Raw genomic sequence first — 115,343 nt, forward strand, 5'->3', positions numbered from 1 at the left:
TTGATAGATCCATTTTGAAATTCCTCTTTTCTTATTTTTAAGTTATACTAATCATAAAACTTGAGAGTAACTCTCAGTCAATAGGAAAGGACGTACAAATGACTCAATCTGAAATGTGGACGGTAAAACAGGCTGCTAAACGGCTTGGGATTTCTGAACATACCCTGCGTTACTACGCTGATCAAGGATTTGCTCCATCGATGCAACGGGATGCTAATAATCGCCGATTATTCAACCAAAATGCATTAGACTGGCTCCAAGCTTGTCATTATTTGCGGCAAACGGGGATGCCAATTAAGGTAGTCAAACACTATGTAGCACTGTGCTTGCAAGGAAATCGATCACTACAGGAACGGTACCAGTTGATTCAAGAACAACAGCAATTGGCGGTTGAGCAAGTACAAGCTGCTCAACAACGACTCGCTTTTTTGAATGCGAAAGAGAAACTATATCGTGAACAAATGGCTACTAATTCGGTAGATACTTTTAATCCCAACAATTGGTCCAGGAATAACCAGAATCAAGAATGTTAAAAAACAGCTAATCACAAATGTGATAGCTGGTTTTTTGGGAAATAATGAAGCTATCCTTTTAAGCTGATTTTACCGACGTTTTTTTGATCTGGACCTTTGGTCTTATATTTAAAATCAACATTAACTATTCCATTTTAGTGGGTGGTGTTTATTATTATCAGTGCTAAGTGCTAGTTGGTCATAAACTATCAACTGCTGACTTAGTTGTTTTTGTGTCCTTGTTTCTTTATTACTCATTAATGCCATCCATGGTCCCAATAAACCTGGTAAAAATGACATCAGTATCCATGGTGATTTACTTGCAGCGATTACCATCACAATTGTTAAAATTGAAAATAACATTGAGTCTCCATAGTGTTCAAAAATATCCACCACTGTAACTCTATGACCAACTTTAGGTGTTACGTTGAATTTTGCTTTCTTACCTAATAGTGCTAAAATTGTTGATTTAACTGTAATATAATATGATGAACCATACAGTAGAATGCTTTGGATTTCATAAACTAACATTTGACCAATTGTCATTCCATTAGCAACAGAGAATATTCCATCTGGAATTGTTTGACTGAAATAACATAATAATGCCGGTATGAGCATGAAGGCTTGGCTACCAATTTTAATATGTGCTAATGGAAAAACGATGCTACATAATAATAAACTGATGTATTGGAATGCGAAGATTGGCACCGATAATGTGAACGTTAATAAATCTAACTTCTGCGAAATCGTCAAAAGGTTAGTTACTAGCAACTGTTTTCCATACACTTTAAAAAATTCAAAATTAGCTGAGCAGAATTTAACCGAGCGAATCGTTAGAGCGTTCATGTCGATTGGAAATTCTTCGTTCCCGTAAATTTGGGATGCAAATTTAATGTCGAATCCCTGTAAAATGGCCTGAAATGAGACACTTAAGTCTTCAGCCACCATGTGTGGAAACATTCTAATTGCATCCATGCATTCCTTAGATACCATTACCCCATGCCCAAGCCCAATACAAGTCGTTGAACCCTTTAATAATCTGTGTGGTTGCTTACCTGTAGTTGCATCGAGTGGTTTTAGATGCCCACCTTCTGCACTACGGACGGTATTTTGAATCGGCCAAAAAGTATTGGCAGCATGTGAAAACACACTCATAAATTGATTAACATTACGACCACTAATGTGGTTACATTGAAGGATTCCTAGATTATCAGAATAATAAAAGAACTTCAAACACTTTTCTACGAATTGGGGTTCGATCAATTCATCACTATCTAAAATCACAAAATAATCATAAGTACCTTTACCAACTCCTAATAAATAGTGATTTAGGTTTCCTGCTTTAGCATGGGTGTTGTGGCGATCAGATACTAATTTAACGTGTTCATGCACCGCCGCAAACTGTTTTATTTTTGAAATCATAACTGGATCATCACTATTATCTAAAATTATAGTTTCCACGTTATCGTAAGTTTGATGTAAACACGTTTCTAACGCCGACGGAATAAAGTCATTATACGTCGTATATAGCAATTGCACACGCGGGTGAAACGACCTGGGCAGTGGTTGAGCTAATAGTGCTAATTCATGCTCTGCTTCAGCTTTTTTAATCATGGCGTAGCGTAGCGGAATCATTAAGTTATTACATCCAAAATAAAAGAACAATCCGGCAAAAACCTGGTTGAATAAAATTAAGCCGGCATAGACAGGATGACCATGCCGATACGTTGGTAATATACCATCGCGCCAAGTGTAATACTCAAAGGTAGTCATAATAAGCATCCAACTAACTAATATCCACCAATATACAACTGGTTTGGTGCTATATGTTCCACGAATTGTCACATTAACATCTCCTAATACCAATGATTATTTCTATTTAGTTTAATATATTCATCAAATTTTTGATAGATTATATATATTAATAAATTAATTTTTAAATTATGGTATTTTGCGACCTAATATAGGATTATCCTTGATTTTCAATTATTTGGAAATAGTTTGTTATGTTAAGAGAAGATTGGGATGCCAACCGTTATTTTGCTCTAAATTATATTTATTTATACAAAAACACCCCTCGCTTGTAAAAGCTTAAGGGGTGAAAGTAGTTATATATTTAAATAATGAAACTATACTTTTAAGACGATTTTACCGACGTTTTTTTGATCATGCATGTATTTTTGGGCGGACAATGCATCTTGGAGGTCAAATTCGGCACCAACAGTAGGTTCCAATGTTTGATCTGCAAACAATGCCTTAGTCTTAGCCACAAATTCAGCAGTTAATTTAGCCTTGTATTCTGGCGAACGGGTTGATAATAACGTTCCAGTAATACTCATGCGTTTCATCATGATGTAACGGAGATTGACATTGTTAACAATACTGCCGCTTAAATCACCGATTAACACTAATTGCCCATCAGTAGCAACTGAATTGACGTTGGCATTGAAGTAATCAGCGCCGATAAAGTCTAAGACCAAGTCCACGCCACGGTGGTTGGTGATTTTATCGACTTCGGCTTCAAAGTCTTGTTGCTTGTAATCAATTGCATAGTCGGCGCCATTAGCTTTACAAATTGCTGTTTTTTCGGTGCTAGAAGTAGTAATTACAGTAGCATGTTTAATTTGTTTAGCTAATTGAATAGCAGCAGTGCCCACGCCACTAGCACCAGCATGAATCAATACGGTTTGGTTTTCTTGAAGATTACCGATCAAAAAGAGCGTTTGATATGCAGTTAGATAGCTTTCTGGGATACTAGCTCCTTTGGCATAACTAACATCATCAGGAAGGGGAATTAGGCGGTCAGCAGGAACAGATGCAAATTCTGCATAGCCACCTTTATCAACTAATGCTGCCACTCGTTGGCCAACTTTAACGTTTGAATCGCCAGCATCAACGACTTCACCAGCTAATTCTAGTCCTAAAATGGTATCATCTGGTTTACGCTTACCACTAACCCACGCTAAATCAACGTGGTTCACAGCAGTAGCATGAACTTTAATTAACACGTTCCCTGGTTGTAATTCTGGGGTTGGCATGTCGATGATTGGATTGGCTTGTTTTAAACTATTAATTGTAATTGCCTTCATGAAAATGGCTCCTTTGCATAATAAGTTGTAGTTACCGTATTCCAATATAGCAAAATTGTCAATTAAAGTTACTTTTTAATTAGCCCTATTGTCTAAACTAGCTTGAATTTTGTCTAAGAGCATTCGACAGATGGGGCCTACAATGATTAGTTGAAGTGGTAAGGCCATGCAAAGGTTCAATAACCAGGCCCGTCCATACATTGCCCACGAAATGTTGCCGATTCCAAAGGTAACGATGATGCCGAATAATGACATGAATGTTACCATCCCTAAGACCATTAATGATGAGATCCACAAAGCAATTTTAATGGGGGTTTGTTCCCATTCTGGTTTAAAAATGAACTTGAAAAAGACTCCTTTAACCACCGGACCCACTAATGCTAGGTCTAATATTGCTGCTACGATGAGGGCCAATGGATAACCGGCTAAAATTTCACCAATTAAACGTAGACTAGCCCCCTTAGCTAGCATAATATTGTAGGATTCCATGACGATCACCATTAACCCGGCCATCATTCCCGTAAACATCAATTCTTCTTTAAAGTTTCTTGGCATGTAAAACTTCCTCCTTAATTAATCACCGTAGATTACCATAGCACAATTAAATTTTCTTCATAAGTTACAATTATGTTACAAATTAATGCTTGCTTTATGAAATCTTAAGGACAAAACTTTTGAATTATTTTGTTGCTTGTTCTAGTATAAAAATGTAAATTAATTAAACAGAAATAAAATAAATTCAAAGGACTGATTATATGCGTTTAAATGAAGTTTATATTGATCGAATTAAGGGTCGCGAAGTCTTTGATTCTCGTGGGAACCCAACTGTTGAAGCAGATGTAATTTTAACGGACGGTACTTTAGGCCGCGCCGAAGTCCCATCTGGAGCTTCAACTGGTGAAAATGAAGCAATTGAACTCCGTGATGGTGGCAAACGCTTACAAGGTAAGGGTGTTACTAAGGCGGTTGGCCACATTAATAATGAAATTAATAAGGCTTTACATGGAGTCAGTCCTTTTGATCAACGCCAAGTTGATAAAATCATGATTGACTTGGATGGTACGCCTAACAAAGCTAAGTTAGGTGCGAATGCCATCTTAGGTGTTTCTATGGCAACTGCACGGGCTGCTGCTGAATACTACAACGAACCATTATACCGTTACTTAGGTGGGGTGGACATTGAATTACCTCAATCCTTCCATAACGTTATTAATGGTGGTGAACATGCCGATAACGACATTGATGCTCAAGAATTCATGATTACACCATTAAAGAAGGATTCCTTTAGAGATGGGATCAACAAGATTGCCGATGTTTACCATACCTTAAAGAAAGTCTTAGAATCTGAAGGCTTCGAAACTGGGGTTGGTGATGAAGGTGGTTTTGCACCAAACATGAAGCACACTGAAGAAGCAGTTGAAGCTTTATACAAGGCTATTAAGGATGCTGGATACGTTCCTGGTGAAGACATTGGAATCGCAATGGACTTTGCTGCATCTTACTTCTTTGATGCTGACAGTGGTAAGTACAACTTTGAAGGTAAGTCATACACAGCCGAAGAATTTATCGAATACGTTAGCGACTTAGTTGATAAGTACCCCGCAATCATGTCTGTTGAAGATCCAATGGATGAAAATTCATGGGATGATTTCGTTAAGGCTACTAAGCGCTTAGGTGATCGGATTCAAATCGTTGATGATGACTTAATCGTTACTAACCCTAAGTTTATCCGTAAGGCCATTAAGATGGGAGCTGGAAATACCTTCTTAATCAAGTTGAACCAAATTGGAACGGTTTCAGAAACCCTCGAAGCAATTCGGTTAGCTCGTAAGAATGGCTTCCGGACAATGATCAGTCACCGTTCTGGTGAAACTGGTGATACTTTTGTTGCCGACTTTGCCGTTGCTGTTAACGGTGGTGAACTTAAGGCCGGTGCAATGGCTCGTTCCGAACGGGTTGAAAAGTACAATGATATCTTACGGATTGAAGAACAAATGGATGACTTAACTCCAGTTGCGCACTATCCAAATGATGTTGATTTAGATTAATCTCTTTTAAAATAAGTATCAAAGGCCCTGCTATCAATTTAGGTAGCAGGGCCTTTTTTGTACTAAGGTACTAATAATTGCTAAAAGTAGCGCTAAGCCTTAGAATTGATGGATACACAATTTTAAAGAGGGAGGTGACTAAATGAATAATGATCAATCAATTCAATTAACGGATCGCCAGTCGTGGCGGCAAATTTTTAAAGCCATTAGCAGTAACGGGCTTGGCGCATTTGGATTTGGAATCTTCGAATATGGAATTAGTTTTATGTTGCTCCACGCGACTAATTCACCACTGAGCTTCGGGATGGGGATTACCATTTCGCCACTGATGAGCTTGTTATTTTTTATTCCCATTGGTAATTTTGTGGATAACCATGATCATAAACGAATTATCTTTTGGGGGTTTATGCTCCGTATCGTTGGCTTCATTGCCTTGGCATTATCTTTACCGTGGTTTAAGGGCGTGGGGTTATTGATTCCCGTCGGCTTATTTGTGGCCGTTGATTCATTGCTGGTTAACTTACGAAATACCGCCTATTCTGCGTCCATTCGCCAGCTAGTTAACGGAGACATGGTGCCTAAATTAACGTCGTATAACACTGCGATTGCATCTGCATCTAGAATCTTAGCGCCAGTGTTTGGGGTGATTTTGTATTCGTTAATTAGCGTAGAGGGCCTCATTGCCATCGAAGTGGTGGTCACGATGATTGCCATGTTGATCATGATGACCTTACAATTTCATGGAGTGGCACCAAGGGAATCGACCGTGCATTCGGAGTCACAACTACGGCAGTTTAAAGAAGCCATTCACTACATGAAAAAGCGCCCATTCATTCGTGACACGATCATTGCTGAAATTGTGGTCAATTTTTTCTTTACCGCAGTGGTAACTGGAAGCCCGTTCATTATCGTAAACGAGTTGCACCTTAGTAACCAAACGGTGGCCATCATTGAGACCGGGTATTCAGTCGGATATCTTTTAGGAAGCGTCCTAACGAGTCTGCTGAAGAGTCAACATCGCTTTGCCTCACGGATTTTAACATCATTGGTGCTAGTCGGGGTAGCGTTAACGGGTCTAGGAGTTACATTTGCGGTGAGTCGTAGTGCGTTGATCGTTGGAATCTTTGGTTTCTTATTAGCGATGTTAATGGACTTTGCGTTTGCCATCTTTGATCTAGCAATCGAGATTCGCTTACAAAGTACCGTTCACACTAGAATCTTAGGCCGGGTTAGTTCGACCTTATACACAGCTAGTTTTGCAATTATGCCCGTTGGAACGCTGGTTTATACGGGGCTTTTTGATGCCTTCGGTCAGGGAAGCTACATCTTGATTATTAGTGGTGTGATTTTAATTGCGTATGCACTTGGCAGTATTTCACTATTTACTCGTGACATTAAAAAGGATGATCAATTTATTCAGCGGGCTCGAAATAAATGATATGATATAGGTATAACATTAATAGGAGTGAAGATTTTGAAAAAGCTAGTAATGCCATTTTTAATGTGTTTACGTAATGGCAAGTTCAAACCAGATGAAGTGTTTACCGGAGTTGATGATTTAGAAGGGCTCACGATTGAGTTAGCTGCGGTTAACAAGACGAATCAAGAATTGATCAAAGATCCAGATGATAACGATGAATTGAAATTTACGATTGAATCTGCTGATCAATTAATCAGTGCTACCGAATTTAAGATGAGTGAGGTCTTTGAAACTAAGATTGACTTCGAATGGAATGATCACAAATTCCAAATTAGTTTTAAATAGTATGATGAAGGGATGGGTTGAACATCTCTTTTTTATTTGACCTGTATTAACTACACCTGTGTAGAATGAAGCTAATTCGATAAAAGGACAGTGAACAACTTGATTTTGATATTAGGAATTATTGGTGGGATTATTTTACCAATTCAGACGTCGATTAATACTAATTTAAAAGATAATACTAAGGGAACACCGTTTATGGCCTCATTAGGTTCATTCATAGTCGGGACACTTAGCTTATTATTGGCATTGCTTGTGACTAAAACGCCCATATTAGTTCCTGCTTCGGTAATAACTACGCAACCGTGGTGGATTTGGCTCGGTGGTTTATTAGGAATCATTGGTCTAACGGCAAATGTAGTTATTTTTCCATACTTAGGAGCAGTACAAACGGTCATTATGCCAATTCTCGGGCAAATTTTTATGAGTATGTTAATTGATGCATTAGGTTTGTTTGGAACTCCCATCCATTCGTTAACACTAACGCGATTTTTAGGAATTGGATTGTTAATTGTTGGCATTTTAATGGTGATTTTGCAAAAAAATATTAAGCAAGATCAATCGGGGATTAGTAAGTTACCATGGCAAATCATTGGGATCATAGCGGGGATGTTTCAAGCGACCCAAACCCCGATTAATGGTCATTTAGGCCTCGTATTACATTCCGCGGTCCATGCTGCATTTATTTCATTTTTAATCGGTGTAATTGGATTATTTATTATCGTGGCATTTACTGATCATGGCTATGCTAAGTTCAAAAATGCATTTGGTAAGGGGCATCCATGGTGGATTTGGCTTGGTGGATTTTTAGGAGCATTATATGTATTATTTAATGCGATTTTGAGTCCCGTTATTGGAGCCGGTGCTACGGTGGTACTAGTGATTTTAGGAAACTTATTTGGAAGTGTCTTAGTTGATAAGTATGGTTTGCTAGGGGCACCCAAGAAACCCATTACCGTGGCAAAATACATTGGGCTAGTTTTGATGGTCATGGGAGTAACGTTGATTAAATTGTTTTAAGATATAAAAATAGGGATGCGCTGGTTGAGCGTATCCCTTTTATGTTTATTATTAAAACGAGTTTATATTAAATTAGTAGAGTTAGTTTAAGTATTAATGAATACGAAAATTATTAGTGTTGTTTTGGACGTTATATTTCATCCTGCATGGAGGAGTCCATTGTACTTTATTTTAAGTTTTGTGGAAACTGTATCGATGGGTGCTTGTATTATTTATTTTCCAAAAAGAAAACACCTTTAAATAAATGAAGCATATAGCGAGCGTGTAAGCCAGAATGAAAAGGCTACTCAATTAAGAGTAACCTTACATCTCACTACACCCACGGTATTAAATTATCATATAAAATTGAATGTCAAAATGAATGCCATTGAATGCCGATCTATTATCTTTAGTTACATACTTTATTAAACAAAAAAGCTATTATATCAATGTTTTAAACACTGATATAATAGCTTTTTTCTTAGCAATGGAGTCGGCGGGAGTCGAACCCGCGTCCGAGCATATTGCCACCCGAATATCTACGTTCATAGGGATACTATTTGCGCATTCACTAGCCAAAACGCCGTATTCCAGGGCATGCATGACTAGCTAACCTGATTAGTCTCTTCCAGCAACTTCAGGTGGGAGCTGCTGACGTAAGTCCACTGCATATAAAACCCAGTCCCGGCTCATGGACGAAGCCGGCTGGATCACGCTAAGCTACTGTTTAGGCAGCTACAGCGTAAGAGTTTGTATTATTGTTTGCAGTTATAATAGAAAACTGAGCGTTTTTAACGTGGTCGTTGCCACGGAGCGCAATTCAGGCTCAACCTATACCCGTCGAATCCATAACGACCCCGACAGAATACATAGAATATATTATCATAGTTACAAACAAAGTCAAAATGATAAGCTTTTGTTAGCAAACTAATAAATTTCACCAATTCTAGTTTAAATTAAGCTATAATATAAATACTAAGCATCGAATTTAATGAGGTGAATTAATTGAAATCGACTACGATTGCCAGCGAGAAGACGCGCCCGTTCTATGTAAAACTAAAGCGCTCGCCAATGGCTGACTGGTTTATTCCTGAAATTATCAAAAATACTAAAATTAAAAAGCAAAAATTACCGAAGACTTCGCTAAAGGGAGAATTTCAAATTAAACGATTTGGATACTTTCATAAGCATGCTTGGTATTTTTTTGAAAATGATGATGTTACCGGATGGTTACCATTAAAGTCTGTTCGGAATAATTATCGTCGATTAGCTGTTGAACCAGTAACGTCAGATAACCATCAAGTGGTTGCAAGTTATTTAGCAGTAGCGAAAATGATGTTAAACTATGCTGGCGCACCAGTTTCAGATACTGAGATGAATGATTTATTTGAATTGTCAGTAGATGAGGTCCCATTACCTGCTGATTTCTTTACCGTGATTGTGGATCAAATTGGTTCATTTAAAAATCTATCTGGTAAAAAGCTACGCCGATTACGTAGTCATTTACGTAGAGAACGGCCAATTATGATGTGGCTAGGTAGTAATAATAGTCATCCCCAGACAGCCATTTTATTGACTGGTTTTAATAAGAAGGTCTTTTTTTATTTAGACCCATCCACTGGTAATGTTCATGCGATAACTAAAAAGGCCCTCCTTAAAAGATGGAAAGCAGCCCGACATTTAGCAATTAGTTATTAAAAAAGTTTGAGTCGCTAGACTCAAACTTTTTTAATAGGCACCAATGCGATAAGTAACCGTACTTAACCGACTTGGGTTATCCTTAGTGGTAATCCCATATAAGTTATTATTTTTGGCAATCTTGGAAAGTCCATCGACGCCGATCGTAACCTTATCACCGACTTGAAAGGCCTTCATGGAAGTAATGTCGTTGGTAACTGAAGCGTACGTTAATTTGGTTTTAGGATCCTTGATTACAAACGTAGCACTACCTTGGAAACTCTTACCAATCTTGGTAATTTCACCCTTAATTGAATAGTGGTGCATTAAGTACTTCATATTATTAGGTTTAAGCCGAATTAGCTTCTTCTTGGATAGCTTTTCATTGATTGGTTGGTACTTACTGGTGTCAATATTCGTAAATTTTGATTTAACGATTGTGGTTCCAGTTTTACCACAAGCTGACAATAAGAGTGTTAGTGATGCAACCGTGATTAATAATGCTTTTTTCATTCTCTCAATTCTCCCTTGGTAATGGTTCCGCAAAACACATATTGATTTTAAGAATAGGGGGAATGCGTCCAAAAGTCAATTGTAGATGGAATGATTTAAGAAAAATAAAATAAAAAGCCATCAGCCTTAGTAAACACTAAAGCGAATGGCAACTGATCGCCCACACGGGACTCGAACCCGTAACTCCGCCTTGAGAGGGCGACGTCTTAAACCAGTTTGACCAGTGGGCAAAAACTAACATATTTTTAAGTATAGTTTAATCATTTTAGGTTGTCAATTTGAATGCATTGAATTTATGATTTACTCCCCGTTTCATTTGACAGTGATTTTTAAAACCGTTATTATAATTAACGTAATTATTTTTGGGTATTCGCCAAATGGTAAGGCAGAGGACTCTGAATCCTTAATTTACTGGTTCGAGCCCAGTATACCCAATCGATATAAGCCGCTGCTTAAGGCAGCGGCTTATTTTTCTGCTTTAATTGCTTTTTACTTTGTTTTTGATAGTAGAAATACTATAATTATTATTCTAGTGTTTACTTAGAAAGTGGTGATGAAATGATACAGCTATCCAAGAAATTCCTTAGTAAATGGGCAGTTGTCGGCGCCGTGTTATTCATGGTCGTACAGGTATTGACGTTCTTATACCTGCCTACGTTGACCGCTGGCATCATTAACCAAGGAATTGCGCAACATAATCTTAGCTACATTATTGACCAGGGAATTAAGATGTTCTTCCTTTCAATTGTGTCAGTAATTGCGGCTGGGGGTAATATTTACTTTGCGGCAACCCAATCCCAGTTAATGGGAAAAAAGATTCGTTCCGCAATTTATCGAAAGGTGATTTATTTTTCTGAACAAGATTTAAGTCACTTTGGAGACTCATCGTTGATTACGCGGGCAACTAACGATGTGGTTCAGATTCAAAACGTAATGGTTAACATGTTACGGATGATGATTATGTCACCAATCATGTTGATCACCGCCATTATCCTAGCATATACCATGAGTCCGAAGTTAACGTTGATCTTCGTAATTTCATTGATTATTTTAGTGATTATTATTTACTTAATTATGGGTCAAGCCATCCCACTATTTAGAAGTATTCAAGGTAAGACCGATAATCTAAACCTAACGTTTAGAGAAGGGTTGACCGGGGTGCGGGTTATCCGGGCCTTCAACCGGGACCAATATGAACAAGACCGTTTTGATGGTTATAACCGCGATTACATGAACACTGGAATTAAGGTTTATCGTTTAACGGCGATGCTATTCCCATTATTAACGGTAATTTTGAACTTTACTAATATTGGAATTGTGTGGTTCGGGAGTCAATTAATTGCCAACCATACGTTTGCCGTTGGGAACTTAGTTGCGTTCATGAGTTACGCTACCCAGATTTTAATTAGTTTTACGATGCTATCATTTATGTTCGTCTTCCTACCACGGGCTTCTGCTTCTGCAGCTCGGATCAACGAAGTCTTGAATCAAAAAGATACCATTACTGATCCAGAACAACCCGTTCAAACGAAGGCGACCCCTGATGATCATAACGCAACGTTAGAATTTGATGACGTTAGTTACCGATTTGAAGATGCAGAACGGTGTGCTTTAACGGACGTATCATTTAAAGTTCACGCTGGTCAGACCCTAGCCATCATTGGGGGGACTGGATCTGGAAAATCAACATTGGTGAACTTGATTCCACGTCTAATCGATCCTGAAAAGGGCGTTATCAAATTAGATGGAACCCCAATCAATGAAATGACGCAATATGACTTGCATCAGTTAGTTTCCATTACCCAACAAAAGGCGGTATTATTCGCGGGAACGATTCGTAGTAATATGCAATTTGGGAACGAAAAGGCAACTGATGAAGAGATTTGGCATGCATTGGATGTCGCTCAAGCCTCAGACTTCATTAAACGTGAAGATGGCTTAGACACCAAGGTTGAACAAAACGGAGAAAACTTCTCTGGGGGGCAAAAGCAACGGCTAGCGATTGCCCGGACCATCGTTAAACATGCCCAGGTTTATGTCTTTGATGATTCATTCTCCGCCCTAGATTTTAAGACGGATGCTAAGTTACGAAGTGACCTTCGCAATGATCCAATGATTAGTAACGCCATCTCAGTTATTGTTGCCCAACGGGTTTCGACCATTGCTAATGCCGATGAGATCATCGTATTAGATGATGGAAAAGTAGTTGGTCAAGGGACCCATAAAGAACTATTGGCTAATAATCCAGTTTATCAATCAATTGTTCACTCACAGATTCGAGAAGGGAGTGACTCCAATGCCTAGAAGAGCACAAGGAAAGGCAAAAAAAGCCCATGATTTTTGGCCATCAACATTTCGGCTAATTCGTTATTTAAAGCCATGGCGACTTGGAATTATTAGCGTGTTAGTCATGGTTATCTTCGCCGTGATTTTACAAATTGTAACACCTAAAACATTAGGTCAAGCCACAACGATTATTTATGAAGGGGTCACGAAGGGCGTTAAGCTACACACTGCTAACTTGCCCATTGACTTTGCTGCGGTCATTAAGATCTTATTGATCACAGCAGTGCTATATGCATTAGCTGGGCTGCTCAATGTGGCGCAACAAGTCATTATGACCACGATTTCACAAAAGGTAGTTTACAGCTTACGGCGTGATTTAAAGGCTAAGATGGAACGGCTCCCCGTTTCATTTTATGATCAACATTCAAATGGGGATATTATGTCCAGAGCGGTTAACGATATGGATAATATCTCGACGATGTTACAGTCGAACCTAAGTCAATTCATTAATAGTTTAGTGATTTTCGTCGGGGTCATCGTGATGATGTTGACCATTAGTTGGCAATTAACGCTTGGGGCGTTGATCACGGTTCCGTTGAGTTTACTAGCCGTTGGAATTCTAGCTCCACGTTCCCAGCGCTACTTTAGTGCTCAACAAAAGCACTTAGGATTAGTGAACGGCCAGGTGGAAGAAAACTTTGCGGGCCATAACGTAGTTAAGACATTCAACCGTGAAGACGATGTAATTGAAGAATTTGAAAAGCAAAACGAGGCTTACTACAACTCAGCTTGGAAAGCGCAATTCATTTCTAGTTTTATGTTTCCAATGATGAACTTCATTAAGAACTTGGATTACGTTTTCGTGGCCATTATTGGAGCAATTCAAGTTATTGGTGGAAGTGTTACCATTGGTAATGTGCAAGCGTTCTTGCAATACACGGACATGTTCTCCCAACCAATTACTCAATTGGCTAACATTACCAATACGATTCAATCCACGATTGCGTCAGCTGAACGGATTTTTGAAATTTTAGATGAACCCGAAATGAAGCCATCAGACACAAGTGATCAAACTAATGTTGATAATGGTGATAAGATTCAATTTGATGGGGTTAACTTTAGCTATGATCCAGCGCACCCATTAATTGAAGACTTTAATCTAGCCGTGCCGAATGGATCTAGCGTTGCCATTGTTGGACCAACTGGAGCCGGGAAAACGACCATTATTAATCTATTGGAACGTTTCTACGATGTTGATGGTGGGGCCGTTCGATTGGATGGTTTAGATACGAAGCATATGCATCGAGCTGCGTTACGTTCACACATTGCAATGGTCCTTCAAGATACCTGGTTATTCACTGGTTCGATTTTTGATAACATTAAATATGGAAATGCGAATGCATCTGACGATGATGTTTATTTAGCTGCTAAAGAAGCCCATGCTGATGAATTCATCCGTAAGCTACCAGAAGGCTATGACACCGTCTTAAACGAAAGTGCTTCTAATATTTCGCAAGGGCAACGGCAATTGCTAACGATTGCCAGAGCATTCATTGCTAATCCAGAAATCTTAATTTTAGATGAAGCCACTAGTTCAGTTGATACTAGAACTGAAATGTTAATTCAACATGCGATGGACAAATTGATTAAGGGCCGCACTAGTTTTGTGGTTGCGCATCGTTTGTCTACAATTCAAAATTCTGACAAGATCGTGGTCATGGATCAAGGCCACATCATTGAAACTGGAACGCATGATGAATTGTTAGCTGCTAAGGGCTTTTATGCTGATTTATATAATGCTCAATTCGTTGGTAACGATTTGCAGGCTCAATAATTTTAAAAGAACGACTAATTTTAGTCGTTCTTTTTTGTTTCTAAGGTAAAAAATATTATAATGGAAAGAAAGGGATGGTGGATTACATAATGAAATATCAATTGCCTGCCGGATCCAAAATCAAATTAGTGGCGCTGCGCGTTAAGGATTTGGATTCAATGATCGATTTTTACACCCAAATTGTGGGGATGACTTCTGTGAAACGGACTGAGAACATTTCATATCTTGGTACTAATGAACATCAAGTTTCACTTACCCTCCGCAAGATTGACAACCCCACTGATGGTCGTGATGCTTCCAATGTAACGCGATTTGCGTTTAAAATGCCATCAAGTAGTAGTTTGAAACAACTATTGTTACACGTTAAAAACTTAGGTTTGAAGCTGACCCCCATTTAATACAACCATAACTTTGAATGGATTGAACTTGAAGACCCTGAAGGTAACCGCATTATTTTGTATGCAGAAGTAAATGGGGTGACCCTAGTTGATGACCACTCAATTCAATGGCATCACGAAAAAGACGATGTGATTCCCGTTAACCGTTTCTTGCGAAATGAGGAAAAACGCCTCAAGCGAATTCCTAAAACTGCTGAGTTAACGTGGTTAGAAATAAACGTTAATAACATTCAAAAGTCGCTTCAATTTTATCAAAATACATTAGGGTTAGCAGTATTGCCAACGGATCGAACGGATACCAAAACGCTAGTGTTACCAGAAGACCACTCGCAACAAATTGTGTTAAATGAAGTGCCTGGCATTGCACCTCATGATTATGAAGAACTGGGGATTGACTACGTTAGTTTTAAGATGATTCGCGCCAAGGACGTAGATGCATTGTATGATTCAATGGGGGCTGCGAAGGATGCTGCGCACTATGATGAAATTGATCACCTATTATTTTTAAATGATCCTGATCAAATTAATCTAACCTTCTCCGTATGGTAAAAGAAGGGGTATTAAGTGATGAATTTTGAACGGTCTAAAATGCTGATCCGTCAAATGGTGACTGATCAGGTGGTGCCAGGGGCTAGTGATGCCTTTTTTGATGGCGCTAATTGGCAGGTGGAGCAACTAGGTCAGCGCCAAGTAGTACCAAGTCAGCTGCCGCTAACCGCTGGGTTAACATATGATGTAGCTTCACTAACTAAGGTCGTAGCCACCCTGCCAGTTATTTTACAGTTAATTGAGCAGGGCCAATTAGGGTTGCAGGATTCAGTGAGTGAATATCTCCCCGAATTTGATGGCCCGGCGGTGAAAATTTTTAACTTATTAACGCATACTTCTGGGATTGAAGGCTACATCCCTAATCGAAATCAATTAGATAAGCCGACCCTAGTGAATGCATTGTTGACCCAGCTGCATGTTGGGCCTAATTTGAACCGCAAAATGGTGTATGCTGACGTTAATTTTATCTATTTAGGTTGGATTGCCAGTCGGATTTTAGGGCAACCAATTCAAGACTTAGCGATCGAGCGGGTTTTTAAACCGTTGAACATGACTGGAGCGACCTTTACACCGGATCCCGTTAACTGCGTCCCAACTGAAATGACCGCCCATGGTTTATTACAGGGGCAAGTTGATGATCCAAAGGCTCAGATATTGGGTCGTGATTGTGGATCAGCTGGCTTATTTGCTACCATGGCGGACTTAATTAAGTTCAGTAATGAAATGATGCAGCCAACCGGTAAGATATTATCAACCAATACGATTCATGCCCTAATGGCAGACCATACCATTAATGGCCACCTAGGACGCTCATATGGCTGGGCCTTTGATCATTGCCAACATGATTTTATTTGGCAGACTGGTTACACAGGCACGGCAATGGTACTGAGTCCACTGACCCATACTGCGATGATCCTATTAACCAATCGGATTCATCCCACCGCACCGAACGAAACATTTATTCCCAAGCGCAATCAAATTATCAATGCGTTTTTACAAACAAAATAAAAAGGGTGCGTCTAACTGAGTCGTTAGATGCATCCTTTTAATATGATTCCGGCACTTCGAGGGCAGCTTGCTTACTAAAGTCGTGGTCTGGATACTTATTATGCAATGCAGTCAATAGCATCCGTTTGGCTAACTGACCATTGCGGGCTAAGATTGGGCCGTGGAAGTAAGTACAATAAACGTTTTTATAAATAGCGCCTTCTGCATGGTCCTTACCATTATTACCATAACCCTTGATGATAGTCCCGAGTGGCTTTTCGCCCTTGCCTAGGTAGGTAACCCCTTGGTGATTTTCAAATCCCTTGTAGGTATCACCACTTTCATCATTTTTAATTGAAATGTTGCCGATGAACCGATTGTCGTGTTGTTGTTCAGTGTAGTGATCTAAAGCACCAATGCCCGGCATCTTACGCCCCTTAGCATCGATATAGTACTTACCTAGCATTTGGAAACCACCACAGATGGCCACCATGGGTTTACCAGCTTCAATGTACTTAATTAATTCTGGTTTTTTCTTTTGGAGGTCTTTGGAAACGATGGATTGCTCAAAATCTTGCCCACCACCAAAGACAGCCAGGTCATAATCGTCAGCCTTAAAATCAGTATCGATACTGACGATGTTGGAATCAACTTTGACGCCCATTTGTTTTCCATAATACTTTAAAGCTAAAATATTACCGTAATCTCCATAGGTATTCATTAAGTCACCGTAAAGATGAGCAATGCGTAATTCATAATCAGCCATTATTCAATCCCCTTTTTAATGTAACCCTTGTTTGCAAAGTCATTTCGAATTTGAATCATCGCCGTATAAGTGGCTAAGATATAGACCTTTTTAGTTGGGAGGTTTGGAATTTCATTTACGATTTTTTCCAAACTAGGTTGAACTTCGTGTAAGTCATCTGGGACTCCGGCAATCTTAAGCCGGAAGGTGATGTCCTTATAACGTTCACCACCAGTGATGAATTTCTTAATGTTCATCTTAGGGAGGCGTTCAAAATCACCGTCCCAAATCCAACTAGTATCAATTCCGTCCGCATAGTTAGCGTTTAATAATCCAATGAATGAGAATGGTTCACGATCAGTTGAGATCATATCGATCACTTGGTTTAACCCGACCGGATTCTTAACTAAAATCAGGGTAACGTCTTTGTCACCAACGTGGATAATTTCTTGGCGTCCAAAGATGTGTTCATTACTATGGAACGCTTCTGCGATTTGCGGTGGTTTAACGCCCATAATGCGGCCCACTGAATATGCAGCTAATGCATTATAGATGTTATAAACACCACCAATATCAATTTGGAATGGGTCGCCTTCAATGTCGAACTTAGAAGAGGTTGGGAGTAATTCATTGACCTTAGTGAGTTCGAAATCTAGCCGGGGGCGTTTGTAGCCACAATTAGGACAGAAGTAATCACCCAAGTTACTATAAGTGATGGTGTGGTAGTGTAAAATATTTTGACACTTTGGACAGAGCACGCCATCCGTATTGGGTTGGGCTTTAATATCTTCATTGGCTAATTCGGGATGGTCATTGAACCCATAAAAAATGCGTTTGTTCGGTAGGTCATCTGAATGAAAAATGGGGGCATCCCCATTTGCAATGATCGTTGCATCTGGGGCTAACTTAGCGCCATCTAATATCTTTTGATAGGTCGTGTAAATTTCGCCATACCGATCCATTTGATCCCGGAAGATGTTGGTAAACACCATAATTTTAGGCTTAATGTACTTAGTGACCTTGATTACGTTTGCTTCATCGACTTCTAGGACGGCGATTGGTTTAGCGTCCTTGGTGTTTTTAGCCGTTAAGAAGGTCGTAACGATTCCTTGTTCCATGTTGGAACCGGAAGGGTTGGTCAATACGTTTTGGTATTTTTGCTTCAGCACTTGAACGGTCAATGCAGTCGTCAACGTTTTCCCGTTGGTACCCGTAATAATAATTACATCATAATTTTGCCCCATTGATTTTAAAACTTCGGGGTCAATCTTAGTGGTTAACTTTCCTGGTAGGGAACTTCCACCCTTTAAAAAGGTGTGTAAGAACCAATACGAAGACTTACCAACTAAGGTCGCTATTTCACTTCTAATTGACATCGGTGCCATTCCTCCAATTAATTTATCAAATGATAATTTTACCATATTTTAAAATTATTCCCACTAAAAACGAATGAATTTTACATAAACTGAAAATACTTAGCTATCGAAATTACACTTTAAATCGGCTATAATAATATAGTACATTCTGCAATGAGAGAGGGATTTATTAAATGGCCCAGCTTTACTTCCGCTATGGTGCAATGAATAGCGGTAAAACAATTGAAATTATTAAGGTGGCCCATAATTATGAAGAAGAAGGTAAATCCGTCATAATTATGACGAGTGGCTTGGACACCCGCGATGGCTTTGGGATGGTGGCTTCTAGAATTGGTTTAAAGCGTAAAGCAGTACCAATTATGAATGACACCAATATCTTTGAATATGTTAAGGAAACGAATCCAAATGCACACTGTGTATTAGTGGATGAGTCCCAATTTCTAAAACGACACCACGTATTGGAACTAACGAAAGTGGTAGATGAACTGGGGATTCCAGTCATGGCGTTTGGATTAAAGAATGATTTTCAGAATCACCTGTTCGAAGGTTCTGAAGCATTGTTAATCTTTGCCGATAAGATTGAAGAAATGAAGACGGTTTGTTGGTTTTGTGATCGCAAAGCAACCATGCCGCTACGGTTTCAAGATCACCATCCAGTTTATGAAGGTGAGCAAATTCAGGTGGGTGGTAATGAATCTTACTATCCCGTTTGTCGGCGCCACTACTTCAATCCACCACTAGATCGATTATAGAAAGCGAGGAATGCTCTAATGAGTACTGATTTTGAGAAGATTTTTGATAAGCTACAAGCGGCTGTCGACCGTTATGATGAATTGAATGAATTAATCAGTGATCCAGAAGTGATTGCTGATACCCCTCGATTCATGAAACTATCAAAAGAAGAGGGTAGTTTACGTGATTTAGTTGAGGCTTATAATAAGTACAAAAAAATTACCGACGCCATCGAAGAAGATAAGGCCATGTTAGATGAAAAAATGGATGACGACATGACCGCAATGGTTAAGGATGAATTAGCTGATTTAACCCAACAAGATGAAGAAATCGAAGAAGAGATTAAGATCATGTTGTTACCAAAGGATCCAAATGATGATAAAAATATCATTATGGAAATTCACGGTGCTGCTGGTGGGGACGAAGGAAGCTTATTTGCAGCCGACTTGTTCGGGATGTATTCCAAGTATGCTGAAAAGCAAGGTTGGAAGATTGAAGTCATTGATAAAAATGAAACTGAAGTGGGCGGCTTTAAGGAAATTACCCTAATGATTACTGGAAGTAAGGTTTATTCTAAGTTGAAGTATGAAAACGGGGCCCACCGGGTACAACGGATTCCGTCTACTGAATCTGCTGGGCGGATTCATACCTCCACTGCAACCGTTGGGGTAATGCCTGAAGCTGAAGATGTGGATATTGATATCGATCCAAAGGATATTAGAACCGATGTTTATCGGTCTTCTGGTGCCGGTGGTCAACATATTAATAAGACGTCATCGGCGGTTCGGATGACTCACTTGCCAACTGGAATCGTGGTAACGATGCAAGATCAACGTTCCCAACAACAAAACCGGGCCAAAGCAATGCAAATCTTGCGGGCACGGGTTTACGATTATTACCAACAAAAAGAAACGGCTGCATATGACGAACAACGTAAAAATGCAGTTGGAACCGGTGATCGTTCTGAACGAATCAGAACTTACAACTACCCCCAAAACCGGGTAACTGATCACCGAATTGGTTTAACGTTAAATAAATTGGATAAAATCATGAATGGTGATTTAGAAGAAATCATCGATGCCTTAATTATTTCTGACCAAGCACATAAGTTGGAGCAATTAAATAATGGCTAGTTCAATGACCTTTTTTGAAGCCCAACGATGGGCTTCTTTATTTATTCAAGAACATCAATTAGAACCAGAAGTGGCCCATTACCTATTAACCAAGCGGCTGGATTGGTCTGATACAGACCTATTACTTCATTATCGTGATCAAATGACGCCGGCACAGTTACAACAGTTTCAAAAGGATATTGACCAATATGTCAATGGTCACCCCCCTCAATATATCCTGGGTAAAGCTGATTTTTATGGTGAAACATTGGCAGTAAATTCAGATGTTTTGATTCCACGTCCGGAAACGGAGGAATTAGTGGACTGGATTTTACAAACGCATGATGAACGGCCATTAAATGTATTAGACGTTGGCACTGGTAGTGGAGCGATTGCCATTGCGCTACAAATGAACCGCCCTGATTGGCAGGTAACTGGCTCGGATATTTCGGTAAATGCATTAAAAGTGGCAGCTAAAAATGCTAATGTTCGGAATTTACCGATAAAATGGATTGAAAGTGACCTCTTTTCCTTAATTTTTGATAAAAAATACGATTTAATTGTCAGTAATCCCCCATATATTTCGGAAAATGAGGTAAAATATATGGATGAGAGCGTTATTAAGTACGAACCACACTTAGCATTATTTGCTGAGGATAATGGTCTTGCGCTTTATCAAAAGATTGCTGATCATTTTCAATCCGTTGCCAAGCCGCATGGTGATATTTTCTTGGAAATCGGTTTTCATCAAGAAACTGCCGTTGTTGATATTTTCAAACGAGCAGTTCCAGGTGCTAAAATTGAAACCAGAAAGGATTTTAATGGTAATTCCAGAATGATTAGGGTCAAATATTAAGGAGGAATCAAAGGTTGGAAACTCACATTTATCAGCCAAGTGATGTTAAGCTTGCGGCTGAAGATATCAAACGTGGTGATTTAGTTGCTTTCCCTACCGAAACGGTCTACGGATTGGGAGCGGATGCGACGAATGAAGCTGCGGTCAAAAAAGTTTATGCGGCAAAGGGACGGCCAAGTGATAATCCATTGATTGTGCATGTTTCAGGAATTGAGGCGGTTGAAAAATATGCCGAACCACTATCTGAAGATGCCAAAAAATTGATTAAAACGTTTTGGCCTGGGCCTTTAACAATAATCTTTAAATTAAAGCCAAATGCACTTTCAAAGGCGGTAACTGGGGGACTGGATACAGCTGCATTTCGGAATCCGAAGAATCAAGTGATGATCGACTTGATTAAAACGGCTGGCGTCCCACTAGTTGGTCCGTCTGCAAATACTTCAGGTAAGCCTAGTCCAACGACTGCTGAACATGTTTACCATGATCTAAAGGGTAAAATTGCGGGAATATTGGACGATGGTCCGACTGAAATTGGGGTTGAGTCGACAGTGTTAGACATGTCGACTGATACGCCAGCGATTTTACGGCCTGGTGGCGTGACTGCAGAACAAATTCGTGCAGTTATTGGTACCGTCGATGATGGTAAACACAGCGTTTCCGGCAATGAAGCACCTAAGGCACCTGGAATGAAATATAAACATTATGCACCAAGTGCTCAGGTTTATATTGTTGACCATGATGCTGACTGGCAACAAGCTAGTCAATGGGTTGCGGCTCAACCAAACAAGGTGGGCATTATGACGACCGATGCGATTTTAAATCACATCGATTGGCCAGCAAACGCCGAACCATTTAGTTTGGGAGCAGATGTAGCATCGGCGAGTCATTTACTATTCAAAGGGCTCCGCCACTTTGATGATGAACCAGATGTAAAGGCGATTTTAACTGAAGGATTTAGTGCAAGTGGATTAGGTGAAGCATACATGAACCGGTTGAATAAATCAGCTGGCCAAATGCATTTTGAGATTAAAAAATAACTGGTTATGAATATTGGCGTCATTTTTGGAATAAAAAACATGAGGGGTTTTAGTAATGATTAAATATGATTATCGCGCAGCAGATCCAGAACTATGGGGAGCAATTGACAACGAAAAGCAACGTCAACAAGACAATATCGAATTAATTGCATCCGAAAACATCACATCAGATGCAGTGATGGCAGCTCAAGGCTCCGTCTTAACTAATAAGTACGCTGAAGGTCTTCCAGGCAAACGTTACTATGGTGGTTGTGAATTCATCGATGTCGTAGAACAACTTGCCATTGACCGGGCTAAGAAACTATTTGGTGCTGAATTTGCTAACGTTCAACCACATTCAGGATCACAAGCTAACCAAGCTGCTTATGCCGCATTCTTAAAGCCAGGTGACCGGATTTTAGGGATGGACCTAAATGCTGGTGGTCATTTAAGTCACGGTGCTAAGTTCAATTTCTCTGGTAAGATTTATGATACTTTCTCATATGGTCTTGATCCTAACAGTGAAGAATTAGATTACGATGCAATCCTAGCAGCTGCTAAGGAAGTTAAACCTAAGATGATTGTTGCCGGAGCTTCTGCATACAGTCGGATTATTGACTGGACTAAGTTTAGAGCCATTGCTGATGAAGTTGGCGCTTACTTAATGGTTGATATGGCTCACATCGCAGGATTAGTTGCTACTGGTTTACACCCAAGTCCAGTTGGCATCGCTGATGTTGTTACTACTACTACTCACAAGACCCTTCGTGGCCCTCGTGGTGGATTGATTTTATCTCAAGAAAAGTACGCTAAGAAGATCAATAGTGCCGTCTTCCCTGGTACGCAAGGTGGACCTTTAGAACACGTGATCGCTGCTAAGGCTGAAACCTTTAGAGAAGACTTACAACCTGAATACAAGACTTACTGTGAACAAATTGTTAAAAATGCTAAGGCAATGGCTAAGGTATTTAACGATTCTGATAACGTAAGCGTTGTTTCTGGCGGAACTGATAACCACTTATTAAACTTAGACTTAAGTAACACTGATATCTCTGGTCGTGAACTTCAAGAAATGTTAGAATCAGTAATGATTACTACTAATAAAGAAATGCTACCAAATGATAAGCGCAAGCCAACAGAAACTAGTGGAATCCGGATTGGGACTCCAGCCATTACTACTCGTGGTTTTAAAGAAGAAGATGCTACTTTAGTAGCTAAGTTAATCATGGACGTAATTAACGGCCATGGTGATGATGAAGTAATGAAGGAAGTCCGTGCCGGAGTTCAAGGATTGACTGACGCTCACCCAATCGAATGGTAAGCTAAAGGAGATTAACATGGGTAAACTGGAAGTTATGAATCATCCGTTAATTCAACATAAATTAACCATTATTCGGGATAAGAACTGTGGAACACGTGAATTTCGTGAAGTAACCAACGAAATTGCACGGCTATTAGCTTTTGAAGCTTCACGGAACTTACCAATGGAAGATGTTGAAATTGAAACGCCAATGGGCAAGACCACTGCCAAACAATTGGCTGGAAAGAAACTAGCCGTAGTGCCGATTTTACGGGCCGGAATTGGAATGGTCGATGGAATGCTTGATTTGATTCCAGCTGCTAAGGTAGGCCATATTGGGATGTTTAGAGACGAAGGAACATTCGAACCACATGAATACTTCGTTAAATTACCTTCTGATATTGATCAACGTCAAATTTTTGTTGTTGATCCAATGCTTGCAACTGGTGGTTCTGCCATCATGGCCATTGATGCGCTTAAACGGCGTGGTGCACTTCCTGAAAATATTAAATTTGTTTGTTTAGTTGCGGCTCCAGAAGGGGTTAAAGCTTTACAGGATGCCCATCCAGATGTCGATATCATTGCCGCTGCTTTGGACGATCACTTAGAAAACGGATACATTTTCCCTGGACTAGGTGATGCTGGAGACCGGTTATTCGGCACCAAATAATAAAAGATTGCTATCTATTTCGATAGCAATTTTTTTGTAGCGTTGTGTTTCTTATCATTGGTGAACACAATTAGCTTAAACTATCTTTTTGCTTTGAAATATATGTAAAACAGTGGTAATATTTTGAGTGTATTTAAGTAAGACTAAATACAAATTCACTTTTTAATAAATAATCTTGTATATTTATTACATTTATTTTGTAATGGGTGTATTATGGTTGGATAGGTTACATGAAAAGAGGTGAAATTCTTGAATGAGCAACTTTCAACTTTCCGCCTTGGTGGATTAACATTTAACATTGGAAGTATGGTTGCAGCAACAGTTGCTGCTGCAATTGTACTAGTACTTGTGATTTGGTTATCACGAAATTTACAGGTTCGCCCAAGTAGTAAACGACAAGCGGTATTAGAAGCCCTAATCAACTTCTCGAATACTACAACGAAGGGGTCCATGAGCGACAGTGATGCTGCTAGCTTTAAACTATATGGATTTGTATTATTTGTCTTGATTTTTGTATCAAACCAATTAGGTTTAATGCTTCAAGTGGATATCAACGGTGTTACCTATGTGAAGAGTCCGACAGCGGACCCAATCTTTACAATGACGCTTGCGCTATTTACGATTGCATTATCTCACTACGCGGGTGTTAAGAAATTAGGGTTTGGGAACTATTTTAAGAATACGTACCTAGAACCATTTGTGTTCTGGTTCCCACTCGCATTGTTTGAAGAATTTTCGAATTTCCTAACCCTAGGACTTCGTTTATTCGGGGTTATTTATGCTGGTGAAATCCTATTGAAACTTGTCGGTGGTCTGGCATTCTCTCACGGGATTGTCACGATCATTGGATTAGCTCCAATTGAGTTAATTTGGCAAGCATTTTCAATATTCTTAGGTGCGATCCAAGCCTACGTATTTGTAACCTTAACTTCAGTATATATTAATGGAAAAATATCTGCTGAATAATATATTTTAAATTGTCAATAAATAAGGAGGACTATAGTCATGGGATTAATCGGAGCTGGTATTGCTTTAGCAGGTGCTGCCATCGGTGGTGGTATCGGTGATGGTATCGTTGCTTCTAAGTTACTAGAAGGAATGGTTCGTCAACCAGAAATGCAAGGTAAGTTATTTACTAACATGTTTATCGGTGTTGGTTTAGTTGAAGCTATGCCTATCTTAGCTGTCGTTGTTGGTTTCATTCTTATGAACAAGTAATTTAAAATTACAACATTACATTGACGTAAGGAGGTGTCAATAGATGCTTTCACAGTTGGTATTAGGGGCTGACCTAGCCTATGGAACAATGCTTTACTACTTAGTTTTATTCTTAGTACTAGTATGGTTAATCAAGGTTTTTGCTTGGAAGCCCATCAACAAAATGTTGAATGACCGGACGAATCAAATCGTTAGTGATATTGATGCAGCTAATAAAAAGCACCAGGAAGCTGATGCTTTAGCAAAGCAACGTCAAGATGCACTTGCTAAGTCACATGATGAAGCAAGTTCAATCATTAACAACGCCAAGCAATCAGGTCAAAAGCAACAAGAACAAATTGTGTCTGACGCTCAAAATGATGCTCAAACCATCAAGGCCAATGCTCAAAAGAGTATTGAACAAGAACGTCAAGAAGTATTAGCAAATACCAAAAATGATGTGGCAGATTTATCTATTGAAATCGCTTCTAAAATCATTCAAAAAGAATTAAACGCGAACGACCAGAAGGCGCTAATTGATTCTTACATCGAAGGGTTGGGGAAGCAAAATGAGTCTAGATAAAGTTACATTTTCAAAACGTTACGCGAAAGCGTTATTTGATTTATTAAAGTCTGACAATGAGTTAGATTCTGGTTATGAAGACCTACAGTCAATTAAGGCTGTGTTTGAAGATAACCCAAGTTTGTCATCTGTTCTAAGTGATGTTAGTTTTTCAGAAACTAACAAGGAACAGTTAATTAAATCAATGATTGACAATGCTAGTTCAAAATACATTCAAAATTTGATTAAAGTATTAGCTGGTAGTGACAATATGGATAAAATGGTAAGCATTATCGATGCCTTCGTTGACATTTATGATGAATACAACAACATTGTCCACGCTGATTTAATCAGTGCAGTGCCACTTGATGCTGATCAACAATCTAAATTGAAGGCCGCTTTCGCAGCTCGGACCGGAGCTAAGAAGGTTGTTTTGAATAGCAAGGTCGATGCAAGTATTATTGGTGGTTTAGTAATTAAATCATCTGATGTTATCTTTGATGGGAGCGTTAAGTCCAAGCTTAACCGTGTAAAACAACTCTTATTAAAGTAACGATATCTAATCGAAGAGGTGAAAACTTTTATGAGCATTAAGGCTGAGGAAATCAGTGCTTTAATCAAGCAACAATTAGCCGGATACAAAGACGAGCTATCAGTTGAAGAAACTGGTGTTGTTACCTACGTTGGTGACGGGATTGCTCGTGCTCACGGTCTAAACAATGCTTTATCTGGTGAATTGCTTGAATTCTCAGATGGCGTATACGGAATGGTTCAAAACCTCGAAAGCAATGATGTTGGTATCGTTGTTTTAGGAGATTTCGATGGCATTCGTGAAGGCGATGCTGTTAAGCGTACTGGCCGAATCATGGAAGTTCCAGTTGGTGAAAATTTGGTTGGACGAGTTGTTAACTCACTAGGTCAACCAATCGATGGTAAGGGTGACATCAAGAATGATGGAACCTTACCAATTGAACGTAAAGCCCCTGGAATCATGGATCGGAAGAGTGTCGATGAACCATTACAAACTGGAATCAAGGCGATTGATTCATTAGTTCCAATTGGTCGGGGTCAACGTGAATTAATCATTGGTGACCGTAAGACTGGTAAGACTTCAATCGCAATCGATACCATCTTGAACCAAAAAGATCAAGATATGATTTGTATTTACGTTGCAATTGGTCAAAAGGATTCAACTGTACGTAGTCAAGTTAATACGCTTGAAAAGTTTGGTGCAATGGACTACACCATCGTTGTTTCTGCTGGTCCTTCTGAACCAGCTCCATTACTTTACATTGCTCCTTATGCTGGGACTGCAATGGGTGAATACTTTATGAATAAGGGTAAGCATGTTTTGATTGTCTACGATGATCTTACAAAACAAGCTAACGCTTACCGTGAATTATCACTTATTTTACGTCGTCCTCCAGGTCGTGAAGCTTATCCTGGTGATATCTTCTACACCCACTCACGTTTACTAGAACGTTGTGCTAAGTTGAGCGACAAGTTAGGTGGCGGTTCAATTACTGGTTTACCAATCGTTGAAACCCAAGCCGGGGATGTTTCTGCATATATCCCAACTAACGTTATTTCCATTACTGATGGTCAAATCTTCTTAAACGCTGATTCATTCTACTCTGGAATTCGTCCAGCCATCGATGCCGGAACTTCTGTTTCTCGGGTTGGTGGGGATGCTCAAATCAAAGCGATGAAGAAGGTTGGTGGGACCCTTCGTTTGGATCTTGCCTCATATCGTGAATTGGAATCATTTGCTCAATTTGGTTCTGATCTTGATGAAGCAACCCAAGCTAAGTTGAATCGTGGGGCTAGAACCGTTGAAGTTCTTAAGCAACCACTTCATGATCCACTACCCGTTGAACAACAAGTCCTTGTACTTTTCTGTTTAACTCGTGGATTCTTAGATTCAATTGAACTTGAAGATATTCAACGTTACCAAGATGAAGTAATCGACTTCTTCAAGTCCAACCACCAAGACTTATTAGACAGTATCGTTAAGACTGGTAACTTACCAGACGAAGATGATATGGCTAATGCAGTTAAGGAATTTGCTTCAAATTTCCAACCAAGTCAATCACAAAAAGACGCACAAACTAACTAGCTTGAAGGGATGGTGAGAAAATGGCTTTAAATGATGTAAAACATCGAATTCAATCGACTAAGAAAACACATCAAATTACAACTGCGATGGAAATGGTTCAAACTGCTAAGTTAAACCAAATTCAAAAACACTCCGTCAACTATGATCAATACGTTTCACGGGTTAAAGCAGTTGTATTGCATTTAGCTAAGACTCATTTATTAGATAACTTTAATTCCTCAAGTAAGTCTGACCAAAAAGGAAAGACAGCCTATTTAGTTATTACGTCTGATCGTGGAATGGTTGGAAGTTATAATAGTAATGTTATTCGTGGTGCGAATGAATTTATTCAAAAGCACACGCCAAATTCTGATGATTACCTATTATTAACGGTTGGTGGAAACGGTGCTGACTTTTATAAGAAGCGTGGCGCAAACGTTGCTTATGAATATCGTGGTGTTTCCGATATTCCTACTTTTAGAGAAGTTAAGGAAATCGTTGATACAGTAACATCAATGTACAATGATGGCGTATTTAGCGAATTATATGTTTGTTACAGTCACTTCGTTAACCGGGTGACTTCAAACTTTCGGGCTGAAAAGATGTTGCCATTAGACAATGATACAATTAATACAGGGAAGAGTGGCGATGTGCAAGCATCCGAAATCGGACCTACTTATGACGTTGAACCAGATGAAGGTTCCGTATTGAAGGTTGTTATTCCTCAATACACTGAAGGGTTAGTATTCGGGGCAATCCTAGATGCTAAAACTTCTGAACATGCATGTAGTTCATCTGCCATGAGTGCTGCTTCTGATAATGCAGAAGATTTAATTGGTAAATTGCAATTACAATATAATCGAGCTCGTCAGGCTGCGATTACCACCGAAATTACTGAAATTACTGGTGGTCAAGAAGCCTTGAAGCATTAATATGGGAGGAATTAACGAATAATGAGTACTGGAAAAATTATCCAAGTAATCGGACCAGTTATTGACGTTGAATTCCCTGCGGATGTTAAATTACCTGATATCAATACCGCTCTTAAAGTTAAGAGAGGCGATGATACTAAGGATTTAGTTACCGAAGTTATGTTGGAATTAGGTAACGGTATTGTTCGGACCATTGCCATGGACGGAACCGATGGTTTACGTCGTGGAATGGATGTTGAAAATACTGAAGCACCTATTTCAGTTCCAGTTGGTGACGATACCTTAGGACGGGTATTTAACGTTCTCGGTGATCCAATCGATAACGGCCCTGAATTCGGACCAGACGCTGAACGCTGGCCAATTCATAGAAACGCCCCAGCATACGACGAATTAAGTACTTCAACTGAAGTGCTTGAAACCGGAATTAAGGTTATCGACTTATTAGCACCATACATTCGTGGTGGTAAGGTCGGACTATTCGGTGGTGCCGGTGTTGGTAAGACTGTTTTAATTCAAGAATTAATCCATAATATTGCTCAAGGACACAACGGAATTTCCGTGTTTACCGGTGTTGGTGAACGGACTCGTGAAGGAAATGATATGTACTTCGAAATGAAGGGTTCCGGTGTTCTTAAGCAAACTGCCATGGTGTATGGACAAATGAACGAGCCACCTGGTGCACGGATGCGTGTTGCCTTGACTGGTTTGACCATTGCTGAATACTTCCGTGATGCTAAGGGTACTGATGTGCTATTGTTCATCGATAACATCTTCAGATTTACTCAAGCCGGAATGGAAGTTTCAGCCTTGTTAGGTCGGATTCCATCAGCCGTTGGTTACCAACCAACGTTAGCTACTGAAATGGGTCAATTACAAGAACGGATCACATCAACTAAGAAGGGTGCCATTACATCCATCCAAGCTGTTTATGTTCCTGCCGATGATTATACCGACCCTGCTCCAGCAACTACTTTCGCTCACTTGGATGCAACGACCAACTTGACACGTTCATTAACTCAACAAGGGATTTACCCAGCCGTTGATCCATTGGCATCAACTTCAACTGCCTTAGACCCTGCTATTATTGGTCAAAAGCATTATGAAGTTGCTAATGAAGTTCAACAAGTACTTCAAAGATATCGTGAACTACAAGACATTATCTCTATTTTAGGGATGGATGAATTGTCAGATGAAGAAAAGACGATCGTTAACCGTGCTCGTCGGATTCAATTCTTCTTATCACAAAGCTTTAGTGTTGCTGAACAATTTACTGGTTTACCTGGTAAATATGTCCCAGTTGAAAAGACCGTTGATAGTTTCAAGGCTATCTTAGATGGTAAGTATGATGACGTCCCAGAAGATGCCTTCAGAAACTGTGGTCCAATCGAAGACGTTGAAGAAAACGCTAAAAAGATGAAGGCAAACGCTAACAACTAAGGAGGGTTCTAATTGGCTGATAATTCAGTATTAACCGTTAGTATCGTTACTCCTGACGGAATGGTTTATCAAAATGACCAAGCCCAACTAGTAATTGTTAAAACTAAAACTGGTGAACTTGGGATTATGCATGATCACCTTCCAGTTATCGCTTCATTAGAAGTTGATGAAGCTAGAGTTAAATACGATAATGGTAAAGAAGATGAAATTGCCGTTAATGGTGGTTTTGTTGAATTCTCCAATAACGTTTTAACCATTATTGCCGATAGTGCTGAAAAGCGCGGCGATATTGATGTTGAACGTGCTGAACGTGCACGTGAGCGAGCTCAACAAAAGATCCAAGAAGCACAACAAAAGCATGATAGTGACGAAATTACTCGTGGCCAAATTGCTTTACAACGTGCCGTTAACCGGATTCACGTTGCTCGTCATTAATAAACTTATTAAAAGAGATTGTAAAAGTTATAACTTTTGCAGTCTCTTTTTTTGCTATGTTACAATTATCGAATATGAAGGAATTTTAGTAAAATTTGTGATATAGTTATGTAATAAGGAAGGTTAAATGATGCATTCAAGTTGGATTGTTTCACTAATGACCATTATTAGTCATTTGTTTTTTATCTCAGTTGCTTTTTGGTGGATTCAAGATCTCCACATTGAGCGGTACATTCGAATGCATGAACCGCAAGCAAAGGTAATGATTGTAATGTTATCAGTAGTATTTGGGTTTATCTGTAGCTCATTTTTTATTGACATCATTAATGCAATTATTAACCTGTCTTCCCTATCTAAATCACTATAGGAGGTTTGTTGTTTTGGATAAGATTGTTGTACAGGGTGGCAATCGGTTAGTTGGCGAAGTACATATTGAGGGCGCGAAAAACGCAGTTTTACCTCTATTAGCTGCTTCGATTTTAGCTAGCAAAGATGAAGTAACCCTAGATAACGTTCCATTACTTTCGGACGTTTATACTATGAACGAAGTACTTCGTTTCTTAAACATTAAAATTAACTTTAATAAAAGTAAAAATCAAATCACTTTAGACGCGACTAAGGATATTTCCTCAGAAGCACCGTTTGAATACGTTTCTAAGATGCGGGCATCAATTGTGGTAATGGGGCCATTATTGGCTCGATTAGGGCATGCTAAAATTGCGATGCCTGGTGGTTGTGCCATTGGTTCACGGCCAATTGATCTCCATTTAAAGGGATTTGAAAAATTAGGTGCCCGGATTGAACAACATGATGGATATGTTGAAGCGTTTGCTGAAGATGGCCTAGTGGGTGATAGTATCTATCTAGACTTTCCTAGTGTAGGGGCAACGCAAAATATCATGATGGCAGCTACATTAGCCAAGGGTAAGACGGTCATTCATAATGTGGCACGCGAACCAGAAATCGTTGATTTAGCGGTCCTATTGAACTTAATGGGAGCTAAGGTAAGTGGTGCTGGCACTGAAACCATTAAGATTACTGGAGTTGAATCCCTTCACGGAACTCAACATACAGTTGTTCAAGACCGGATTGAAGCTGGTACCTTCATGGTAGCTGCAGCAGCCACTAATGGTGACTTATTGATTAAGGATGCGATTGCAGAACACAATAAACCATTGATTGCTAAAATGCGCGAAATGGGCGTTAAGGTTATCGAACACGATAATGGCATTGAAGTGATCGGGACTGATTATTTAAAACCAACTGATGTTAAAACGTTGCCTTATCCAGGCTTTCCAACTGATATGCAGCCTCAAATGACTGTATTACAGTTACTAGCCCATGGGACGAGTACGATGACTGAAACTGTGTTTGAAAATCGGTTCATGCACTTGGATGAATTACGCCGGATGAATGCCCACTTTACTATTAATGGGCGGACAGTAGTAATGGAAGGCCCCACTGACTTTAATGGGGCTGAAGTGGCTGCAACTGATTTAAGAGCCGGCGCTGCATTGGTGATCGCAGGACTAGTTGCGAAGGGAATTACAACGGTTGGGAATCTCCAATATTTAGACCGTGGTTATTATGATTTCCATAAGAAGTTAGCTGCCCTTGGTGCTCAAATCAAGCGGATTAACGTTAGTGAAGACGGTAAGATCGTATTACCACAAGGGTCTAAGCAACCTAAATAAGTATAATTGATTAGAAAGGAGTTCATTCGAACTCCTTTCTTTATATGTCAAGATATATAAATTATGCTATAATTAATTAGTTGTATTAATAGTTTTTTTTCAGGAGGAAATTGCAAGATGGCAAAAGACATCGGCATTGATTTAGGTACTGCCAACGTATTAATCTACGTAGCAGGTAAAGGAATTGTTTTAAACGAACCCTCAGTTGTGGCTGTGGATGTAAAAACAGAAAAAGTATTATCAGTAGGTAGTGAAGCTTATCGGATGGTGGGACGGACACCTAGCAATATTCGGGCCATCAGACCATTGAAAGATGGAGTTATTTCTGATTTTGATGTCACTGAAAAAATGCTTTCATATTTTATTAATAAGTTGAACGTTAAGGGCTTTATGTCCAAGCCTAAGATTATGATTTGTGCACCAACTAACATTACTAACATTGAACGTAAGGCAATTATTCAAGCTGCTGAAAAGTCCGGCGGTGGTAAGGTTTATCTTGAAGAAGAACCTAAGGTTGCTGCAATTGGTGCTGGAATGGATATTTTCCAACCCCGTGGAAACATGGTTATTGACATGGGTGGTGGAACCAGTGATATCGCCGTAATTTCATTAGGTGATATTGTAGCAAGTAATTCAATTCGAGTTGCTGGTGACAAGATGAATAATATGATTGTTAACTACATTAAGGATAAGCATGGTCTAATTATTGGTGATCATACTGCTGAACGGATCAAGATTGAAATTGGAACGGCAGTGAAAGATCCTGAATCAGAAGTACGGACTAAAGAAGTTCGTGGTCGGGATGCTTTAAGTGGAATGCCACGTTCCATTACGATTAATAGTAATGAAATTTGTGATGCATTAGCAGATGCGGTTAGCACCATTGTTTCTGGTGCTAAGGATGTCTTAGAAGTAATTCCACCAGAATTAGCTTCAGATATCGTAGATCGTGGAGTAATGCTTACTGGTGGTGGTGCATTATTACGGGGAATTGACCAAAGAATTTCAAGTGAACTTACGGTCCCTGTTTTAATTTCTGAAAAGCCATTGGACAATGTTGCACAGGGTGCTGGTGCGCTATTGGAACACTTAAACAAAACTGAAGATAAGACTAAGACCGAATAATTAAGCCCAAAAAGCAGGTGATTTTTTGCGTTGGTTATTGATTCAATTAGTGCGGGGTTATCAAAAGGTAATTTCACCACTAACGCCACCAAGTTGTCGTTATTCACCAACTTGCTCTGATTATATGATTACTGCAATTAAAAAACACGGGGCAATCAAAGGCGTATTGATGGGTATCTGCCGGATTTTACGCTGTAATCCATTTATTCATGGTGGCTATGATCCAGTTCCTGATCATTTTACAGTTTTTAGGAATAAACGAGCGCAAGCAGAATATCGCCGCTCAATGAATTTGAAGTAGTCGATCTGGTTTCGACTACTTTTCTTTTTAGAATGAATGGTAAATTCCTAAAAACAGCAATTATGAGTAGTGGTGTTCAAGCTACCAAGTGGTATGATGGTGTTTCAAAATCTGATCGATGTGATCACCTAATGATTAGATATTAGGGTACCGGTGTTAACGGAAGCAAATAAAATATAAATTTATATACGAGAGGATATAAAATGAGTAAGAAAAAACAAAACATTGAAGTTAACCTAGATGAAAAAAAGGATTCACAAGGGCATCAAGTCCAAATTTTAAAAATTGGTTCTGATGTGATTGGTGAAATTAAGAGTCTTGAAGATCGGATTGAAGCTAATTTCCGTAACAAGAAGACTTTTAATGTAAAGTCCGTTGAAGAAGGAATTGAAAAATTAATTAGTGAATATCATTTACACAAGTAATATTTACATTTAATATCGAAATGGGGGCCTGATTTCATTGGTTCAAAATAACGAAAGCGATAGTAATGATCGCGACAATCGGATTGATTGGGGAATTATCTTTAGCGTAATGCTATTGGCAGTGATTGGAATTGCTTCGATCTATGTTGCGGTTTCCCATGATAATAATTCAGCTAGTGTTGTTAGTAAGCTAGTGCCACAGATATTATGGTACGCAATTGGGGCCGTGGCCATTGTAGTTATTATGCAGTTCGATTCTGAACAGCTATGGCGATTAGCGCCATTAGCGTACTGGTTTGGAATTGCGTTGTTAGTCTTAGTGTTATTCTTTTATAGTCGAGCCTATGCTGCTCAAACTGGGGCTAAGAACTGGTTTGCGATTGGGCCGTTTACGTTTCAACCGTCTGAAGTGATGAAGCCAGCATACATTTTGATGCTGGCTAAGATTACGGTTCAGCATAACGACCAGATGCCACATACGCCTAAAAATGATATCTTATTACTTTGGCAAATGATTTTATGGACATTGCCAATTGTGATTTTAATGAAGTTACAAAATGACTTTGGGACCATTTTAGTGTTCGTTGCAATCTTTGTCGGCTTCATGATTGTTTCTGAAATGAGTTGGAAGATTTTAGGGCCACTGTTTGGTGCAGGCGCATTGGTTGGTATCTTTACCTTATGGTTAGTTACTTCTACACCAGGACGTAATTTATTGACGCATTTAGGATTTCAACTTTATCAATTCCAACGGATTGATAGTTGGTTGAATCCTTCTGCTGATACTACTAACCAGGGGTATCAATTATGGCAAAGTATTAAAGCCGTTGGTTCTGGTGGAATTACTGGAACTGGATTCAATGTTTCGAAAGTTTACGTTCCAGTGCGTGAATCTGACATGATTTTCTCCGTAATTGGTGAAAACTTTGGTTTTATTGGTGGTTGTATTTTAATCTTTATCTACTTCCTCTTAATTTACCAAATGATTCACGTTACGTTTGAAACGCGAAACGTCTTTTATGCTTACATTTCCACTGGTGTAATCATGATGATTTTATTCCACGTATTTGAAAATATTGGAATGAGCATTGGGTTACTACCATTAACTGGGATTCCGCTACCATTTATTAGTCAAGGGGGATCTTCGTTGATTGGAAATATGATGGGAATTGGTTTGATTATGTCGATGCAGTATCATAACCGTAGTTATATGTTCAGTCGTCGTTCAAAGAATTTTTCATAATCTGATTTGACAATAAAATGATTAGTTTGTATACTATTAATTATTAATTAAAGATGAGTAAATGATTAGTAAACACGTCAGAAAGCCTTCGGTTGATGTGAGAAGGTGTTACGGTCATTGAAGATGGTCTGAAAACAGGTTATTGATGAGTTGTAAATCAATTAGTCAATAATGAGTAACGAACATTATATCGTTAAGTAAACTTACTTATTAAGGCTGTTATCGTGAGGTAGCGGTAAATAAAAGGTGGTAACACGAAAACTCTTCGTCCTTTACTTGGGATGGAGAGTTTTTTATTTAGGAGGAATTTATTTTGATTAAGTTTAAAGATGTATCAAAAGTTTTCCAACTAAAGGATAGCCAACTAAAGGCAGTTAACGACGTCAATTTAACAATTGATGACGGTGATATCTTTGGAATTATTGGTTATTCTGGAGCTGGGAAGAGTACGTTGGTTAGAATGTTAAACGGGTTGGAAACCCCTACGACTGGATCAGTTGAGATTAATGGTCACGACATTGCTAAATTACATGGTCGTGAATTACGTGATCAACAAAAGCAAATTGGGATGATTTTTCAACACTTTAATTTGCTATGGTCAAGAAGTATCATTGATAATGTAATGCTACCATTAGAATTAGCGCATGTGGCAAAAGCGGAACGCGTTGAAAAAGCGAAGAAGTTAATTGATTTAGTTGGTTTAAAGGGTCGTGAAAACGACTACCCATCAGAACTATCTGGTGGTCAAAAACAACGGGTCGGAATTGCACGGGCATTAGCGAATGATCCTAAAATCTTGATTTCTGATGAAGCAACGAGTGCTTTGGATCCCCAAACAACTGATGAAATTCTAGACCTATTAATTAAAATTAATAAAGAACTAGGCATTTCAATCGTGTTAATCACCCATGAAATGCACGCAATTCGTAAAGTGGCTAAACACGTTGCGGTAATGCAAGATGGGGCAGTGGTTGAAGAAGGTAGCGTTAGTGATATCTTTAACCATCCTAAACAAGCAATTACCAAGCGCTTCGTAAGTGAAGATGACGCTCATGATAGTAACGATACAATGATGGCATTAGATGAATTAGTTAACCGTTATCCAAACGGTTCCATCATTAAATTGACGTTCAGTGGTGATCGTTCACAATCACCAGTAGTGTCACAAGTGGCTAAGCAACGACCAAATCTAGAAATTAATATTATTGAAGGTTCACTTCATCCAACCCAAAATGGAACCCTTGGAGTATTAGTAATTCAATTATTGGGTGATGAAAATGAACAAAAACTGGCAATGAAAGATTTTGCTGAATTAAAGGTAGAAACGGAGGTATTGAACCGTGGATAATCAAGGTTTAAGTTCATATTTTCAATTTCATAATGTCAATTGGCCTAATATGTGGTCAGCAACCTGGGAAACGGTTTGGATGACATTGGTATCCATGATTTTGGTGACCATCATCGGAATTGCATTAGGGTTAATTTTATTTGAAACTCGTAACAAACAAGGCTTTTGGTATCGAGTATTAAACTTAGTTGTTTCAGCGTTAGTTAATATTTTTAGATCAATTCCATATATTATTTTAATTGTGTTACTATTGCCAATTACTAAGAACATTGTGGGGACCATTATTGGACCCACTGCCGCAATCCCATCATTAGTGATTTCAGCAGCTCCATTTTACGCTCGGATGGTTGAATCTAACTTCCGTGAAATCGATAACGGAGTGATTGAAGCTGTTAAGTCAATGGGAGCTACTAATTGGGAAATTATCTGGAAAGTTTTAATTCCAGAAAGCACCCCCGCATTGATTGCCGGTGCAACAGTTACCACCATTTCATTGATTTCATACACAGCAATGGCTGGGGCAATCGGTGCCGGTGGATTGGGGAACCTCGCATATCTTGATGGATTCCAATCTAACAACAACAGTATTACGTTAGTTGCGACTGTGATTATCTTGATCTTTGTGTTTGTTGTTCAATACATTGGTGATACATTTGTAAAACATACTGATAAACGTGGTCTATAATTAAGGAGGTTCAAAAATGAAAAAAGTTGGTTTCTTTCTTTCCTTAATTGTTGCCTTCGTTGCACTATTGATTATTGGTCCCGGAGAAGCCCATTCTAAGAATTCACTTACGATTGGGGCTTCTAATGTTCCCCATGCGCAGATTTTGAACCATATTAAACCAGAACTTGAAAAAGAAGGGGTGCATTTAAACATCCGAGTATTTCAAGATTACGTATTGCCAAATAAGGCCCTTGCGTCTGGTGAATTAGATGCCAATTACTTTCAAACGGTTCCATTCTTACAACAATGGAATAAGCAAAATAATGGACATTTAGTTAATGTTGGATCTGTGCACTTGGAACCAATGGGAATCTATTCCAAGAAGGTTAAACGACTTCAGGATTTGAAACCTAATTCAACGATCTTAGTTAGTAACAATGCGCCTGATTATGGAAGAATTTTGGAATTATTCCAACAAGCCGGATTAATTAAGATTAAAAAGGGTGTTAACATTACCCAGGCTAACTTCTCTGATATTGCAAGTAACCCTCGTCACTTAGTATTCAAGAATAGTTATGAACCAAAACTATTGCCTGAAATCTATCAAAATGGTGAAGGGGATGCCGTAGCCATTAATGCTAACTATGCAGTGCAAAGTGGTTTGAATCCTAAGAAACAAGCAATTGCTTTACAAAAGAGTAGTCCAGATTCACCATATAACAATATCGTTGCCGTTCGGAATGGTGATCAAAACAAGAAAAACATTAAGAAGTTAATGAAGGTCTTGGAATCTAAACCAGTTCAAAAATGGATTTACGATCATTATAAGGGTGGCGTATTGCCTGCTCATAAATACTAATTAATCAAGGATGACTGCCAATGCTGGTGGTTATCCTTTTTAGTTTGACTTTAATTATCCCAACATGTATAGTTAGTTACATAAGTAATTAACCTATTGGTGAGGGATTACTAAGGATAAGGATGTGATAATATGCAATTCGATTTCGATAGTGCAGAACCGATTTACTTACAGGTAGCTAACCAAATCGAAGATGCTGTGTTTACCGGAGCGTTTCCGGAAGACGAGCAAATTCCATCGACGACTGAAATATCTAAACAATTTCACATTAATCCAGCGACGGTATTAAAGGGGATGAATATTTTGGTGAACGACGGAGTTTTAGAAAAGCGTCGTGGAATGGGGACGTTTGTTACAGCTGATGGTCAAGATAAAATCATCGAAAAACGACGCTCTAAGTTTTATGATAATTTTGTTTTGGACCTGGTGGATGAGGCAACTAAGTTAAAGCTGAGTGAAGCGGACGTACTAAAATTAATTCAACGGGGGTTTCAAAATGAGCACAATTAAAGTTGAACATTTGAATAAGCATTTTCGTAAGCAAAAAGTGTTGGATGATATTAATCTAACCTTTGGTTCCAATCAAATTTATGGCCTTTTAGGGCGTAATGGAGCGGGCAAAAGTACGTTACTAAATATTATTACGGATCGCATCTTTGCTAGCGCTGGTCACGTTAAATTAGATGGCGAAAATTTACATGATAATGGTGACATGCTTGCTAAAGTGTTTATGATGAGTCAGGATAATTTATATCCTGATTCTATGAAGGTAAAGACAATCATTAAAACGACGGCTACGCTTTATGATCATTTTAATCAGCCCCTAGCTGATGATTTAGTTAAAAAGTTCGATGTGAATTTGAATACTAAATTCAGCAAATTATCAACAGGATACCATTCAATTGTTAAATTGATTATTGCTTTGTGTGTACCAGCATCCATTATCATCTTTGATGAGCCGACGCTTGGTTTGGATGCTAATCATCGGGAGTTATTTTATTCTGAATTAATTCAATCATACAGCGAAACCCCACGAACAATTATCATTGCGACCCATTTAATTGATGAAGTAGCTAATCTTGTGAATAACGTTGTGATTATTAACGATGGGCATGTAATCGTGAATGATGATAATGAAACGGTGATAAAAAAAGCCCATACCATTACAGGACCGGAAAAGGAATTAGATGGATATTGCGATGGATTGAACATAATTGGTAGTAAACGACTTGGTAATCTTAAAACAAATTATATTTATGGACCATTAAATGATCAACGCATGCTGCCAGATACAGTTAAAATTGAAGGGTTAGATTTACAAACCCTGTTTATTTATTTGACCAAACGAGATGGGGAGGTAATCAATAATGAGTAGCCGGACCAAAAGAATGTTTATGATTGATTTAAAGAATTATTTTAAAGGATTATGCATATTTCTTCTGATTTTTGCAATTGTGTTTATGGTGTTACCATATTTGATTAATGGATTTAGTGGACATGGATGGACGGCTTCTGTCTTTTCTAATGATCTTGGTGGCTTTCTTAGTGGGCTTGTTTTATTGTTCACAGGTTCCTTAATGGCTGGAAACTTTTTTGAGAATTCATTTACCATGAAGATGCAAAATGGTTTTTCCAGAAGCCAAATTTTTAAAAATAATATAACTCTAATCGGCTTTTTATCCATTCTTTTAGTACTTTTTAATATCATCATTAATCCCAATCAATTTCTTTGGTTAAATGTGTACAAGAACTTTTTTAAAACCTCCATTATTGATTATGTCTTATTCTTATTGATTTCTATTTTATTAAATTACTTAGTGATTTCGTTATTTAATTTTTTAGGGGCTTTCTTTAACCTGTTTTCAAAAAAGATTCGCAAATGGGTAGTATTGATTTTTTTCGTTGGTTGGACGATTGCAATAATTGCGTTAACTGGTTTTGCCGTGCGCGGGGTAATTCAACTTATTTCTGCTCATTGGATCAATCGAGATACTCTTATTAGCATTCTTGAATTTACGATGACTTTATTATTTGGTTATCGTAATCATGGACCGTACAATCCCATCAATTTAATTATCACTCTGACGGTTATTAATGGGCTAATATCATTGTTAACGCGCTTTGTAACATTACGTTTAACGATTCATCGAAATTAAAATTATTAATAAATGCCAACATTGTATGCATTAATATGCTATAATGAAGTTTCCGAGAATATAAATAGGACGGTATAAAAAAATGACAAAGAAAATGCATGTTGCACTCCTCTTTGGGGGTAATTCTTCAGAACATGATGTTTCGAAGCGTTCTGCTCATAACATCTACGATGCAATGGATAAGGATAAGTATGAAGTAAGCTTGTTCTTGATGACTAAGGAAGGCTACATTCTTAGTGACAAAGATTCACATCGCGTATTTGATGGTGAAGATGAGGATGCAGTCGTTGAATCAGTATTACCTAACGTTGATCAATCAGATCCATTAGCAAATATTGCTAACTTGGGTAAAATTAAGGATGTTGACGTTTTCTTCCCTGTAATTCATGGTAATTTAGGGGAAGATGGTACCATTCAAGGACTCTTCAGACTACTTCAAAAGCCATGGGTTGGTAGTGGAATCTTAGAATCTGCAATGGCCTATGATAAAGACATTACCAAGAAGATGTTAGACTTATACGGCGTTCAAAATACTAAGTATGTATTATTAACGCCAGATAACTATAAAGATCATCCATATGAACAATTAGCGGCTGAATTAGGCAGTAAGATTTTCTTGAAGCCAGCTAACCAAGGTTCTTCAGTAGGAATTCATGAAGCAAATAATGCTGAAGAATTTAAGGCGGGACTTGCTGATGCGTTTAGATACGATTACAAGGTATTGGCTGAACAAGCAATTGAAGGCCCAGAAGAACTCGAAATTTCCATTTTAGGAAATGAAAAACCAATTGCTTCTAAGTTGGGGGCAATTCGGGTTCCTAAGAATGATAAATTCTATACTTATGAAAACAAGTTCGTTGATGCCAGTGAAGTTCACTTTGATATTCCAGTTAAGGTATCGCAAAAATTAACTGATCAAATTACTAACATGGCATTAACTGCTTATAAAGCCCTTGGATTAAAGGGTATGGCACGGATTGACTTCTTAGTATCTAAAGATGAAGAACCATACTTGGGTGAAATTAATACGCTACCAGGATTCACGAATATCAGCCTTTATCCACAACTATGGAATGCATCTGGAATTTCATATACTGAATTAATTGATAAGTTAATTGACCTTGCGTTCAAAGAATTTGATCGTCGTAAGCAAATTCATCATGACTTTACGCCACTTGGTAAGGAAAAATTATCTAAGTAATTAAAAAAACATCTATGATGTGCACCCCAAAAGTTGTACATTATTATATTGTTTTTCCTAGGCGGAAAGTTTCCGGTATTGAACCGGTGACTTTCCGCCTAGTTTTGTTTTAATACGATGATTATTGTAATAATCAATCCATATTTTCATTGACGACATTAAATCTTCTTTAAAGTCATAATTACAGTCCATGATTTCAGCTTTCATAATATGGAAAAATGATTCCATAGGTGAGTTATCTATACAATTCCCCTTACGGGACATACTTTGAAATATCTTATTCTTCTTAAGCTCTTTTTGCCAGATATGACTTTGATACTGAGCTCCCTGATCACTATGAATTGTCGTTCTGTATGGTAAATCCTTAACTAATTGAATAACTTCTTTCAACGGTTTCATAACACAGTTCATATTTGGATGGCTGCTAATGTTATAGGATATTATTTCACCAGAAAATAAATCCATAATAGGTGAAAGATAAATACGATGATTAATATCACAATTTCCATATCTGAATTCACTGATATCAGTACAGAGCTTTTGATATGGTCTGTCAGTATTAAATCTTCGATTTAATTGATTTGATTTAAGTTTTCCAACCTGACCACGATAGGAATTATACTTACGTGTTTTTCTTGAATATGATGAAGATAGTAAATTATTCTTTTTCATTATCTTTAATACTAGTTTGTGGTTAACACGGTATCCACGATTAGTTAATTCTAAACACACTCTTCTATATCCGTAGGATTTATTTTTATCTTTAATATCCTTGATAATTTTAGCGATTTCAGCGTGCTTATCAGGCTTATTTTGGATTGATCTAATATAATAATAAGTACTTCTAGATATCCTTAATGCCTTTAGTATTAATGTTTTAGTGGTATGGTATTTCAGCCTTAGTTCGTCGATTATTTTAATAATTACTTCTGGTCTTCTTCGTCGTCTAAGGCCCTCAATTTTTTTAAGAAGTCATTCTCTATTCTCAACATTAAATTTTCTTCTTCAATCTTCTTCAATTTTTCTTTATCGGTATTAGTATTGTTTGATTCGGCTTTGTTAGTTTTCCTTTTTGTCATGGCTTTTCTTTCCCTTCGGGACAATAAACCATCAATACCTTTTTGCTCTAGTCGTTTTTCCCAAGTCCAGATAGTTGATGGAGAAGGAATATTAAAATGATAAGCTGCCTCTGGATAAGATGATTTAGTCGTTTTCATCCAGTTTAATATATATTGTTTCTCTTTGGTAGAGTATTCGATTATATTCTTTCTTTTTTTAAGACCATTTAGTCCATGTTTTTTGTAACTCTTAACCCAACATAAAACAGTATTTCTACTTTTAACTCCAAAGTTTCTAGCCACCATTTGCGATCCCATACCGTTTAGGTATGCGTTAATTACATTTAATTTATCTTCTACTTTATATTTAGACACAAAAAAACACCCCAAAGTTTTGTACAAACTTTGGGGTGCAGTGCACCACTAGTTGGATGTTTTTTTAATTTGTTTACGTATTTTACATTATTGGAGGGATGCTTGATGGTAGTACGTTGTAAGTGGGCAGAAAAGGATGCCTTATCGATGAGTTATCATGATCATGAATGGGGAGTGTCAGAATTTGATGCCCATCGGTTATTTGAGTTATTAACATTAGAGATATTTCAAGCTGGATTGAGTTGGACCACTATTTTGAAAAAGCGAACCGCTTTTAGGACTGCGTTTGCGAACTTCGATTTTAATGTCGTTAGTAAATATGGGTCCCATGAATTTGAAGCATTATTGAATAATGCTTCAATTATTAGAAATCGGGCTAAGATTCAGGCAACTATTGATAATGCTAAGGCAATTGTTCGTTTAACGAATAGTGGAATGTCATTGGTTGATTTAACTTGGCAGCCAACTCATTATCATCCTTTGAACCATTTTAGAGAACAAGCTGAACAACTGGATGTAAGTCAATTTTTGAAGCCCTATTTGGCACAGTTTAAACAACATGGCTTCAAACGGCTAGGACCAACGACCATGTATTCTTTTTTACAGGCAGCTGGCGTGATTAATGATCATCAAATAAATTGTTATAGATATAAACAAATTGTTAATATTAAAATTAATGATTGCTAATAATAATTAAATCATATTATAATGTTAGTATAAATATAAGAAATGAGGATACCGCATTTGGCACCATTAAATACGATTGACATTAAGTCTGGTTCGATTAAGATATTAGGTAGCTTAATTCAAAAACAGCGTAAACAAAGGGGACTCAGTCAATCTGAGCTCGCTGATAATATCTGTTCACAGGGTTTAATTAGTCTAATTGAAAATAAAAATATTGCTCCTAGCCTAGATGTTATCTATAATCTTTGTCTAAAATTAGAGTTAAAACCAGAGGATGTGATTATCAGAAAACATGCTGATAATAAAACGTTTGATAAAATTGAGGCAGCGATTTGGAATCATGAATATGAAGTTGCTGATCAATTAATGCGTCGTTGCAAGGTGACCAATTTAGATAGTAACTATTTAAAGGGGCGTTACTACTGCTATCTAGGTGAAATTGAGTATAGATTAAACCATAATTATCGAGCAGCGATTAAGGCCTTTAACGAAGTATTACTAAAATATAGTGGACTTGCGAACCGTAGCTTATACACCACCTGGTCTCACGTTGGAAATGCGAAGGCATATTTAAAATTAAATGAAAATGACCAAGCCCACGAATTTATGAATTTATCGATGGGGTATTTAAAATTACATCAACTAAATGAACATGATAATTTTAAGCTACTAGTTGATATCTATGTTGAATCCATTCGTTTGTATCAAGACCTATCTAAATTTAAAGAAGCCCTTCACTTAAGTGAAGATGCGTGTCAATTCTTAATTTCTATAGATTCGATGTACCAAATGGGGGCGCTTAATTTAGCAATGGCCCGGAGTTTAATTGCTGATCAAGCCCATGCCAAGGCAATCAATTACTTAGATAAAGCCAGTTTATTTTGTGATTATTATAATGACCATTATGTTTTGAACCAAGTCAATGCCTTAAGAGCTAAGGTTGATAAATCAATGGCATAGTAAAAGGATATTCTTAATTTCATCTTTAAGAATATCCTTTTTGATTTTAGATTTAGTTTTGACTGGCTTGATTTGAAGCATCGGTTCTAACGATTAGAACGTCACATGGGGCATATTTACTTACATAATCAGTTACAGAACCCATAACTAAGCGTTCGAATGCACTTAATCCGGTTGCCCCCATAACGATTACATCGGTATGGTAGCGTTTAGGCATTTCTTTGGCAATGACCACCTTTGGTGCACCGTATTCAATTGAGTAATCGATATTGGTAACCCCAGCATCATTAGCCTGTTTTAAATATTCATCTAATGTTTTCTTAACATTATCAGTTGCTTCATCAATCATTGAGCTGTCGAAGCTTGAAATGTTTTGAAATGCACGGGTATCAATGACGTGAACCATGTGAATTGCAGAACCATTATTTTTGGCAACTTCCACCGCTTTATTAAAAGCTAATTTTGCTTCTTTAGAACCATCTACTGGGACTAAAATGTTTTCATATTTAGTTAACATTATTCCCACCTCCGACTTAATTCTAAGTGGTTTTAAGATTGAAATAAACTAAAAGGCTTATTATTTTTTACCAAAGAATTGGGCCATGGTGATTTGAAAAATAATGACCAAGAAGCACGCAATGATTAGGAACCAAAATAATAATGCATCGTTATTTAGGAATAATGGAATTAGGCATAAAACACCAAAAATCACAAAGATGATTCCAAAGACTTTCATGACTAAACTAAGGGATGCAATGCTTTCTGGATGAAAAACCAAAAAGGGCTTCTTTTGATGGCGTAGGGCAAAGATGCCTAGTCCGATCATGATAACTGCAAAAATAATGGTTAAGATACTTACTAACATTAATTATGACTCCATTCTATTTTAGTTACCCCGTTGGGCATTTTGAATTCGATAGTACTGTTGTGCAAAGGCAGCTTCATACTTACCATTGGTTTTGGGTTGGTAATATTCAGCATTTTTTAGCTTATCTGGTAAATATTGCTGTTTGACCCAGTCGTTAGCAAAGTCGTGGGGGTATTGGTAATCAATTCCATGACCAAGTTTTTTAGCGCCACTGTAATGCGCATCCTTTAAATATGGTGGAATCTCACCATAGTTACCCTTTTTAACATCGCTAATGGCGGCATCAATTGCATTAATTCCTGAATTAGACTTGGGTGAAATACATAGCTCAATGATGATATCGGAAAGGGGGATGCGGCCTTCTGGTAGGCCTAATTTGTCTACAGCTTGAACGGCAGTTACGGTACGAGCGCATAGGGCCGGGTTAGCAAGGCCAATATCTTCATATGCAATGACCATTAATCTTCTAGTCAGTGAATTTAAATCACCAGCTTCAATTAAACGAGCTGCATAATGCAAAGCGGCGTTAGTATCAGAACCACGGATCGATTTTTGAAAGGCGGAAACAACATCGTAATGGGCATCGCCATTTTTATCAGCGCTTAATAGCTTTTTTTGCACGCATTCTTCAATATCAGCAGTAGTTAAATGAATTACCCCATCATCATCTGCATCGGTCGAATTAGCCGCTAATTCGAGTGCATTGAGTGCACTTCTTAAGTCACCATTGGTACTGGTGGTTAATAGTTCAAGTGCATCATCAGCTAACTCAATTTTGCGAGCTCCTAATCCGCGTTTTTTATCAGTTAGTGCTCTTTTTACAGCAACTTTAATGTCGGCGGAGGTGAGGGGATGCACTTGAAAGATTGCAGTTCGACTTCTGATGGCAGGATTAATATTAATATATGGATTTTCAGTGGTTGCCCCAATTAATATGATGCTTCCGCTTTCTAGTAATGGCAATAAAAAATCCTGTTTCGTTTTATCTAAACGATGAATTTCATCTAATAGTAAAACGACTGTGCCACTCATCTTAGCTTCTTCAGCGACAATTTGTAAATCTTTTTTAGAATCAGTGGCCGCGTTTAGCATGCGAAATGCATACTTAGTTGATCCAGCAATGGCGCTAGCGATACTAGTTTTACCAGTTCCTGGAGGACCATATAGGATCATCGACGATAGGGTCTTAGCCTTTACCATTCGATTAATGATTTTACCAGGGCCGACTAAGTCTTGTTGACCAACGACTTCTGATATTTGTTGCGGCCGCATTCGATATGCTAACGGTTGTTGCAAAGAGGTTCCTCCTATTTAAACAAATGCTTTAGCTTATCCATAAATGACTGTGGTTTAGCTTCAGTTGGTTGACTGGATTGGTCAAATAATTGTGGATATTTTTGATGGACTTCAATTTGTCCTTCATTAATGGCAGTGGGTGCTGCAAATACAACGCCGTAACTGTCTGGTTGATTGAAGTAAAACGAGTCATTGCGGATCGTGAACTTAATATTATTTTGGGATGCAATTTTGATATATGGGCCGGTTTGGGATTGATCCAATTGACCATTAACGATTAATTGAAAATCCGGGTGGGCTTTAGCATCTTCTTGAAAGGCTGTTTGAGCTTGACTAGAGTCTAAATCCTTAATCATGATCGCTAATGAAACCCGTTCTCTGAATGTACCCAAGTACTTACGTTGTTCATCTGGGTTAATTTTCGGGGTTCCATACGATGATTGTTCTAAACGATTGTTTACACTGTTATTATCTGGCATTTTAAAATCCTCACTTTAATTTACTTTTAGTGCTTTCTATTTTATACAAAAAAAGTGTTTCGCGAAAGCGAAACACTTTTGAAACGGATAAAAATCCATATTATAGTTTGTTGTAGTATTCAACGATAAGTGATGGATCGATATCAGCATTAAGTTCATCACGTTGTGGTAAACGGTTTAATGAACCTTCTAACTTATCAGCATCAAAGGTAACGTATGCTGGACGACCAACAACGGCTTCAACAGCATCCTTGATGATTTGTAAGTCTTTTGACTTTTCACGAACAGCAACCACTTGGTTAGGAGCTACTTCGTATGATGGAATATCAACACGCTTGCCATCAACAGTAATGTGACCGTGGTTAACTAATTGACGTGCTTGACGACGAGTAGTAGCTAAACCTAAACGGTAAACTACGTTATCTAAACGACGTTCTAGTAATACTAAGAAGTTATCACCATGCTTACCTTCTCTGATCTTACCTGCACGAACGAATAAGTTAGCGAATTGACGTTCAGTCATACCGTACATGTAACGTAGCTTTTGCTTTTCACGTAATTGAGTACCATATTCTGAAAGTTTTTGACGACGACCTTGACCATGATCACCAGGTGCGTAAGGACGACGAGCTAATTCTTTACCAGTACCTGATAAAGATACACCAAGACGGCGAGAAATTCTCCAACTTGGACCTGTATATCTTGACATAATAAAATTCCTCCAATTATTTTTTGGAGTAAAATAATCCGTATATACACTTAGTATTCGTGCATATTGCTTTGCAATGTTCACCTCAGCAGCCGGAGGGTTACTTATTGAACCAATGTGGCAACAATATGTTGACGAGCTTACCGTGTACCGCTGCATTATTTTACACAATTACTTATTCTAGCCATTATTTACGCAATTGTCAAATGCTTAACGAATGTTGAGACGAATTGAGCCAATTCTAATTCATCTGATTCTGAAAAACGATTTACAATGGGTGAATCGATATCTAACACGCCTAAGCGGATTCCATTAGGAAGATTGATGGGGATAACAATTTCAGATTGACTGTCAGCATCACAAGCAATATGGCCAGGAAATTCATGAACATCTCGAATTCGTTGAATTTTGTTTTGTTGAAATGCGGTTCCACAGACCCCACTACCGTTTTTAATATGGACACATGCGACTTTACCTTGAAATGGCCCTAAAATTAGTTCATTTTGGTCCGGTAAATAACGATAAAACCCAGCCCAATTAACGTTATCCATGGAACTATATAGTAATGCTGATGCATTGGCCATGTTAGCAACTTGATCAGTTTCATTGGTTAATAGTGCGTCCAATTGTTGGACCATCATGGATGGTTGTTGATTATTCATTAAATTTCCTCCTAAATCAAAGCTAGTTCAAAAAATCATATGTTATAATTTTAATATAGCTAGTGATTTTTAGCTAGAAATTAGCTATAATAAAATGAATAGTATCATTATTTAATTCGAGAGAAAATTAATAATATCGACTTACTTTAAAAAGGTGTGGAATCATTTATGGGAAATTCAAGTGTGGGAATACTAATTGCAATTGTTGTAATTGTATTATTATTTTATTTATCAGTCGTTACCTATCAACATTACATATTAAAACAAGTGAAGGCACTTCAATCGAAGCTCGACCAAGCACAATCGATTCCAATTCAAGAGGAGTTGGACCATGCAAATGCTATGCATTTATCTGGAGAAACACTTGAACAACTAAAGGGGTATGAAGAAGGATACCAACAAATTGTGACCGAGAATTTTGTTGAAATTAATGAAAAGATGAATACAGTTCAAAAGAACAGTAAGACCCTTAATTTCTTCAAAACCAACCAACTCTATCGTGCATTAACTCAACGTTTATCGGAAGTGACGCAGCGTATCCAATTGATTCAAGCGGGATTAGCTCAAATTAAAGACTTGGATAAACAACACCGCAAGGTAATTAACGATTTAACAGCAGATTATAAGCAAATGCATTCGACATTGCTTAGTAAAAATTACCTATATGGACCCACTACTGATAACCTAGAAGCGCGGCTAACAAAAGTTGAAACTAAATTCGCAGAGTTTAAAAAATTGACTGAAGATGGTGATCATGAGACTGCTGAAAAGCAGTTGCCAGAGTTGAATGGTCAGACTAAACAATTAAAAGCGTTCTTTGAAGAAATTCCTGCAATGTTTAAGAGCTTATCAGTTGAATACCCAGAACAAATTGAAGAAATCAAGCACGGTCATGAAGAAATGGTGAAAGCTGGTTATAAATTTCCGGATGACAATATTGATGGAGCAATTGATTTTGTAAATGAGCAAGTTCAAAAGAATTTAACTAATTTAGAGGATTTAGAAATTGCCCAAACTAAGAGTGGCAATCATCAAATTGATAAGATGATCGATCAACTTTATGATTCAATGGAAGATGAAATTAAATCCAAAAAACGGGTTCAAAAACAAATTGATTTAATTTCTGCTTATATTGCTCACGCCCAAAAGCAAAATATTGCGTTAATGGATGAATTAAAGCAATTAGATAAAAATTATGATTTAGAACATCATGAAATTGAAACCACCCGTGAGTTAGCCGAACAAATTAAGCAAATTGATATTACCCAACAAAATGACCTAGAACTCATTGCCGAAAATGAAGCAGTATATTCCATCATTTCTGATCATATCAGTAATGCCAAGAAGGCATTGAGTCAAATTGAAGCTCAACAACGTGAAATCAATGCATCGGTTGCTAACTTAAATGAAGAAGAAGAAGCCGCGGTGAATACCATCCAAAACTTTGAATTAAGAATGCACACGATGAAACGCAAGCTAGAAAACCTAAATCTACCAGGAATTCCTGATGATTACATGGATGCATATACCTTAGTCGGTAAAGAAATTCAACAGTTATCTGGTGATATGAATCAGACTAAAATCAGTATGGATGATATTAATCAACAAATTATGGTGATTAAATCAGATGTTGATAATCTATCCGAACGCACGAATACCCTGTTGGACAGTGCTGCACTTTCTGAAGAATTGATGCAATATGCTAATCGTTACCGTAACTCCCATGCAGAAATTGCAGAAGCTAGTCAACGAGCACATTACTTGTTCGACCGTGAATATCAATATGAAGAGAGTTTAAACGTGATTGCGGATGCATTAAATAAAATTGATCCGGCAATTTATCAAGATATTCAACGTGCATACTATCAACGTAAAAATAATCGTACTGACTAAAAGTAACCATTTATGTTATTCCCATAACATAAATGGTTTTTTTCTGTTATAATATACAATTAGAATTTTGTATGGCCGGACTAATAATTTAAAAGAAGGTTTATTATGATTTATTTTGATAATAGTGCGACTACGAAGGTTGATCCATCAGTATTAGATACTTACGATCAGGTAAGTAAAAAAATCTGGGGAAATCCTTCTAGCTTGCATCGTTTTGGAGAAGAAGCTTTTAATTTATTAAAACAATCACGAAAACAAATCGCTGATTTATTGCATGTCCAACCCAATGAAATCTTTTTTACCAGTGGTGGTACAGAAGGTGATAACTGGGTCTTAAAGGGGACTGCAATTGAAAAGCGTAAGTTTGGAAAACACATTATTACGACTGCAGTTGAACACCCTGCGATTCACAATACTTGTGAACAACTTAAACAATTGGGGTACGATGTTACCTACTTACCAGTTGATAAAGAAGGGCGAATTTCAATTGATGATTTAAAGGCAGCGATTAGAAAGGATACCATTTTAGTATCTATTATGGCAGTCAACAATGAAATTGGCACCATTCAACCAATTAAAGAAGCAGCCGAATTATTAAAGGAATACCCAAGTATTCACTACCACATTGACGCGGTTCAAGGAATTGGTAAGGGGATTAGTGACTTGATCATGAATGATCGAGTTGATTTCATTACCTTTTCTGGTCACAAGTTCCATGCTCCTCGTGGCGTTGGCTTTATTTATAAACGGGCTGGTAAGAAAATTGCCCCACTAATGACTGGTGGGGGCCAAGAAAGCAACCTCAGAAGTGGAACTGAAAACCTACCAGCAATTGCTGCGATGGCCAAGTCATTACGGTTATTATTAACTGATGAAAAGCAAAAGGCTGATCACCAAGCTGCGATTAAGGCGAAGATTTATGACCACATCAAAGACTTTGATAAGGTTACGATTTTCTCTAAGGACCAAGCTAATTTTGCCCCTCACATCCTTTGTTTCTCAATTTTAGGGGTACGGGGTGAAACGATTGTCCATGCGTTTGAAGATCATGATATTTATATTTCAACAACGAGTGCTTGTTCTTCAAAAGATCACGTTCCATCAGCTACACTAACGGCAATGAATGAACCTGCTGAGTTATGTACTAGTGCGGTTCGGGTATCACTAGATGCTAATAATACGTTGGCAGAAGCTGAAACGTTTAACCGCGTTTTTGATCAACTCTATGAAAAGTTTAGTAAGTTAAGTTAAGGAGGCACCGAATGCAATATAGTGAAATTATGGTCAGATACGGTGAATTATCCACTAAGGGTAAGAACCGGAAAGACTTCATTAAGCAACTAGGTAAAAACATTCGCCATGTTTTACATGACTTTCCAGAAGTGCATGTGAACCCCCAACAAGATCGCTTGCACGTCGATTTACATGGCGCTGATTACGATAAGGTGATTGAACGCTTAGAAGGCGTATTTGGAATTGAGACGCTATCACCTTCAATCAAGTTAGATAAAGACATTGAACACGCTAAAGAAGTGGCGTTACAGATGGTAAAGGATCAATACCAACCAGGCACCACATTTAAGATCAATACCATCCGTCAAGATAAAGATTATCCATTGGATACCTATGATGTTAATAATGCACTAGGTAGCTATATTATTGATAATATTGATGGAATTAAAGCTAAAATGAAACATCCAGACGTTGAAATTAGAGCTGAAATTCGTTTGAACGGAATTTTTCTCTCTAGTGAAACGATTAAGGGGGCTGGTGGTTTACCAGTTGGTAGTGGTGGTCGTGCTACGATGATGCTATCAGGTGGAATCGATTCCCCAGTGGCAACGTATTTAGCCATGAAGCGGGGCGTTAAAGTGGATATGATTCATTTCTTTAGTCCTCCATACACTAGCCCACAGGCATTAGCCAAGGCCAAGGAACTAAGTGCCCAAGTTGCCAAATTTGGGGGGAACATTCAATTTATTGAAGTTCCATTTACTGAAGTTCAAGAAACCGTGAAGGAAAAGGTGCCTGAAGGTTACTTAATGACCATCCAAAGACGGATGATGTTAAGAATTGCTGCTGAAATTACCCGTAACCGACACTGTAAAGGTGTCTTTACTGGTGAATCATTAGGCCAAGTGGCTTCACAAACTCTAGAAAGTATGATGGCAATTAACGATGTAACCAACTTGCCAGTATTACGTCCATTGGTTTCAATGGATAAAACTGAAATCATTCGAATTGCTGAAAAAATTGGGACTTATGATCTTTCCATTATGCCATTTGAAGATTGTTGTACGATTTTTACGCCCCCTTCGCCTAAGACCAAGCCAGACTTGGAAAAATCACGGCACTATGAAACTTTCATTGATGTTGATGGCTTGACTAAACGGGCAATTGAAGGCATTAAGGTAACTGACATTAAACCGGGTGAAGAATTCTTGAATAAAAATCAAGATGTATTTTCAGAATTATTATAAAATTAGTTGACGATTAATCGTTGATTGATTATTATAAGACTAAGCATTAAATACTGTGAACAAGAAAGTAATCATGATTAATGATTCAGAAAGAAGCTCGTGTCTCTGTGAGGGCTTCTCATTATGATGATGAAGGTACCTTGGGAGTTGGTTTACTGAAATTAGTAGGTAAATCCGGTTGACCCCGTTAATCCGTCTTAGAGAGAAATCGATTAATTCGATTTAATTTAGGTGGTACCGCGAGCACTTCGTCCTATTAGACGAGGTGCTTTTTTGTTTACAAAAATAATTTGAAGATGAGGTGTTTTTATGACTAAAGATATTAACATGCCACCAAAGTATGATCATACCGCTGTGGAAAATGGTCAATACCAAACTTGGCTTGATGAAGACGTTTTCAAGCCTAGTGGCGATAAAAAAGCAAAACCCTATTCCATCGTTATTCCACCGCCAAATGTTACTGGTAAGCTTCATTTAGGCCATGCCTGGGATACGACATTACAAGATATGTTAATCAGACAAAAACGGATGTTAGGTTATGACACCCTCTGGTTACCTGGAATGGACCATGCCGGAATTGCCACGCAAGCCAAAGTGGAAGCTAAATTGAATAAGGAAGGCATCACCCGTTATGACCTTGGTCGTAAAGCATTTATTGATAAGGTTTGGGAATGGAAAGATGACTATGCTGCTACTATTAAAAAGCAATGGGCTAAGCTAGGGTTATCTCTCGATTACAGCCGTGAACGATTTACGTTAGATGATGGTCTTTCAGCTGCGGTACGAAAAGTATTCGTTACCCTTTACAAGAAGGGCTTGATCTACCGTGGTGAATACATTATTAACTGGGATCCAAAGGCACGGACTGCGCTTTCCGATATCGAAGTTATCCATAAGGATGATAAAGGTGCCTTTTACCATGTTAAATATCCATTTACTGATGGTACGAAGTTTAATGGTAAGGATTACATCGAAATTGCAACGACTCGTCCTGAAACTATGTTTGGAGACGTTGCGGTTGCAGTTAACCCATCTGATGAACGTTATAAGGATATCGTTGGTAAGACTATTCGAGTGCCACTAGTGGACCGTGAAATTCCAATTATTGCCGATCAATACGTTGATAAGGAATTTGGAACTGGGATGGTTAAGATTACCCCAGCCCATGATCCAAATGACTTTAACGTCGGAAATCGTCATGATTTAAAGCGGATCAATACCATGAACGAAGATGCAACAATGAATGCTAACGCTGGCAAGTATGAAGGCCTTGATCGTTTTGCAGCTAGAAAGGCAATGACTGATGATTTGGAAGCCCAAGGATACATGCTCAAAGTGGATCCAATCGTCCATTCCGTTGGGCATTCTGAACGGACCGGGGTTCAAGTTGAATCACGGCTTTCAACTCAATGGTTCGTTAAGATGAAGCCACTTGCTGAACAAGCATTGAAGAACCAAGAAACTGATGATCGCGTTAACTTTGTGCCAGAACGATTTGAAAACATCTTTGAACAATGGATGGATAACATTCATGACTGGGTTATTTCACGTCAACTATGGTGGGGGCATCGAATCCCAGCTTGGTACAATAAAGAAACTGGTGAAACTTACGTTGGTGAAGAAGCACCAAAGGATATTGAAAATTGGGAACAAGACCCAGACGTCTTGGATACATGGTTCTCATCAGCACTATGGCCATTTTCAACGATGGGTTGGCCTGATACTAACTCAGCTGACTTTAAACGTTACTTCCCAACCAATACGTTAGTTACTGGTTACGATATCATCTTCTTCTGGGTATCCCGGATGATTTTCCAAAGTCTTGAATTTACTGGTGAACGACCATTTAAGGATGTCTTATTACACGGATTAATTCGGGATGAACAAGGTCGCAAGATGAGTAAGTCCTTAGGTAACGGGATTGATCCAATGGAAGTTATTGATAAGTATGGTGCCGATGCATTACGGTGGTTCCTATCTAATGGGTCTACTGCGGGACAAGATGTTCGGTTTAGTTATGCTAAGATTGAATCTGCATGGAACTTCATTAATAAGATCTGGAACGCTAGTCGTTACGTTATCATGAACTTAGGGGATATGGAAAAACCAGAATTACCAGACCCAAGTAAGTGGAATTTAGCAGATCGTTGGATCTTGAGTAAGTTAAATGGCTTGGTTAACCAAGTTACTGATCAATTTGATAAGTACAACTTTGGTGAAGCTGGTCGGGCCCTTTACAACTTTATTTGGGATGACTTTTGTGATTGGTACATCGAAATGAGTAAGGAAACCCTTACTGGTGAAGATGAAGAAGCTAAGCAAAACACACGGAACGTATTAGCATATGTTCTTGACCAAACCCTTCGGCTATTACAACCAATCATGCCATTCGTAACTGAAAACATCTGGCAAACAATGCCACATGAAGGTAAGTCATTGGTAGTTGCTCAATATCCAGTTGATCATCCAGAATTTAATGACCCTAAGGCTGAATCTGATATGGATAGCTTAATTGACCTAATTAAGGCCGTTAGAAATATTCGTTCAGAAGCCAATGCTAAAATGTCTAGTGCTGTTGATATCTTAATTAAGACTGATAACCAAAACTTAAAGGATATCTTCGAAGAAAACGAAGGTTACATTCAACGCTTCTGTCATCCAAAGACATTAGAAATTGGTAGTGACGTTCAAGCACCGAAGTTAGCAATGACCAGTGTGATGACGGATGCTGAAATTAGTATTCCATTAGCTGAATTAGTCGACTTGGATGAAGAAATCAAGCGCTTGGATAAAGAAATCGAACAATTCGAATCCGAAGTTCAACGGGCTGAAAAGAAGTTATCCAACGAACGATTCGTGCAAAACGCACCGGATGCAGTTGTTGATTCAGAACGTGAAAAATTAGAAGATAACAAAGCTAAGTTAGCTGCTACTAAACAACGGCAAGCTGAACTTAAGGCTCAATAATCATTAACGTTAATTTGAAAACCCCGGCATTTAATATGGCGGGGTTTTTTGTAAGGAGGAATTATGGATAGTTATCAAGCCGCTTTGGACTATATTCATGGTCGAGTGAAATCACATAAGGATGCTACGATGCGACGCATGCAAATGTTAATGCAGCGATTAGGGCACCCAGAACGAAAAATTAATGCGATTCATGTTGCAGGCACCAATGGGAAGGGTTCAACAGTTGCATTCTTACGGAACTTATTGCAAGCAGCTGGACTAACGGTCGGCACATTTACTTCACCATTTATTGTTCGTTTTAACGAACGAATTAGCGTGGATGGAATCCCAATTAGTGATGATGAGTTAGTGCGTTTAGTGCAAAAGGTTAAACCCATCGTAGCCGAAATTGATGCGATGATGCCAAACGAAGGACCGACTGAGTTTGAAGTGTTAACAGCGATGATGTTTGCCTACTTCGCAGAAGGCCATGCGGATGTGGTAATCGTAGAAGTCGGGATTGGTGGCGATAATGATTCCACCAACGTGATTCAACCTAAATTATCAGTGATTACGACAATTGGTTATGATCACATGCGCTTTTTGGGTAACACCTTAGAATCCATTGCTGGACATAAGGCAGGGATTATTAAGGAACACGTGCCAGTGGTAATTGGTCGTATTGCGGCTGGCCCCAAGCATGTAATTGAAGTGACCGCAAGTCAACACCATGCGCCACTATTAGCATTAGGGACTCAATTTAGTGTTCAATCAGAACCGGTGGCTGGTTGGCATGAACAGTTTCGTTTTGCTGACCGATCACAGACTATCGATGCCATTAAAACGAATTTAATGGGTGATTTTCAAATTGATAATGCGGCAGTTGCAATTGAAAGCTTTATTCAGTTTATGCAGATGAATCATCAACCGGTAACTAGCCAAATGATTAAGACTGGAATCTTAAATACTGAATGGGCCGGTCGATTTGAAAAATTAAATGATCAGCCATTAGTTGTAATCGACGGAGCCCATAATATGCCAGCAATTGAAGAAATTGAAAAAAATATTAAAAATCATTTTTCAGATCGTGAATTTTATATTATACTTGCTATATTGGCAGATAAACAATATTTGGCAATGATTAAAAAATTAGCCCAAATTAAAAATGTACATTTGATTTTAACTGAATTTCAAGGCCCGAGCCAACGGTCCGCAGCTGATTTATCATCAATTGCTGATGCAGTGGCAGCTAACCACCCCATTGATTTTGAGCCTAATTGGCAACAAGCAATTGTTAGCGCTACGAATGAAATGAGTCAAGATGATGTATTATTAATTACGGGGTCGCTTTATTTTATCTCGGATGTGCGAGCATTATTTATGAATTAATCATTGATTGTTTAACTTAAGATTAAGTTATTAAATAATACTTTCAATCCGATTAATAATGTGGTTAAAATTAATCACGAGTGATTTAATTCAATTAGAAGAAAATATGATATACTAACAATGATAAATTCATATTAGTATGTATGAATACGAAGGGATGAACGTCGTGTTTGGATTTGGAACAAAAAATATTGGAATTGATTTAGGAACAGCCAATACCATCGTATACGTCGAAGGTAAAGGAATCGTTTTAAGAGAACCTTCCGTTGTTGCTAAAAACACCAAGACAGGGGCAATCGTGGCCGTGGGTCAAGAAGCCCGCGACATGATTGGAAGAACACCAGCAAGTATTAAGGCCATCCGTCCAATGAAGGATGGGGTAATTGCTGATTATGACACTACCGTAGCGATGTTGAAGTACTACATTGCTAAAACTTTAGGCCACTCTAGTGGTAAACCATACGTAATGGTTTGTGTGCCAAGTGGAATTACTGAAGTTGAAAAGCGTGCGGTTATTGATGCAACTCGGGTTGCTGGTGCTCGTGACGCTTATGTAATTGAAGAACCATTTGCAGCTGCAATTGGAGCAGGCTTACCAATTATGGATCCAACTGGTAGTATGGTGGTTGATATTGGTGGTGGAACCACTGATGTTGCTACTATTTCACTAGGTGGAATCGTATCTAGTCGTTCAGTTCGGGTTGCCGGTGATAAATTAAACGATGCAATTGCAACTTACGTTCGCAAAAAGCATAATTTATTAATTGGTGAAAGAACTGCTGAACGCCTTAAATGGGAAATCGGTTCTGCATCACTTGAAGAAGCTAAGAAGATGGAAGGGACTACGGTTCGTGGTCGTTACCTATTGACTGGATTGCCAAAGGCAGTTGAAATTTCTGCTACTGATATTTCAGAAGCAATTCATGAACCCATCTTAGAAATTATCGGAACCGTTAAAGAAACGCTTGAGGAAACTTCTCCAGAAATCGCTGCCGATGTTATCGATCATGGAATCGTACTTACCGGTGGTGGCGCTTTACTTAAGAATCTCGCAGATATTATTTCAGACGAGACTAAGGTTCCAGTGTCAATTGCTAAAGACCCGCTTGATTGTGTTGCAATCGGAACTGGTGAATCATTAAAGAGTATTGACGTAATGAAGAAAAAATAAAAACACATCTTAGGCGGGAGGTTTTTGGGCTTCCCGCCTTTGTTTTTTAAATTAAAGTTTACGGAGGGCAATTATGCACAAGTTTTTCTCCAATCGAAAATTGGTAATTGTCATGGTATGTATTGTAATCAGTCTTGGATTGATGAGTTTTTCCGTTGCTGTGCGTGATCGAAAGTCAACGCCCCCATTGATTCAACAATTTGGAAATGACGTGGCTGGATTTACTAATACTGTGGTGTCAACACCTGTTAATGCGATTAGTAATGGATTTAGCTCAATTGCGGGATTATTGAATACCTATCAAGAAAATCAAATTTTGAGTAAGCGAGTTGACCAAATTACGTCAACTCAAGTTCGTGATGAAGCGTTACAACGTGAAAATGCTAAGTTACGAAGTCAACTAAAACTAAATGATACTTTAACTAACTATAAGGCAATCAATGCAGCAGTTATTACTAGAACCCCATCCTCTTGGCAAAACCAAGTTATTATTAATCGTGGGGCTAATGCTGGAGTGAAGAAAAATATGCCAGTATTAGTTGACACAGGACTAGCTGGCCGGGTATCAGAAGTTAATAAAACCAATAGTAAAGTTGAATTGATTACCAATAACAACGATGCCACGAACCGTTTTGCCATTGAAGTAAATGCTACCAATGGGAAAGTCGTAAATGGAATCATTACTGGCTATAATAAGAATACCGGGCTGGTTGAAATGGGTAACGTTACTACAAAGGCTAAAATTAAAGTGGGCCAAAAAGCTTATACTAGTGGGCTAGGTGGCATTACACCGAAGGGATTATACATCGGAAAAGTTGCTAAGGTAGCCACTGATGACTATGGATTATCATATAAAATTTATATTACCCCAGCTGCTGATTTAAATGATATTGAAGCAGTTACTGTGGCTAGTCGAGAACAATAGGGGGAATTGGAATGTTAAGAAATTCACCACTACGGTTTGTGTTTCCGATTGGATTGTATATTGCATTTTGTTTAGATGGATCTGTTAGCCGGATTTTCGGTGGACAATTATTTGGGGTCCAATCAATGGTGCCAATGATTACTTTATTGTGGCTTACTTTGGGCTTACTATTTGAAAATGGCATTAATCTTCACTTAGGGGCCTGGGCTGCTTTAGCTGGCTTTGTGATGGATATGTATTATTTTGGTACGTTAGGAGTATTTGTATTTATCCTCCCGTTAGTGGTGTATATTAGTCGCATTTTATACCGCTACTTACCAATTAACTTCATTACTGGGATGTTGATTTATTTTATTGATATTACAATTTCAATGTCGCTAGCTTATTTTGCCAATCGATTTGTTGGTCTAGCTAACGTTACTGGGACTAACTTTTTAGTTTCAGTCCTAGGACCAACCCTAGTGCTAAATTTAGTTCTATTTATCATCACTTATTATCCGATTTCGCTTCTTTTTGATCGTTATCGGGAAAAGAAATAGGAGGAATTGGTTTGAAAGCAGTTAGCTTAAAGGGAACTAATAATGGCTATGAAATTGTTTTAGAATCATCAGCATCATTTGATCGCATTATGAGCGAATTAGAAGATTTATTAGCGAAGTTAGACCACGACTATCCAACTAAGCGGATGCATTTAGAAATCATTACGGGTAAACGTTTATTATCTGAGGTTCAATCCGATCAAATTCGGAAGCTATTTGATCAATACAAACACTTATTGATTAGTAGTATTAGAAGTGATGTTATTACGGTTGAAGAAGCCAATCGAATTAAAGATGAAGAAAATATTCACATGGTTATCGATACGGTCCGTAATGGACAAACCCGCCGGCTCAGTGGCGATGTTTTATTCTTAGGAACCGTTCATCAAGGTGGAAAGTTAGTTACTGACGGAAATATCTATGTGTTAGGGAGCATATATGGCATTATTCATGCTGGTGCGCCTAGTTCAGAAGATAATTTAATTGTTGGTGATTTACATAACGCCCAACAAGTTAGAATTGGTGAACAGTTTGATATTGTGGCTGATAAGGACATTGAAGATTCATATAAAAGTGTTGCCTATGTGAACGATTTACACACACTAGATTATGGTAAAATAAAAGAATTAAAGAAAATTAATCCGAAATTTTATAATCGAATTGGAGGAGTTCTGTAATGGGGAAAGCAATCGTTGTTACTTCTGGTAAGGGCGGCGTTGGTAAAACAACGTCGACTGCTAATATTGGTGCTGCACTAGCCTTGAACAGTAAAAAAGTTTGCTTGATGGATTTGGATATTGGTTTGAAAAATCTTGATTTAATTTTAGGGCTAGATAATCGGATCATCTATGATATTGTGGATGTTGCAAATGACCGTGCGAAACTTCGCCAAGCGTTAGTTAAGGATAAGCGTTTTGATAGTTTGTACGTTCTACCAGCCGCTCAAAATACTGATAAGAATTCACTTAAACCAGAACAAGTTAAAGCCATTGTAGATGAGCTAAAACAAGAGTTTGACTACGTCTTTATTGATTGTCCAGCTGGAATTGAACAGGGCTTTTTAAATGCGGTTGCTGGTGCTGATGGGGCCATTATCGTTACTACTCCCGAAATTTCTGCGGTACGGGATGCAGATCGAGTAATTGGATTATTGGAACAGCATCCATTAAAAGAAGCCCCAGAATTAATTATTAACCGGATTCGGCGTAATATGATGGAAAACGGGGATGTCATGGATATTGATGAAATTACTCAACATTTAGGCATTAAATTGTTAGGGATCGTAGTTGATGATGATAATGTGATCAAGACTTCTAACCATGGTGAACCCATTGTCATGGATCCAGATAATATTGCATCACAAGGCTACCGGAATATTGCTCGGCGCATTGAGGGCGGTACGGTACCATTAATGAAAATTGATGATTTAGAAACCAGTAAACCATCATTTTGGAGCAAGGTCGGCAGTATTTTTTCAAAAAAGCATAAATAATTCTTGACGGATATGTAATAATGCTTTATGATTGCATTAATTAAATTAAAGATGTTGATCAGGAATTTATTCAATATCGTTCTTCAGAAAGTTTACGTTGATGCGAAGTAAATGGACGATTTGTTTTATTCACGCCTGTGAGTCGTTATTTCTGAAAATTAGTAGGAAATTACCGTTTTAACGCGTTATTGTTGTAGTTTAGTAAATAAACTCATTGAGATTTATTGTGTGAACAATGAATAAATCTGAGGTGGAACCACGATTCAATCGTCCTCTTAAGTCATTTTGGCTTAAGAGGATTTTTTATTTACTAAACTCACTGAGGTAGTTTGTTCGAGCAAGCTATAAAATGAGGTGGCACCACGTTGATTCGTCCTCTTAGATTAGATTCTAAGGGGACGTTTTTTGTTAGGTTAGAAGGGAGTTATTGCTATGTTAAATTATATTGTTGAAATTTTACCGTCATTGCTATCAGGAGTGAAAGTGACCCTCCAAGTATTCTTTATGACATTGATATTCTCAATTCCACTGGGAATTATTGCGGGGGTTGGATTAACATCTAAATTCGCACCACTACGTTCAGTATTAAAGTTTTATGTTTGGATTATGCGGGGAACCCCATTGTTGCTTCAATTGATCTTTGTCTTCTATGGATTGCCAATGATGCCCGGCGTCCAAATTGTGTTCCCACGATTTGATGCCGCCCTATTCGCATTCATTTTAAACTATACCGCTTACTTTGCTGAAATCTTCCGGGGTGGATTACAATCCATTCCAAAGGGCCAATATGAAAGTGCCAAGGTTCTTCGTTTATCATATTGGCAAACATTCCGTAAAATTGTGGTGCCCCAAGTGGTAAAAATTGTAATTCCATCCATTGGAAATGAAGTGATTAATCTGGTAAAGGATTCTTCATTAGTTTATGTGATCGGAATTGGGGACTTACTTAGAGCCGGAAACGTTGCATCTGCTAGAGATGTTACGTTATTACCATTAGTCTTAGTGGCAGTCATTTACTTAGTCTTAACCGCGGTATTGACCTTTATGTTACGGAAGGTTGAAAAACACTACAGTTACTGGAAATAATTTTCAAAGGAGGAATTGCCAATGTTAGAACTAAAGAATATTACTAAAAAATATGGTAATCGGACAATCATTAATAACTTGAATGCCCAAATTAAAGATAATGAAATCATGTGTATTGTGGGACCATCTGGGGCTGGTAAAACCACCTTGCTCCGTTGTATCAGTGGCCTGGAAAAAATTGATCAAGGTCAATTTATCCTAGATGGTAAGGTATTTGATCCCACGAGTAATGATGAAAACGTTATTGGGGTCGTGTTCCAAGACTTCCAACTCTTTCCTAACTTAACGGTAATGCAAAATATTACCTTAGCACCAGAATTAGTGCTAAAAGAATCAAAAGCTGAAGCAAGACAACGGGCCCAAAAGTTGATTGACCAACTTAATTTAACTGGTAAGGAAGACTTATACCCATATCAATTATCCGGTGGTCAAAAACAACGGGTCGCAATCGTTCGGGCATTAGCAATGAATCCTAAGATTATTTGCTATGATGAACCAACTTCTGCCTTGGACCCTAACTTGAGAGATGAAGTTGCTAATATTATTATCGGCCTAAAGCAAACTGAAGTAACTCAAATTATTGTTACGCATGATATGGACTTTGCTAAAAAAGTCGCTGATGATATGCTTCAAGTTCAACCAGTTAAATAGGGGGGACCAGAATGAAAAAGATATGGAAATGGTTATCGATTTTATTGATCGGGGTTAGTATTGTTTCCCTGAGTGGTTGTCAATCAGTTACGCAACGGGCGAATACTGAAAATACCTGGGATAAAATTAAAGCTAAAAAAGAAGTGGTCATTGGACTAGATGACAGTTTTGTGCCATTTGGGTTTGAAACTAAATCTGGTAAAATCACTGGTTATGATATTGATTTAGCCCGTGCCGTATTTAAACAATATGGAATCAAAGTTAACTTCCAACCCATTGATTGGTCAATGAACGTGACTGAATTAAGAAATGGAACCATCGATTTAATTTGGAACGGACTCACGATTACGAGTGAACGGAAGAAAAATATCGCGTTTTCTGAACCATACTTATATAATGATCAAGAATTAGTGACCTTAAAGAGTTCTAACATTAAGTCCTTTAATGATATGAAGGGTAAGGAATTAGGGACTCAGACTGGTTCTGCTGAAATCATTAGTTTGGATCAACAACCAAACCTATTGAAGAATAAGATCAAAAATAAGCAACCCATTTTATATGATTCATTTACCGATGCCTTTATTGACCTAAATGCAAAGCGGGTTAGTGGATTGTTAATTGATAGTACTTATGCCAACTACTATATGCAACACAGCGGTGCTAATCACCAATACTCGACTTATGTCGGAGCATTTCCTAAGTCATCCTTTGCGGTAGGAATGCGTAAGGGAGATGTTACCCTTCGGCAGAAGGTAAATGCAGCTTTAAATAAGATGGCAAAGGATGGACAGTTGAAACAAATCACTAAGAAGTGGTTCGGAGATAAATATGACTCACCTTTACTGAATAAATACGACAAATAAACGAGCAATTTGCTCGTTTTTTGTTTGATATTTTATGATTCATAACTTACCATTACATTATGTATATTTTTATTAAGGAGCGAACTTGCCTTTGAAATTAATGAACGGTGTGAAATTAAACGTCGTCCCAACGACTAAATTTAAAAATACTAGTATCACGGTTGATTTTATTCAACCCCTTGATTATCATCAATTTGCTGACCAAGCAATTGTATCGGAATTAATGGAAACCAGCAATCAGGACTACCCTAAGCAATCACAATTAGCAAAGCAGCTATCCCGGATGTATGGAGCTGGTTTTGGAACTGACGTTTTGAAGTATGGCAATTTACATATTTCACGGTTAGTAATTAGTTTTCCGAATGAACAATACCTACCAACTAAAGAATCAACATTTAAGATGGCATTAGATTTTCTAAAATCAGTAATTTTCAAACCATTAGCGACTGATGGTCAATTTAATGCCACTACGTTTGAATTACAACAACAAAATACAATTAACTACGTTAAAACGATTCCAGATGATAAACAATTTTATTCAGTGAATCAACTCAAACAACTTTACTACCAAGGTGATTTAAATTACGCTGGTTTGGTGTTTGGAACGGTAGACCAACTAAAAGCTACGACTGCTAAATCAGCTTATGATGCCTACTTAGCGATGGTAGAGCATGCGCAAGTCCAGATTTCGGTCTTAGGCAATGTAGATGAAGCTACGGTAACTGACCAAATTAAGACCCTAGGCTTTCAGCCGCGACCAGAAATGCCGGTAGATGCTAAGGTAAAGCGTACGCCTACTGAAGATGTAACTAAAAAAGCAGAGGTCCAAAAATTGAACCAAAGCAAACTCGATATGGCATATTCCTTACCAATCTATTATGATCAACCAATTCACTATGCAGCATTATTATTTAATGCGTTATTTGGTGGGACACCACAATCGAAGTTATTCAGAAACGTACGCGAGAAACACAGCCTAGCCTATTATGCAGATAGTACCTTTTCTTCTTTAACCGGGCTATTAATGGTTCAAACCGGGATCAATTCTGCTGACTATCAAAAGGTCATTGATATTGTAAATGACCAGCTAGTCGCCATTCAACATGGTGATTTTGATGCTGAAATCGTTGAAAATATTAAAGCAGACCTAATTAATAGTCGACTAGCTAGTTTAGATAGTCAACGACAATTATTGAATCAACAATTAGTAGAAGGCATTTTAAACCGGCATACAACGGTTGATGAATGGTGTGATAATGTGCGCGCGGTGACGAAGGAAGATATCATATCAGTTTCAAAACAAGTACAATTACAATCGATTTATTTCTTAGATGGGCGGGATGATATTGAATAAAACAGAATATCCAGTTTATGGCGATAGTGTTTTTTCACAACGGCTTGAAAATGGTCTGCACGTAATGATCGTACCGAAGTCAGAATATTATAAGACCTATGCAACCCTTGCGGTTGATTATGGTTCAATCGATAACCAATTTGTGGATCCGAACACAAATAAGGTCGTCACTTTACCAGCTGGAATTGCGCATTTCTTAGAACATAAGATGTTTGATAAAAATGGCTATGATGCATTTGATTTATTTACTAAGTATGGTAGTAATGCCAATGCATTCACTAGTTTTACTAGTACCAACTATCTCTTTGCCACAACTAATCATGTTAAGGAAAACTTAGAGATCTTACTTAATTTTGTTCAAGAACCATATTTTACTGATGAAAAGGTCGAAAAAGAAAAGGGCATCATTGGTCAAGAAATTCAAATGTATAATGATGATCCAGATTCTAGACTCTTTTTCGAAACGATTGCCAATATGTACCCTCATTTTCCACTAAATAAGGATATTGCTGGCTCTGTTGAATCCATTCAAAAGATTACAGCGGCTGATTTAAAGTTGGCATATCAAGTTTTCTACCAACCTTCTAATATGACACTGAAGGTGGTGGGTAACGTTGATCCTGATGACATTATGCAGATGATAATGGATAATCAAGCTAAAAAACAATTTGCAGCGCCAACTGAAATCAAACGGGTATTTGCTGACCAACAGCCGTATGATTTTGAAAAAAATCATCGCGAGACTTTGAATTTATCGCGGCCCAAAGCAGCATTAGGGATCAAGGGAATTACTCCGTTAGCAAATGGTCATGATGAAGCTAAACAAGAACTGACGTTGTCATTACTGTTAACCTTATTATTCTCCGAAAATTCACAAATTTATGCTGAATTATATGATGAAGGAATTATCGATGATTCCTTTAGCTTCGAACTAGATTGTGAACGTGAATTTTACTTTGTGATGTTAGCTGGCGATACTGATCAACCTGAGCGCTTTATTGAGCGCCTATCAGGAGTCGTTAAAAACGTTGATTCGTTATTAGATGATCTGGCTGCTGATTTTGATTTGATCAAACGCGAAAAAATTGGGCAACGGGTCTCCATGATGAATTCACTAGAGGCTATTGCAGCTCGATTAGGCGATGAGATGAATGCTTATACCAATCTATATGATGAAGTATCAATAATTCAATCGATTCAGTTAACCGATTTAAAACTAGCAGCTAAACAATTGTTCAATGCTGATGCAATGACTAGTAACATCTTTATTTAAATTATGGTGCAATGGTAAAACTATTGTTATCTTAAAACTGTTGTTATGATATACTTAGTTATGTAAAAATTTATAATAATTGAGGTAATTTTGATGAGTGAAGAAAACAAAGAAACATCTTCAATTGGGCAAACCCTTCATGATGCACGAGTTGCTAAGGGATTAACCATTGATGATCTTCAAAATAACACTAAAATTCAAAAACGGTACTTAATTGCAATTGATGAAAATAAGTTCGATGAGTTACCTGGTGAATTTTATGTTCGTGCTTTTGTTAAACAATATGCGGATGCAGTTGGCCTTGATGGCAATGAACTTTTAAAGCGATTTGATGAAAATCTGCCTGATACTAAAAAGCAGGAATACGTTGATAAAGTAAGTGAAGATAAGATTGCAACGCGGACGGCGCAACGTAAAGTTGATGATCGAAACATGGCCATTAGAAAGTATGTGCCAGTTGTAATTATTTCAGTCGCAGTGGTCCTAGTGATTTTAGTAATCTGGTTTGCGGCAGCGAAGAGTTCTAAGAATTCTCAACAAACTAATATTAGTAGTAGTAGCTCTGTGTCTGTATCTGGGTCTTCTAGTAGTGCTGATAGCAGTAGTACCAAGAAGAAGACGACGACTAAGAAGGCTAAAAAGACTACTGATAACACTACTAAGATTACCTCTGAATCATCAGATACAAATGGTGGAACTTATAAGGTAACGACTAAAAAGACTAGCAGTGATATTAAGATTATGACTTCTGCACGGGCTTGGGTCGGTGTAAATGCTAATAATAGTAGTGTTTACCAAGCATCACAAGATGCTAATGGTAGTCATACCGTTAAGTTACCAAGTAACACCACTTCAGCTACTGTTAACTTAGGAAATGCAACTGCTACTAAGTTATCAATCAATGGTAAAGAAGTAAAACTTACTAGTGATTCACAAGTTCAAAACGTTACATTTAACTTTAGTAAATAAGATTAAATTAAAAAAGCTGGGTAGTTGCTTACCCGGCTTTTTATTTGGAGGCTATTGAAATGAATTTACCAAATAAATTAACTGTCATGCGGATTATCTTAATCCCAATATTTATTTTAGTGTTAGTATTACCGATTCAATGGGGACAAGTTAGTTTCTTAGGCAGCACCATGCCCATTAATAGTTTGTTAGGGGCCATTATTTTTGCAGCTGCATCAATTACTGATTTCTTAGATGGACAGATTGCTAGACGCCACCATTTAATTTCTAACTTCGGTAAGTTTGCTGATCCATTAGCGGATAAAATGCTCGTAATGACGGCATTTATTATTTTAGTATCCATGAACAAGGTCCCGGCATGGGTGGCATCGATTATTGTTTGTCGGGAATTAGCGGTGACTGGATTAAGATTAATTGTGGTTGAAAATGATGGTCAGGTGATTGCCGCAGCATGGCCGGGTAAGATTAAAACAGCTTCTCAAATGTTTTCAATTATCTTCTTATTCTTGAACAACGTCCTATTTAGCATGGTAAAGATTTCAATTGGTGAAATCTTATTATACGTTTGTCTATTCTTTACGATTTACTCCGGAATTGATTACTTTGTAAAAAATCGGGATATTTTTAAAGGTTCAATGTAATCTTTACGTATTTAATCAAAGGAAGGTTGATAACGATGGCAAATGATTTTCAAACGAACGTAGTGCAACGCTTAATTGAGCGTAATTTAACGATTACGGCTGCTGAAAGCTTAACGGCAGGCATGTTTCAAAGTACGTTAGGGGATGTTGCAGGAGTATCTGCTATTTTTCCTGGTGGTTTTGTAACGTATGCTAATGATGTTAAACATCAATTGGTGAACGTTAAGACACAAACAATTGAACAAGCTGGAGTAGTATCTGAAGCCACGGCAATTGAAATGGCTAATGGTGCCAGGAATCAATTAGCAACCGATATTGGCGTTTCGTTTACGGGAGTGGCAGGACCAGATGCGTTAGAAGATAATCCAGCTGGAACTGTTTGGATCGGAATTTCTTTTGGTAAGCAAGCGCCGTTTGCTAACGTCTATCACTTTTCGGGTGATCGTGCTTCAATTCGTCATCAATCAGTAGCAGCGGCTTTCGAGCTAATTGATGCACAATTAAATTAATAAAAACGAACTTTTGTTTGCATTTTTGATAATTGATTAGTATAGTATATAAAGATGATTTTTGTAAAAGTAGAGGAGGAAAATGAATGGCTGACGAACGAAAAGCGGCACTAGATGGTGCTTTAAAGAGAATCGTTAAGGAATTCGGTAAGGGCTCCATCATGCGGATGGGTGACCGTGGTGATACTAGAATTTCAACGGTTCCATCTGGTTCATTAGTGTTAGATAATGCACTAGGTGTTGGTGGTTATCCCCGTGGTCGAATTGTTGAAATTTATGGTCCAGAAAGTTCTGGTAAGACGACGATTGCACTGCAAGCAGTTGCAGAAGTCCAAAAGCAAGGTGGAACAGCAGCATACATTGATGCTGAAAATGCCTTAGACCCTGAATATGCGACTAACTTAGGGGTTAATATTGATGAATTACTACTATCTCAACCTGATACTGGTGAACAAGGATTGCAGATTGCAGATGCCTTAGTTTCTAGTGGAGCGATTGATATTGTGGTTGTTGATTCCGTGGCAGCGCTAGTTCCCCGTGCTGAAATTGAAGGGGAAATGGGGGATGCACACGTTGGGCTACAAGCACGTTTAATGTCTCAAGCCTTACGGAAACTTTCCGGGACGATTAATAAGACCAAAACGATTGCGCTCTTCATTAACCAAATTCGTGAAAAAGTAGGGGTAATGTTTGGAAATCCTGAAACGACTCCTGGTGGTCGGGCCCTTAAATTCTACTCCACGATTCGTTTAGAAATTAGACGTGGTGAACAAATTAAGGACGGGACCGATATTATTGGTAGCCGGGCCAAAATTAAGGTTGCTAAAAACAAGGTTGCACCTCCATTTAAGCGGTGTGAAGTTGATATTATGTACGGTAAGGGTGTTTCTCAAGTCGGTGAATTAATTGATATGGCTGCTGATAAGGACATTATCAACAAGGCTGGATCATGGTATTCATACGGTGAAGACCGGATTGGTCAAGGACGTGAAAATGCTAAGCAATACTTAGTTGATCACCCCGATATTAAAACAGAAGTTTATAATAAGGTACGGGCTGCTTATAATATGGGCGGCGCTGCAGAAGCTGACGATCAAACTGATGTTAATCAAGATGATGCCAAAGCTACGCCTTCATCCACTGATACGAAGGGAAAACCTAATAAATAATCATTAAGCAAATTAAGGAAACTTAATTTGCTTTTTTTGACTAAAAATATATGTTAGTTGACACTGGGCCTAGTAAAATTTAAAATGGATAGGTGTGATAGTAATCAATAACATCTAAAATACTGATTAATTAATCATTGTTTGATGATGCGGAGGTGTTAGAGTGTCATTTATTTATTTAATCCTCGTCGCAATCATCGCTATTATCGTTGGTTTTTTCGTTGGAAAAGCAGTTCATCAAAATGCCACTGAAAAGCGGTTAGATGCTGCTCATGAAAATGTTAAAGACATTTTATCTGAAGCAAAGCGTCATGCTGAAACGACCAAAAAAGAGGCCATTCTCGAAGCGCGTGAAGAAAGTAATGACTATCGATCAAAGATTGAAGAAGAATTGAAGAATCGGCGTTCTGAAATTCAAAAACAAGAAGATCGATTATTACAACGCGAAGACTCCTTGGATCGAAAAGAATCTTCTTTGGAAAAGCGTGATAGCTGGTTTAGTAAAAAAGAAGCTAAGCTAAATGCGGATGAAAAACAAATTGCCAAACGCCAACAAGAAGCTGAATCACTCGTTGATGAACGTCAACTTGAGGTCGAAAAGGTTTCATCACTATCACAAGATGAAGCCCGCGACTTAATTATTAAGGAGACCAAAGATCAATTAGCTGACGAACGAGCAAAGATGATTAAATCTAGTTATGATCAAGCTAATAAAACAGCTAATGAGAATGCTAAGAATTTAATCGTCCAAGCAATTCAACAAAGTGCTGCTGATACAGTATCGGAAACGACGGTATCAGTTGTTAATTTACCAAATGACGACATGAAAGGTAGAATTATCGGTCGTGAAGGCCGTAATATTAGAACCTTTGAAACACTGACTGGAATTGACTTAGTAATTGATGATACTCCAGAAGCAGTAATCTTAAGTGGATTCGATCCAATTAGAAGAGAAGTGGCTAAGCTAGCTCTTGAAAAACTAATTAAAGATGGTCGAATTCATCCAGCTCGCATCGAAGAGATGGTGGATAAGAGTCGTCGTGAATTAGATCAACATATCCAAGAAATTGGTGAAGATGTGATTTTTGATTTAGGAATTCATTCAATGAATCATGAATTGATTAAATTAGTGGGTAAATTAAAGTATAAGATGTACTTTGGCCAAAATGCTTTAAGTCGGTCAATTGAAGTAGCTAAGCTCTCTGGAGTGTTAGCTGCTGAATTGGGTGAGGATGTTACATTAGCAAAACGCGCAGGGTTATTACACGAAATTGGAATCGCGGTTGATCATGAATCTGATGGTTCGCATGTTAAAATTGGTGCTGATCTCGCTAAGAAATACCACGAAAGTCCAGTTGTTATTGACTCAATATTAGCTGACCAAAACACTAGTTCAACTAAACCACGGTATGTGATTTCAGAATTAGTTGCGGTTGCTGAAAAGATTTCGATTTCTAGACCGGGAGCGAAGAGTAAGTCACTTGAAAGCTTCGTTCACCGACTAGATAGTCTTGAAAAAATTAGTAATAGTTTTAAAGAAGTTAAACACAGTTACGCAATTCAAGCGGGACGCGAAATTCGGGTAATTGTTGATCCCGAAAAGCTGTCTGATACGCAAGCAGTTGTGTTAGCTCGCAATATTAAACGAAAGATTGAATCTGACATGGAATATCCAGGTCACATTAAAGTCACGATTATTCGTGAAGTTCGATCAGTTGAATATGCTAAATAAAAAAGACCAATTCTTGGTCTTTTTTATTTTAAATGCCGCGTGGTAAAATTAAGATAATAAATTAATACGATTTAAAATAGAATCGAGGACAATAATTAAATGAGATTATTATTTGTTGGTGACACCGTTGGTAAAATTGGCGTAGAGATGCTTCAGGAATATTTACCAAAATTAAAAAAGGATTTGAAACCACAAATTACCATTGTGAATGGTGAAAATTCAACCGCAGTTGGCCGAGGAATTAGTTATAAAATCTATAAACAGATTATGAATGCAGGCGCAGATGTGATTACGTTAGGTAACCATGCCTGGAACAATGCTGAGATTGTTGACTTTATTAATGACACGCCGAATTTGATTCGGCCTGCCAATTATCCTGGCCCAGATGTCCCCGGTAATGGTTATACGATTGTGAATGTGAACGGTAAAATGGTGGCTGTTATTAATTTACAAGGCCTAGTGTTTATGGATAATTTAAATAATCCATTTGATACGATCGATGCCATTATTAAGGAAATTAAAAAGAAGGTTGATTTTATCTTCGTTGACCTCCATGCTGAAACCACAAGTGAAAAACTAGCAATTGCTCGGTATCTAGATGGTCAAATTTCGGCCTTAGTCGGAACCCATACCCATGTTCAAACTAATGATGCGCGGATTTTACCAGGGGGCACTGCATTTATGACTGACGCCGGAATGACCGGTCCCTATGACGGTATTTTAGGGATGCAGACCGATTTAATCTTACAGCGATTCATTACCCAACGCCCAGTCCGGTTTCAAGTAGAAGAAAATGGGGCGGGAATATTGTCAGGATGTGTAATTGATATGAGTGATCGGGATGGACATGCGATTAAAATTAAACCGATTTTAATTGATCCAGACCATCCATACGGAAATTAGTGAAAGGAAATTTGAATGGCAAAATCACCAAAATTAACGCCGATGATGCAACAGTATCAAGCGGTTAAGGATAAGTACCCAGACGCATTTTTAATGTATCGTTTGGGTGATTTTTATGAACTATTCAATGAAGATGCAGTCAAGGGTTCACAGATTTTAGAGTTGACGTTAACTAGTCGTAATCGAAATTCTGCGCATCCGATTCCAATGTGTGGAGTGCCGCATCGGGCAATTCAAAATTACGTTGATATTCTAGTTGACCGGGGCTACAAGGTGGCCATTTGTGAACAAATGGAAGACCCTAAATCAGCTAAAGGCATGGTTAAGCGCGCGGTTACCCAGTTAGTGACCCCGGGGACGCGGACTGAAACTGGTGTAGCCAATGCTAAGAACAATAATTATTTGACTGCATTGGTGTATGACCACACTAGTCATCAATATGGCTTTGCTTACGCTGAATTATCGACCGGTGAATTAAAGACCAGTCAATTAACGGATGAAGCTACGATTATTAACGAAATCCTGAGTTTACAGACCAAAGAAATTGTCGTAGATGATCAAGTTAACGATCAGTTACTAACAAAGTTTAAGCAACTAGGCATCTTAGTGTCTCATCAGACCAGTGGACAGACGACGATTGCTGAAGTTAGTTACTTAACGCAAGATTTAACTGCTAATGTAGAACAACAAGCCGTGGCCTTGTTAGTCACTTACATTACAGAGACCCAAAAACGTGACTTAGCGCACTTGAAGAAGGCAGTTTCATATGAACCATCATCATTTTTAAAGATGGATCATAATTCACAATATAATCTAGAATTATTTCAAAATATTCGAACCAAAAAGAGGTCTGGAACCCTGCTGTGGTTATTAGATGAGACTAAAACAGCCATGGGGGGCCGTAAGCTAAAGCGCTGGTTGGCGCGGCCATTGATTAATCAAACTGCGATCGTGGAACGACAAAACGCGGTCCAAGAGCTATTGGATCATTACTTTGAACGTAGTGAATTACAAGATGCATTGGTTAAAGTTTATGATTTAGAACGTCTTGCCGGACGGGTCGCCTTTGGGAATGTAAACGGCCGGGATTTGATTCAATTAAAATCTTCATTAGGCCAAATTCCACAAATTAAATATACGCTAGGGCAATTAAATCCTAAGGTATTGGGATCTATTTATTCTAAGATCGAACCAGTCGATGATATTGAACGCTTAATCGATGCAGCTGTGGTAGAAGAACCACCAATTTCAATTACTGATGGCGGTATTATTAAGGATGGTTACAGTCATCAATTAGATCAATACCGGGATGCAATGCAAAATGGGAAACAATGGCTGGCTGAATTAGAGGCCCGAGAACGAAAAGCGACCGGCATTAATAACCTTAAAATTGGCTATAACCATGTTTTTGGTTATTACATTGAAGTAACGAAGGTCAACTTAAGTAAGCTTCCTCGTGATCGGTATGAACGCAAGCAAACCCTAACGAATGCTGAACGTTTCTCAACCCCTGAACTAAAAGAAAAAGAAGCTTTGATTTTAGAAGCGCAAGAAAAATCAAAGAGCCTCGAATACGACCTGTTTGCCGAATTACGGGACCAAGTTAAGCAGTCAATTCAACGGCTACAAAAGTTAGCAGATGCAATTGCTACATTAGATGTATTACAAAGTTTTGCTAGCATTAGTGAAGAGTATCGATTAGTGCGGCCTAGTTTAAATGCTCAACATGACTTAGAAATTATTGATGGGCGGCACCCCGTAGTGGAAAAAGTCATGGGGCATCAATCATATGTACCCAATGATGTCTTGATGAATCCAGATACCGAGGTGCTATTGATTACGGGACCTAATATGTCTGGAAAGAGTACCTACATGCGACAATTAGCATTAACGGTAATCATGGCTCAGATGGGATGCTTCGTGCCGGCTAAGTCAGCCAAGATGCCGATTTTTGACCAAATTTTCACCCGAATTGGTGCGGCAGACGATTTAATTAGCGGTGAAAGTACGTTCATGGTTGAAATGAAGGAATCTAATCAAGCCCTCCAAAAGGCCACGCCCAATAGTTTGATCTTATTTGACGAATTAGGGCGGGGGACTGCTACTTATGATGGGATGGCATTAGCGCAATCCATTATTGAGTATGTGCATAATCATATTCATGCTAAGACGTTATTTTCAACGCACTACCATGAATTGACTACCCTGGATCAAGAATTGCTGCATTTGAAAAATGTACATGTGGGAGCTAGCGAAAAGAACGGTGAACTTGTGTTCTTACACAAGGTCGAACCAGGGGCTGCTGATAAATCATATGGAATCCATGTGGCTAAAATCGCTGGCTTACCAGCACCGTTATTAAGTCGCGCAGATGTGATCTTGAAGGCCCTAGAAGGTGAAACCAAGTCCGTTAAACTGCCAGAATCTAAGGCAGCTAATGAATCACTAGCGGCTGAACCAGCACCCGTTGAACAATCAGCTGATGTATTATCACAAGATCAACAATTAGCATTGTTTGACGAGCCAGTTGATCATAAATCGACTTCAAAGCATCAAAAGAACGAGCAACAAATTCTAAATGAGTTGGCCAAAACAGATTTAATGAGTTTAACGCCAATGGAAATTATGAATCAAGTGTACCAGTGGAAACAGAAATTGAACTAAGCTAATGGGGAGGAATCATTATGGGGACAATTCATAAATTATCACCAGTTTTATCAAATCAGATTGCTGCTGGAGAAGTAGTTGAAAGACCCGCTTCAGTGGTCAAAGAGCTGGTTGAAAATGCAATTGATGCACATAGTACGCAAATTGACATTGTCATTGATGCATCGGGTTTTGAAAAAATCCAAGTCATTGATGATGGTAATGGAATTGCCCCTGATGATGTTGAATTAGCGTTTATGCGGCATGCCACTAGTAAAATTCGAGACCGCCGCGATTTATTTAATGTTCATTCACTAGGGTTTCGGGGAGAAGCACTACCTAGTATTGCTTCCGTGGCAGACGTGATCCTAAAGACGTCTACTGGTGGTCCAGGAGTCGAGTATCATGTCCGAGGCGGAAAGACGGTTGATAAAAAACCAGCCGCCGCACGGCGCGGAACTGACATTACCGTCTCTAATTTATTCTTTAACACCCCAGCCCGGTTAAAATACATGAAGACACCGGCAACGGAATTAGCTAAGATTAATGACATTGTTAATCGGTTGGCACTGGGGCATCCGGAAATTGCGTTTTCAGTTACCCATAATGGCCGTGAAATTTTACGGACGGCAGGGCGGAATAACCAACTACAGGTACTGGGTGGCATCTATGGTGCTAAGCAAACCCAAAAGATGTTGGCGTTTCAAAATCAAGACCTGGATTTCAAAATCAGTGGCTACTTTAGTTTGCCCGAACTAACCCGTGCGAGCCATAATTATGTGGTAATCATTTTAAACGGCCGATTTGTTAAAAACTTCAACGTAACCAAAGCCCTCACAGCGGGGTATGGTTCGAAATTAATGGTGGGACGTTATCCCATTGCAGTGGTCAATATCGAAGTTGACCCCACCTTAGTGGATGTCAACGTTCACCCCACCAAGCAAACAGTTCGGATCAGTAAGGAAGAAGCATTGTGCAACTTGTTGACCAAAACAGTTGCAGCTCAATTATCAAACCAAAACCTCATTCCAAATGTGATGGACCGTGAGCATGCGGTTAAGCCTAAGTATCAACAAATCGATCAAATTGCATTTGAACTAGATCAGAATTCAAAACATCATCATGTTGATGAATTAAAAACGGCTGATCAATTAACTAAGGCCACTGAACCTGTCGATTCACCGGCCGCTCCACTTAGTAAGGCCGATGCCGATGATGATTCAACAGCGGGGCCAGCTACTGCGCCTAAAATGATCGTGGTCAAAACGAAGGCAGAGCTAAATCAGCCAGCTGTTCAACAGTTTCAATCCTACTATCAAAATGAACCGGATCAATTACCATTTGGTGGTGTGCAAACTAACCCTACGACTGCAGCTAATGCTGCACCTGAAGTTGAGCCTGAGCTCAAATCGCATCCAACCGCTAACACTAAATTTCCTGATTTAGTGTACATTGGACAAATGCATGGGACCTACCTATTAGCAGAGGCTGATGACGGGATGTATATTGTTGATCAACATGCAGCTCAAGAACGGATTAACTACGAGCAGTTTCGTGAATCAATCGGGGCAGTTAGTTCCGATGAACAAGCCCTATTGGTGCCAATTGTGTTGGAGTATTCAACGTCTGAATCATTACTGCTAAATGATCGCTTAGAGCTATTAAAAGCAGTGGGGATTGAATTAGAATCGTTTGGTAAAAATAGTTTTATTGTCCGAAAGCATCCAACGTGGTTTGCTAGCGGCCAAGAAGAATCTACTATTCGCGAGATGGTCGATTGGGTGCTTAATAACGGCAAAATTTCGGTGGCTGATTTTCGGGCTAAGACGGCCATTATGATGAGTTGTAAACGGGCCATTAAAGCCAATCATCATTTGGATCGAAAACAGGCAACCCAGTTATTATCTCAATTAGCCCAAGTTGAAGATCCGTTTAACTGTCCCCATGGGCGCCCAGTCTTAGTTCATTTTACTAACTATGATATGCAAAAGATGTTCAAACGGATTCAAGATCCCCATGAAAGTCAAACTAAACATAATTAAGGAAGGTAACACCAATGTATGAGTATTTTGAGGGCTATATTACCGCCGTCACGCCCAGCTACGTTGTCTTAGATGTGAATGGAATTGGCTACTTATTATTTGTTTCAGACCCATATCAATACCAAGTGGATGCTGAAAATAAGGTCAAGGCATACATTCATCAAGTTGTCACGGACTCGTTTCAGTCCTTATATGCATTTAAGACGCGGGCTGATAAAGCCCTGTTTGAAAAGCTAATCAATGTTTCAGGAATTGGGCCGAAAAGTGCCAATGCAATTATGGCCGGGAACCAAAATCAAGCGCTCTTGCGGGCAATCAATGAAGAAAATGTAACGTTTTTAACTAAATTTCCAGGGGTTGGCAAAAAGACTGCCAAACAAATTGTTTTGGACCTAAAGGGTAAAATTGATGATTTATTTAATGATGATCTATTGACCCCTGAGGCAATGCCACAACCATCAACTAGTGAAGTGACTGGTGCGAAGGAATTACAAGATGCATTGGATGCGCTATCTGCATTGGGATATTCTTCACGGGATGTTAAAAAAGTCGAAAAACAATTATTGGCAGTTGATCAACCTATGGATACCAACCAATACTTGAGCGAAGGATTAAAGCTATTAACCCAATTTTAGAAGGGAGGGATCGTAGATGACAGATAATGATCGACTCGTATCTGGGCAACCAGCAGACAATGATGAATCCGCAGTAGAAAAGTCATTGCGGCCCCAAACACTGAGTCAATATATTGGACAGGATCAATTAAAACATGAACTATCAGTTTATATTGAAGCAGCAAAACAACGGAGCGAATCATTAGACCATGTTCTTTTGTATGGCCCCCCTGGGCTTGGAAAAACCACGTTAGCGATGATCATTGCACGGGAAATGGAAGTTAATATTAAAACAACTAGTGGACCGGCGATTGAAAAGACTGGTGATTTAGTAGCATTGTTGAATGAATTGCAGCCCGGGGATGTTTTATTTATTGATGAAATCCACCGGCTCCCTAAAGTAGTAGAAGAAATGCTTTATTCTGCAATGGAAGATTTTTACATTGATATTGTGGTTGGCCAAGGGCCGACTGCCCATCCGGTTCACTTCCCATTACCACCATTTACGCTAGTTGGAGCGACCACGCGGGCCGGCGTGTTAGCCGCTCCGTTACGGGACCGGTTTGGAATCGTTGAGCACATGAATTACTATGAGACTAAGGATTTACAAGAAATTGTTAAGCGGACTGCTGATATCTTTCATGCGGGCATTCAAGAACAAGCGGCTCATGAAATTGCCCGGCGTTCGCGGGGGACCCCTCGAATTGCGAACCGGTTGTTAAAACGGGTTCGTGACTTTGCACAGGTCTCTGGCCAACCGGATATTCAATTGCCAGTCGTTGAACATGCTTTAGCATTATTGAATGTTGATTCAGTTGGGTTAGATGCAACCGATAAGAAAATATTAATGACGATGATTGAAAATTATAACGGCGGCCCAGTGGGATTAAATACCATTGCTGCTAATATTGGAGAAGAATCAGATACGATTGAGTCTATGTATGAACCGTATTTACTCCAGATTGGGTTCTTAAAGCGGACTGCCCGTGGTCGAACGGTTACTGATAAGGCATACCAACATTTTAATTTGAAATAAGTAGACGTGTTCACTATATTTTGTTAAAGTAGTATAAAAGAAGGAGTGTAGTAATTATGTTACAACAATATTCATCAGTTATTTTTATCGTATTAATCATTGTGGTTATGTACTTTACAATGATTAAGCCTCAAAAGAAGCGTCAACAACAACATCAACAAACCATCAACAGCTTAAAGAAGGGTGATCATGTTGTTACCATTGGTCGGCTTCACGGGGTCGTTGATGAAATTGACCAAACTAACAAGACCGTTACTTTAGATTGTGATGGGATTTTCTTAGAATTTGATTTAAACGCAGTTGCCAGTGTTAAAGCTGCCGATGCTAAACCTACGACTGAAACTGAACAACCAGCTAAGAGTACGGAAGCAGCAAAGGATGATCAGGCTGCTGACGATTCAGATAAATAGTTTTAAGTGATTTAATTAAAAGGCCTGAAGTTACTCAGGCTTTTTTTAATGGTATAATTTAACTAAGCAAACAAATAAAGGATGACAATATGAACACACAAGAACAAATTGTGAATGCAATTAAAAAATTTGATACGATTATTATTCACCGTCACCAACATCCAGATCCAGATGCAATTGGTTCTCAAATGGGCCTTGCCAACATTATTAAAGCATCTTTTCCAGATAAGCATGTCTATTCTGTTGGTAAGCAATATAAGGGTTTCAATTGGCTTGGCGTCGTTGATGAAATTGCCGATGATGTTTACAAGGATGCCCTAGTCATGGTCTTAGATACCGCTAATCAACCAAGAGTTGATGATAGTCGCTACACGACTGGTAAAATGATGATCAAGATTGATCACCACCCTAATGATGACCAATTTGGTGATATTATGTGGGTGCAACCTGATGCTTCTAGCACTAGTGAATTAATTTATGACCTATATGCGCAAAGTGATGATTTAAAAATCAATGCGGCTGCAGGTCGGCTATTATATGCTGGAATCGTAGGGGATACGGGTCGGTTTAAATATCCATCTACTTCTCCACATACATTCGCCGTAGCAGCACAACTAGCCAAGTTAGACTTCTCGACTAGTGATGTGAACCAAATTGAAGATGAAATTGATTTACCACTTGCTCGGCTCTCCGCATATGTTTACCAAAACATTCAAATTTTGGATAGTGGCGCTGGCTACATTGTCTTGACTAACCAAATCATGCAAGATTTGAAACTAGGAGATGAAAGTACATCTGCCGTCGTACCACTCCCTGGTAAATTAAAGGAAATTAAAAATTGGGCCATCTTTGTTCAACAAAAGGATGGAACTTATCGGGTGCGCCTGCGTTCCAAGGGTCCAGTGATCAACGAAATTGCTAAGCAATTTGGCGGTGGTGGCCATCCACTAGCAAGTGGCGCAGTGGCTAAAGATGATGCTGAAATTAAGCAGGTAATTGCAGCGATTAGTGATGCTGCAGCGAATTATAAAGGAGACATTGTCTAATGAGTACTAGCTTTAAACAATTTAACTTAAAGCCGTTTATTAACGATGCATTAGCCGAATTGAATTTTACTACCCCGACGCCGGTTCAAGAAAAGTTAATCCCAGTTATTGAAAAGGGCAAGGACGTTATTGGTCAATCAGCAACGGGAAGTGGGAAGACGCATGCCTTCTTGCTACCAATTTTTGATCAAATTGATCCTGATAAACAAGTGGTGCAAGCAGTAATTACGACCCCTAGTCGTGAACTAGCATATCAAATTTATGAAAATGCAAAACAACTAGCGGCCCATAGTGATCAAACGATTCATTTAGCTAACTACGTTGGGGGAACCGATAAACAACGTCAATTAGAAAAACTAAGTAATGAACAACCCCAAATTGTCATTGGGACTCCGGGGCGAATCTTAGACTTGGTCAACACCCAAGCCCTTGATCTACACACTGCTAACCGTTTAGTAGTGGATGAAGCGGACATGACACTAGATTTAGGATTTTTAGGTGAAGTGGATAAAATTGCGGCTAGTTTTGGGGATGACCTTCAAATGATGGTCTTTTCTGCTACCATTCCACAAAAACTGGAACCATTTTTGAAGAAGTATATGAATCAACCGGTTTCAGAAGAAATTCCAGTTGAATCAGTAATTAGTCCAACCGTTGATAACCTATTAATCTCTACTAAGGGTCAGGATAAAAACGATTTGATTTATCAATTAATCACGATGGGTGAACCATACCTAGTGTTGATTTTTGCTAATACGCGTTCACGAGTGGAAGAAATTCATAACTTTTTACGTGAACAAGGCCTAAAGGTAGGAATGATTCAAGGTGGCATGAAGCCTAGAGAACGGAAACGAATCATGAAGCAAATTCAACGCCTAGAATATCAATACGTGGTGGCAACTGATTTAGCGGCCCGGGGAATTGATATTGACGGGGTTTCTGATGTTATTAACGATGACATTCCAGAAGACTTAGATTACTTTATTCACCGGGTTGGTCGGACTGGCCGTAAGGGAATGCCAGGAACAGCCATTACGTTATATGCGCCCGATGAAGAAGACCGAGTGGCTGAACTAGAAAAAATGGGAATTACATTTAAGCCAAAAGCCATTCGTAACCATGAAATTGTGGATTCATATGATCGGAATCGTCGTAAAACCCACCGTAACAAGAAGAAAAAACTAGAACCAACCATGATTGGGATGGTTAAAAAGAATAAGAAAAAGGTTAAACCTGGCTACAAACGGCGGATTAAGAATGCAATTAAGCGTAATGATGAAATGAATCGTAAAATTGAACAACGAAACGAAGCGCGGAAACAAAGAAAGCAAAAGAAACAAAGTTCACAACGTTATCGCTAATCAATTCGTTAAATCATTGGTCTGATTATCAAAAGTATTGTATAATTAAAATGAATAAATTAACCAATAACAAATTGGAACATCCAAGGCTTAAGTGGAAAGCAGAGATATCCTGGTTAGTGCGAAGGATACAAGTTTAAGTTGCGGGCTATCCAAATTAACAGTTACGTTGCTCAGCGTTATTGAGACTAAAGAGGTAAACGAAGACATCGTTGCAAGTAAAGTGGTACCGCGTTAAAAGCGTCTTTACTAGCAACGGTGTTTTTGTGCTTTTGGAGGGAATATTGATGAAAAAATTAAGTAGTAGTGAAGTTCGCCAGATGTTTCTGGATTTCTTTAAAGAACGTGGGCACACCATTATGCCTAGTGCTTCGTTAATTCCAGTCGATGATCCATCATTATTATGGATTAACTCTGGGGTTGCAACCATGAAGAAATACTTTGATGGAAGTGTAGTGCCTAAGAATCCGCGGATGACTAGTTCACAAAAGAGTATTCGGACCAACGATATCGAAAACGTTGGTAAGACTGCTCGGCACCAAACGTTATTTGAAATGCTCGGTAACTTTTCCGTTGGGGATTACTTTAAGAAACAAGCGATTGATTGGGCATTTGAACTATTAACATCTGATAAGTACTTTGGTTGGGATAAGGACAAGTTATACATGACTGTTTATCCTGATGATGAAGATGCTAAAAAAGATTGGATTGCCGCTGGAGTTGATCCTAGTCATTTGATCGATATGGAAGATAACTTCTGGGATGTTGGTCAAGGGCCTTCCGGTCCCGATACAGAAATCTTCTATGACCGGGGCGCTAAGTATGATGACTTAGCACCGGATGATCCAGAAAATTATCCTGGTGGTGAAAATGAACGGTATCTAGAAGTATGGAACATCGTGTTCTCACAATTTAATCACAAGCCAGATGACACTTATGAACCACTGCCAAGAAAGAACATTGATACGGGGATGGGCCTTGAACGAGTGGTTTCAATTTTCCAAGATGCACCAACGAACTTTGAAACCGACTTGTTCTTACCAATTATCCATAAGACCGCTGAACTAAGTGATGGTAAGAAGTATGGTGCCAATGCTAATGACGATGTTTCATTCAAGATCATTGCTGATCATGCGCGGGCAATTACATTTGCCATCAATGATGGTGCAATTCCATCTAATGTTGGTCGTGGCTATGTGATTAGACGTTTAATTCGGCGGGCAATCGTAGCTGGTCGGGACTTAGGAATTCAAGACAACTTCTTGTACAAGTTAGTACCAGTGGTTGGTGAAATTATGAAGTCGCACTATCCAGATGTATTAGAAAATGCTGATTACATTCAAAAGGTAGTTCAATCAGAAGAAAAACGGTTTAACGATACGTTATCTGACGGATTAGACCTACTAAATGATGTGATGGATAAGGTTAAGCAATCAGATAGTAAGCAAATGAGTGGTGCTGATGCATTTAAACTTTATGATACCTATGGCTTCCCATTTGAATTAACCCAAGAATACTTGGCTGATGCAGGATTAAGCGTAGATGAAGCCGGCTTTAAGGCTGAAATGCAAAAGCAAAAGGATCGGGCTAGAAATGCACGTGAAGACGGTGGTGCAATGGGCTTACAACGAGATTTATTAGTTGATATTAAGACCCCAAGTAAGTACGTTGGATACACTCAATTAACGGTTGATAATGCTAAACTTGAAGACATTATTTTTGATGAAAAGATCGTTGATAGCGTTAAGGCTGGTAAGGCTGAATTAATTTTTGATAAGACACCTTTCTATGCTGAAATGGGTGGTCAAGTGGCCGACCAAGGAATCATTGAAGACCAAGCTGGGAACCTAGTGGCTAAGGTTGTCGATGTTCAACACGCACCAAATGGTCAAAACCTACACACGGTTGAATTAGAAGCCCCAATGAAGAAGGGTGCTAGTTACCAATTAATTGTGGATAAACACTTCCACAGTAAGGTTGAAAAGAACCATACGGCAACCCACTTATTGGATCAATCATTACGGAACATTTTAGGTGGTCATACCCAACAAGCCGGTTCATTAGTTGAACCAACTTACCTTCGGTTTGACTTTAACCACTTTGGTTCAGTGACGAAAGAAGACTTAGCTAAGGTTGAACAACTAGTGAATGAACAAATCTTCGCTGAATTACCAGTTAAGACCATTGAAACTGATCCACAAACTGGAAAAGAAATGGGTGCCGTTGCGGTCTTTAGTGACAAGTACGGTAAGAAGGTCAGAGTGGTTAGTGCTGGTGACTTCTCCGTTGAATTCTGTGGTGGAGATCACGTTAAGAACACTAATGAAATTGGTCTATTCAAGATTATTTCTGAATCTGGTGTTGGAGCCGGAGTCCGGAGAATCGAAGCCGTAACTTCTGAAGAAGCTTATCAATACTTAAGCGATCAAGAAGGATTGTTAAAACAAGTTGCTGGTGAACTAAAGACTAGCCAAATTAAGGACGTTCCAAACAAGGTTAGTCAATTACAAGCACAGGTAAAAGAACTACAACAAAAACAAGAATCATTAGAAGCTAAGATTGCTGGACAACAAGCCAACAACGTCTTTGAAAACGTTAAGGACGTTAACGGAGTTAAGATTATTACTGGAATTATCAAAGATTCTGGAATGGCACAATTACGTCAGTTGGCTGATACTTGGCGGACAAAGCAACTTTCTGATATCTTGGTATTAGGAACGAACAGCAAGGATAAAGCTAATTTAATTGCTGCTGTAAGTGATGATCAAGTGAAGGCCGGCTTTAAGGCTGGTGACTTGATCAAGGCCATTGCTTCTAACATTAACGGGGGCGGTGGTGGTCGTCCAAATATGTCTCAAGCTGGTGGAACTAATCCAGCTGGATTAAATGATGCCATGGCAGCTGCAGTTGACTGGGTCCAAAACCAAAAATAATTAAATCCGATTAATAAAAAAGCTCAAAAGTTGAAAATAATTTAACTTTTAGGGCTTTTTTTAGATTATATGATATAATGAATCAATCAGAACGACTAAGTGCGTACTTAATGGTAATCGGATTAAATTTGAGGTTTACGATCATTTTTAGTAAAATTGGATTAAACGTAAGCATATAAGAGGTGTTAGAGATGACTTCATTAGATAAGACAATGTACTTCGATTTTAATAAAGCACCGAAAGATGTTCACGATACACTCTTGATCGTGTACAAAACGCTGGAAGAAAAGGGGTATAATCCTTACAATCAAATTGTAGGGTACCTAATCTCAGGAGATCCTGCCTATATTCCACGTTTTAACGATGCTAGAAACTTAATTCGGCGCCACGAACGTGACGAAATTATTGAGGAATTAGTGCGCTTTTACCTTGATAAAAACAAAAAAGATGAGGATGCTAATAAATGAGGCTAATGGGATTAGATGTCGGGTCCAGAACCGTTGGCATTGCAGTCAGTGATCCAATGGGATGGACGGCACAAGGCGTTGAAATCATTCCGATTAATGAGGATGAAAAACAATTTGGGCTAGATCGCTTAGCACAATTGGTAGCTAAATATGATGTTGATGGATTCGTTGTGGGGTTACCCAAAAACATGAATAATACTTCTGGTCCGCGGGTCGACGCGGCTCGTAAGTATGCATGGATGGCGAATCAAAAATTTGGGATTCCTTTTGATTTCCAAGATGAACGACTGACCACGGTCGAAGCCGAACGAATGTTAGTGGAAGAAGCCGATACCTCACGTAGAAAACGTAAAAAAGTAATTGATAAGATCGCTGCAGAACTAATTTTACAGGGATATTTAGACCGTAAGGGTAAATTAATGCAGCCATAAAGGAGAATTTAATATGACTGAAACAACAAATGAAGATGGTAAACAACAAATCACCTTGGTCGATGATCAAGGTAATGAAGAGCTTTACACGATTTTATTTACCTTCGAATCAGAAGATATGGGCAAATCATACATCTTAGTGTACCCAGCTGGTAAGGAAGATGATGATGAGGTTGATATCGAGGCATACGCACTACCTAAGGGTGAAGATCCTACTGATCCGCAAGGTGGTCACTTGATGCCAATCGAATCCGAAAAGGAATGGGATATTGTTGAATCCGTTCTAAATACGTTTTTAGATAATGATTCTAATCAATAACAAAGGCTCCCAGCATCTGCTTGGGAGTTTTTTTGTGAAAAATAAACGGTGACGATATTTCATGCTAAAATAAGACATGAAATATTTGGAGGGAATTAACTAATGAGTGAAATCAAAAAACGGTTCAAAGCCAAAATCGGCAATCGAACGTATACGTTCGTTGGTAGGAGTTCAATGGAACACATGCATGCAGTAACTGACTTAATGAATAAACAATTAAATCAATTAAACCAATTATCATCCAGTATTAGCTATGAGGATGCGATGGTGCTGCTAGCATTTAATGCGATTTCTGATCAATTAAAGATGCAAGGCAAACTTGATCAAATTGAAAAGGATAATAAAGAGGAACATTAGGGATGTTAACATTATTGATAATCATCTTACTGCTGATTAGTGGAATCATTGGATATCACCGTGGACTGGTGGCGGGAATGGTTTCCATCGCCAGTTATGTGATTTCATTTTGGGTCGCATGGACTTTCTCACATCAATTAGCGCAGTTAGTGAAAAGCGCGTTTGAAACCATTGGAACAGCACTAGCTAGTGGAATTGCTTTTTTTATATTGTTTTTAATTAGTTATTTAATTATGATGCGGGTGAGCCGTGTGTTAAAAACAGCGGTGAAGTTACCAGGATTAAAGCAACTTGATCATTTATTAGGAGCAATCGCCGGTTTCATTATGGGGTATTTATTGATTTTGATTGTCTTGATCGTATTAGTAAAAAGCAGTCAACCATGGTTCGTGACCCAATACGTTAATTCAAATTTAGCACAAACAATAGTAAATCAAACACCACTCCTAACGCACAATGTAGTTAATCAGTGGTTGAACTCAAATTAAGGGGGATTGAAGCTATGAATTCTAAGGTTTTAGACACCCTGGAATATAATAAAATTAAGGGTGCCCTAGCTAAATTTCTCTCGACCAGCACTGGCCGAGAAGAATTGAGTAAATTAAATCCTAGTAATGATGCAAATGTAATTAGCCCTGCATTACTAGAAACTGATGACGGGGTGCATATTTTACGTTTGCAAAAAGCGATGCCACTAGTAGCATTGAACGACATTACACCCTATATGAAACGCCTTACGATTGATGCAAGTTTAAATGGAACTGAGTTAGCTCAAATTATGCAGGTCTTAATTACTGCTAATCAAATGATTACGTTCTTTAATAATCTACAGGCCAACAAAGTGGAATTAAATCGGTTGTATGATTTAATTGATCAATTTGCAGTGATTCCAGAAGTAACTCAACGGCTTAAGCGGTCCTTAAATCCAGATGGTCGTCTATTGGACGAAGCTTCTGAAACTTTACACGGGCTTAGAAGACGGATTCAACGGACGGAGACTTCCATTCGTAATCGAATGGGTAAGTACCTACGTGGGGGTCAAGCTAAGTACCTAAGTGAGGGGATTATTACAATTCGGGATGATCGGTATGTAATTCCGGTTAAAGCCGAAGCTAAGTCCAAATTTGGGGGGATTGTCCATGACCAAAGTGCATCTGGACAAACCTTATATATTGAACCAGCAGCCGTAGTAGAATTAAATAATCAACTTAGACGGGACCAATTAACTGCTCGTCAAGAAGAAATTCGTATCTTAGCAGAACTGTCAGACTTAGTTGCTCCATACCAAGATGAAATTATTAATAATGCGAAGTTGATCGGGCATTTAGACTTAGTGAACGCAAAAGCACGGTATGCAAATCAACTAAAGGCGACATTACCCAATGTATCTGCCGATAATGCATTGAACTTAAAGCAGGCTCGTCATCCATTGATCGACCAAAAGAAAGTGGTTGGTAACACCATTAAGTTAGGCGCTGATTATCGGGCCATTATCGTGACTGGACCGAATACTGGTGGGAAAACCATTACAATTAAAACAGTGGGCTTACTACAGTTAATGGCTCAATCTGGATTATTCATTCCTGCGAATGAAGGTAGTCAGGTTGGAATCTTTGATGATATTTTTGCTGATATTGGGGACGACCAATCGATTGAAAATAACTTAAGTACTTTTTCATCCCATATGGACAATATTGTAAAAATTTTAAAACAAATTACCGCTAATAGTTTGGTCCTATTGGATGAAGTGGGAGCTGGAACTGATCCAAAAGAAGGGGCCGCATTGGCAATTGCCATCTTGGACAAAATTGGTGCAGTGGGTAGTGAAGTAATCGCAACGACCCACTATCCAGAGTTAAAGGCGTATGCATATAACCGACCTGAAACGATCAATGCATCAATGGAATTTGATGTAGAATCGTTAAAACCAACTTATCACCTATTATTGGGTGTTCCAGGACAAAGTAATGGGTTAAATATTGCCGAACGATTAGGTTTAGATCCTAGTGTGATTCAAGAAGCCCGTTCATTTACCGATACCAGCAGTCAAGACATCAATAATATGATCAAGCAACTAGCTGACCAAACGAAACGCGCCCGTGAAGATGCAGATTATCTGCAGTCACAATTGAATGCCGCAACTGACTTACATGCTGAATTAAAGGATAAGTTTACTCAATATGAGAAGCAACGCGAACGGTTGAACCAAAATGCGAAGGAAAAGGCAAATGAAATCGTAGCAAAGGCTAAACGTCAAGCTGATCAAATTATTGCGGATCTACATGAAAAACAAAAGCATTTGTCTGAGAAGGCCGTTAAAGAAAATGAATTAATGGATGCTAAGGGTAAGTTAAATTCATTGCATAATGACCTGACCTTGACCAATAACCGGGTGTTGAAACGTGAAAAAGCTAAGCATGATTTTCATAAGGGCGATGACGTTATCGTTAAATCCTATGGTCAACCAGGGGTATTGATTAATAAAACTGGTAACCACAGTTGGGAAGTTCAAATTGGGATCTTAAAAATGAAAATTGATGAAAACGACTTAGAGAAGACTAGTCAACCTAAAAAAGAGACCAAGCGACAATACAATTCGGTTAGAAGAACGAAATCATCTGGGATGTCTTCAACTTTAGATCTGCGTGGGCATCGGTATGATGAAGCGATGCATGAAGTAGATCGATACATTGATGCAGCCTTATTAGCTGGGTATCCATCCGTTACGATTATTCATGGAAAAGGAACGGGTGCGCTCCGTAAAGGGGTTACTAATTACTTGAAGGGAAACCGCCGGGTAAAGAGTTTTGGGTACTCACCTGCGAATGCGGGTGGTGACGGCTCGACCGTTGTTAAATTTAAGTAGTACACTAAGCAATTTAATTGCATTTCATTAATTTCATGGTAAACTATTTAAAAGTAAGAAATATAGGAGGTAATTTAATGGTTACTGAAACTACTGATAAAACATTTGAACAAGATACTGCCAAAGGCGTTACCTTAACTGACTTTTGGGCTACATGGTGTGGTCCTTGTCGGATGCAATCACCTGTTGTGGATCAACTATCCGAAGAAATGGGCGATAAGGTAACATTCAATAAGATGGATGTTGATAAAAACCAAGAAACTCCTCAAAAGTTTGGAATTATGAGTATTCCAACTTTACTAGTTAAAAAGGATGGTAAGGTTGTTGATAGTATTGTGGGTTACCACAGTAAAGAACAACTTGCTAAGATTTTAGACCAATACGTGGGCTAATTAATCTAAATTAAAAATCGTGACCTAAGTTTTACTTAGGCCACGATTTTTTGATTAATCTTCACTTTTATTATCTTTGCTATCTGAATCATCGTTATCTTCATCATCGTCTGAACTAGATGGTGATGGGATTTGATTGGCAATGATTTCAAATGGTTGGATGGGTTCAAAATCATCAACCGGGTTCTTAGGATCAATGTGAACGGTAATTAAAACATTTCCCTTTTTAAGTTGCTTTTTGTTAATTTCTGCTTCGGCGGTTAAATGTTTTTGTTGCTCAATTGATTGTGCCAATAGGCCGGTTTCTAGCATAAAGTCAGCATCTGGATTGACTGCCAGTCGGTTTTCGACAACTGCACCGGTGATTTGGTATTCAATAAATGAATCCCCTTCATTGGTAATTGCTAAATCACCTAATCCAGTTTGTTTGAAAAAGATGACTAATTCACCGTTAGTGGTCGTTGCATACTTACGAGCCATACTCTTACCAGCCCAGTATAAGATACTATGCAAATCTGCGCCTAGTAGGTCGGTAATGACTTCATCGCGTAGGAAAGCTGCGGGCCAGCTATTTTTTATTTCCGGATTGGTAATGAATTGTTGGTATAATTCTTTATTCATATCCGTTTTCAACCTCAATTCTTTAAATTCGTTTTCAAAATTCATTATACACTTAATAAAACATCTTTTGGAATACTTTTACACTATCTTATATCTTGCAGCTAATGCTAAAATGTTAGATAATAAAGTTTCATAAACAATCGAAAGAAGGCTCAACAATGAATTCACAACCAATTGGATTCATGGATTCTGGAGTGGGAGGATTAACGGTCGCAAAAGAAGTTATCGCCAAACTTCCTAATGAGTCAGTCATTTATTTTGGTGACGAAGCCAGATTACCATATGGTGAAAAAAGCCAAACAGAAATTCAAACCTTTGCAACCCAAATTGCTGATTTTCTTGTTAAAAAGCAAATTAAGTTGCTAGTGGTTGCCTGTAATACCGCAACTGCTCAAGCATTACCCTTATTAAAGCAGCACCTATCAATCCCGGTAATTGGGGTCATTGACCCAGGGAGCCAATTAGCAATTACGACAACTCGCAATAATCGCATTGGTGTAATCGCTACAAATGGGACGGTGAATAGTCATGCCTATGAAAATGAATTAAAACACCTTGATCAAAATGCAGCGGTCTTTAGCCTAGGTTGCCCGCGCTTTATTCCAATGGTGGAGGATGGTAATTACCATTCTTCTGCTGACCAAGCAATTGTAGATATGGATGTTAAACCCATTTTACAAAATGATATTGATACGTTGATTATGGGTTGTACGCATTACCCAATCATGCGGTCGTTGATTCAAAATGCGGTTGGCCCTAAGATTAAATTAGTTGATCCGGGGTTAGCAGTAAGTGATCAAGTGATTGAGATTTTAGATGAATTAGATTTACATGCACCACTTGATCATCAAGCAACCTATCAATTTTATACGACTGGCTCGGTCGATAATTTTGTTAAAATTGCACAAGATTGGTTACAAACTACAATTTCAGCACAACATGTTAACTTGAATGAATTGGAGGAATCATTGAATGACTGATTTAATTATTGCCACGAATAATCCTAATAAGGCTCGTGAATTTAAGGAAATGCTTGAACCACACGGTTTTCATATTAAAACGTTAGCTGATTTTCCTAACATTCCACCAATTAAAGAAACGGGGACTACGTTTGAAGAAAACGCAACTATTAAAGCAAAAACGGTAGTTGATGTTACAGGGCAACCCGCTTTAGCAGATGACTCAGGATTATTAGTTCCAGCAATTAACAACGAACCTGGGGTTTATTCAGCTCGATATGCTGGTGATCATGATGATGCTGCTAATAACCAAAAATTATTAAGTCGTTTAGCCGGCAAAAAAGACCGCAGCGCAATCTTTAGAAGCTGTCTTGTACTATTAAAGCCTAATGGAGCTAAATTAGTTGTAAACGGCGATATTCATGGTGAAATTATTAATGAACTAAGGGGCCAAGGTGGTTTTGGCTATGATCCACTGTTCTATGTACCTCAATTTAATAAAACCATGGGTGAAATGACAGATGCACAGAAAAATGCAATTAGTCATCGTGGTCGTGCAACACAAAAATTAGTTGATCAAATTGATGCGTGGTGGCAAGCAAATTAAAAAGCCAAAGTGGTGGCAAGCAAATTAAAAAGCCGAATCTGATGTAAATCAGGTTCGACTTTTTTGGTTTAAAGAAATTGATTAGTTTAATACTAATGGACTCTTTGGTAATTCGATTCCAGCATCTGAAATGGCGTCTAAGTAAAGACCCAAGAATTGGTGTTGGATGTATAGTTGTTGGCCGTTCTTAGTTTGGATGTTAACTTGGATGCAGACGTTACCATCAGGCATGTTCGTAGCCCCCCAAACATCTGGCGCCGCAATAATATCAGGATATTTCTTAACGTATTCGTCATTAACCTTGTTAATAATTGCAACGGTCTTATCAATTGGAGTATTACCATTAACTCTAATTTGGATAATGGCTCTAGTTTCGCTCCGGTTCCGGTTAGTGATTGCTGCTACTTGCCGGTTCGGAATGAAATTAACGTAACCATTGAAACTAGTTAGTTCAGTAGTTCTTAATCCAATTCCAGTTACGGTCCCTTCAATCGTGGATGCATTGGAAAGGGTAATGGTTACGTATTCGCCGACATCAATTTGCTTTTCAAATAAAATAAGAAAACCAGTTACGATATCAGTAACGAAGCCTTGAGCCCCAATCCCAATTGCCACACTGAAGATACTAGCACTGGCTAATAGGGTTCCGATTGGAACGCCGACTTCAGATAGGACGGAATAAACCCAGAAAAATACTAATCCATATTGAAATGTATTTTTGGCAACAACGTGTAACGTTGTAATTCGCTTTGGTGAATTGTTGGCATTGTTTTTGTGGTTATATTGTTTAAATGCCTTATTAATAAAGAATTTACCAACACGACTTACAATTAAAAAGAAAATTGAGATAATGATTAACGAAAAAATGGTGCTCGTTAAACTATTCAAAATTTTATCCCACTTAAAAGTGGCTAAGTACTTTTGGATAAACGAGCTATTCTTAGTAATCACCGATTCTGCAATTGAAAAATCAGGTGTAAACATAACTAACTCCTCCTTATGTGAATACTAGTATTCTAACATAGTTTATCCAATATCACTTAGTAATTAACTTTAATTGTCAAATATCAGTTAAAATGCTATTCTTAATAATAGCTTTAATAATTTATTGGGGGAGGGATTTACATGACTGCTGGTATTATTGCTGCCTTAGCATTTTTATTATTAGTAATTTTTATTGGAGTCTTTTTATTAAAATTAGTGACGACTTTAAATGAAGTAAATCAAAGTCTAAAATCATTAACTGATGATGTTGATGTAATTTCTAGTCAGACTGAAAAGGTATTGGCTAGTTCTAATACAATGCTTAAAGACTTAAATGACAAGGTTAATACGATCGATCCTGTATTCCAAGCCGCTGCTGACTTGGGTGTTAGTGTTTCTGAATTAAATGATTCTACTAAGAACCTTACTAGTCGCGTTAAAAATGGCGGTAAGTTAAGCTTAGGGACTACGATTTTAAGTCGTGTTGGAAATGCATTCATTGGTAAAAAGAAAAAGAGTAAAAAATAATCATTTTTAGGGGTGTTAATTATGAGTAAAAAAGCTGGATTTGGATTTGGTTTATTTGTTGGACTTGCTGGAGCTGCAGCATACGTTGCATTTAAGCGCTTAGATCCATCAAAACAAAAAGAAATTGTAAATAAGGTGAATGATACTGCTCATGATCTTAAGGACCGTGCAGTTGATTATGCATTTTATGCAAGTGACGCACTTTCAGATACTAAAGATGCGTTAAGTCAAAAGACTAACGAAGTATCAGAAAATGCTAAACAAGCTTTCAATAGTGCATCTGATAAAATTAACGATCATTTCCAAGAAGCAAGCGATGATGATAATGACAAGAGTCATTCTACTCAATTTCATACCGCTGCTGACCGCCTTCGTGACGAATTAGGTAATACATCAGAAGATGCTCAAGATGATATTGTCGTAAATGCTGACGATGTCTTCAAGAATGATAAAAAAGTGGAAACATTCTATCCAAATGGAACTTCCAAATAAGATAGCTTCAATCAATGATCGGTCCTAAACAATTCCTGTTTAGGGCTTTTTTATTTTTAAATTGATTGCCATAGTGATATTTGTTATATTTATTTTATAGGATTGAAAGCGCTATTATACAGAAAAGGAAGGCTATTTCATGGAAAAACAGACGGTTACCATATACGACGTTGCTAGAGAAGCGCATGTTTCAATGGCGACTGTATCCAGAGTAGTGAATGGCAATAATAATGTTCGTGAAAAAACGCGTAATAAAGTATTAAGTGTAATTCAAAAATTAAATTATCACCCCAATGCGGTTGCTAGAGGCCTCGCCAGCAAAAAGACCACTACGGTGGGGGTTATTATCCCAGATGTTTCAAACGTCTATTTCGCAGAATTAGCCCGGGGTATCGATGATATTGCAGCAATGTATAGCTATAATATCATTTTAGCTAATTCTGATGGTAATCAGGATAAGGAACTAAAAGTATTTAATAATTTAATGAGTAAGCAAGTGGATGGAATCGTCTTTATGGGCAAGGATGTGACGCCCCAACTAAGAACGGCGTTTCAACATGCTAATGTCCCGTTAGTTTTAGCTGGAACCATCAGTAAACAACAAATTGAACCCAGTGTGAATATTGACTATCATGGTGCAATTGCAGAGGCAGTAACCAGTTTAGTGCGATCAGGCTGTCATGAAATTGGATTAGTGTGTGGTTCGCTAGATTATTCAATTAACGCTGATTATCGACTAACTGGCTTTAAAGCAGGCTTAGCCGCTAACCAGTTAACTTTTGATGATAATTATGTTTATCAAACTGACGAAAGTTATCGATCCGGATATCAGTTAGCACCTAAGCTAATTGATCAGGGCCTTAAATCAGTGATCGTTAGTGATGATGAATTAGCAGCCGGGATTTTGAATGGCTTGACGGATGCGGGTGTGAGCGTACCAAATGACTTTCAAATTTTAACTGGTAATGATACTAAGTTGACCGAAATCGTTCGCCCGCAGTTATCATCGATCGTGCAGCCACTATACGATATTGGAGCGGTTTCGATGCGTTTATTAACTAAGTTTATGGATCGAGATAACGTTGCTCAAATTAATGTGGTGTTACCACATCGAATCGTGAACCGGGATTCAACTAAATAGGGGGAAATTAGCTGATGAAATCAAACGAAGCACTATTGATTATTGACTACACGAATGACTTTGTAGCAGATAAGGGCGCATTGACTTGCGGTAAACCAGCACAATTATTGGATCAATCAATTGTAGACTTGGCCAATGAATTACATTCACAAGGCGCTTGGATTTATTTACCGACTGATGTCCATAAACCTAATGATCCGTATCATCCAGAAAGTAAATTATATCCGCCCCATAATGAACGTGATTCATGGGGCCGAGAATTATATGGGCACGTAAATGATTGGTATCAAGCTAATCGATTCGATGAAAAAGTACACCTTTTTGATAAAACGCGGTACAGTTCATTTGCGGGGACCGATTTAGATTTACGATTACGGGAACGTAAAGTTGATACCTTACACTTAACGGGGGTTTGTACCGATATTTGTGTATTGCATACTGCTGTCGAAGCTTACAATCGGTGCTATAATTTAATTATCCATCGAAGCTGTGTAGCAACATTGTCTGATGAAGCCCAAGCGTGGGCCTTGAACCATTTTAAGAATTGCTTAGGCGCAAAAGTGGTGGAATAAAGGTTGCTACCTTGATTAGCTTTTTGGATATTGCTATAATTATGTATGTGTAATTTTAGGATAAAAAGAGAGGAGTGCTTAATTTATGTCAGGACATTCAAAATGGCATAACATCCAGGGACGTAAAGGTGCTCAAGATGCTAAGCGTGGAAAGATTTTCCAAAAGATATCACGTAACTTATACCAAGCTGCTAAGGCTGGTGGTGTTGACCCAGACGGTAACCCCCAACTACGGCTAGAAATGGACAAGGCTAAGGCTGCTAATATGCCAAAAGCTAACGTTCAACGTGCTTTAGACAAGGCTTCCGGTGTTGGTGGAGCTAAGTTCGAAGAAATCACTTATGAAGGTTATGGACCAGGTGGAACTGCCGTAATGGTTTCCGCTTTAACTGATAACAAGAATCGGACTGCATCAGCAGTTCGTTCTGCATTTACTCATCATGGTGGTTCATTGGGTGCTTCTGGTTCAGTGGCATTCCAATTCGACCGAAAAGGTTACATTGTAATTCTTCGTGATGGATTAGACGTTGATGAAGACACAATGTTAATGGACGCATTGGATGCAGGTGCTGATGATATGAAGGCTAGTGATGATCGTTTTGAAATCTTTACTGACCCATCATCAATGACTGCAGTTCGGGATGCACTTCAAGATAAGTACAATTTAGATACTGCTGAAGTTAAGATGATTCCTAACACCCCAACTGATGTTCCTTCAGATAAGATTTCTCAATACACTGGTTTAATTGATGAATTATCTGAAAACGATGATATTCAAGATATCTACGAAGCAGCTAAATTACCAGACGACGTTGAATAATTAAACGTCAATTAAAATTCCTGATCAATTATATTGATCAGGAATTTTTTTTACATAAAAAACTAAATGCCAGCTTTTAATCCGTATTTAATGATTAAAGGAGGGCATCAAGTGGAAATTAAAACATTAATTGATCAAATGATCTTAGATGCGTATCGTAAACAGGCTGCAGATATTTACGTGGTGCCAGTTGCCAATAAGTATCAAGTTCAATTTCATTTAAATAATCAAATTAACCCGTATCAATCGGTGTCTAGACAATGTGGTAGTAAAATTGTGAATTATTTTAAGTACAACGGCAATATGTTAATTAGTGAACATCGTCGTCCACAAATTGGGGCCATGGAATGGCGTAGGGGTTCAGCACATTGCTATCTGCGGTTTTCAACGGTCGGTGATTTTAAATCCCGTGAAGCGATTGTTGTGCGCCTAATTTATCCATTGGCAGTGCAATCAAATCAATTCTTAAACCCTGATCAATATGAACAATTGAAGCGCCGGACGATTCAACGGGGACTAATGGTTTTTGCGGGACCGACTGGATCTGGGAAAACGACCACGATTTATCAACTAGCACGTGAATACAGTAGCTCGCAAATGGTCATGAGTATTGAAGACCCAGTCGAAGTATATGAGCCAAGCTTTTTACAATTGCAGGTCAATAGTGATGCTGATATGAGTTATCAAGAGTTATTAAAAGTGGGATTGCGAAACCGACCTGATATTTTTATTATTGGTGAAATTAGGGATGCCAATACGGCCCAAGCAGCCGTACAAGCAGCTTTGAGTGGGCACTTAGTATTAACAACGCTACATGCTAAACACCCCTTGGGAGTAGTAGAACGCTTACTTAACTTGGGGGTTGGCTTAGATTATTTGAAACAGGCATTAAATATGGTTGCTTACCAACGACTATTGCAAACTCCAGATAATGGTTTTGCTGCGTTGTTGAATACAGTCACTTCTGAACAAATTTTTGAAGATGCATTGGCTCCTAAAGCCGTCTTAGAGTGTTGGCAGGCATCGTTAAATCAGCTAGTCGCTCAAAAACAAATTATGGATTCAGAACGGGAGCGTATTTGGCATGGGTAAACGATTATCAGTTAAGCACCAATTATCATTTTTAGATTCAATTTATTCACTGCTGCAAAACGGTTTCTCCATTAAGGAGGCAATCGACTTATTAGTGCAATTACGACCAGATGATACTTTGGTTCAGACCACCCAATCACGATTAGCAGCCGGTGACTCGTTTGCAGAAGCAATTCAGGGGTATTTTTCAGTGAATATGGTGAATCAAATCAAGATTGCTGAACGCCATGGTCATTTAAAAATGGCACTTGGTGAAATTAAACGGTTCATTAGTCATCGTCAGCAACAACAAGGTAAGTTATTGGCCATTTTAACGTACCCAATTTTTTTACTATGTTTGTTAGTCATGATTATCATCGGCATTCGCTTATTTGTAACGCCCCAATTAACGATGATGGACTCAGGGCCTGCCAGCCAATCATTATCGTGGCAGTGGGGATTATTATTAATTGCGCCGATTTTACTGATTGGTTTTGGAATCTATTGGTTCAGCCAAAAGGATATACTAGCGCGCACTGAAATATTAACTCGACTGCCGTTAATTGGTGGGTTATTTCGGGACTACTATGCCTATTATTTTGCTAGTAATGTTTCGTTATTATTAGCCAGTGGATTAGAAGCCCGTTCGATTGCTAATCTAATGCAGCAATTTGAATCACGGTCATTGTTTAAAGTAGTGGGCGATGAATTGGCTGCAGCACTTCAAGTCGGGCATTCAATTGGTAGCATTATTAAGCAGCATGGCTTTTTGCCAAATGATGCGGCCCTCTTTTTTGACCGTGGTGATGCCATCAGTGTGATTGCTCGAAAACTAGATGTTTACGCAAAGTGGTCGTTCGATCGAATGTGGAAACGTTCGCAGCGATTAATTGCAATCGTACAACCGTTAGTATTTTTAATCATTGGAGCCGTAATTGTTGGAACTTATTTGAACATGTTATTACCAATGTATGACACATTAAGTGAGGTTTATAAATAAAATGAAAATTAATTTTAAGCGCCATCGTGATGCATTCACACTAATTGAGATGACAATTGTCCTATTTATTATTTCATTGTTAATTTTAATCATTATTCCGAATTTAAATAATCAACGTAATAACGCTAAATCAATCCATGGTAATGCGATGGAATCAGTGATTCAAACGCAAATTGATAGCTATTTAAATGAAAATAACGAGGATAATGTTAGCTATGACGTACTACTTAGTAAAGGGTATTTAAATGAGCGTCAAGTTAAGCAGGCCCAACAAAATGGCATTAAAATCATTAATAATAATGCACAAAAGTAAGGGCGGCTTTACCGTATTGGAAAGTTTAATTGTGCTGGTAATAACTAGCTTAGTGATTGGCTTAGGGATGATTTCCATTAACCGCGCTACAGTTGCTAGAGTTCAAGAACGTATCTTTTGGCAATCATTAAAACGGCAATGGCAGTTCAATGAACGCTATGCGGTGGAAAATAAAACCACTGTAAACGTTACGTTTTTAAAACATCAGGTGCAGTTTCAATATCCAGAACAGCCGGAACGCAATTATGAATTTAATTATCCTAAGAGTGTGGCGAAGAGTTCTGAACGCGATCTGATTACGATTAAAAGCAATGGTTATATTAGTCCAAAGACGATTTATTGGACGGTCAATAATGGCCAAATAATTAAGCAAACATTTCAGTTAGGATGGGGAATTTATCGAATTAAAGCACAATAGAAGCGCGTTTACGTTAGTTGATTCACTATTAGCGTTGGTAATTATGAGTGTTGGCGTGACTTTTTATTTAGAAACTATGCACGTGGCCAACAATCGGTTGTTAGAAAGTCAAAAAAAGATGGAAAGTAGTCGATTGCAATATGAAAAAACGTTGCCGAGTCATGAGTAGACGGGATGGTTTTACGATTGTTGAAAGTGTGATCTCAATTATAATCGTAGCGATGGTAGTCGGTTTGATGAGCATCGTAATCCGGTCAATATTACGTTATCAAGAACATCGAAATAACGTTACTGCATTTCATATGTATTTGCGAATGATTGAATCACCCGAGTATCAATTTAAGTATTTAAACCATCAACACCATCAATTAATACTAAGCGCTAATCAAAAGCGGTATGTAATTGGTCAATCGGTAAATAGTATTCGACTAACTACTGATAAAGGGGGCTACGTACCATTGATTGATGATGTTGCAGCAGTGAATTGGCATTATGATCGAAATATTTTATCAACGCGACTAGTTATGCAAAATGGTGATCAATTCACGGCACGTTCATTAATGAAAAAGGAGTCCCGGCAATGAGACAAGCTTCAATTACAATGGTGTCAATCATGATTTTAAGCTTATTAATGGTAATACTGGCGCTACAACTTTTATCGATCAATAAGGAAATTAGTACTAATCAAATGATTACTAGCGATTATCAAAAACGAATTAAATGATGGTCAATCTTGAATTTGTTAATAAATTTCTGGTAATATTGATAGTGGTTATTGTCTAATCATTTTACCTAAGGGAGGTTGAGAATACTGGCAAAAAAAGATACGGAGACTCTTTTTAAAGTATTGGACCAATCGACTGAACTATTGCAAAATGCACTTAATTTATCTTATCTAGATGCTTTCATTGAAAATGCAAATAACATGTTAGATAATAATAATGTCCACGTGGAAGATGGTCAGCCTGATGCAAGTACTGTAGAAAAGCTTAAGGATTTGTACCAGCAAGTTGATTATCAACACATGGCATCCGAAAATGTTCGTAAAGCAATTCAAATGATTTTAATTAAAGCCGTTGCAAAGGATAAAATTCAAGCGAACCATCAATTAACGCCTGATACAATTGCTTTTATCATTGGATACTTATTGACGCGCATTTTTAAGGGTCAATCTAAGATTGAAATCTTAGACCTTGCAGTGGGTAGTGGAAATCTATTAATGTCAATTATGCATCAATTAGCATCTGAATTGCATACAGATGTGAGTGGGGTTGGAATTGACAATGATGATTCACTATTATCAATTGCTGGAATTAGTGCCGAAATGCAAAAATTATCAGTAGAATTAGTCCATCAAGATGCTATCAATAATATTTTGGTCAATAACGTGGATCTAGTAGTTTCTGACTTACCAGTTGGTTATTACCCAATTGATGACAATGTGCAAAACTATGAAACCCATTCTACTGAAGGTCATTCTTTTGCTCATCATCTACTAATTGAACAGGGAATGAACCACGTTAAACCAGGTGGCTTTGGGGTATTCTTGGTGCCTAGTAATTTATTTCAAACTAAAGAGTCCAAGTCGCTGTTAAAATGGATGCAAGATAAGGCATACTTACAAGGAATGCTTAATTTGCCAAAGGAATTATTTACCAATGAAAATACTCAAAAGGCAATTATGATCTTGCAACGTCATGGTAACGGTGCAAAGCAAGTTAATAAAATAATGATTGGTGAATTTCCTTCATTCAAGAATCAAGCAGCATTTCAAAAGTTTATTGCTGAGATTGTAGAATGGGAACAAAAGGATTTATTAGCTAAGTCATAATAATATGTTTGTTTAAGGAGAATCGTTATGGGAAAATCAATTGCAATTAATGCTGGTAGTTCAACTTTAAAATACAAATTATTTGAAATGCCATCTGAAAACTTAATTTCTAGTGGGGCTATTGACAGAATCGGAATGCCAAGTTCAACTGTTACTATCAAATATGATGATGGTAAGAAGTACAAGGATACTTTAGATGTTAAGAACCATGAAGAAGCAATTAAGTTAGTGTTAGATAAGTTATTAAGTCTTGATATTATTAAAGACTATAACGAAATCACTGGAGTTGGTCACCGGGTTGTTGCTGGTGGAGAAGAATTTAGTGATTCCGTTGTAATTGATGATGATGTATTACAAAAATTAGAAAACCTTTCTGAATTAGCACCACTTCACGAACCTGCTAATATTTTAGGAATCAAGGCATTTAAGAAGATTTTGCCTGACGTGATCAGTGTGGCTGTATTTGATACATCATTCCATACTTCAATTCCTGAAAAGAACTATGTTTATGGAATTCCTTATGAATACTACGAAAAATATGGTGCTCGTAAGTATGGTGCTCATGGAACTAGTTACCGTTACGTTACCCAACGTGCCGCTGACATGCTTGGCAAACCAGCTAAGGACCTTAAGTTGATCATTATGCACATTGGTGCCGGTGCTTCAATTTGTGCGGTAAAGGGTGGCAAGTCATTCGATACTTCAATGGGCTTTACACCATTAACTGGGGTTATGATGGCTACTCGTTCTGGTGATGTTGATCCATCCGTACTTTCATATGTAATGGAAAAAGAAGGCATCGATAAATTAAGCGATATGATTACGATCTTGAACAACAAGTCTGGACTACTTGGGGTTTCAGGTGTTTCAGCTGATATGCGTGAAATTGAAGGGGTTCAAGATAAGAACCACCGGGCTTACCTATCACGTGAAATGTACAAGAACAGAATCATTCGCTACATTGGTCAATACATTGCCGAAATGAACGGTGTTGATGCCATCGTATTTACTGCTGGTGTTGGTGAAAACGATATTATGATTAGACAAGAAGTGACTGATGAATTAGGCTACTTCGGTATTGGCGTTGATTCTAAGAAGAATGATATTCGTGGTGAAGAACGCGATATCAGTACTGATGACGCTAAGGTTAAGACATTATTGATTCCAACTAATGAAGAATTAATGATTGTAAGAGACGTTGAACGCCTTAAAAATAATAAATAATCTTTAAAAAGAAGTTCGCCAGTCGAACTTCTTTTTTATTTCAACTAAAAATGAAATAATTTCATCTAATAATAAATAAGATGAATTATTATTGATTTAATGCGGATTAGCGGAATCTCTAATGATGATGGGGGTTATCAGTAAGTTGTGCATTTTTATTAACTTTATGTATACTATTAAACATTGAAAAGGAGTGTTGAACATGGGAAAAAATGACGAACAAATGTCAAAAGAACTTAAAGAACGCCATGTGCAGCTAATTGCGCTCGGTGGAACCATTGGAACCGGGCTATTCTTGGGGGCCGGTCAATCGATTCACTTTGCCGGACCATCCATTTTATTAGCATATCTAATTGCTGGAGTAGCCTGTTTCTTCCTAATGCGTGCGTTAGGAGAACTGTTGATGTCCAACCCTGATAGTACATCATACATTGATTTTATTGCTAAATACTTAGGCCCTAAATGGGGATTTATTGCAGGATGGACGTATTGGATTTCATGGATTGCCATTGCTATGGCTGAAATCACAGCTGCTGGGCTGTATATGAAATTTTGGTTTCCAGACATGCCCCAGTGGTTACCAGCGTTAATTATTTTAGTAATTTTATTCTTCTTAAACTCGATTACGGTTGCTGCGTTTGGTGAAACCGAATTCTGGTTTGCCATTATCAAAGTGGTGGCAATCCTAGCATTAATTGCAGTGGGAGTAGTGTTATTATTAATGAACTACAAAACTTCTGCTGGGCACGTAAGCATTAGCAATTTAACCCATGGTAGTTTCTTTGCTAATGGTGCTAAGGGCTTTTTCTTATCGTTTCAAATGGTTATCTTTAGTTTCGTGGGAATTGAAATGATTGGGATGACTGCTTCAGAAACGAAGGATCCAGAAAAGGTCATTCCAAAGAGTATTAATGCAGTCCCAACTAGAATCCTATTATTCTACATTGGCTCGTTACTTGCATTGATGGTAATTTATCCATGGAATGATATTAGTCAAAACTCCAGTCCATTCGTTCAAGTGTTTGAAAACATTGGAATTACATCTGCCGCTGCTATTATTAACTTTGTGGTCTTAACTGCTGCTGCATCTGCATGTAATAGTGCTGTTTTTACAACTGGTCGGATGCTTTATTCATTAACTGGTCGGGAAACAAATCAGTTCAGTAAGAAAATGCATCGTTTATCCAAAAATAAGGTGCCAAGTAATGCTATCTTGGTTTCAACGTTGATTATTGCGATTGCCGTAATTTTAAATGCCGTTATTCCAGAAGGGGTCTTCACATTTATTTCTAGTGTGGCAACGACTTGTTTCATCTTTATCTGGGGTGCCATTGTGGTTGCGCATGTTAAGTACCGTCAAAAGATTAAAGCTGAAAATCGTGAATCCGAATTGAAGTTTAAAACTCCATTTTTCCCAATCTCTGATTACTTTGTATTAGTATTCTTGGGATTAGTAGCGGTAGTCTTATTATTTAAGTTCGATACTTTAATTGCTTTGATCGGTTCATTAGTTTGGTTGATCGTAATTTACTTGATTTACCAATTTAGTGCTAAAAAAGTTAACTAATTTAAAAAAACTACTTTCCAAATGACTGGAAAGTAGTTTTTTGTTGCTTCTTTTTGAAAAGATTGAAAATGATGTAATATAATATATGATGAAGGTGATATAAAATGAATTATTTTACTGCTGACACGCATTTTTTCCATAAGGATATTTTAGGGCAAAATGACTTTGCACCACGCCCATATGCCAGTGTTGAAGAAATGAATCAAACGATAATCAATAACTGGAATCAACGGGTAAAACCTACCGATACCGTTTATCATTTGGGTGATATCGCATTATATTTTATTAAACCCGTTAATGATGCCTATCAAGCGATTCTAGATGTTTTAAACCAATTAAATGGTAACTTAGTATTAATTAAGGGTAATCATGATAGTCGGGCATTCTTTAAGTTTTTAGCTAAGCATAATTATCCATTGAACGGAAAACCTAAGTTTCAATTCCATGATGTAGGGGTGTTGCTTAAGTTCGATCATCGGCAGTATTATCTAACTCATTATCCATTTATGTTAGGAATTGTTAATCAAATTATTAGTTTACATGGGCATATTCATCATTATTCAGTGCCCATTAAAGAAAACATCAATGTGGGAGTTGATAGTCCAGAATTAGCCTACCTAAGTTATCAACTACCATTTGGCACGCCATTATCCGAATCTGACATTGAAGAAATGATTACTGGTAAAGCAATTGATCTTGCAAAACGACGCTAGGAAGGATGATTCATTTGACTGAGAAAGTAGCTATTTTACACACTAATGATATGCATTCACATTTAGAAAATTGGCCTAAAATTAGAAGATACATTATAAATGAACGGAAGCGTTTAGAACAGGCTGGATATCAAGTATTAGTATTTGATATTGGGGATGCCGTTGATCGTGTGCATCCATTGACCGAGGCTACGAATGGTCAAGCAAACGTTAGGTTGATGAATGAAGTGCATTATGATGCAGTCACCATCGGAAATAATGAAGGCCTTACTAATACTCACGATCAATTGAACCATCTTTATGATGATGCTAATTTTGATGTTGTATTAGCGAACCTCAAGGATTTAAAAACGAAACAAGATCCAAAGTGGGCCCAACCTACGAAGACGATTATTACTAATAATGGGACACGGTTAATGATTATGGGATTTACTGCACCATATATTTTAACGTACCCATTAGTGGGCTGGTTGCCGATTGACGAACAAACTGCAATCAATGAATCCCTAGCTGCTAATCAAGGCAAGTATGACGGTTTATTGATGTTATCCCATTTAGGGATTAGTGCAGATCGGAACAATGCTAAATTGCATCCTGAATTTGACGTTATCTTTGGTTCCCATACTCACCACTTGCTTGAACATGGCGAAATGGATAATGGGACCCTATTGACTGGTTGTCAAAAGTGGGGACATTATATTGGGACGACTAAATTGGAAATTGATGATGCTCATCACATTATTAATAAATCCGAATCCGTTGTCAAAACTGCTGATTTACCAGCAATGAGCGGTGATCAAGCTGAAATTGATGGTTACGAGCTAGAAGGAGAACGACTACTAGCAGAACGTAAGGTTGCTAACTTGGACCACTCGATTCAAAAAGATTGGGTAAACGGTAGTGAATTGACCCAAATTGGGATGGCAGCCATGAAACATAAGGCGAAAACGAAAGCAGCGGTCTTAAACGATGGCCTATTTTTGACCGACCTGCCTAAGGGCATCATTGATAAAAACCAAATTCATAAGTTATTACCCCATTCAATGCACGTAATGAAAACAACACTAAGTGGATATAATTTATGGCGGCTAGTTCGTGAAATGGAAAAGAACAAGCGCTTTTTAAGTCGCTTCCCCCAAAAGGGAATGGGCTTTAGAGGCGATATTTTTGGTAAACTAGAGATGTCTGGAATTGAATATAATGCTGACGATGATACAGTCATTTTTGATGGTTCAATCGTAAAAAATGAAGCGCAATACGAAATCGCCTTATTAGACCATTATCTATTCATTCCATTTTTCCCAACCGTCTCCATTGCTGGTCGGAATCAAATGTATTATGACCAACCACTACGGGATGTGTTTAGTGACTACTTAGCAAGTCAATATCCATTAAATCAAAATAAATAGAACGGAGGGATGGCTTGGACCGGAATAAAATTGAAGAATTAGCAGAAATAAAACGGGCATCAAGACGCCCCTTAGCTCAAATTAATCAAATTGATGAGGATAATTTTTCCATTAACGGATATAAGTATCAATTAGTGGCGAATGAAGGGGATGCCTTTGATTTAGAATCACTACGGAAAACGTATAATACCTTTTTTAGTAAGTATGACTATATTCTAGGTGATATTGGTTATGATCAATTGCGATTAACTGGTTTCTTTGCTGATGAACAAAATGTGAATCCAGCAGATAAAATTAGTAACGTAAAGGATTATTTGGTCGAATATTGTAACTTTGGCGCTCCCTATTTTATCTTGCATAACCTAGAGGCACGACGTGTTAAGCCAACTAAAAGTCGAAGTAATTCGTATAAAACTAGGAATCGGAAGCGTAATAATAAACATGCGTTTATCGAAGAAAAAATTACGAAACGAAAACCACCAATTAATCGTCGGAAAGCAACGGTGGTCACTGAATCAAAGGGTAAGGGCCAACGTCATTTTAAGATTCGCCAAAAACAAAAATAAAGGAGATTCATTTTAATGAAACGCTATCAAGGATATTTTATCGACTTGGACGGAACCATCTATGCTGGTAAAAAAAGAATCCCAGCTGCAAAACGATTTATTGAACGACTTCAACAAGCACAAATTCCATTTTTATTTGTTACTAACAATACGACTAAGTTACCCAAGGATGTTGTCGCTAATTTAGCTAATAATCATGATATTCATGTTAGTGAGGATAACGTGTACACTGCTGGTCTAGCAACTGCTGATTTTATGGATAATCAGGCTGATAATAATCATCGAAAGGCGTATGTTATTGGAGAAACTGGCTTGATCGATGCCCTTGAAAGTCGGGGCTTTGAAATTACGGATGATCATCCGGATTATGTAGTTGTTGGCTTGGATACGGATGTTACCTATGAAAAATTTTGTGTTGCAACCCTAGCAATTAAGAACGGGGCGCGGTTCATTGGAACCAACCCGGATACTAACATTCCAAATGAACGCGGCATGTTACCGGGTGCTGGTTCATTAGTGGAACTAGTTCGTTATGCAACTCAAGTAGAGCCTACTTTAATCGGTAAGCCAGAACCAATTATTTTGAATAATGCCCTAAAGATTATCGGCTTGGATAAGCAACAAGTAGTAATGGTTGGGGACAACTACATGACTGATATTTCAGCTGGTATCAATGTGGGGATGGATACATTATTAGTTTACACCGGGGTTTCAACAAAGGAACAAATTGCAACTAAATCCATTAAACCAACTTGGCAGGTGGATTCCTTAGATGATTGGCAATTAACGGATGAGGATTAATTGGCAAGCATACTTACTATGTATCATATTTGAAATCTTTTTTATTAGTTTTTCAATTATGATCGTAGCGAATGCTACCTTTTTATATCAACTTAATATTAGATGGCTGCATTTAGTTCAAGCAACCGGAGTTTCAGCTGATGCCATCATGGCCGATTATCGACGCGTTATTGACTATTTACAGAATCCGTTAATTAATCAACTCGATTTACATTCATTTAAAAGTTCACCTGATGGGATTGAACATTTTAGGGATGTTAAACGGCTGTTACTTTTTAATGAATTGGTAGCATTGATTAGTGGGGTTGCATCAATTTGGAGTTTGATTTATAACTTTAGCCGAAATAGATTATGGCAATTTTTAATTCCCATTAAGGTGATGTTAACTTCTTTAGCAGTTTTTGTTACGTTAGTTTTGATTAACTTTCAAAGTAGTTTTATTATGTTTCATAAACTATTTTTTAGAAATCGAGATTGGGTATTCAACCCCAACCACGATCCCATCATATTGGCATTACCAATTGAATTCTTCTTACAGTTATTATTATTTATAATTGGACTGGTTCTAATATTTAACTTAATACTGTATTGGCTTGGATTAATAAGTTTAAGGCCCAAAAATAAAGGATGACTCATTATTAGAGTCATCCTTTATTTTATTTGCTTAGTTTACCTTTAATGACACCAATAATGGCAGGTAATAATGAAATGAAGATAATTGCTAGAATTACAGCAGAGAAGTGTTCTTGGATAAATGGAATATTACCAAAGAAGTATCCAGCACCACAACAGATTAAGACCCATGTGAAACATGCCGGAACATTATGCAGTACGAATTGTTTATAACTCATTTTACCACTGGCTGCTACGAAAGGTACTAACGTTCTGATGATTGGCATGAATCTAGCAAGAAAGATAGCTGCTGCTCCGTGCTTTTCAAAAAAAGCATGGGTTTTGTCAACGTGTTCAGGTTTGATTACCTTTTGAACCCATTTATTGTCTAATAATCTAGTTCCGATTTTTTCACCTAGTAAGAAGTTAACGGAATCACCAACGATGGATGCAATTAAGAATAATAAAATAAAGATCCAAATGTTAAGTGAATAGTTAGCGCTTGCTGAAAGTGCAGCTGCTGCAAATAGTAGTGAGTCCCCTGGAAGAAATGGTAATACCACTGCTCCGGTTTCTACTAAAATTACAGCAAACAAGATTAGATATGTCCAATCGCCAAATGTATTTACAATGTTGACAATGTGTTTATCTATATTTAATGTAAAGTCGATTAATGTTCCCAAATGTTTCGCTCCCTTTAAAATTAGTATTTATAATTCTACCAGAAACATTTTAGTAAGATTAGCTTTACCATGTTAAATTTAGAAAAAATCAATTTTTATATTTGATTTTATATTCTAAAGCATAGATAATATTATTTGTACTTTTATCCGATTGAATACGATTTAAAATACAGGAGGATGAGGATGACTCAATACCCACAGTTAGAAATAAAAGCAGCAAACGGACCTTATGCAACAATTATTACCAATAAGGGTAATATTAAAATGCAGTTGTTTCCAAAGCAGGCACCAAATACAGTCAAAAACTTTACTGAATTAGCAGAAGCTAACTACTATGATCATTGTACCTTTCATCGGGTCATTAATGACTTTATGATTCAAACTGGTGATCCAACAGGAACTGGTAATGGTGGTGAAAGTATTTGGCACCGGCCATTTGAAGATGAATTTTCAGATCAGCTTTATAATATTCGCGGAGCAGTTTCAATGGCGAATGCTGGTCCAAATACAAATGGAAGTCAATTCTTCATTGTACAAAATCACAATGTAAATGCTGATATGCTAGAACAATTAAAGGATGCTAATTTCCCAGAACCAATTGTTAAGGCATACCAAGAATATGGTGGTACGCCATGGCTTGATTTTCGCCATACGGTTTTTGGTCAGGTAATTGACGGAATGGATGTAGTTGATGAAATTGCAAAATCTCCGGTCGATGATGCTGATAGCCCATTAAAAGAGATAATGATCGAAAAAATAAAAATTTCTGAATAAAAGGGTTGACTCTATTCGTTAATATTGTTAAGATATTTTTTGTTGTCGTTGAGGTGCTTTACTTGTTCAACACTTTATAAAAAAAGTTGTTGACATTAAAAACACTTCATACTATAATTAAATAGTTGACTTAAAAAATAAATAACTTTAAGTTAACGAGTAGGTCTTTGAAAACTGAACAAAATTATGACAAAGATGTGTAAGGAACTTCATAATTAATTATGAAGACAAAATCTTATGCGAAGTCAATTCGCTTAAAAGTAACAATATTAGAAGAGCTAAGTTAAGCTTTTCATCTTAAGATGAGAGTTTGATCCTGGCTCAGGACGAACGTTGGCGGCGTGCCTAATACATGCAAGTCGAACGAGTTTCCGTTAATGATAGTTGATGCTTGCATTAACTTGACTTAACATCGAAACGAGTGGCGAACTGGTGAGTAACACGTAGATAACTTGCCCTAAAGCGGGGGATAACATTTGGAAACAAGTGCTAATACCGCATAATAACAAAAACCGCATGGTTTTTGTTTGAAAGATGCGTTTGCATCACTTTAGGATGGATCTGCGGCGTATTAGCTTGTTGGTGGGGTAATGGCCTACCAAGGCAATGATACGTAGCCGACCTGAGAGGGTAATCGGCCACAATGGGACTGAGACACGGCCCATACTCCTACGGGAGGCAGCAGTAGGGAATCTTCCACAATGGACGCAAGTCTGATGGAGCAACGCCGCGTGAGTGAAGAAGGGTTTCGGCTCGTAAAACTCTGTTGTTAAAGAAGAACGGGTATGATAGGAAATGGTCATATCGTGACGGTATTTAACCAGAAAGTCACGGCTAACTACGTGCCAGCAGCCGCGGTAATACGTAGGTGGCAAACGTTGTCCGGATTTATTGGGCGTAAAGCGAGCGCAGGCGGTTTCTTAAGTCTGATGTGAAAGCCTTCGGCTTAACCGAAGAAGTGCATCGGAAACTGGGAAACTTGAGTGCAGAAGAGGACAGTGGAACTCCATGTGTAGCGGTGAAATGCGTAGATATATGGAAGAACACCAGTGGCGAAGGCGGCTGTCTGGTCTGTAACTGACGCTGAGGCTCGAAAGCATGGGTAGCAAACAGGATTAGATACCCTGGTAGTCCATGCCGTAAACGATGAATGCTAGGTGTTAGAGGGTTTCCGCCCTTTAGTGCCGCAGCTAACGCATTAAGCATTCCGCCTGGGGAGTACGACCGCAAGGTTGAAACTCAAAGGAATTGACGGGGACCCGCACAAGTGGTGGAGCATGTGGTTTAATTCGATGCTACGCGAAGAACCTTACCAGGCCTTGACATCTCCTGCAAAGCTAAGAGATTAGCCGTTCCCTTCGGGGACAGGATGACAGGTGGTGCATGGTTGTCGTCAGCTCGTGTCGTGAGATGTTGGGTTAAGTCCCGCAACGAGCGCAACCCCTATTATTAGTTGCCAGCATTAAGTTGGGCACTCTAGTGAGACTGCCGGTGACAAACCGGAGGAAGGTGGGGACGACGTCAAATCATCATGCCCCTTATGGCCTGGGCTACACACGTGCTACAATGGACGGTACAACGAGTCGCAAAACCGCGAGGTTAAGCTAATCTCTTAAAGCCGTTCTCAGTTCGGATTGTAGGCTGCAACTCGCCTACATGAAGTTGGAATCACTAGTAATCGTGGATCAGCATGCCACGGTGAATACGTTCCCGGGTCTTGTACACACCGCCCGTCACACCATGAGAGTTAGTAATACCCAAAGTCGGTGTAGTAACCTCTTTTGAGGAGCAAGCCGCCTAAGGTAGGACTGATGATTAGGGTGAAGTCGTAACAAGGTAGCCGTAGGAGAACCTGCGGCTGGATCACCTCCTTTCTAAGGAATAATTCGGAACCTTATGCAGTCATAGTTTTGTTTAGTTTTGAGAGGTCTACTCTCAACTTGGTTCTTTGAAAACTAGATAATATTTTAATTTTTCCAAATTGAATTGTATTAAATACAATTTCAACCGAGAACACCGCGTTATTTTGAGTTTTTTAAATAGTTTATTCGTATTTACTCAATTAACCAAATACCACTTCGTGGTAATAGGTTAAGTTATTAAGGGCGCATGGTGGATGCCTTGGTACTAGGAGCCGATGAAGGACGGGACTAACGCCGATATGCTTCGGGGAGCTGTACGTAAGCTTTGATCCGGAGATTTCCGAATGGGGAAACCCAATAATCTTTATCGATTATTACTTAATGACGAATTCATACTCATTAAGAGGCAGACGTGGGGAACTGAAACATCTAAGTACCCACAGGAAGAGAAAGAAAATTCGATTCCCTCAGTAGCGGCGAGCGAACGGGGATCAGCCCAAACCATTGAGTTTACTCGATGGGGTTGTAGGACTGAACATTTGAGTTACCAAAGGATTAGATAGTCGAAAGATCTGGGAAGTTCTGCGACACAAGGTGATAGCCCTGTAGACGAAATCTAATCCCCTCAGTTCAGGATCCTGAGTACGGCAATACACGTGAAACGTTGCCGGAATCCGGGAGGACCATCTCCCAAGGCTAAATACTCCCTAGTGACCGATAGTGAACCAGTACCGTGAGGGAAAGGTGAAAAGCACCCCGGAAGGGGAGTGAAATAGTTCCTGAAACCATGTGCCTACAAGCAGTTAGAGCCCGTTAATGGGTGATAGCGTGCCTCTTGCAGAATGAACCGGCGAGTTATGATAACATGCAAGGTTAAGACGAAAAATCGGAGCCGTAGCGAAAGCGAGTCTGAATAGGGCGCTTTAGTATGTTGTGATAGACCCGAAACCAGGTGATCTACCCATGTCCAGGCTGAAAGTGTGGTAAAACACACCGGAGGGCCGAACCCGTGTACGTTGAAAAGTGCTGGGATGAGGTGTGGGTAGCGGTGAAATTCCAAACGAACTTGGAGATAGCTGGTTCTCTCCGAAATAGCTTTAGGGTTAGCCTTGGAGTCGAGAATCATGGAGGTAGAGCACTGTTTGGATGAGGGGCCCGTCTTGGGTTACTGAATTCAGATAAACTCCGAATGCCATTGATTTATATCCAGGAGTCAGACGATGAGTGATAAGATCCACCGTCGAAAGGGGAACAGCCCAGACCACCAATTAAGGTCCCTAAATATATGCTGAGTGGAAAAGGATGTGGAGTTGCATAGACAACTAGGATGTTGGCTCAGAAGCAGCCACCATTTAAAGAGTGCGTAATAGCTCACTAGTCGAGTGATCCTGCGCCGAAAATTTACCGGGGCTAAGCATATTACCGAGATTGTGGACGTAACTTTGTTACGTGATAGGAGAGCGTTCTAAGGGCAATGAAGTCAGACCGTAAGGACTGGTGGAGCGCTTAGAAGTGAGAATGCCGGTATGAGTAGCGAAAGATCAGTGAGAATCTGATCCACCGAATGACTAAGGTTTCCTGGGGAAGGCTCGTCCTCCCAGGGTTAGTCGGGACCTAAGCCGAGGCTGAGAAGCGTAGGCGATGGATAACAGGTTGAGATTCCTGTACTAGTTAACTATGTTTGAACGATGGAAGGACGTAGGAGGCTAAACGTAGCATCCTGTTGGATATGGATGTTCAAGCACTAAGTCAGGTATTGAGTCAAATGCTTAATACCGGGTTGACAAGGTGTGATGAGGACCGAAATTTAGTAGGGAAGTCGTTGACGTCACACTACCGAGAAAAGTTTCTAGTTAGTAGTTAACTACCCGTACCGCAAACCGACACAGGTAGTCGAGGAGAGTATCCTAAGGTGAGCGAGTGAACTCTCGTTAAGGAACTCGGCAAAATGACCCCGTAACTTCGGGAGAAGGGGTGCTGCACTATGTGCAGCCGCAGTGAAAAAGCTCAGGCGACTGTTTATCAAAAACACAGGTTTCTGCAAAATCGTAAGATGAAGTATAGGGGCTGACGCCTGCCCGGTGCTGGAAGGTTAAGTGGATGAGTTAGCTTCGGCGAAGCTCAGAAACGAAGCCCCAGTAAACGGCGGCCGTAACTATAACGGTCCTAAGGTAGCGAAATTCCTTGTCGGGTAAGTTCCGACCCGCACGAAAGGCGTAACGATCTGAGCACTGTCTCAACGAGAGACTCGGTGAAATTGAGATACCTGTGAAGAAGCAGGTTACCCGCGACAGGACGGAAAGACCCCATGGAGCTTTACTGTAACTTGATATTGGGTGTTTGTATAGCTTGTACAGGATAGGTAGGAGCCATAGAAGTCGGAACGCTAGTTTCGATGGAGGCATTGGTGGGATACTACCCTCGCTGTATGAACACTCTAACCCGCACCACTCATCGTGGTGGGAGACAGTGTCTGGTTGGCAGTTTGACTGGGGCGGTCGCCTCCTAAACAGTAACGGAGGCGCCCAAAGGTTCCCTCAGAATGGTTGGAAATCATTCGACGAGTGTAAAGGCAGAAGGGAGCTTGACTGCGAGACATACAGGTCGAGCAGGGACGAAAGTCGGGCTTAGTGATCCGGTGGTACCGTATGGAAGGGCCATCGCTCAACGGATAAAAGCTACCCTGGGGATAACAGGCTTATCTCCCCCAAGAGTTCACATCGACGGGGAGGTTTGGCACCTCGATGTCGGCTCATCGCATCCTGGGGCTGTAGTTGGTCCCAAGGGTTGGGCTGTTCGCCCATTAAAGCGGTACGCGAGCTGGGTTCAGAACGTCGTGAGACAGTTCGGTCCCTATCCGTCGCGGGCGTAGGAAATTTGAGAGGAGCTGCTCTTAGTACGAGAGGACCGGAGTGGACATACCGCTGGTGTACCAGTTGTGCCGCCAGGCGCATCGCTGGGTAGCTATGTATGGATGAGATAAACGCTGAAAGCATCTAAGTGTGAAACCCACCTCGAGATGAGATTTCCCATTCCTTTATGGAAGTAAGACCCCTGAGAGATGATCAGGTAAATAGGTTGGAAGTGGAAGTGCAGTGATGCATGGAGCGGACCAATACTAATCGGTCGAGGACTTAACCAAGTAAGGTAGTTCTCACGGAAGAATAAAATATTATCTAGTTTTGAGAGAACGAAGTTCTCACAATTAAATAGTGTGGTGATGATTGCCAGAAGGATACACCTGTTCCCATGTCGAACACAGCAGTTAAGCTTCTGTACGCCAAAAGTAGTTGGGGGATCGCCCCCTGCGAGGATAGGACGTTGCCACGCAGATTATTCCGGCATAGCTCAGTTGGTAGAGCACCTGACTGTTAATCAGGTTGTCGACGGTTCGAGCCCGCCTGCCGGAGTTTTTTGGAGAGTTGTCCGAGAGGCCGAAGGAGCATCATTGGAAATGATGTAAACGGGTTAAAGCCTGTTTCGAGGGTTCGAATCCCTCACTCTCCATATTATTTTATGACCCGTTGGTCAAGTGGTTAAGACACTGCCCTTTCACGGCAGTAACATGGGTTCGAATCCCGTACGGGTCATTAGTAATTAAGAATTACTAATGATTATATTGCTTAAAAATGGTC

Annotated in this window: 116 protein-coding genes, 6 tRNA genes, 3 rRNA genes, 1 other RNA gene and 1 other annotated feature (2 of these 127 cut by a window edge); of the genes, 106 read left to right on the forward strand and 20 right to left on the reverse strand. The window is 38.6% G+C overall.

Going from position 1 to position 115,343, the window contains the following annotated elements; translation table 11 throughout:
• Positions 1 to 13, reverse strand: the beginning of a protein-coding gene (locus R4146_RS03995; RefSeq protein WP_339960143.1) for an SDR family oxidoreductase. 725 nt of this gene lie to the left of the window's left edge; 13 of the gene's 738 nt are visible here — the first part of the coding sequence; its start codon is at positions 11 to 13; the stop codon falls past the left edge of the window.
• Between the two features lie 85 nt (positions 14 to 98).
• On the opposite strand from R4146_RS03995, the gene R4146_RS04000 reads away from it, so the two are divergent.
• Positions 99 to 533 (forward strand): MerR family transcriptional regulator, encoded by a 435-nt coding sequence (locus tag R4146_RS04000; protein ID WP_339960144.1) that lies wholly within the window; start codon positions 99 to 101, stop codon positions 531 to 533.
• Positions 534 to 653: 120 nt separating this feature from the next.
• Here the strand turns inward: R4146_RS04000 and R4146_RS04005 are convergent, their stop codons facing one another.
• The 3 genes from R4146_RS04005 to R4146_RS04015 form a co-directional block, all read right to left on the reverse strand.
• Entirely contained in the window at positions 654 to 2,285 is a 1,632-nt protein-coding gene (locus tag R4146_RS04005) for a glycosyltransferase family 2 protein (protein WP_339960145.1), read from the reverse strand.
• A 356-nt stretch (positions 2,286 to 2,641) separates the two neighbouring features.
• A complete protein-coding gene (locus tag R4146_RS04010) occupies positions 2,642 to 3,601 on the reverse strand; it encodes an NAD(P)H-quinone oxidoreductase (RefSeq protein WP_339960146.1) in 960 nt (319 codons plus the stop codon).
• 75 nt (positions 3,602 to 3,676) lie between these two features.
• Positions 3,677 to 4,156: a DUF2798 domain-containing protein gene (locus tag R4146_RS04015; protein ID WP_339960147.1), complete on the reverse strand. Its 480-nt coding sequence runs from the start codon at positions 4,154 to 4,156 to the stop codon at positions 3,677 to 3,679.
• Between the two features lie 200 nt (positions 4,157 to 4,356).
• Here R4146_RS04015 and eno point away from each other — a divergent pair, with 200 nt between their 5' ends.
• The 4 genes from eno to R4146_RS04035 all read left to right on the forward strand — a co-directional run bounded on the left by eno (position 4,357) and on the right by R4146_RS04035 (position 8,431).
• Positions 4,357 to 5,649: a phosphopyruvate hydratase gene (eno, locus tag R4146_RS04020; RefSeq protein ID WP_339960148.1), complete on the forward strand. Its 1,293-nt coding sequence runs from the start codon at positions 4,357 to 4,359 to the stop codon at positions 5,647 to 5,649.
• 142 nt (positions 5,650 to 5,791) lie between these two features.
• On the forward strand, positions 5,792 to 7,087 hold the full coding sequence (locus tag R4146_RS04025) for an MFS transporter (RefSeq protein WP_339960149.1): 1,296 nt from the start codon (positions 5,792 to 5,794) through the stop codon (positions 7,085 to 7,087).
• A gap of 36 nt (positions 7,088 to 7,123) precedes the next feature.
• Complete coding sequence (locus R4146_RS04030; RefSeq protein ID WP_339960150.1) at positions 7,124 to 7,414, forward strand: hypothetical protein; 291 nt, start codon at positions 7,124 to 7,126, stop codon at positions 7,412 to 7,414.
• Between the two features lie 90 nt (positions 7,415 to 7,504).
• Complete coding sequence (locus tag R4146_RS04035) at positions 7,505 to 8,431, forward strand: DMT family transporter (protein WP_373695335.1); 927 nt, start codon at positions 7,505 to 7,507, stop codon at positions 8,429 to 8,431.
• A 464-nt stretch (positions 8,432 to 8,895) separates the two neighbouring features.
• Here the strand turns inward: R4146_RS04035 and ssrA are convergent.
• Positions 8,896 to 9,269: a transfer-messenger RNA gene (gene ssrA, locus R4146_RS04040) on the reverse strand.
• A 146-nt stretch (positions 9,270 to 9,415) separates the two neighbouring features.
• On the opposite strand from ssrA, the gene R4146_RS04045 reads away from it, so the two are divergent.
• A complete protein-coding gene (locus R4146_RS04045) occupies positions 9,416 to 10,108 on the forward strand; it encodes a hypothetical protein (protein ID WP_339960152.1) in 693 nt (230 codons plus the stop codon).
• Positions 10,109 to 10,138: 30 nt separating this feature from the next.
• On the opposite strand, the gene R4146_RS04050 is transcribed toward R4146_RS04045, so the two are convergent.
• Positions 10,139 to 10,600, reverse strand: a complete 462-nt coding sequence (locus R4146_RS04050; protein ID WP_339960153.1) for a hypothetical protein — start codon at positions 10,598 to 10,600, stop codon at positions 10,139 to 10,141.
• A 156-nt stretch (positions 10,601 to 10,756) separates the two neighbouring features.
• Positions 10,757 to 10,830: transfer RNA gene (locus R4146_RS04055), tRNA-Glu, on the reverse strand.
• 133 nt (positions 10,831 to 10,963) lie between these two features.
• On the opposite strand from R4146_RS04055, the gene R4146_RS04060 reads away from it, so the two are divergent.
• The 6 genes from R4146_RS04060 to R4146_RS04085 all read left to right on the forward strand — a co-directional run bounded on the left by R4146_RS04060 (position 10,964) and on the right by R4146_RS04085 (position 16,675).
• A tRNA-Gln gene (locus R4146_RS04060) sits at positions 10,964 to 11,035 on the forward strand.
• Between the two features lie 123 nt (positions 11,036 to 11,158).
• Positions 11,159 to 12,904: an ABC transporter ATP-binding protein gene (locus R4146_RS04065; protein WP_339960154.1), complete on the forward strand. Its 1,746-nt coding sequence runs from the start codon at positions 11,159 to 11,161 to the stop codon at positions 12,902 to 12,904.
• Positions 12,897 to 14,720, forward strand: coding sequence for an ABC transporter ATP-binding protein (locus tag R4146_RS04070; RefSeq protein ID WP_339960155.1), 1,824 nt, complete (start codon positions 12,897 to 12,899; stop codon positions 14,718 to 14,720). Before R4146_RS04065 ends, R4146_RS04070 begins: the two co-directional genes overlap by 8 nt.
• A gap of 89 nt (positions 14,721 to 14,809) precedes the next feature.
• On the forward strand, positions 14,810 to 15,118 hold the full coding sequence (locus R4146_RS04075; RefSeq protein ID WP_339960156.1) for a VOC family protein: 309 nt from the start codon (positions 14,810 to 14,812) through the stop codon (positions 15,116 to 15,118).
• Between the two features lie 57 nt (positions 15,119 to 15,175).
• Positions 15,176 to 15,667, forward strand: a complete 492-nt coding sequence (locus R4146_RS04080; RefSeq protein WP_339960157.1) for a VOC family protein — start codon at positions 15,176 to 15,178, stop codon at positions 15,665 to 15,667.
• Between the two features lie 18 nt (positions 15,668 to 15,685).
• Positions 15,686 to 16,675, forward strand: coding sequence for a serine hydrolase domain-containing protein (locus tag R4146_RS04085; RefSeq protein ID WP_339960158.1), 990 nt, complete (start codon positions 15,686 to 15,688; stop codon positions 16,673 to 16,675).
• A gap of 37 nt (positions 16,676 to 16,712) precedes the next feature.
• Here the strand turns inward: R4146_RS04085 and R4146_RS04090 are convergent, their stop codons facing one another.
• Complete coding sequence (locus tag R4146_RS04090; RefSeq protein WP_339960159.1) at positions 16,713 to 17,420, reverse strand: type 1 glutamine amidotransferase; 708 nt, start codon at positions 17,418 to 17,420, stop codon at positions 16,713 to 16,715.
• Positions 17,420 to 18,775 carry a MurT ligase domain-containing protein gene (locus tag R4146_RS04095; protein WP_339960160.1) on the reverse strand — a complete coding sequence of 452 codons (1,356 nt, stop codon included), beginning with the start codon at positions 18,773 to 18,775 and terminating at the stop codon, positions 17,420 to 17,422. The genes R4146_RS04090 and R4146_RS04095 overlap by 1 nt, the downstream gene beginning before the upstream one ends.
• 173 nt (positions 18,776 to 18,948) lie before the next feature.
• Between R4146_RS04095 and R4146_RS04100 the strand changes: the two genes are divergently transcribed.
• From R4146_RS04100 to R4146_RS04230, 27 genes are all read left to right on the forward strand, one after another.
• Positions 18,949 to 19,527, forward strand: coding sequence for a thymidine kinase (locus tag R4146_RS04100; RefSeq protein WP_339960161.1), 579 nt, complete (start codon positions 18,949 to 18,951; stop codon positions 19,525 to 19,527).
• 18 nt (positions 19,528 to 19,545) lie between these two features.
• A complete protein-coding gene (gene prfA / locus R4146_RS04105; protein ID WP_339960162.1) occupies positions 19,546 to 20,640 on the forward strand; it encodes a peptide chain release factor 1 in 1,095 nt (364 codons plus the stop codon).
• On the forward strand, positions 20,633 to 21,475 hold the full coding sequence (gene prmC / locus R4146_RS04110; protein WP_339960163.1) for a peptide chain release factor N(5)-glutamine methyltransferase: 843 nt from the start codon (positions 20,633 to 20,635) through the stop codon (positions 21,473 to 21,475). Before prfA ends, prmC begins: the two co-directional genes overlap by 8 nt.
• 14 nt (positions 21,476 to 21,489) lie before the next feature.
• Positions 21,490 to 22,512, forward strand: a complete 1,023-nt coding sequence (locus R4146_RS04115) for an L-threonylcarbamoyladenylate synthase (protein WP_339960164.1) — start codon at positions 21,490 to 21,492, stop codon at positions 22,510 to 22,512.
• Positions 22,513 to 22,567: 55 nt separating this feature from the next.
• A complete protein-coding gene (gene glyA / locus R4146_RS04120; RefSeq protein ID WP_339960165.1) occupies positions 22,568 to 23,812 on the forward strand; it encodes a serine hydroxymethyltransferase in 1,245 nt (414 codons plus the stop codon).
• A 16-nt stretch (positions 23,813 to 23,828) separates the two neighbouring features.
• Positions 23,829 to 24,461, forward strand: a complete 633-nt coding sequence (gene upp, locus R4146_RS04125) for a uracil phosphoribosyltransferase (RefSeq protein WP_339960166.1) — start codon at positions 23,829 to 23,831, stop codon at positions 24,459 to 24,461.
• Positions 24,462 to 24,710: 249 nt separating this feature from the next.
• Positions 24,711 to 25,427 carry a F0F1 ATP synthase subunit A gene (atpB, locus tag R4146_RS04130; protein ID WP_339960167.1) on the forward strand — a complete coding sequence of 239 codons (717 nt, stop codon included), beginning with the start codon at positions 24,711 to 24,713 and terminating at the stop codon, positions 25,425 to 25,427.
• 39 nt (positions 25,428 to 25,466) lie between these two features.
• Positions 25,467 to 25,679: a F0F1 ATP synthase subunit C gene (atpE, locus tag R4146_RS04135; protein WP_219282633.1), complete on the forward strand. Its 213-nt coding sequence runs from the start codon at positions 25,467 to 25,469 to the stop codon at positions 25,677 to 25,679.
• A 43-nt stretch (positions 25,680 to 25,722) separates the two neighbouring features.
• Positions 25,723 to 26,241 (forward strand): F0F1 ATP synthase subunit B, encoded by a 519-nt coding sequence (gene atpF / locus R4146_RS04140; protein WP_339960169.1) that lies wholly within the window; start codon positions 25,723 to 25,725, stop codon positions 26,239 to 26,241.
• Positions 26,228 to 26,773, forward strand: a complete 546-nt coding sequence (gene atpH / locus R4146_RS04145; RefSeq protein ID WP_339960170.1) for an ATP synthase F1 subunit delta — start codon at positions 26,228 to 26,230, stop codon at positions 26,771 to 26,773. The genes atpF and atpH overlap by 14 nt, the downstream gene beginning before the upstream one ends.
• 30 nt (positions 26,774 to 26,803) lie before the next feature.
• Positions 26,804 to 28,336: a F0F1 ATP synthase subunit alpha gene (atpA, locus tag R4146_RS04150; protein ID WP_339960171.1), complete on the forward strand. Its 1,533-nt coding sequence runs from the start codon at positions 26,804 to 26,806 to the stop codon at positions 28,334 to 28,336.
• A gap of 20 nt (positions 28,337 to 28,356) precedes the next feature.
• Positions 28,357 to 29,247 carry a F0F1 ATP synthase subunit gamma gene (locus R4146_RS04155; RefSeq protein ID WP_339960172.1) on the forward strand — a complete coding sequence of 297 codons (891 nt, stop codon included), beginning with the start codon at positions 28,357 to 28,359 and terminating at the stop codon, positions 29,245 to 29,247.
• A 21-nt stretch (positions 29,248 to 29,268) separates the two neighbouring features.
• Positions 29,269 to 30,684 carry a F0F1 ATP synthase subunit beta gene (gene atpD / locus R4146_RS04160; protein WP_339960173.1) on the forward strand — a complete coding sequence of 472 codons (1,416 nt, stop codon included), beginning with the start codon at positions 29,269 to 29,271 and terminating at the stop codon, positions 30,682 to 30,684.
• Between the two features lie 12 nt (positions 30,685 to 30,696).
• Entirely contained in the window at positions 30,697 to 31,119 is a 423-nt protein-coding gene (locus R4146_RS04165) for a F0F1 ATP synthase subunit epsilon (protein ID WP_339960174.1), read from the forward strand.
• Between the two features lie 127 nt (positions 31,120 to 31,246).
• Positions 31,247 to 31,486, forward strand: a complete 240-nt coding sequence (locus tag R4146_RS04170) for a DUF1146 family protein (protein WP_339960175.1) — start codon at positions 31,247 to 31,249, stop codon at positions 31,484 to 31,486.
• 13 nt (positions 31,487 to 31,499) lie between these two features.
• Positions 31,500 to 32,813 (forward strand): UDP-N-acetylglucosamine 1-carboxyvinyltransferase, encoded by a 1,314-nt coding sequence (gene murA, locus R4146_RS04175; protein WP_339960176.1) that lies wholly within the window; start codon positions 31,500 to 31,502, stop codon positions 32,811 to 32,813.
• A gap of 117 nt (positions 32,814 to 32,930) precedes the next feature.
• The gene (locus R4146_RS04180) at positions 32,931 to 33,938 is read left to right on the forward strand and encodes a rod shape-determining protein (protein WP_339960178.1); all 1,008 of its coding nucleotides are present in this window, start codon (positions 32,931 to 32,933) and stop codon (positions 33,936 to 33,938) included.
• Positions 33,939 to 33,963: 25 nt separating this feature from the next.
• Positions 33,964 to 34,239, forward strand: coding sequence for a membrane protein insertion efficiency factor YidD (yidD, locus tag R4146_RS04185; RefSeq protein ID WP_339960180.1), 276 nt, complete (start codon positions 33,964 to 33,966; stop codon positions 34,237 to 34,239).
• 203 nt (positions 34,240 to 34,442) lie between these two features.
• Entirely contained in the window at positions 34,443 to 34,664 is a 222-nt protein-coding gene (locus R4146_RS04190) for a DUF2969 family protein (RefSeq protein WP_339960181.1), read from the forward strand.
• A 37-nt stretch (positions 34,665 to 34,701) separates the two neighbouring features.
• Positions 34,702 to 35,907, forward strand: a complete 1,206-nt coding sequence (locus R4146_RS04195; RefSeq protein ID WP_339960183.1) for an FtsW/RodA/SpoVE family cell cycle protein — start codon at positions 34,702 to 34,704, stop codon at positions 35,905 to 35,907.
• Positions 35,908 to 36,220: 313 nt separating this feature from the next.
• Positions 36,221 to 37,255, forward strand: coding sequence for a methionine ABC transporter ATP-binding protein (locus tag R4146_RS04200; RefSeq protein WP_339960184.1), 1,035 nt, complete (start codon positions 36,221 to 36,223; stop codon positions 37,253 to 37,255).
• Positions 37,248 to 37,940 (forward strand): methionine ABC transporter permease, encoded by a 693-nt coding sequence (locus R4146_RS04205; RefSeq protein WP_339960185.1) that lies wholly within the window; start codon positions 37,248 to 37,250, stop codon positions 37,938 to 37,940. Before R4146_RS04200 ends, R4146_RS04205 begins: the two co-directional genes overlap by 8 nt.
• A 16-nt stretch (positions 37,941 to 37,956) precedes the next feature.
• The gene (locus R4146_RS04210; protein ID WP_339960186.1) at positions 37,957 to 38,781 is read left to right on the forward strand and encodes a MetQ/NlpA family ABC transporter substrate-binding protein; all 825 of its coding nucleotides are present in this window, start codon (positions 37,957 to 37,959) and stop codon (positions 38,779 to 38,781) included.
• 132 nt (positions 38,782 to 38,913) lie between these two features.
• Positions 38,914 to 39,291: a GntR family transcriptional regulator gene (locus tag R4146_RS04215; protein ID WP_339960187.1), complete on the forward strand. Its 378-nt coding sequence runs from the start codon at positions 38,914 to 38,916 to the stop codon at positions 39,289 to 39,291.
• Positions 39,278 to 40,156, forward strand: coding sequence for an ATP-binding cassette domain-containing protein (locus R4146_RS04220; RefSeq protein ID WP_339960188.1), 879 nt, complete (start codon positions 39,278 to 39,280; stop codon positions 40,154 to 40,156). The genes R4146_RS04215 and R4146_RS04220 overlap by 14 nt, the downstream gene beginning before the upstream one ends.
• On the forward strand, positions 40,149 to 40,937 hold the full coding sequence (locus tag R4146_RS04225; protein WP_339960189.1) for a hypothetical protein: 789 nt from the start codon (positions 40,149 to 40,151) through the stop codon (positions 40,935 to 40,937). Before R4146_RS04220 ends, R4146_RS04225 begins: the two co-directional genes overlap by 8 nt.
• Before the next feature lie 82 nt (positions 40,938 to 41,019).
• Positions 41,020 to 42,138 carry a D-alanine--D-alanine ligase family protein gene (locus tag R4146_RS04230; protein WP_339960190.1) on the forward strand — a complete coding sequence of 373 codons (1,119 nt, stop codon included), beginning with the start codon at positions 41,020 to 41,022 and terminating at the stop codon, positions 42,136 to 42,138.
• 57 nt (positions 42,139 to 42,195) lie between these two features.
• On the opposite strand, the gene R4146_RS04235 is transcribed toward R4146_RS04230, so the two are convergent.
• Both R4146_RS04235 and R4146_RS04240 read right to left on the reverse strand, forming a co-directional pair.
• The gene (locus R4146_RS04235) at positions 42,196 to 43,098 is read right to left on the reverse strand and encodes an IS3 family transposase (RefSeq protein ID WP_339960653.1); all 903 of its coding nucleotides are present in this window, start codon (positions 43,096 to 43,098) and stop codon (positions 42,196 to 42,198) included.
• Complete coding sequence (locus tag R4146_RS04240) at positions 43,062 to 43,571, reverse strand: helix-turn-helix domain-containing protein (RefSeq protein WP_339959675.1); 510 nt, start codon at positions 43,569 to 43,571, stop codon at positions 43,062 to 43,064. The genes R4146_RS04235 and R4146_RS04240 overlap by 37 nt, the downstream gene beginning before the upstream one ends.
• A 105-nt stretch (positions 43,572 to 43,676) precedes the next feature.
• Between R4146_RS04240 and R4146_RS04245 the strand changes: the two genes are divergently transcribed.
• Together R4146_RS04245 and R4146_RS04250 are read left to right on the forward strand one after the other, a co-directional pair.
• Entirely contained in the window at positions 43,677 to 44,258 is a 582-nt protein-coding gene (locus tag R4146_RS04245; protein WP_339960191.1) for a DNA-3-methyladenine glycosylase I, read from the forward strand.
• A gap of 57 nt (positions 44,259 to 44,315) precedes the next feature.
• Entirely contained in the window at positions 44,316 to 45,218 is a 903-nt protein-coding gene (locus R4146_RS04250) for a helix-turn-helix domain-containing protein (protein WP_339960192.1), read from the forward strand.
• Between the two features lie 52 nt (positions 45,219 to 45,270).
• Here R4146_RS04250 and R4146_RS04255 read toward each other — a convergent pair whose 3' ends face one another.
• The 6 genes from R4146_RS04255 to msrC all read right to left on the reverse strand — a co-directional run bounded on the left by R4146_RS04255 (position 45,271) and on the right by msrC (position 49,232).
• Positions 45,271 to 45,735, reverse strand: a complete 465-nt coding sequence (locus R4146_RS04255; RefSeq protein ID WP_339960193.1) for a universal stress protein — start codon at positions 45,733 to 45,735, stop codon at positions 45,271 to 45,273.
• 60 nt (positions 45,736 to 45,795) lie between these two features.
• Complete coding sequence (locus R4146_RS04260; RefSeq protein WP_339960194.1) at positions 45,796 to 46,083, reverse strand: hypothetical protein; 288 nt, start codon at positions 46,081 to 46,083, stop codon at positions 45,796 to 45,798.
• Between the two features lie 21 nt (positions 46,084 to 46,104).
• On the reverse strand, positions 46,105 to 47,382 hold the full coding sequence (locus R4146_RS04265) for a replication-associated recombination protein A (RefSeq protein ID WP_339960195.1): 1,278 nt from the start codon (positions 47,380 to 47,382) through the stop codon (positions 46,105 to 46,107).
• A gap of 11 nt (positions 47,383 to 47,393) precedes the next feature.
• Positions 47,394 to 47,861, reverse strand: a complete 468-nt coding sequence (locus R4146_RS04270; protein ID WP_339960196.1) for a YueI family protein — start codon at positions 47,859 to 47,861, stop codon at positions 47,394 to 47,396.
• 100 nt (positions 47,862 to 47,961) lie between these two features.
• Complete coding sequence (rpsD, locus tag R4146_RS04275) at positions 47,962 to 48,570, reverse strand: 30S ribosomal protein S4 (RefSeq protein WP_339960197.1); 609 nt, start codon at positions 48,568 to 48,570, stop codon at positions 47,962 to 47,964.
• 191 nt (positions 48,571 to 48,761) lie between these two features.
• Positions 48,762 to 49,232: a free L-methionine (R)-S-oxide reductase MsrC gene (gene msrC, locus R4146_RS04280; RefSeq protein ID WP_339960198.1), complete on the reverse strand. Its 471-nt coding sequence runs from the start codon at positions 49,230 to 49,232 to the stop codon at positions 48,762 to 48,764.
• A gap of 168 nt (positions 49,233 to 49,400) precedes the next feature.
• Between msrC and ezrA the strand changes: the two genes are divergently transcribed.
• The 36 genes from ezrA (at position 49,401) to trxA (ending at position 90,140) form a co-directional block, all read left to right on the forward strand.
• Positions 49,401 to 51,125 (forward strand): septation ring formation regulator EzrA, encoded by a 1,725-nt coding sequence (ezrA, locus tag R4146_RS04285; protein WP_339960200.1) that lies wholly within the window; start codon positions 49,401 to 49,403, stop codon positions 51,123 to 51,125.
• Positions 51,126 to 51,230: 105 nt separating this feature from the next.
• Positions 51,231 to 52,376 carry a cysteine desulfurase family protein gene (locus R4146_RS04290; RefSeq protein ID WP_339960201.1) on the forward strand — a complete coding sequence of 382 codons (1,146 nt, stop codon included), beginning with the start codon at positions 51,231 to 51,233 and terminating at the stop codon, positions 52,374 to 52,376.
• A gap of 11 nt (positions 52,377 to 52,387) precedes the next feature.
• A complete protein-coding gene (gene thiI / locus R4146_RS04295) occupies positions 52,388 to 53,605 on the forward strand; it encodes a tRNA uracil 4-sulfurtransferase ThiI (RefSeq protein ID WP_339960202.1) in 1,218 nt (405 codons plus the stop codon).
• 46 nt (positions 53,606 to 53,651) lie between these two features.
• Positions 53,652 to 53,864, forward strand: a binding site (T-box leader).
• Between the two features lie 50 nt (positions 53,865 to 53,914).
• Positions 53,915 to 56,572 carry a valine--tRNA ligase gene (locus R4146_RS04300; RefSeq protein WP_339960203.1) on the forward strand — a complete coding sequence of 886 codons (2,658 nt, stop codon included), beginning with the start codon at positions 53,915 to 53,917 and terminating at the stop codon, positions 56,570 to 56,572.
• Positions 56,573 to 56,632: 60 nt separating this feature from the next.
• Positions 56,633 to 57,943 carry a bifunctional folylpolyglutamate synthase/dihydrofolate synthase gene (locus R4146_RS04305; protein WP_339960655.1) on the forward strand — a complete coding sequence of 437 codons (1,311 nt, stop codon included), beginning with the start codon at positions 56,633 to 56,635 and terminating at the stop codon, positions 57,941 to 57,943.
• Between the two features lie 166 nt (positions 57,944 to 58,109).
• Positions 58,110 to 59,114, forward strand: a complete 1,005-nt coding sequence (locus R4146_RS04310) for a rod shape-determining protein (RefSeq protein WP_339960656.1) — start codon at positions 58,110 to 58,112, stop codon at positions 59,112 to 59,114.
• Between the two features lie 73 nt (positions 59,115 to 59,187).
• On the forward strand, positions 59,188 to 60,039 hold the full coding sequence (gene mreC, locus R4146_RS04315; RefSeq protein WP_339960204.1) for a rod shape-determining protein MreC: 852 nt from the start codon (positions 59,188 to 59,190) through the stop codon (positions 60,037 to 60,039).
• Between the two features lie 11 nt (positions 60,040 to 60,050).
• Positions 60,051 to 60,578 carry a rod shape-determining protein MreD gene (gene mreD, locus R4146_RS04320; RefSeq protein ID WP_339960205.1) on the forward strand — a complete coding sequence of 176 codons (528 nt, stop codon included), beginning with the start codon at positions 60,051 to 60,053 and terminating at the stop codon, positions 60,576 to 60,578.
• A gap of 11 nt (positions 60,579 to 60,589) precedes the next feature.
• The gene (locus R4146_RS04325; RefSeq protein WP_339960206.1) at positions 60,590 to 61,255 is read left to right on the forward strand and encodes a septum site-determining protein MinC; all 666 of its coding nucleotides are present in this window, start codon (positions 60,590 to 60,592) and stop codon (positions 61,253 to 61,255) included.
• Positions 61,255 to 62,070 carry a septum site-determining protein MinD gene (gene minD / locus R4146_RS04330; protein WP_339960207.1) on the forward strand — a complete coding sequence of 272 codons (816 nt, stop codon included), beginning with the start codon at positions 61,255 to 61,257 and terminating at the stop codon, positions 62,068 to 62,070. The genes R4146_RS04325 and minD overlap by 1 nt, the downstream gene beginning before the upstream one ends.
• A gap of 432 nt (positions 62,071 to 62,502) precedes the next feature.
• The gene (locus R4146_RS04335) at positions 62,503 to 63,156 is read left to right on the forward strand and encodes an amino acid ABC transporter permease (protein ID WP_339960208.1); all 654 of its coding nucleotides are present in this window, start codon (positions 62,503 to 62,505) and stop codon (positions 63,154 to 63,156) included.
• A 21-nt stretch (positions 63,157 to 63,177) separates the two neighbouring features.
• A complete protein-coding gene (locus R4146_RS04340) occupies positions 63,178 to 63,807 on the forward strand; it encodes an amino acid ABC transporter ATP-binding protein (protein ID WP_339960209.1) in 630 nt (209 codons plus the stop codon).
• Between the two features lie 11 nt (positions 63,808 to 63,818).
• Positions 63,819 to 64,670: an amino acid ABC transporter substrate-binding protein gene (locus tag R4146_RS04345; RefSeq protein ID WP_339960210.1), complete on the forward strand. Its 852-nt coding sequence runs from the start codon at positions 63,819 to 63,821 to the stop codon at positions 64,668 to 64,670.
• Between the two features lie 100 nt (positions 64,671 to 64,770).
• The gene (gene yfmF / locus R4146_RS04350; RefSeq protein WP_339960657.1) at positions 64,771 to 66,024 is read left to right on the forward strand and encodes an EF-P 5-aminopentanol modification-associated protein YfmF; all 1,254 of its coding nucleotides are present in this window, start codon (positions 64,771 to 64,773) and stop codon (positions 66,022 to 66,024) included.
• The gene (gene yfmH / locus R4146_RS04355; protein WP_339960211.1) at positions 66,017 to 67,297 is read left to right on the forward strand and encodes an EF-P 5-aminopentanol modification-associated protein YfmH; all 1,281 of its coding nucleotides are present in this window, start codon (positions 66,017 to 66,019) and stop codon (positions 67,295 to 67,297) included. The genes yfmF and yfmH overlap by 8 nt, the downstream gene beginning before the upstream one ends.
• A 93-nt stretch (positions 67,298 to 67,390) precedes the next feature.
• Positions 67,391 to 68,266, forward strand: a complete 876-nt coding sequence (locus R4146_RS04360; RefSeq protein WP_339960212.1) for a helix-turn-helix domain-containing protein — start codon at positions 67,391 to 67,393, stop codon at positions 68,264 to 68,266.
• Positions 68,267 to 68,325: 59 nt separating this feature from the next.
• The gene (gene pgsA / locus R4146_RS04365) at positions 68,326 to 68,907 is read left to right on the forward strand and encodes a CDP-diacylglycerol--glycerol-3-phosphate 3-phosphatidyltransferase (RefSeq protein ID WP_339960213.1); all 582 of its coding nucleotides are present in this window, start codon (positions 68,326 to 68,328) and stop codon (positions 68,905 to 68,907) included.
• Between the two features lie 35 nt (positions 68,908 to 68,942).
• On the forward strand, positions 68,943 to 69,416 hold the full coding sequence (locus R4146_RS04370; RefSeq protein WP_373695336.1) for a nicotinamide-nucleotide amidohydrolase family protein: 474 nt from the start codon (positions 68,943 to 68,945) through the stop codon (positions 69,414 to 69,416).
• An 86-nt stretch (positions 69,417 to 69,502) separates the two neighbouring features.
• On the forward strand, positions 69,503 to 70,585 hold the full coding sequence (recA, locus tag R4146_RS04375) for a recombinase RecA (RefSeq protein ID WP_339960214.1): 1,083 nt from the start codon (positions 69,503 to 69,505) through the stop codon (positions 70,583 to 70,585).
• A 163-nt stretch (positions 70,586 to 70,748) separates the two neighbouring features.
• The gene (gene rny / locus R4146_RS04380) at positions 70,749 to 72,317 is read left to right on the forward strand and encodes a ribonuclease Y (RefSeq protein WP_339960215.1); all 1,569 of its coding nucleotides are present in this window, start codon (positions 70,749 to 70,751) and stop codon (positions 72,315 to 72,317) included.
• 99 nt (positions 72,318 to 72,416) lie between these two features.
• A complete protein-coding gene (locus R4146_RS04385) occupies positions 72,417 to 73,220 on the forward strand; it encodes a TIGR00282 family metallophosphoesterase (RefSeq protein WP_339960216.1) in 804 nt (267 codons plus the stop codon).
• A 15-nt stretch (positions 73,221 to 73,235) separates the two neighbouring features.
• Entirely contained in the window at positions 73,236 to 75,884 is a 2,649-nt protein-coding gene (mutS, locus tag R4146_RS04390; protein WP_339960217.1) for a DNA mismatch repair protein MutS, read from the forward strand.
• A gap of 20 nt (positions 75,885 to 75,904) precedes the next feature.
• Entirely contained in the window at positions 75,905 to 77,908 is a 2,004-nt protein-coding gene (mutL, locus tag R4146_RS04395) for a DNA mismatch repair endonuclease MutL (RefSeq protein WP_339960218.1), read from the forward strand.
• Positions 77,909 to 77,922: 14 nt separating this feature from the next.
• On the forward strand, positions 77,923 to 78,543 hold the full coding sequence (ruvA, locus tag R4146_RS04400) for a Holliday junction branch migration protein RuvA (protein WP_339960219.1): 621 nt from the start codon (positions 77,923 to 77,925) through the stop codon (positions 78,541 to 78,543).
• Between the two features lie 16 nt (positions 78,544 to 78,559).
• A complete protein-coding gene (gene ruvB / locus R4146_RS04405) occupies positions 78,560 to 79,558 on the forward strand; it encodes a Holliday junction branch migration DNA helicase RuvB (RefSeq protein ID WP_339960220.1) in 999 nt (332 codons plus the stop codon).
• 56 nt (positions 79,559 to 79,614) lie between these two features.
• Positions 79,615 to 79,968 (forward strand): preprotein translocase subunit YajC, encoded by a 354-nt coding sequence (yajC, locus tag R4146_RS04410; RefSeq protein ID WP_339960221.1) that lies wholly within the window; start codon positions 79,615 to 79,617, stop codon positions 79,966 to 79,968.
• Between the two features lie 89 nt (positions 79,969 to 80,057).
• The gene (locus R4146_RS04415) at positions 80,058 to 81,014 is read left to right on the forward strand and encodes a DHH family phosphoesterase (protein ID WP_339960222.1); all 957 of its coding nucleotides are present in this window, start codon (positions 80,058 to 80,060) and stop codon (positions 81,012 to 81,014) included.
• On the forward strand, positions 81,014 to 82,375 hold the full coding sequence (locus R4146_RS04420; RefSeq protein WP_339960223.1) for a DEAD/DEAH box helicase: 1,362 nt from the start codon (positions 81,014 to 81,016) through the stop codon (positions 82,373 to 82,375). The genes R4146_RS04415 and R4146_RS04420 overlap by 1 nt, the downstream gene beginning before the upstream one ends.
• Positions 82,376 to 82,662: 287 nt before the next feature.
• Positions 82,663 to 85,308 carry an alanine--tRNA ligase gene (gene alaS / locus R4146_RS04425; protein WP_339960224.1) on the forward strand — a complete coding sequence of 882 codons (2,646 nt, stop codon included), beginning with the start codon at positions 82,663 to 82,665 and terminating at the stop codon, positions 85,306 to 85,308.
• Positions 85,309 to 85,499: 191 nt separating this feature from the next.
• Entirely contained in the window at positions 85,500 to 85,775 is a 276-nt protein-coding gene (locus R4146_RS04430; protein WP_339960225.1) for an IreB family regulatory phosphoprotein, read from the forward strand.
• Complete coding sequence (gene ruvX / locus R4146_RS04435) at positions 85,772 to 86,206, forward strand: Holliday junction resolvase RuvX (RefSeq protein WP_339960226.1); 435 nt, start codon at positions 85,772 to 85,774, stop codon at positions 86,204 to 86,206. The genes R4146_RS04430 and ruvX overlap by 4 nt, the downstream gene beginning before the upstream one ends.
• Positions 86,207 to 86,219: 13 nt before the next feature.
• The gene (locus tag R4146_RS04440; RefSeq protein WP_339960227.1) at positions 86,220 to 86,525 is read left to right on the forward strand and encodes a DUF1292 domain-containing protein; all 306 of its coding nucleotides are present in this window, start codon (positions 86,220 to 86,222) and stop codon (positions 86,523 to 86,525) included.
• A gap of 102 nt (positions 86,526 to 86,627) precedes the next feature.
• On the forward strand, positions 86,628 to 86,882 hold the full coding sequence (locus R4146_RS04445; RefSeq protein WP_339960228.1) for a cell division protein ZapA: 255 nt from the start codon (positions 86,628 to 86,630) through the stop codon (positions 86,880 to 86,882).
• 2 nt (positions 86,883 to 86,884) lie between these two features.
• Positions 86,885 to 87,370, forward strand: coding sequence for a CvpA family protein (locus R4146_RS04450; RefSeq protein WP_339960229.1), 486 nt, complete (start codon positions 86,885 to 86,887; stop codon positions 87,368 to 87,370).
• A gap of 14 nt (positions 87,371 to 87,384) precedes the next feature.
• Positions 87,385 to 89,748: an endonuclease MutS2 gene (locus R4146_RS04455; RefSeq protein ID WP_339960230.1), complete on the forward strand. Its 2,364-nt coding sequence runs from the start codon at positions 87,385 to 87,387 to the stop codon at positions 89,746 to 89,748.
• A 77-nt stretch (positions 89,749 to 89,825) separates the two neighbouring features.
• Entirely contained in the window at positions 89,826 to 90,140 is a 315-nt protein-coding gene (gene trxA, locus R4146_RS04460) for a thioredoxin (RefSeq protein WP_339960231.1), read from the forward strand.
• A 54-nt stretch (positions 90,141 to 90,194) separates the two neighbouring features.
• On the opposite strand, the gene R4146_RS04465 is transcribed toward trxA, so the two are convergent.
• A complete protein-coding gene (locus R4146_RS04465) occupies positions 90,195 to 90,761 on the reverse strand; it encodes a DUF2507 domain-containing protein (RefSeq protein ID WP_339960232.1) in 567 nt (188 codons plus the stop codon).
• 158 nt (positions 90,762 to 90,919) lie between these two features.
• On the opposite strand from R4146_RS04465, the gene murI reads away from it, so the two are divergent.
• Positions 90,920 to 91,741 (forward strand): glutamate racemase, encoded by an 822-nt coding sequence (gene murI, locus R4146_RS04470; protein WP_339960233.1) that lies wholly within the window; start codon positions 90,920 to 90,922, stop codon positions 91,739 to 91,741.
• Positions 91,734 to 92,327 carry an XTP/dITP diphosphatase gene (locus tag R4146_RS04475; protein ID WP_339960234.1) on the forward strand — a complete coding sequence of 198 codons (594 nt, stop codon included), beginning with the start codon at positions 91,734 to 91,736 and terminating at the stop codon, positions 92,325 to 92,327. Before murI ends, R4146_RS04475 begins: the two co-directional genes overlap by 8 nt.
• 81 nt (positions 92,328 to 92,408) lie before the next feature.
• Here R4146_RS04475 and R4146_RS04480 read toward each other — a convergent pair whose 3' ends face one another.
• Positions 92,409 to 93,311, reverse strand: a complete 903-nt coding sequence (locus tag R4146_RS04480) for a mechanosensitive ion channel family protein (protein WP_339960235.1) — start codon at positions 93,309 to 93,311, stop codon at positions 92,409 to 92,411.
• A 141-nt stretch (positions 93,312 to 93,452) separates the two neighbouring features.
• On the opposite strand from R4146_RS04480, the gene R4146_RS04485 reads away from it, so the two are divergent.
• The 19 genes from R4146_RS04485 (at position 93,453) to R4146_RS04575 (ending at position 108,408) form a co-directional block, all read left to right on the forward strand.
• Entirely contained in the window at positions 93,453 to 93,839 is a 387-nt protein-coding gene (locus R4146_RS04485; protein WP_339960236.1) for a DUF948 domain-containing protein, read from the forward strand.
• Positions 93,840 to 93,860: 21 nt separating this feature from the next.
• Positions 93,861 to 94,331, forward strand: a complete 471-nt coding sequence (locus tag R4146_RS04490) for a hypothetical protein (RefSeq protein ID WP_339960237.1) — start codon at positions 93,861 to 93,863, stop codon at positions 94,329 to 94,331.
• A 139-nt stretch (positions 94,332 to 94,470) separates the two neighbouring features.
• On the forward strand, positions 94,471 to 95,472 hold the full coding sequence (ccpA, locus tag R4146_RS04495; RefSeq protein WP_339960238.1) for a catabolite control protein A: 1,002 nt from the start codon (positions 94,471 to 94,473) through the stop codon (positions 95,470 to 95,472).
• A gap of 14 nt (positions 95,473 to 95,486) precedes the next feature.
• Positions 95,487 to 96,044 carry a cysteine hydrolase family protein gene (locus R4146_RS04500; RefSeq protein WP_339960239.1) on the forward strand — a complete coding sequence of 186 codons (558 nt, stop codon included), beginning with the start codon at positions 95,487 to 95,489 and terminating at the stop codon, positions 96,042 to 96,044.
• 85 nt (positions 96,045 to 96,129) lie between these two features.
• On the forward strand, positions 96,130 to 96,864 hold the full coding sequence (locus R4146_RS04505; protein WP_339960240.1) for a YebC/PmpR family DNA-binding transcriptional regulator: 735 nt from the start codon (positions 96,130 to 96,132) through the stop codon (positions 96,862 to 96,864).
• A gap of 111 nt (positions 96,865 to 96,975) precedes the next feature.
• A complete protein-coding gene (comGA, locus tag R4146_RS04510) occupies positions 96,976 to 97,956 on the forward strand; it encodes a competence type IV pilus ATPase ComGA (RefSeq protein ID WP_339960241.1) in 981 nt (326 codons plus the stop codon).
• Positions 97,949 to 98,935, forward strand: a complete 987-nt coding sequence (gene comGB / locus R4146_RS04515; protein WP_339960242.1) for a competence type IV pilus assembly protein ComGB — start codon at positions 97,949 to 97,951, stop codon at positions 98,933 to 98,935. The genes comGA and comGB overlap by 8 nt, the downstream gene beginning before the upstream one ends.
• Position 98,936: 1 nt before the next feature.
• Positions 98,937 to 99,248 (forward strand): competence type IV pilus major pilin ComGC, encoded by a 312-nt coding sequence (comGC, locus tag R4146_RS04520; protein ID WP_339960243.1) that lies wholly within the window; start codon positions 98,937 to 98,939, stop codon positions 99,246 to 99,248.
• Positions 99,235 to 99,666 carry a competence type IV pilus minor pilin ComGD gene (gene comGD, locus R4146_RS04525; protein WP_339960244.1) on the forward strand — a complete coding sequence of 144 codons (432 nt, stop codon included), beginning with the start codon at positions 99,235 to 99,237 and terminating at the stop codon, positions 99,664 to 99,666. The genes comGC and comGD overlap by 14 nt, the downstream gene beginning before the upstream one ends.
• A 140-nt stretch (positions 99,667 to 99,806) precedes the next feature.
• A complete protein-coding gene (locus tag R4146_RS04530) occupies positions 99,807 to 100,250 on the forward strand; it encodes a competence type IV pilus minor pilin ComGF (RefSeq protein WP_339960245.1) in 444 nt (147 codons plus the stop codon).
• On the forward strand, positions 100,247 to 100,390 hold the full coding sequence (locus R4146_RS04535; RefSeq protein WP_339960246.1) for a hypothetical protein: 144 nt from the start codon (positions 100,247 to 100,249) through the stop codon (positions 100,388 to 100,390). Before R4146_RS04530 ends, R4146_RS04535 begins: the two co-directional genes overlap by 4 nt.
• Positions 100,391 to 100,468: 78 nt before the next feature.
• The gene (locus R4146_RS04540) at positions 100,469 to 101,497 is read left to right on the forward strand and encodes a class I SAM-dependent methyltransferase (protein WP_339960247.1); all 1,029 of its coding nucleotides are present in this window, start codon (positions 100,469 to 100,471) and stop codon (positions 101,495 to 101,497) included.
• 27 nt (positions 101,498 to 101,524) lie between these two features.
• The gene (locus R4146_RS04545) at positions 101,525 to 102,721 is read left to right on the forward strand and encodes an acetate/propionate family kinase (RefSeq protein ID WP_339960248.1); all 1,197 of its coding nucleotides are present in this window, start codon (positions 101,525 to 101,527) and stop codon (positions 102,719 to 102,721) included.
• 196 nt (positions 102,722 to 102,917) lie between these two features.
• Positions 102,918 to 104,288 (forward strand): amino acid permease, encoded by a 1,371-nt coding sequence (locus R4146_RS04550; RefSeq protein ID WP_373695337.1) that lies wholly within the window; start codon positions 102,918 to 102,920, stop codon positions 104,286 to 104,288.
• Positions 104,289 to 104,392: 104 nt separating this feature from the next.
• Positions 104,393 to 105,001 carry a metallophosphatase gene (locus R4146_RS04555; RefSeq protein WP_339960250.1) on the forward strand — a complete coding sequence of 203 codons (609 nt, stop codon included), beginning with the start codon at positions 104,393 to 104,395 and terminating at the stop codon, positions 104,999 to 105,001.
• A 14-nt stretch (positions 105,002 to 105,015) separates the two neighbouring features.
• Positions 105,016 to 106,410 carry a bifunctional metallophosphatase/5'-nucleotidase gene (locus R4146_RS04560; RefSeq protein WP_373695338.1) on the forward strand — a complete coding sequence of 465 codons (1,395 nt, stop codon included), beginning with the start codon at positions 105,016 to 105,018 and terminating at the stop codon, positions 106,408 to 106,410.
• A gap of 14 nt (positions 106,411 to 106,424) precedes the next feature.
• Positions 106,425 to 106,976, forward strand: a complete 552-nt coding sequence (locus tag R4146_RS04565) for a YutD family protein (RefSeq protein WP_339960252.1) — start codon at positions 106,425 to 106,427, stop codon at positions 106,974 to 106,976.
• Between the two features lie 15 nt (positions 106,977 to 106,991).
• On the forward strand, positions 106,992 to 107,777 hold the full coding sequence (locus R4146_RS04570) for a TIGR01457 family HAD-type hydrolase (RefSeq protein WP_339960253.1): 786 nt from the start codon (positions 106,992 to 106,994) through the stop codon (positions 107,775 to 107,777).
• Positions 107,767 to 108,408, forward strand: a complete 642-nt coding sequence (locus R4146_RS04575; RefSeq protein WP_339960254.1) for a TIGR01906 family membrane protein — start codon at positions 107,767 to 107,769, stop codon at positions 108,406 to 108,408. The genes R4146_RS04570 and R4146_RS04575 overlap by 11 nt, the downstream gene beginning before the upstream one ends.
• Positions 108,409 to 108,433: 25 nt before the next feature.
• On the opposite strand, the gene R4146_RS04580 is transcribed toward R4146_RS04575, so the two are convergent.
• Positions 108,434 to 109,072, reverse strand: a complete 639-nt coding sequence (locus R4146_RS04580; RefSeq protein ID WP_339960255.1) for a VTT domain-containing protein — start codon at positions 109,070 to 109,072, stop codon at positions 108,434 to 108,436.
• Between the two features lie 183 nt (positions 109,073 to 109,255).
• Between R4146_RS04580 and R4146_RS04585 the strand changes: the two genes are divergently transcribed.
• The 8 genes from R4146_RS04585 to R4146_RS04620 form a co-directional block, all read left to right on the forward strand.
• A complete protein-coding gene (locus R4146_RS04585) occupies positions 109,256 to 109,846 on the forward strand; it encodes a peptidylprolyl isomerase (protein ID WP_339960256.1) in 591 nt (196 codons plus the stop codon).
• A gap of 298 nt (positions 109,847 to 110,144) precedes the next feature.
• Positions 110,145 to 111,720 (forward strand): 16S ribosomal RNA (locus tag R4146_RS04590).
• Positions 111,721 to 111,935: 215 nt separating this feature from the next.
• Positions 111,936 to 114,850 (forward strand): 23S ribosomal RNA (locus tag R4146_RS04595).
• A 71-nt stretch (positions 114,851 to 114,921) separates the two neighbouring features.
• A 5S ribosomal RNA gene (gene rrf, locus R4146_RS04600) occupies positions 114,922 to 115,038 on the forward strand.
• Together the 16S, 23S and 5S rRNA genes with 4 tRNA genes alongside form the textbook arrangement of a ribosomal RNA operon.
• A 7-nt stretch (positions 115,039 to 115,045) precedes the next feature.
• A tRNA-Asn gene (locus tag R4146_RS04605) sits at positions 115,046 to 115,118 on the forward strand.
• A gap of 6 nt (positions 115,119 to 115,124) precedes the next feature.
• Positions 115,125 to 115,215, forward strand: a tRNA-Ser gene (locus R4146_RS04610).
• Between the two features lie 11 nt (positions 115,216 to 115,226).
• Positions 115,227 to 115,298: transfer RNA gene (locus R4146_RS04615), tRNA-Glu, on the forward strand.
• A gap of 41 nt (positions 115,299 to 115,339) precedes the next feature.
• Positions 115,340 to 115,343, forward strand: a tRNA-Asp gene (locus R4146_RS04620); it runs 70 nt beyond the window's last position.

The sequence above is a fragment of the Nicoliella lavandulae genome, from assembly GCF_037546185.1.
GTDB classification, from domain to species: domain Bacteria; phylum Bacillota; class Bacilli; order Lactobacillales; family Lactobacillaceae; genus Nicoliella; species Nicoliella lavandulae.

What these genes read in the sequence shown, in the direction of transcription:
- atpH (WP_339960170.1), top strand. Translation starts at nt 26,228, where the DNA reads ATGAGTCTAGATAAAGTTACATTTTCAAAACGTTACGCGAAAGCGTTA.
- pgsA (WP_339960213.1), top strand. Translation starts at nt 68,326, where the DNA reads ATGAATTTACCAAATAAATTAACTGTCATGCGGATTATCTTAATCCCA.
- R4146_RS04155 (WP_339960172.1), top strand. Translation starts at nt 28,357, where the DNA reads ATGGCTTTAAATGATGTAAAACATCGAATTCAATCGACTAAGAAAACA.
- R4146_RS04005 (WP_339960145.1), bottom strand. Translation starts at nt 2,285, where the DNA reads ATGACTACCTTTGAGTATTACACTTGGCGCGATGGTATATTACCAACG.
- R4146_RS04245 (WP_339960191.1), top strand. Translation starts at nt 43,677, where the DNA reads ATGGTAGTACGTTGTAAGTGGGCAGAAAAGGATGCCTTATCGATGAGT.
- R4146_RS04085 (WP_339960158.1), top strand. Translation starts at nt 15,686, where the DNA reads ATGAATTTTGAACGGTCTAAAATGCTGATCCGTCAAATGGTGACTGAT.
- R4146_RS04480 (WP_339960235.1), bottom strand. Translation starts at nt 93,311, where the DNA reads ATGTTTACACCTGATTTTTCAATTGCAGAATCGGTGATTACTAAGAAT.
- R4146_RS04000 (WP_339960144.1), top strand. Translation starts at nt 99, where the DNA reads ATGACTCAATCTGAAATGTGGACGGTAAAACAGGCTGCTAAACGGCTT.
- ccpA (WP_339960238.1), top strand. Translation starts at nt 94,471, where the DNA reads ATGGAAAAACAGACGGTTACCATATACGACGTTGCTAGAGAAGCGCAT.
- R4146_RS04555 (WP_339960250.1), top strand. Translation starts at nt 104,393, where the DNA reads ATGAATTATTTTACTGCTGACACGCATTTTTTCCATAAGGATATTTTA.
- R4146_RS04430 (WP_339960225.1), top strand. Translation starts at nt 85,500, where the DNA reads ATGACTTCATTAGATAAGACAATGTACTTCGATTTTAATAAAGCACCG.
- atpA (WP_339960171.1), top strand. Translation starts at nt 26,804, where the DNA reads ATGAGCATTAAGGCTGAGGAAATCAGTGCTTTAATCAAGCAACAATTA.
- ruvA (WP_339960219.1), top strand. Translation starts at nt 77,923, where the DNA reads ATGTATGAGTATTTTGAGGGCTATATTACCGCCGTCACGCCCAGCTAC.
- eno (WP_339960148.1), top strand. Translation starts at nt 4,357, where the DNA reads ATGCGTTTAAATGAAGTTTATATTGATCGAATTAAGGGTCGCGAAGTC.
- glyA (WP_339960165.1), top strand. Translation starts at nt 22,568, where the DNA reads ATGATTAAATATGATTATCGCGCAGCAGATCCAGAACTATGGGGAGCA.
- R4146_RS04015 (WP_339960147.1), bottom strand. Translation starts at nt 4,156, where the DNA reads ATGCCAAGAAACTTTAAAGAAGAATTGATGTTTACGGGAATGATGGCC.
- R4146_RS04445 (WP_339960228.1), top strand. Translation starts at nt 86,628, where the DNA reads ATGAGTGAAATCAAAAAACGGTTCAAAGCCAAAATCGGCAATCGAACG.
- R4146_RS04225 (WP_339960189.1), top strand. Translation starts at nt 40,149, where the DNA reads ATGAGTAGCCGGACCAAAAGAATGTTTATGATTGATTTAAAGAATTAT.
- comGB (WP_339960242.1), top strand. Translation starts at nt 97,949, where the DNA reads ATGGGTAAACGATTATCAGTTAAGCACCAATTATCATTTTTAGATTCA.
- mreD (WP_339960205.1), top strand. Translation starts at nt 60,051, where the DNA reads ATGTTAAGAAATTCACCACTACGGTTTGTGTTTCCGATTGGATTGTAT.
- R4146_RS04210 (WP_339960186.1), top strand. Translation starts at nt 37,957, where the DNA reads ATGAAAAAAGTTGGTTTCTTTCTTTCCTTAATTGTTGCCTTCGTTGCA.
- rpsD (WP_339960197.1), bottom strand. Translation starts at nt 48,570, where the DNA reads ATGTCAAGATATACAGGTCCAAGTTGGAGAATTTCTCGCCGTCTTGGT.
- ruvX (WP_339960226.1), top strand. Translation starts at nt 85,772, where the DNA reads ATGAGGCTAATGGGATTAGATGTCGGGTCCAGAACCGTTGGCATTGCA.
- R4146_RS04570 (WP_339960253.1), top strand. Translation starts at nt 106,992, where the DNA reads ATGAAACGCTATCAAGGATATTTTATCGACTTGGACGGAACCATCTAT.
- R4146_RS04545 (WP_339960248.1), top strand. Translation starts at nt 101,525, where the DNA reads ATGGGAAAATCAATTGCAATTAATGCTGGTAGTTCAACTTTAAAATAC.
- R4146_RS04215 (WP_339960187.1), top strand. Translation starts at nt 38,914, where the DNA reads ATGCAATTCGATTTCGATAGTGCAGAACCGATTTACTTACAGGTAGCT.
- recA (WP_339960214.1), top strand. Translation starts at nt 69,503, where the DNA reads ATGGCTGACGAACGAAAAGCGGCACTAGATGGTGCTTTAAAGAGAATC.
- R4146_RS04270 (WP_339960196.1), bottom strand. Translation starts at nt 47,861, where the DNA reads ATGCCAGATAATAACAGTGTAAACAATCGTTTAGAACAATCATCGTAT.
- R4146_RS04385 (WP_339960216.1), top strand. Translation starts at nt 72,417, where the DNA reads ATGAGATTATTATTTGTTGGTGACACCGTTGGTAAAATTGGCGTAGAG.
- R4146_RS04440 (WP_339960227.1), top strand. Translation starts at nt 86,220, where the DNA reads ATGACTGAAACAACAAATGAAGATGGTAAACAACAAATCACCTTGGTC.
- R4146_RS04300 (WP_339960203.1), top strand. Translation starts at nt 53,915, where the DNA reads ATGACTAAAGATATTAACATGCCACCAAAGTATGATCATACCGCTGTG.
- atpE (WP_219282633.1), top strand. Translation starts at nt 25,467, where the DNA reads ATGGGATTAATCGGAGCTGGTATTGCTTTAGCAGGTGCTGCCATCGGT.
- R4146_RS04090 (WP_339960159.1), bottom strand. Translation starts at nt 17,420, where the DNA reads ATGGCTGATTATGAATTACGCATTGCTCATCTTTACGGTGACTTAATG.
- R4146_RS04230 (WP_339960190.1), top strand. Translation starts at nt 41,020, where the DNA reads ATGACAAAGAAAATGCATGTTGCACTCCTCTTTGGGGGTAATTCTTCA.
- R4146_RS04290 (WP_339960201.1), top strand. Translation starts at nt 51,231, where the DNA reads ATGATTTATTTTGATAATAGTGCGACTACGAAGGTTGATCCATCAGTA.
- mutS (WP_339960217.1), top strand. Translation starts at nt 73,236, where the DNA reads ATGGCAAAATCACCAAAATTAACGCCGATGATGCAACAGTATCAAGCG.
- R4146_RS04465 (WP_339960232.1), bottom strand. Translation starts at nt 90,761, where the DNA reads ATGAATAAAGAATTATACCAACAATTCATTACCAATCCGGAAATAAAA.
- R4146_RS04360 (WP_339960212.1), top strand. Translation starts at nt 67,391, where the DNA reads ATGAGTGAAGAAAACAAAGAAACATCTTCAATTGGGCAAACCCTTCAT.
- comGC (WP_339960243.1), top strand. Translation starts at nt 98,937, where the DNA reads ATGAAAATTAATTTTAAGCGCCATCGTGATGCATTCACACTAATTGAG.
- R4146_RS04415 (WP_339960222.1), top strand. Translation starts at nt 80,058, where the DNA reads ATGAACACACAAGAACAAATTGTGAATGCAATTAAAAAATTTGATACG.
- R4146_RS04420 (WP_339960223.1), top strand. Translation starts at nt 81,014, where the DNA reads ATGAGTACTAGCTTTAAACAATTTAACTTAAAGCCGTTTATTAACGAT.
- R4146_RS04340 (WP_339960209.1), top strand. Translation starts at nt 63,178, where the DNA reads ATGTTAGAACTAAAGAATATTACTAAAAAATATGGTAATCGGACAATC.
- R4146_RS04100 (WP_339960161.1), top strand. Translation starts at nt 18,949, where the DNA reads ATGGCCCAGCTTTACTTCCGCTATGGTGCAATGAATAGCGGTAAAACA.
- R4146_RS04010 (WP_339960146.1), bottom strand. Translation starts at nt 3,601, where the DNA reads ATGAAGGCAATTACAATTAATAGTTTAAAACAAGCCAATCCAATCATC.
- R4146_RS04485 (WP_339960236.1), top strand. Translation starts at nt 93,453, where the DNA reads ATGACTGCTGGTATTATTGCTGCCTTAGCATTTTTATTATTAGTAATT.
- ruvB (WP_339960220.1), top strand. Translation starts at nt 78,560, where the DNA reads ATGACAGATAATGATCGACTCGTATCTGGGCAACCAGCAGACAATGAT.
- R4146_RS04535 (WP_339960246.1), top strand. Translation starts at nt 100,247, where the DNA reads ATGAGACAAGCTTCAATTACAATGGTGTCAATCATGATTTTAAGCTTA.
- murI (WP_339960233.1), top strand. Translation starts at nt 90,920, where the DNA reads ATGAATTCACAACCAATTGGATTCATGGATTCTGGAGTGGGAGGATTA.
- upp (WP_339960166.1), top strand. Translation starts at nt 23,829, where the DNA reads ATGGGTAAACTGGAAGTTATGAATCATCCGTTAATTCAACATAAATTA.
- R4146_RS04075 (WP_339960156.1), top strand. Translation starts at nt 14,810, where the DNA reads ATGAAATATCAATTGCCTGCCGGATCCAAAATCAAATTAGTGGCGCTG.
- R4146_RS04475 (WP_339960234.1), top strand. Translation starts at nt 91,734, where the DNA reads ATGACTGATTTAATTATTGCCACGAATAATCCTAATAAGGCTCGTGAA.
- R4146_RS04335 (WP_339960208.1), top strand. Translation starts at nt 62,503, where the DNA reads ATGTTAAATTATATTGTTGAAATTTTACCGTCATTGCTATCAGGAGTG.
- R4146_RS04095 (WP_339960160.1), bottom strand. Translation starts at nt 18,775, where the DNA reads ATGTCAATTAGAAGTGAAATAGCGACCTTAGTTGGTAAGTCTTCGTAT.
- mreC (WP_339960204.1), top strand. Translation starts at nt 59,188, where the DNA reads ATGCACAAGTTTTTCTCCAATCGAAAATTGGTAATTGTCATGGTATGT.
- R4146_RS04450 (WP_339960229.1), top strand. Translation starts at nt 86,885, where the DNA reads ATGTTAACATTATTGATAATCATCTTACTGCTGATTAGTGGAATCATT.
- msrC (WP_339960198.1), bottom strand. Translation starts at nt 49,232, where the DNA reads ATGAATAATCAACAACCATCCATGATGGTCCAACAATTGGACGCACTA.
- R4146_RS04065 (WP_339960154.1), top strand. Translation starts at nt 11,159, where the DNA reads ATGATACAGCTATCCAAGAAATTCCTTAGTAAATGGGCAGTTGTCGGC.
- thiI (WP_339960202.1), top strand. Translation starts at nt 52,388, where the DNA reads ATGCAATATAGTGAAATTATGGTCAGATACGGTGAATTATCCACTAAG.
- R4146_RS04170 (WP_339960175.1), top strand. Translation starts at nt 31,247, where the DNA reads ATGATGCATTCAAGTTGGATTGTTTCACTAATGACCATTATTAGTCAT.
- R4146_RS04260 (WP_339960194.1), bottom strand. Translation starts at nt 46,083, where the DNA reads ATGTTAGTAAGTATCTTAACCATTATTTTTGCAGTTATCATGATCGGA.
- ezrA (WP_339960200.1), top strand. Translation starts at nt 49,401, where the DNA reads ATGGGAAATTCAAGTGTGGGAATACTAATTGCAATTGTTGTAATTGTA.
- R4146_RS04530 (WP_339960245.1), top strand. Translation starts at nt 99,807, where the DNA reads ATGAAAAAACGTTGCCGAGTCATGAGTAGACGGGATGGTTTTACGATT.
- R4146_RS04585 (WP_339960256.1), top strand. Translation starts at nt 109,256, where the DNA reads ATGACTCAATACCCACAGTTAGAAATAAAAGCAGCAAACGGACCTTAT.
- R4146_RS04455 (WP_339960230.1), top strand. Translation starts at nt 87,385, where the DNA reads ATGAATTCTAAGGTTTTAGACACCCTGGAATATAATAAAATTAAGGGT.
- R4146_RS04025 (WP_339960149.1), top strand. Translation starts at nt 5,792, where the DNA reads ATGAATAATGATCAATCAATTCAATTAACGGATCGCCAGTCGTGGCGG.
- prmC (WP_339960163.1), top strand. Translation starts at nt 20,633, where the DNA reads ATGGCTAGTTCAATGACCTTTTTTGAAGCCCAACGATGGGCTTCTTTA.
- R4146_RS04575 (WP_339960254.1), top strand. Translation starts at nt 107,767, where the DNA reads ATGAGGATTAATTGGCAAGCATACTTACTATGTATCATATTTGAAATC.
- yajC (WP_339960221.1), top strand. Translation starts at nt 79,615, where the DNA reads ATGTTACAACAATATTCATCAGTTATTTTTATCGTATTAATCATTGTG.
- R4146_RS04345 (WP_339960210.1), top strand. Translation starts at nt 63,819, where the DNA reads ATGAAAAAGATATGGAAATGGTTATCGATTTTATTGATCGGGGTTAGT.
- R4146_RS04500 (WP_339960239.1), top strand. Translation starts at nt 95,487, where the DNA reads ATGAAATCAAACGAAGCACTATTGATTATTGACTACACGAATGACTTT.
- R4146_RS04070 (WP_339960155.1), top strand. Translation starts at nt 12,897, where the DNA reads ATGCCTAGAAGAGCACAAGGAAAGGCAAAAAAAGCCCATGATTTTTGG.
- R4146_RS04370 (WP_373695336.1), top strand. Translation starts at nt 68,943, where the DNA reads ATGGCAAATGATTTTCAAACGAACGTAGTGCAACGCTTAATTGAGCGT.
- R4146_RS04050 (WP_339960153.1), bottom strand. Translation starts at nt 10,600, where the DNA reads ATGAAAAAAGCATTATTAATCACGGTTGCATCACTAACACTCTTATTG.
- yfmF (WP_339960657.1), top strand. Translation starts at nt 64,771, where the DNA reads ATGAACGGTGTGAAATTAAACGTCGTCCCAACGACTAAATTTAAAAAT.
- trxA (WP_339960231.1), top strand. Translation starts at nt 89,826, where the DNA reads ATGGTTACTGAAACTACTGATAAAACATTTGAACAAGATACTGCCAAA.
- R4146_RS04505 (WP_339960240.1), top strand. Translation starts at nt 96,130, where the DNA reads ATGTCAGGACATTCAAAATGGCATAACATCCAGGGACGTAAAGGTGCT.
- R4146_RS04255 (WP_339960193.1), bottom strand. Translation starts at nt 45,735, where the DNA reads ATGTTAACTAAATATGAAAACATTTTAGTCCCAGTAGATGGTTCTAAA.
- alaS (WP_339960224.1), top strand. Translation starts at nt 82,663, where the DNA reads ATGAAAAAATTAAGTAGTAGTGAAGTTCGCCAGATGTTTCTGGATTTC.
- R4146_RS04490 (WP_339960237.1), top strand. Translation starts at nt 93,861, where the DNA reads ATGAGTAAAAAAGCTGGATTTGGATTTGGTTTATTTGTTGGACTTGCT.
- prfA (WP_339960162.1), top strand. Translation starts at nt 19,546, where the DNA reads ATGAGTACTGATTTTGAGAAGATTTTTGATAAGCTACAAGCGGCTGTC.
- atpD (WP_339960173.1), top strand. Translation starts at nt 29,269, where the DNA reads ATGAGTACTGGAAAAATTATCCAAGTAATCGGACCAGTTATTGACGTT.
- comGD (WP_339960244.1), top strand. Translation starts at nt 99,235, where the DNA reads ATGCACAAAAGTAAGGGCGGCTTTACCGTATTGGAAAGTTTAATTGTG.
- minD (WP_339960207.1), top strand. Translation starts at nt 61,255, where the DNA reads ATGGGGAAAGCAATCGTTGTTACTTCTGGTAAGGGCGGCGTTGGTAAA.
- mutL (WP_339960218.1), top strand. Translation starts at nt 75,905, where the DNA reads ATGGGGACAATTCATAAATTATCACCAGTTTTATCAAATCAGATTGCT.
- R4146_RS04220 (WP_339960188.1), top strand. Translation starts at nt 39,278, where the DNA reads ATGAGCACAATTAAAGTTGAACATTTGAATAAGCATTTTCGTAAGCAA.
- R4146_RS04190 (WP_339960181.1), top strand. Translation starts at nt 34,443, where the DNA reads ATGAGTAAGAAAAAACAAAACATTGAAGTTAACCTAGATGAAAAAAAG.
- R4146_RS04180 (WP_339960178.1), top strand. Translation starts at nt 32,931, where the DNA reads ATGGCAAAAGACATCGGCATTGATTTAGGTACTGCCAACGTATTAATC.
- atpF (WP_339960169.1), top strand. Translation starts at nt 25,723, where the DNA reads ATGCTTTCACAGTTGGTATTAGGGGCTGACCTAGCCTATGGAACAATG.